The sequence below is a fragment of the Pseudotenacibaculum haliotis genome (genome assembly GCF_042684245.1).
Classification (GTDB): Bacteria; Bacteroidota; Bacteroidia; order Flavobacteriales; family Flavobacteriaceae; genus Polaribacter; species Polaribacter haliotis_A.
This window is the reverse complement of sequence record NZ_JBHULH010000008.1, coordinates 1-115,343: the sequence shown is the minus strand read 5'-3', so window position 1 is coordinate 115,343 and position 115,343 is coordinate 1. Positions and strand designations below refer to the sequence as shown.

Sequence of the window (115,343 nt, the reverse complement as noted above, 5' to 3'; positions counted from 1 at the left end):
CTTTGGAGCAAAATCCTGATTTAAAAATCCAAATAGTTCCGGTTGGAATCACCTACCAAAACTCATCGGTTTACCCATCAAAAGTTACCTTAAACTACGGAACTCCTGTCTTGGCTAACTCGTATTTTTCTCCTGAGGATCAGGTAACGAAAACTCGACAATTAAAAGAACTAATTACCCAACAACTTCAACAATTATCTGTGCATATTCCTGATGATGAAAACTATAGCGGCATACTACAATCTATGAATAAGGCTAATGTAGATTTTACTGATGTAACAGCTGCTAATGAGATGATTAAAACAGGAAAAATTACCGGTAGAAAGCGCAGTATAAACGTGTTGGCTTTCTTAAAACCTTTGATTGTTTTAAATACTTTGATCCCTTGGTTGTTGTGGAGGTATGTTGATAAAAAGAATGATGAAATAGAGTTTGTAGATACTTTTCGCTTTGGGTTTAACACCTTAACTTTCGGATTATCATACTTGCTACAATCCTACATTGCTTTTTGGTTTTTTGGGTGGAAAATAGCTTTGATCTACTTTGCCTGTTCTCTGTTGGCAATCTTACTGTTTAGCAAGCTTCATCCTACTCCGGCAGAATTGCCTCTTGAATAAGTCTTTGTACTTCTGTTCTGATGTCTTCTTTTACCAAACCTCTGTTTTCCATAGTAGGATACACACGATTGGATAAGAACACATAAACAATCCCGCTTTGTGGGTCTGCCCATGTATATGTTCCTGTAAACCCACTATGTCCAAAACTCTCGTCGGATACACATCCACAAGTAGCTTTGATATCCGGGTTTAATTGAGGTTTATCAAAACCTAAACCTCTTCTCACTTCTTCGGAAGCGTAATAACGTTTGTTAAACTTTTCAAATGTAGAGGCTTTGAAATATCTTTTTCCTCCGTAATATCCTTTTTGCAAATACATTTGCATCAACTTAGCAATATCATTTGCATTGGAAAACAGTCCTGCATGACCGCCTACTCCACCTTGCATAGCAGCTCCCATATCATGTACATAACCATGCAACAATTGATTTCTAAAATAGGTGTCTTTTTCTGTTGGAACGATTTCCTTCTTTTCAAATTTTTGCAAAGGAAGATAGGTCATTCTATCAGCTCCTAAAGATTGATAAAACTCTCTCTGTACCAGTTCATCCAAACTCTTTCTGTATTTTCTTTCCAGCGCTTCTTTGAACAAATAATAGCCTAGATCGCTATACTTGTAGCCTACTCTTTCTCTTTGATCTGCTTCTTTGATGTATTTATAAATCGAATCTTTATACGACTTATTCAAATACAGATTTTCAGCAACCTGAATACTGTACTTTTTGGTTTTCTTTTTACTGTAGAACTTGTTCAGGTTCTTCTTTGTAATGCTATCTTGTGTATGCGTATAAAACGGTATCCAAGCTTGTAATCTCCCGTAATGAGAAAGAATTTCTTGTACTGTTACAGTGTCTTTATTCGATTTTTTAAACTTGGGTAAGATATCTCGTAAACTGGCGTTTAAAGGTATCTTCTTATCTTCTTCTGCTTTCATTAGCATTGGTAAAGAAGCTAATATTTTTGTTAGTGAAGCCACATCATACAAATCTGAATTCCTAACAGTATCTTTTTTCTTATTGGTATGAAATCCAAAGCTCTTTTCATAGATCACCTTACCTTTTCTTGCTACCAAAACTTGTAATCCGGGAGCCATTTTTTCTTTCAGCACAACTTCTGCTACAGAATCGATCTTAGAAAGTTTTTCACTAGACATTCCTACTTCCTCAGGAATAGTGTATTGTAGTCTTTGTAAGTTCTTGGTGGTAAATCCTGTTCCTACCGGAAATTCTTTTTTTATAGATACCGGTAACTTTCCATTGGCTGCAATTGCTCCAAAAATAGTTTGTGCTGCTATTTCTTGTGCCTTCTTACTATTTTGATATGCCACCAGAATCCCTTCTAAGTTGTTATAAGATTTTACATCCAACAAACTGTAAGGGCTTGCAAAAACAGACAAGATCGTCTTATTTTTTCTTGCAATTTCATGCAACCAAACCAATTCTTGATTGCTAAACTTATACGATTTCCACGGATGCTTGTTTGACTTGTGGTATCCTATAATAACTAGATCAAAATCTTCTAGTTCACTGACAATCTTATCTAACTTCTCTCCTGAAACTTTAGTAATCTTTGTATACTTTCTCAGAATGTTCAAGAAATCGTCTCCAGAATCGTCTCCAAGAGCTACATAGGCTATCTTTTTGTTCTTTTCTAAATCTTCTACAGGTAAGATCTTCTTTTTGTTCTTGATTACCGTCATAGAGGCTTTTACAAGATCTCTGTGCAAGATCTCATCTTGAACGGTACTTAGTTCTTCAACTAAATTTAGCGTATCTATAGGTTGGTATTGATGCAATCCTACTTTGTACTTTGCCAATAAGATTTTTCGTACCGATTCATTAATTCTATCTTCAGATAATGTTCCGTTACTCAAAGATGTTTTCATTAATTCTACAGTTGCAGGTACATCTTGCGGAATCAACAGAATATCATTCCCGGCTTGTATTGCTGCTAGGTCAATCTCAGCAGACGTAGAATAGTTAGCCGCACCTTTCATATTCAATCCATCTGTAAAAATTAACCCTAAAAACCCTAGTTTTTCTTTGAGCAGATCTGTAACTACTTTTTTAGACAAAGAGGTAGGTAACTTTGGATTGGATTCTAAAACCGGAATACTTAAATGAGCCGTCATTACTCCTCCTACACCACCGTCAAAGATTCTTTTATATGGATAAAGCTCTATCGCTTCCAATCGATCCATATCAAAATTCAACACAGGCAGACCTATATGTGAATCTGTTGCTGTATCTCCGTGCCCCGGAAAATGTTTTGCAGTTCCTAACACTCCAACACTTTGCATACCTTGGCTAAAAGCAATTGCTTTTTGAGTAACATTTACTTTGTCTTCACCAAAAGAACGATTTCCTATAATTGGGTTCTCCGGATTGGTATTGATATCTACAACAGGAGCAAAATTTACGTGGATTCCCAATCGTTTACAATGCTTTCCTAAATGTTTTCCAAATTCATAGATCAGTTTATCTTCCTGAATGCTTCCCAAAGTCATATTCCATGGGAATCTATATGTGTTTTTCAATCGCATATCCAATCCCCATTCACCATCAAATCCTATGAGCATTGGAATCTTAGATATAGCTTGATAATCGTTTGTTAATTCTGCCTGTTTATCCGGTGTACCTTGCATAAAGATCAAGTTCCCTACATGGTATTCATTGATCATTTTTTTGATAAAATTTTCATGCACAGTGTCTTTATTGGAATATGCTTGCACCATAAACAACTGCCCTATTTTTTCCTCAATGGTCATAGAACTCATAATACTATCTACCCATTTCTGTTGTGCATAGTAATCATTGGTCCTTAAAGGGTCTAGGTTTTGAGAAAAGGATTGTACAGAAAGTAATAAAACAAGGATTGGGAGTAGTTTTTTCATCATACTGTTAATTCTTCAAAAATTACACCAAAAAACGTTTATGCCAGCTTTGGTTTGCAGAAACTTCCCATTGATTTTCAAATTCTTCTTTGGTATTAACCATATTGTTAAACACAACGGTGTCTTGCGTTATTTTATGCTCTTTGGCATATTTTTTAAAATCATTCATTCTTACAACATTGATATGATCTCCGTCTTTAAAAGAAATATTCATTTTATCCATCATATCTACGCGCAATGCTTTTTCTAATTCTTGCACAAAACGTACAGATGCATCGATGGAACACCCGGAAACATCGTTGAATCCTTCATCTACTGCCAATACTAAAAACTGATTGTATTTGATCAGAAAAGATCCTTTTAGATCTGATCCGTGCTTGGTCCACTGCTCTATAAACTGTTGAGCATTTTCTGATATAAATGATATTTCTTCTTGTGTAAACTCTCTATCGGATTGATATACCCAAACTCTAGAATTTTCGGGTAAGTTATTGTATTCTACAAACATAATCTTACGCTAATTTTAATTTGATAAAGTTACGGAAATTGCAGAAACAAAAGTACTTACTCTTGAAATCCATTTCCCTATGTAACACTTTTTGTTACTTCGAAAGAATTGTCAATTAAAAGTACTTAAACAGTTATCTCAAATTGAACTTTTGCTGTAGAGCTTTCAGCTTTTCTTCATCCGTCATGGTATTCTTAGGTGCTGATATTCGCTCTTTGATCTCTCTTAATACTTTCTTGGTGTACAATGGGAAATCTGCATTCTGAATCCAGGCATTGTACCCCGGATTTTCTTTCAATACTTCTTCAACAGTTCTTCCTTTGTATTTCCCAAAAGAGAAAATTTCCTGATCTTGATCATTAAACAAAATGAATCCGGCAAAATCTGCTCTCTTCGTATGAGAGGAGTACTCACTTAAGGCATCTACTGAGTTCTCTATATCATCATATTTATCTAACTGAGCTTTTAATATCTCATAAGTCGCATTTGTATCCGCTTCAGCTGAGTGTGCATCCTCTAGATCTTTACCACAATAAAATTTGTACCCGGCACTTAATGTTCTTTGCTCTTTTTTATGGAATATTACTTGAACATCAATTGCTTTTCTGGTATTCATATCAAAGTCAATTCCCGCTCTTAACAATTCCTCAGCCAATAAAGGAATATCAAAACGATTGGAATTGAATCCGGCCAAATCTGAATCTGCAATCATAGTATTCACTGTATGTGCTAATTCTTTAAAGGTAGGCTCTGTAACTACTTTTTCATTGGTAATTCCGTGAACTGCTGTAGCTTCTGCCGGTATTTCAATCTCAGGGTTTACCAACCAGGTCTTACTCTCTTGAGTTCCGTTTGGAAAAATCTTTAAAATTGATATCTCTACAATCCTGTCTGTTCCTATGTTTACACCTGTGGTTTCTAAATCAAAAAAGACTAGGGGTTTTGTTAATTTCAATTCCATAAATTCGTTTCTTAAGTAACAATAAAAGTAAGAAAAATGAAGTCAAGATTGGGCATATTTCAAGGATAATTATAGTTACCTTATTTTCTATGGTTTGGCACTTCTTTTGATATGATCTAGCCATCAATCCTAACAAAAAATTCTTGAAAAAAATTACTCTTTTGGTTATCGCCTTATCTTTTATATGGGCTTGCCAACCTTTGAATCCTCATTTGATCAAAAACGATTTTAAATGGAAACGTAAAAAGTTTAAAACTCCTACTCCACTATATCTGAAGTACGATCCTGTATATATTAAACAAATAGATACGCTTCCACATTTCTTAGGCGATTATGCTAAAAACGATCGAAAATTAAATGCTTTACACGATGTACTTGTTAAAAAATTAAAGGCCCGTAATTTTGTGATTGACACAAATAGCAATCTAACACTTAGTATTGACACAATTTTTCTAAGTGAGAAAAGCTCTTTTGATGCTTTTTATGACGCTAACAATGAATATTTGGGAGATGAAGAGACTACGGAAGTAGATCTCAAAATTGTAGGTACTTTACAAAACTCTTCTTCCAAACATACTGTTTTTAACATCTATCACTTCATATCTGAGCCCAAGCAAAGTTTTTTGTTTCCTAGTTTCATTACCCAATCAAACTCTTGGACAGACATGAAAATTGTTTGGGGAAACCTTATGAACAAGTTCAGTTATCACGTCTACAGAACTAAGAAAAAAAAGATGGAATAGCACTATACTTCCTATCAATATTTTCTTCTAAGTTATCGAATTTTCCAATTGCAATGAGTAGCTTCTTATGTATTGATTGCTGACTTTTACTGAATGAATAATAAAGTTATCATCAAAGGAAGCTCCAACAGAAACGGAAATACACAAAAAGTAATAGAATACCTTAATAAGAACAATGATTTTGACGTGATCGATCTATTGGACAAAAAGATCGGTCAGTTTGATTATGATTTCAAAAATCATGCTGATGATTTTCTTCCAATGATGGAAAAAGTAACAGCACAATACGACATTATCATCTTTGCAACTCCTGTTTATTGGTATAGTATGAGTGGAATTATGAAAGCTTTCTTTGATAGACTTTCTGACTTACTCCATTACAGAAAAGAATTAGGAAGAACATTACGTGGTAAAAGCATGGCAATGATCAGCAATTCAGGAATGAACGATCGTAAAGAAGGATATGATATGCCATTTAGAGAAAGTGCAAATTATTTAGGTATGGCCTATTTAGGAGATGTTCATGCTTGGTTTGATGGATCGGAAATTGACGCTGATGCTAAGAAAATAATTGATACTTTTAGGAATCAAATCGATACACATTGACAGCACAAGAAATCATTGAAAAATTAGAACTTCAAGAACATCCTGAAGGTGGTTATTTTAAAGAAACGTACAGAAGCACAGGAGAAATTCCTACTACTGTATTAGGAGAAAAATATCAAGGCAATAGAAATTATTCGACTTGCATTTATTTTTTGTTGACTTCAGAAAAATTTTCTGCTTTTCATAAGATCAACCAAGATGAGATATGGCATTTCTACAAAGGTACTCCACTTAAACTGCACATCATCTCTAAAGAAGGTGAATATTCTTACCATATGATTGGAAATGATCTTCAAAACGGAGAAGTGCCTCAGTATGTTGTGAATGGCGGTGATTGGTTTGCTGCTGAAGTTATAGATGCCAATGCTTACTCATTGGTAGGGTGTACGGTAGCTCCCGGATTTGATTTTGCCGATTTTGTATTGCCTGAAAGAAAAGAGTTAACCGAGTTATTTCCTCAGTATAAAAAGATCATTTCTAAACTAACTCACCATTAAAAAAATATATGATTCAATTCGAAGAATTATTTTTAGAATTCATCATTCTCTTAGCACCTACATTTTTAGCCTTTGTAGGAGCTTATAATTATATGAGAGTGAAAAAGAATGGAATCAGTAAACTGATAACTTTTGGAGCGCTCCTCATTTTACTTACATGGTTAGAATTATTTGTCTTTGAACCTCTTTTTGTAAGAGTTCATTTTCCCTACGAAAGTACTTTCTTTCAATATATGACCATGACTATAGGAGCTGTAGGTTATATTTCCTTTTTTGTAGGGATTTTCCTTATGACACGAAAATTGACTAAAAAAGAAAAGGAAAGAACAACACAAGAGAATATTAATACTATAGATGATATTGGTAAATAAAAAAAACCGAGCATAACCTCGGTTTTCCGTCTGTCTAACTAAATGAGTGTTCTTCATCACTCTTGACTAGACACGAACATCATACCTTATCTTGTGAAAGTCATTCACATAGTTTAAAACTTTCGTCTGAACTGAGATTTATTTCTTCTCATATAGCTCTGTAATTTGCCCCCCAAACAGTGACTATGAAACTTCTAAAATCTTAAGCTAGTTTATAAGGTTAGTGTTCTCTGTATCCAAAAGTAATTTTCATCGTTTTTTTTGAAAAGCGCATAAATATGGTTTTCTAAAAACAGGCAAAAATACGTAAACACAACAATGTCAGTATTTTGAATTAAAATTAATATAGAGTAAATTTATATTTAAATAAAAAATATAGATAAAAATTATTCAGATATTGTTGTAAATTTGAAGGAAGTAATTAAAAAAATTATCAAAAATGCAAGATCACACAAACCCACATGCTTCTCATCATTCGAATGGTGAAGGCAAATGTCCATTTATGAGTGGAGAACTTAGCAAAGGTGCCGGAGGCGGAACTTCCAATCGTGACTGGTGGCCTAATGAATTGAAATTAAATATTTTGCGTCAGAATGCTCCAAAATCAAATCCTATGGGTGATGATTTTGATTATGCCAAAGCATTTAACAGTATAAATTATGATGAGTTAAAACAAGATGTCATTGATCTAATGACAGATTCTCAAGATTGGTGGCCTGCAGATTATGGACACTACGGTCCTTTTATGATACGCATGGCCTGGCATAGTGCCGGTACATATAGAGTTGGCGACGGACGTGGTGGTGCCGGTACAGGTACACACCGTTTTGCTCCATTAAATAGTTGGCCCGACAATGGAAATTTAGACAAAGCTCGTTTGCTTTTGTGGCCGGTAAAGAAAAAATATGGAAACAAAATTTCTTGGGCCGATCTAATGATCTTGGCAGGGAACTGTGCATTGGAATCTATGGGTTTCAAAACATTTGGCTTTGCCGGTGGACGCGAAGATGTTTGGGAACCTGAGCAAGATATTGATTGGGGATCAGAAACCAATTGGTTAGATAACGAAGATCGTTATGATACGAGCGATAAAAACTTAGCCGGACATTTAGGGGCTGTACATATGGGATTAATCTATGTAAATCCTGAAGGGCCAAACGGAAACCCGGATCCTTTAAAATCTGCACACGACATTCGGTTGACTTTTGGTAGAATGGCAATGGATGATGAAGAAACTGTAGCCTTGGTTGCCGGAGGGCATACATTTGGTAAGGCTCATGGTGCTGCAGATCCTGATAAATATGTTGGTGTTGAACCTCACGGTGCTCCTATAGAACAAATGAGTATGGGATGGAAAAACACCTATCAATCAGGAGTGTTAGATGATGCTATTACCAGTGGATTAGAAGGTGCATGGACTCCCAACCCTACTCGATGGGATGACGAGTATTTTGATGTGCTATTAAATTATGACTGGGAATTGACAAAAAGTCCTGCAGGCGCACACCAATGGACTCCTACAGAAGCATCAAAAGCAAGAAGAGCTCCAAAAGCAGGAAACTCTAATGAAACACAAGCGTTGATGATGTCTACAGCTGACATGGCTTTGAAGATAGATCCAAAATACTTAGAAATTTCAAAACGTTTTCATGAAGATCATGATGCTTTTGCTGATGCTTTTGCCAGAGCTTGGTTTAAGTTAACGCACAGAGATATGGGACCTATTCATCGTTATTTAGGACCTGAGGCTCCTCAAGAAGAGATGATTTGGCAAGATCCTATTCCGGCAGTAAATTATACCCTAAGTGATTCTGATATTGATACATTAAAGAAAAGCATCGCTGCTTCAGGATTATCTGTTTCACAGTTAGTTTCTACTGCATGGGCATCTGCTTCTACATTTAGAGGTTCAGATATGAGAGGTGGTGCTAATGGAGCACGAATTCGCTTAGAGCCTCAAAGAAGCTGGGATGTAAACAACCCTACCGAATTGAATAAGGTATTAGCTGTATATGAAGGCATTCAAAATGATTTTAACGGAGAGATTTCTATTGCTGATTTGATTGTTTTAGGAGGAAATGTTGGAGTTGAGCAAGCTGCTAAAAATGCAGGTCATAATGTAAATGTTCCTTTTACACAAGGACGTGGTGATGCTTCTCAAGAAAAGACAGATATAGAATCTTTTAGCTATTTAACACCATTGGCTGATGGATTCAGAAATTATATCAATCCAAAAGTAAAAGTTGCTGCAGAAGATTTATTAGTAGACAGAGCTAACTTATTGACGCTTTCTATTCCGGAAATGACGGCATTAGTTGGAGGTTTAAGAGTTCTTGGAACCAACTACGACGGATCAAATCATGGAGTGTTTACAGACAATGTAGGAAGTTTGAGCAATGATTTCTTTGTGAATGTTCTTGATCTTGGAACTACATGGAGTGCAACCTCTTCTGATCAAAGTCTTTTTGAAGGACGTGATCGTAAAACAGGAGTGGTAAAATATACCGGAACACGTGCCGATCTTATTTTTGGATCTAATACAGAATTAAGAGCGGTTTGCGAAGTATATGGAGCCAACGATGGAGAAGAAAGATTTGTCAATGACTTTGTTGCTGCATGGGCAAAAGTTATGAATCTTGACCGTTTTGATCTTGCATAATTTTATATACTATCAAACAAAAAGACCGAGCAATGCTCGGTCTTTTTTTATAGCGATAAGCCAACTCTTAGTGAGCAGCTAAGTATTCTGCAGTTTCTTTTGCGTTTGGTGCCATTGCAGCTTCACCTTCTCTCCAGTTTGCAGGGCAAACCTCTCCGTGAGATTGAACGTGAGAATATGCATCGATCAAACGTAAATACTCTTCAATATTTCTTCCTACAGGCATGTGGTTGATTCCTTCGTGGAAAACAGTTCCTTCCTCATCAATTAAGTAAGTAGCTCTGTAAGTAACGTTGTCTCCTTCTACTTGAACAGTATCAGTATCTTCGTCATATCTTTCTCCAGTGATATCTAAAATACCTAAAATACTTGATAAGTTTCTGTTACTATCTGCAATGATTGGGTATGTAACACCTTCGATTCCACCATTGTTCTTAGAAGTACTTAACCAAGCAAAATGAACTTCAGGAGTATCACAAGAAGCACCGATAACAATCGTATTTCTTTTTTCGAACTCAGCTAAAGCTGCTTGAAAAGCGTGCAATTCAGTTGGACATACGAAAGTAAAATCTTTCGGGTACCAGAATAACAATACTTTTTTTCCATTTTTTGCTGCCTCTTCCAATACGTTGATCTTAAGAGTACTTCCCATTTTATCCATTGCATCAACAGTGATGTTTGGGAATTTTTTACCTACTACTGTAGCCATTTTTTATTACTTTTTTTTTTAAAGAATTAATAATTCGTTTTAATTTTTCAAGAGGCAAAAGTATCTATTTTAAAAATGATTTAAAAAAGAAAAGTTGATGCATTTATTTATGTGTGCATCAACTTTATCTATATTGTTATTTTTTCTGTAAAAAAGAGCTACTTGCTTGCAAATAATTTTACATCATCTTCTGAAACTTCTTGCTCTCCCAAAATGATCAATCTCTCTACTACATTGCGTAATTCTCTGATATTTCCTGTCCAATCATACGATTGCAACAACTTAACCGCTCCTTTTGAGAATCCTTTTTGAATGGTTCCTTGCTCAGCAGCTATTTTATTGGTAAAGAAATCTATAAGTAATGGAATATCTTCTCTTCGATCATTCAATGCAGGAACTTTGATCAAGATTACTGCTAATCTGTGGTATAAATCTTCTCTAAACCTTCCTTCAGCAATCTCTTTCTTTAAATCTTTGTTTGTTGCAGCTACAACACGAACATTTACTTTAATGTCTTTGTCGCTTCCTACACGTTGAATTCTGTTCTCTTGCAAGGCTCTTAATACTTTTGCCTGAGCAGACAAACTCATATCTCCGATCTCATCTAAGAAAATTGTTCCTCCATTGGCAGCTTCAAACTTTCCTGCACGATCTTTATTAGCTCCTGTAAAACTTCCTTTTACATGCCCAAACAATTCGCTTTCGATCAACTCAGAAGGAATGGCTGCACAGTTTACTTCGATCATCGGTAGTTTTGAACGCTCTGATTTTTCATGCAACCAGTGAGCCACTAATTCTTTTCCTGTTCCATTAGGTCCTGTGATCAAAACTCGTGCGTCTGTTCCGGCAACTTTTTCGATCATATCTTTGATGTGAGTAATGGCTTTACTCTCACCTACCATTTCGTAATTCTTGCTTACTTTTTTCTTTAATCGCTTATTTTCTACCACTAATACTTTTCTATCCAAAGCATTTCGTACAGTATTTAACAGGCGATTTAAATCCGGTGGTTTTGAGATATAATCAAAAGCTCCTAAGCGCATCGTATTTACAGCAGTATCTAGGTCTCCGTGTCCTGAGATCATCACAAAAGGAATCTCCGGCTTGATCTTTTTGGCTTTTTCTAAAACCTCAACACCATCCATCTTTGGCATTTTAATATCACACAATACCAAATCGTAGTCCTTGTCTTTGATCATTTCTATTCCAGACAAACCGTCTTCGGCTTCTTCAACCTGATAGCTATCGCTTTCTTCAGAAATAATTTTCTTTAACACTCTGCGGATTGCAGCTTCGTCTTCTATAATTAATATTTTACTCATTTCTTTTAGACCTTTAGACATCTAGAAAAAAGATAAAAGATACTATAATGATTTCATAAAACCAGATATCATTTTTTGTAATTCTTCTGTCTGTTTTTCTATACTTTCTAATTTTTCTTCATTTAAATATCCTTTATAATTTGACAACATAATTTGAGTCTGTAATTCAAATAATGATCCCATGGATATCTCTAAATATCTTTTAAATTCTTTTTCTGAACTTCTACTTGATCCTTCTGCTATATTAGAAGGAACTGATACAGCAGAACGATTCATTTGTGATGTTAAAGAATACAACTCTGACTTTGGAAACTTATCAGTAATTCTAAATATTCCCTTGCAAAGTTCCATTGCTTTATGCCATATCTTTAACTTTTTAAAGTTGTGTTTAATCATTTCTTACCTAGCAATTATTTTGTAGAAAGATAAAACACTTTTTTAAATATTGATTTTTTCTATCTTCAAGTCTTTCTTCTAAAAGTCTTGCATCAAAAAAATTACCCTTTATATTTTAACCACTTATAGAGGTCTTTGTAGGTTGGCTTTTTACCATACATCAAAATTCCTACTCGGTAAATCTTGGCTGCAAACCATACCATGAACACAAAGGTAATCAATAACAATGCCATAGAAATAGCGATCTCATACCATGGTACTCCAAAAGGAACCCTCATAAGCATAACAATAGGAGATGTTAACGGAATGATTGAGAAAATCGTAGAAATAGGTCCATGAGGATCATTAATTACTGTTGCAAAACCTACATACACACCCAAGATCAACGGTAACATAATTGGCAACATAAATTGCTGTGTATCTGTTTCGTTGTCTACCGCTGCTCCTACAGCAGCAAATACAGAACTGTATAAGAAATAGCCTCCTAAGAAATAGAAAATGAACAGCACAAACATCAAAAAGATTGGCAGCTTTTGCAACTCTCTAAATAATTGCTCTTCTCCACTCACCGATTGTTTTATCGCTTCTAATTGTTCTGCATTTATTTGAGAAGAATTTGCCTCTACCAAATCTACTCCAAATACTGAAGATGCTACAGTTCCTAAAACCAAAATAATAATTCCCCAGATCAAAAACTGCAACAAACCTGCTGAAGCATTTCCTATGATCTTTCCTAACATCAACTGGAAAGGTTTTACCGAAGAAACAATCACCTCGATGATTCTACTTGTCTTTTCTTCAATAACACTTCTCATTACTGATGTTCCGTAAATAATTACAAACATCATTAATAGATACCCTGAAATGGCACCCGTTCCAATTTTGATCCAACTACTCATTTTAGAGGATTTTTCTCCTGAATAATTGTTCAGTTTTATATTGGTCTTGAATTCTGATGATTTTAAATCATTCAGATCAATTCCTAGTTTGTTCAATTTATTCTTTCGAAGCCTACTTTCTATCTTTCTCTCCAATGACTCAATAGTAGTCATACTAGGCGAAGAACCTGAGTAGAACTCAATAGACGAAGCCAAAAGTTCTAAACTATCTTGTTTAGGTATATAGAGCATTCCATAGAACTTCCCTTCTTCTACTTTCTTTTTAGCTTCTTCAAAAGACATACTGGAATAATCCTCGTACTTCACTGTCTTTCGATCTTTAAAATCGTCTTTAGAAAATACTCCTGAATGATCTACGTAGACAATATTCTTTACCTTCTCATCATTCTTCTTACTTAAAAAGAAAACCAAGAAACCAATTCCCACCATCAATAGTGGACTCAAAAACGTCATTACGATGAACGATTTATTACGAACCTTCGCGACAAATTCTCTCTGTATGATAATTCCTAATTTGCTCATCTCTTAACTGTTTTTGTTTACGGCTTGAATAAATATGTCGTTCGCATCCGGTACCAATTCTACGAAATGCTGTACTTCTCCCTGACTTGTTAAGTAAGAAAGTAGATCGTTGGCAGAACTTCCGTTTTGAAGTTTTACATTCAACCTCAATCCTTCGTTCAACAATTTAAAGTCTGCTTCAGAAACTTTAAAATTCTCTCTTAATTTAGCTTCAACCTCACTTGGATGATCAGTCTCTAACCCAACTTGGAAGGTATTGGTACGAAATTGTCTTTTAATGTCGTCCAGTTTTCCTTGAAGAATTAAATTGGATTTATCGATCAATCCGATATAGTCACATAACTCCTCTACAGATTCCATTCTGTGTGTTGAAAAAATGATCGTGGCTCCTTCATCTCTTAGTTGTAAGATTTCGCGAGCGATCAATTGAGCGTTGATAGGGTCGAAACCTGAAAAAGGCTCATCAAAGATCAACAACTTTGGGCGGTGCATTACTGTAACAATAAACTGTACTTTTTGCGCCATTCCTTTAGACAATTCTTGAATCTTCTTGTTCCACCAAGTATACACATCAAATTTCTCGAACCAGTACTTTAAGCGTTCTTTGGCTTCTTTTTTATTCAACCCTTTTAATTGAGCTAAATACATTGCCTGTTCTCCTACCTTCATGCTCTTGTAGAGTCCACGCTCTTCAGGTAAGTAACCAATATGCTCTACATGTTTTGGTTGTAATTCTTCTCCGTCTAAGAAAACCGAACCACTATCCGGCATCGTAATTTGGTTGATGATTCGTATCAAAGAGGTCTTTCCTGCTCCATTCGGTCCTAATAAACCAAAGACACTTCCTTTGGGAACTTGTATAGATACATCATTCAATGCAGTATAGTCCCCATAGGTTTTCACCACATTGTTAATTTCTAATAAATTCGACATAATATGTTTGAATGATTATTGTTGATCGAGTGCCACAAACTTACTCATTTTACTATCATTAGTAACTTGATTTTCTCTTTTGTTACAAGAATTTTTACTATGCATGCATAATTTTTTACTATTTACTATGCATGCATAACAAATTTTTATATCTTTGAGGCAATGGATAAAAATAAATCGATAGATCATCAATTAAGAGCAACTTGGCAAGCCGTTGCAAAACTCTATAATGAGCAAGCTGCTAAGCACGATAGTACAATGGCTACCGCCTTTGTTTTGCTTAACATTGATTACGACAAAGGAACGCCTTCTACTGCTCTAGGACCTTCTATGGGAATGGAGCCTACCAGTCTTTCCAGAATTTTAAAGACAATGGAAGAAAAAGGAGCCATCGTTCGTGAGAAGAATCCCAATGACGGAAGAAGTGTAATCATCAAACTGACTGATTACGGTAAAGAGATGAGAGAGATCTCAAAAGGTCATGTTATTGGCTTTAACAATAAGATTAGAGAACATGTTACAGAACAAGAACTCGATGCTTTCTTCAAAGTAACATCAACCATAAATAAACTCATAGCTGATAAAGTGATCTATCAAGAAGAAAAAAAGATCAACAAAAAAGCTGTTTAAATTAATACAAACAAATGACTAGAAGAATTAAAAAAGTTGCCATTATCGGTTCCGGAATCATGGGGAGCGGTATTGCTTGTCACTTTGCTAATATTGGCGTTGAAGTTCTTTTGTTGGACATTGTCCCTAGAGAATTGAATGATAAAGAAAAAGCAAAAGGGTTGACTTTAGAAGACAAAGTAGTTCGTAACAGACTTGTAAACGATGCTTTGACTGCTTCATTAAAATCAAAGCCCTCTCCTATTTACAACCAGAAGTTTGCTGATAGGATTACCACAGGAAATATAGAAGATGATCTTCACAAGATCAAAGATGTAGATTGGGTAATGGAAGTTGTGGTAGAGAGATTGGATATCAAACAACAAGTTTTCGAACAAGTTGAAAAGTATAGAACTCCGGGAACTATTATTTCTTCAAATACTTCCGGAATTCCTATCAAATTTATGAATGAAGGAAGAAGTGAAGATTTCCAAAAACACTTTGCAGTTACTCACTTCTTTAACCCGCCAAGATATTTACGATTATTTGAAGTAGTTCCGGGACCTCAGTGTAAGCAAGAGGTTACAGATTTCTTAATGATGTATGGAGAGAAATTTTTAGGAAAAACATCAGTTTTAGCCAAAGACACTCCTGCATTTATCGGGAACAGAATTGGAATCTTCGGAATTCAGAGCTTATTCCACCAAGTAAAGGAATTGGGCTTAACTATTGAAGAAGTAGATAAGCTTACAGGACCTGTGATTGGTAGACCAAAATCTGCAACCTTCAGAACTGTGGATGTTGTTGGTTTAGATACTTTGGTGCATGTTGCCAACGGATTGTATGAAAACTGTCCGAATGACGAAGCTCACGAATTGTTCAAATTACCGGACTTCATTGAAACCATGATGAAAAACAAGTGGTTAGGAAGCAAAACCGGACAAGGTTTCTATAAAAAGACTGTAAACGCAGAAGGAAAGAAAGAAATCCTTTCGTTAGACCTCAATACGATGGAGTATCGCTCTAAGCAAAGAGCAAAATTTGCAACATTAGAGTTAACTAAGACCATCGATAAACCTATCGATCGTTTCAAAGTGTTGGTAGGAGGAAAAGATAAAGCCGGAGAATTCTACAGAAAGAATTTTGCAGCCATGTTTGCCTATGTTCAAAATCGTATTCCTGAAATTTCTGATGAATTGTATAGAATTGATGATGCAATGAAAGCTGGATTTGGTTGGGAAAATGGTCCTTTTGAAATTTGGGATGCTATCGGTGTTGAAAAGGGAATCGAATTGATGAGAGCAGAAGGAAAAGAACCTGCTGCTTGGGTAACTGAAATGGTAAGCAACGGAGAAACTTCATTCTACACTGTAAAAGATGGAGCGACCTATTATTACGATGTTCCGGCGAAAAAACAAACGAAAAAACCAGGGCAAGATGCCTTTATCATATTAGACAATATCAGAGAATCTAAACAAGTATTTAAAAATTCTGGTGTTGTTGTAGAAGACTTAGGAGATGGAATTTTAAATGTAGAATTCCAATCCAAAATGAACACAATAGGGGGAGATGTGTTAGCCGGATTAAATAAGGCTATAGACATGGCAGAAAAAGATTACCAAGGACTTGTCGTTGGTAATCAAGCTGCCAATTTCTCTGTTGGAGCCAATATTGGAATGATCTTTATGATGGCTGTAGAGCAAGAGTATGATGAGTTAAACATGGCTATCAAATATTTCCAAGATACCATGATGCGTATGCGCTACTCTTCTATTCCAACCATTTCTGCACCACATGGAATGACTTTAGGTGGAGGATGCGAATTATCTATGCATGCCGATAAAGTTGTTGCAGCCGCAGAAACTTACATCGGATTGGTAGAGTTTGGTGTTGGAGTAATCCCAGGTGGTGGTGGGTCTAAAGAATTTGCTCTAAGAGCTGCAGATTCTTTTAAGAAAGGTGATGTTGAGTTAAACGTACTGCAAGAGTATTTCTTAACTATTGGAATGGCCAAAGTAGCAACTTCTGCTTACGAGGCTTTTGATCTGGGTATTTTACAAAAAGGTAAAGATGTTGTGGTAGTTAACAAAGATCGTCAGATCGCTGAAGCTAAAAAACATGCTTTAATGCTTGCTGAAGCTGGTTATACACAACCACCAAGAAGAAAAGATATCAAAGTATTAGGAAAACAAGCTTTAGGAATGTTCTTAGTAGGAACAGATTCTATGGAAGCTGCTCATTACATTTCTGAACACGATAAGAAAATTGCAAATAAGTTGGCCTATGTAATGGCAGGAGGAGATTTATCAGAGCCTACCAGAGTTACAGAACAGTATCTACTGGATATAGAACGTGAAGCATTCTTGAGTTTATGTACAGAACGTAAAACTCTAGAACGTATTCAGCACATGTTAAAAACTGGTAAACCATTAAGAAACTAAGAAAATGAAAACAGCATATATAGTAAAAGGATACAGAACAGCCGTTGGAAAAGCTCCAAGAGGTTTGTTCCGATTCAAAAGAACAGATGAGCTAGCAGCAGAAACGATTCAATACATGATGAAAGAGCTACCTCAACTAGATACATCTCGTATAGATGATGTAATTGTGGGAAATGCAATGCCAGAAGGATCACAAGGTCTTAATATGGCTCGATTGATCTCTTTAATGGGATTAGACACTGTAGATGTACCGGGTGTAACCGTAAACAGATTTTGTTCTTCTGGATTAGAAACCATCGCCATGGCTGCTGCAAAAATTCAAGCCGGAATGGCAGATTGTATCATTGCCGGAGGTGCAGAAAGTATGAGTGCAGTACCTATGACAGGTTATAAGACTGAATTAAACTACGATTTGGTAAACTCAGGGCATGAAGATTATTATTGGGGAATGGGAAATACAGCCGAAGCTGTTGCCAATCAATTTAAAGTATCTAGAGAAGATCAAGATGAATTTGCTTTCAACTCACATATGAAAGCTTTAAAAGCACAGGCAGAAAATCGGTTTAAAAATCAGATTGCTCCTATTACCGTAAACCAAACCTATTTAGATGAGAACGGTAAAAAGGCTACCAAGAGTTATACAGTAACAGTAGATGAAGGTCCAAGAAAAGGAACTAATAAAGAGGCATTAGCTAAGTTGCGTCCAGTATTTGCTGCCGGAGGAAGTGTTACTGCCGGAAACTCATCTCAAATGAGTGATGGTGCAGCATTTGTTATGGTGATGAGTGAAGAAATGGTGAAAGAGTTAAATCTTGAACCTATTGCTCGAATGGTAAGTTATGCTGCAGCCGGTGTAGAACCAAGAATTATGGGTATTGGGCCTGTTGCTGCTATTCCAAAGGCATTGAAACAAGCAGGACTACAACAAAACGCTGTTGAATTGATCGAGTTAAACGAAGCCTTTGCTTCTCAGTCATTAGCTGTGATAAGAGAGTTAGGGTTAAACCCAGACATTATCAATGTTAATGGTGGAGCCATTGCACTTGGTCATCCACTTGGATGTACCGGAGCAAAATTATCAGTACAGCTTTTTGATGAAATGCGCCAGCGTTCTATGCAAAATAAATATGGTATGGTAACCATGTGTGTAGGAACGGGTCAAGGTGCAGCGGGTATTTTCGAATTCCTTAATTAAGAAGACTATTTAGAAAAAAGAAATAAGATTAAAAATATGGAGACTATAAATAAAGACATTTTGCGTGGGGGGCAATTTTTAGTAAAAGAAACCAGTTGTGAGGATATCTTCACTCCTGAAGATTTTACTGAGGAGCAACAAATGATGAAGGAAGCGGTAAAAGAATTTAACGATCGTGAGATCATTCCGCATAAAGAGAGATTTGAGAAAAAAGATTATGCTCTTACAGAAGAAGTGATGAAAAAAGCCGGAGAACTTGGTTTCTTAGGTGTTGCTGTTCCTGAAGAATATGGAGGATTAGGAATGGGGTTTGTTTCTACCATGTTGGTTTGCGAATATATTTCTAGTGGAACAGGTTCTTTTAGTACTGCTTTTGGAGCTCATACCGGAATTGGAACTATGCCTATTACTCTGTATGGAAATGAAGAGCAAAAGAAGAAATATGTGCCTAAACTAGCTACCGGCGAGTGGATGGGAGCTTATTGTTTGACAGAGCCAACTGCCGGTTCTGATGCAAACTCAGGAAAAACTACTGCTGAGCTAACAGAAGACGGGAAAGCTTACAAGATCAACGGACAAAAAATGTGGATCTCTAATGCCGGTTTTTGTGATGTAATGATTGTTTTTGCTCGTATTGAAGATGATAAAAATATTACAGGGTTTATTGTTGAAAACGATCCTAGTAACGGAATAACCATGGGAGAAGAAGAGCATAAATTAGGAATTCGTGCTTCTTCTACACGCCAGGTTTTCTTTAACGATACAGTAGTGCCTGTAGAAAACATGTTATCTGTAAGAGGTGGTGGTTTTAAGATTGCAATGAACGCTTTAAATGTAGGGCGTATCAAACTAGCCGCTGCTTGTATAGATTCTCAAAGACGTGTTTTAGATCATTCCGTTCAATATGCTAATGAGCGTAAGCAGTTTAAAACTCCATTATCTGATTTTGGTGCTATCAAGTCTAAGTTGGCAGAAATGGCAACCAATGCTTATGCCGGAGAATCGGCTAGCTATAGAGCAGCAAAAAATATTGAAGACCGAATTGCCATTCGAATTGCCGATGGTAATACACATCAAGAAGCAGAGTTAAAAGGTGTTGAAGAATATGCCATTGAGTGTTCTATTTTAAAAGTAGCGGTTTCTGAAGATGTACAGAATTGTACAGACGAAGGAATCCAAGTATTTGGAGGAATGGGATTCTCTGAAGAAACGCCTATGGAAGCTGCATGGAGAGATGCTCGTATTGCAAGAATATACGAAGGAACCAATGAGATCAACAGAATGTTGTCTGTTGGAATGTTGGTTAAGAAAGCAATGAAAGGACATGTAGATTTACTAAATCCTGCTATGGCTGTTGCTGATGAATTGATGGGAATTCCTTCTTTTGATGTTCCTGATTATTCTGAGTTATTCTCTGAAGAGAAAGAAATGATCAAGAAATTGAAAAAAGTATTCTTAATGGTAGCCGGATCTGCTGTACAAAAATTTGGTCCTGATTTAGAACAACATCAGCAATTATTAATGGCTGCTGCAGATATTCTGATCGAGATCTATATGGCTGAATCTACCATCTTAAGAACAGAGAAAAATGCCAAGCGTTTTGGTGAAGAAGCGCAAGAAGGTCAGATCGCAATGGCAAAATTATACCTATATAATGCCGTAGAGATCATCACTAGAAAAGGAAGAGAGGGAATTATTTCTTTTGCTGAAGGTGATGAACAACGCATGATGTTAATGGGATTAAAACGTTTTACAAAATATGCAAACTACCCGAATGTAGTAGCTTTAAGAAACACGATCGCTGAGAAAGTGAAAGCTGAAAACGGGTATTGTTTCTAAAAATTTTCTTCAACTTAATAGGTTTTAGAATTTAGTTGTTTGTTTAAAACCGTTCCGAAAAGGAACGGTTTTTTTTATGAAAACTTTTTTGAGTTTGTATTAAGATAATATGTAATTTTAATGCAACGTTATGAAGACCAAACTGTTCAAAACATCATTTGCCTTTTTCTTCCTGCTACTTTTTGCAGGTAGCAAAGCTTATGGTTATCACGCATTCTTTCACGATCATGATACTATGATTATAGAATGTGAAGTGTGTGACAAAGCTTTACTTGATCAGTTTTCTCCTCTAGATTTCTCAGATCATCATGTTGATATTACAGAAATTCAAAAAGATTTTCGAGATTCTATCATTAATGGTTACGTATCTGAGTTCTATCCAAAGCAACAATTTTCTGTGCTTTTTGGGCGTCCGCCACCTATCAATAACTAGTGGCTTTACCCATTCCATTTTATCAATAGCTGTATATACAATTCAATGATTAATCAATGAACTACCGGGTTCTATGAATCAATGTATGGTATTCATTATAGCAGCATGCACACTATAGCAACCTTTAATAAGAAAGGTGATAAATGGAGTTTAATTGCAATCACACCTTATACAGACATTTTTACCGCATAAAAACCAAAAGACGGCTTGTATTTAAACTACTTTTTTCAAGCTTTCTAGGTTTTTATTATTTGAATAGTTGATTTGGACCGCTCCGTAAGGGGCGGTTTTTTTATTAGATATAGAACTGTATCTTTGAGTTCAAAATATCTATAATGAAAACACGAATTCTTTTAGCATCTGCCCTACTTTCTTTTTGTTTCTATTCATGCTCTCAAACTGAGAAAGTAAGTTTTAATGAAACTCAATTATTAAATGACCTAAAAGAATTGTCTAGTGACGCTTATGAAGGTAGAGGGTTTTCCAAGCCTGGAAACTACAAAGCGCAGGAATTTATTGCAAAACGATTTAAAGAACTAGGATTAGAACCTTATGAAGGTTCCGGATACATTCAAAAGTTTGAGCATACATTTTCTGGAAGATGGAGACAGCGTATGTTCCCTGTAAAAAATGCCGAAAAGGATTTATCTAATGTTCCAGACACAACCGTTGTTGGTGGTAATGTTGTTGGAATGATCAAAGGAAAAACAGACAAATCTATTGTTATTACTGGGCATTTAGATCATTTAGGAATTCGCAATGGAAAGATTTACAACGGTGCCGATGACGACGCCTCTGGAACAGCTGCACTTTTTGCTATTGCTGAATATTTTAAGAACAATGCGCCTAAGCACAATTTGATCTTAGTGGCTGTAGATGCAGAAGAGATTGGTTCTCATGGTGCAGAATATTTTGCAGCAAACTATAAAAACGCCAAAGAGAACATTGTTTTGAATGTTAATATGGATATGATTGCTCATAATGATTCTCTTCGATTATACGCTTCTGGTTTATACCATTATCCACAATTGAAAACACAACTTGTAGATATTAAGTCGCCAATTACACTTCTTTTTGGTCATGATGATCCTAATAATAAAGAATTGGATGATTGGACCTATGCTTCTGATCACAGAATCTTTCACAAACGTAAAATTCCGTTCATCTACTTTGGTGTAGAAGATCACAAAGATTATCACAAAGACACTGATACTTTTGAAAACATCAATCAAGAGTTTTATGTGGATGCTGTAAAACTGATCATTCAGGCTATAGAGAATTATGATCAATCACTGTAACAACTTTTTTGTTCGTTAGTCATTTAGGAAACAATTTATCGCGATGAAATTAAATCCCTCTATCAAGTACCACTCGATTATTGGAATATCTTTAGGTGCTTGGAGTTTTCTTTTTTCTATTCTAACAAGACCATTTGAACATGGAGAAATGGATTTTTCAAGATGGATGGAAGTGAGTGTTGGTTTTAGCTTGATCGCATTCTTATCTTATGTAATTGTTAGCTGGTTTCAAAAAATCGTTTTTCAAAAGTTAACAAAGTGGAGTATCCTTTTTGAAATAGGTGTTTACCTCTTTTTCTATACTATTTATACACTAGCTACCTATTATTACTACAGAAGCCCAATTATTACTGGGTTTTATGATTTTCAAGAGTTCTTTACAAAGATCATTTTGAATATCGTTGTTATATTCACACCCTTAATTGTTATTGCCAGATACTATACTTTAAAGCTAATTCCTAAAGAAGTTGAAGAAATTACGATCAAAGGAGAAAACAAACTGGACATTTTAAAAATTAAAAAAGACGAGTTGATCTGTATTTCCAATTCACAGAATTATGTAGAGATCTTCTTTCTGGAAAATGATGTATTGAGAACCAAATTAATTCGCAGTTCCTTGAAGAAAATTCAACACGAATTTGACTTCTTAATTCAAGTTCACCGATCTCATTTGATTAACCCTTCGCATTTTAAATCTTGGAAAGATTCAACAACAATTTTGTTAACCCAAGTAGAGCTTCCTGTTTCAAAAAATTACAAAAACCGACTTTTAGCTCTTTAATTTTCATACCTAAAAAGGCATATTTTATACCTAACCATTTTAAATTCACCTAAAAAGCGTTTGCTTATACCTAACTGGTCAAATCTTTTTCTCAGTGATTTTTCGGCTTCTATTTTGGCCCTGTCTAATCAAAACAAATCACATGAAAAAAGTTGTAAAAATTATCCTTTGGATCTTATTCGGAAGCCTTAGTATCTTCTTTAGTTTCCATCCAGTTAAATATTTTTTAGCTGATAAGCCTATCCTATTACTCTTATCAAAACCGGTTACATTGTTATCAAGCAATTTCTATATGATCTGCTTTTATCTGCATATTGTTTTTGGTGGAATTGCCTTGCTAATCGGTTGGATACAATTCAGTGAAAAGTTCAGAAGAAAGTACATGAATATCCATCGACTTATTGGTAAAATTTATATCACATCAGTTTTAATTAGTGGAATTCCCGGTTTTTATATTGCACTTCATGCTACGGGAGGTTTATCACCAAAACTAGGATTTGGTATTGGTGCCATTTTATGGGTAGTTCTTGCTGTTCTTGGGTATACTACGATTAGGAAAGGAAATGTTGCTGCTCATAAAAAATACATGATGTACAACTATGCAGGAACCTTTGGTGCTGTTACATTACGTCTTTGGTTACCTCTTCTTATCATGGTTTTTGGAGGGTTTATTGCTGCTTACCAAATTGTTGCTTGGTTGAGCTGGGTTCCTAATATGATTGTTGTTTATTTTATACTCAAAACAAAAGAAGAACGTAAAACTATTTACAAGAAATTCTATATGAAGCAAATAGCTACGGGGCTTGGCACATTGTTTTTGATTGGGTTCTTGGTTTCTTATTCAAGTCCACAGACCTGGTTTTATAAAAGTCCTTCTTTTGAAGGAACACCTTTAGCTAAGATAAGTCCTGCCTCTTCAAGCAGTTTTACACAAGAAAAGCTTCATGAAATTGAAAAGTACCTGAAAGAAGAGTCGGAAACAACCAGCATGATGGTCTTAGAAAACGGTAAAATTGTTTTTGAATATGGAGATGTTTCAGAAATCAGCTATACTGCTTCTGTAAGGAAAAGTATTTTGAGCATGCTCTACGGAAAGTATGTAGACAATGGTACTATTGATTTACAGGAAACTATTGGAAGTTTGGGTATGGATGAAGATGACGGATTGTTACCTATTGAAAAACAAGCTACTGTTGAACACCTAATTACAGCAAGATCCGGAGTTTTTCATCAGCCTGCCAATGGAGGTTATGATACTAACAATCTAAAAGAAAGAGGGAGTGTACAACCGGGGGAGTATTTTCTTTATAACAATTGGGATTTTAATGCTGCCGGTTATGTGTTGGAAAAAAAATCCGGAAATAGTGTTTATGAAGAACTGGAGCAACAATTAGCGATTCCTCTTGGGTTTGAGGATTGGCATATCGAGAATCAATCTAGAACTGTTAATAAAGATAAGTCAAGATATTCAGCTTATCATATGCATCTTTCAACAAGAGATATGGCTAAGATTGGGCAGTTAATGTTACAAAAAGGTCAGTGGAACGGAAAACAATTGATTTCAAAAGAGTGGATACAAAAAACAATTTCAACAGTAACTCCAAAAGATACAATGAATGCAAGATATGGACGAGATCCATCGAGTCCTCTTCAGCAATCCTACGGGTATATGTGGTGGCTTTTTGAACGATTTTATGACAACCCTGATTTCGATGGAGCCTATACAGCTGATGGTGCTTTTGGTCATTTTATTACAGTAATTCCCAAACGAAATGTAGTAGTCATTCATAAAACTACACGAGACCTTCTCACCTTATCTGGATTTTCTAATCGTACTAGTACACCTAAATGGCGCTACTGGTGGATTTTAAGAAAATTGATGTTGAATAGAAAAGATATTGCAGAGTTAGCCTCAGAAAAATCAACTGATGAAATCATTGAATTTTTGAAAGAAGAATACAAGAATAAAGATTCAAAGTATGCGATCTCTGAACGTCTGATCAACGAATATGGATTACAATTGGCAGATGAGTCAAAGCATGAAGATGCAATTAAGTTTTATATGTTAAATCTGAAGTTATACCCAAACTATGGTTATTTCACGCATCGCATTTACCACTACTATGGTAATAGCTTATTATCCTTAGGTAAAAAGATTGAAGCTTTAAAAGCTTATAAAAAAGCTTTAGAATACGATCCTGAAAACAGAGAACTTATGATGAAGGTCTCAAAACTAGAAGAAAGCTAAAAGAACGTACCATTCAATCCAAATATCCAAGACTATGAGAAGAGCAGTTCTTTTTTTGCTAGTTCTTATCATTCAATTAAGTTCTGCTTTCTGTTCTCGTTCGCATCTTTCCTATTATGAAAAGTCATCTTTTAAGGTAAAAGCTGATAAGAAGAGTACATATCAAAAGACTGTGGACACCTCTGTACAAAAGAGGAATACTCAAAATTGATTGAAAACTAAAAAAGGCTGCATAATGCAGCCTTTTTTATATAAAGAACTCTGTTAATTATCTTGAGCGTATGATTACATCTCCATTGAAGTTCTTAAATAAGATCTCTGCTCCTCCTCCATTAATAGCTCCTGTGATCCATTTTTCTACTTTTACCTGATAGGTGTTTCCTTTTTTGGATTCTCCAGTAGTGATCTTGGCTTTGGAAGGTTTCGCATTGATATCAAAATCTGTATACACTTCACCTCTATCAGACTTTATCTTGATATCTGCTTTGATCGTTTTTGGAAAAGTAATATCTATATCTCCATTCAAACTGCTAAATGCCATAGGTGTATTTGGAGTTACCTTTACAAAGGTTACTTTGATATCTTTATTTAAAGCATCTGCACTTACAGAACCACTTACGTCTGTTAATGTAATACTTCCATTGGTATTGCTAACATCAATAGCACCGTTTACATTTTCTACAAGAATCTTTCCTTTGTTTATGGTTGAGATCTTTAATGAAAAATTGGTAGGAACCTGAATCTCAAAATCTGTTGTTCCGTGCACTTTACTTCTTACACGTACTGTGTTATCGTACTCTTCTGCACTAAATTCTAATGAACTTACAGAAATTCTCTTCAATCCTTGTTTATCTCCGCCTCCATCTTTACGCCAAGATTTTCCTCCTTCTCTACGAGTTGCTTTTACAATCACTTCTTTTCCTGAATATCCTTTTACTGTGATCGATCCGCTGATGATCCCTATTTTTAAATGTCCGGGCTTAGATGGGTTAGACAAAGGTACTTTTACTGTTTCTTGTGCTGTTAGATTTACTGCTACCAATAACAACACACTTACGATCATTGATTTTATATATTGCATCTTCATGTCTTATTTTTTTACAATTGCGTCTCCGTTTAATTGATCGAAATGTAGGTGTACATTTCCATTTCCTATTTTAAAATGTCTGTTTGAGTTAACTTTATACTTAGTTCCTTTTCTTCTTTTTTCTTGCGTTTTTTTGAGTGTAGGCGTTGTTCTTTCTACATCAAAATTGGTATAGAAACCTCCGTTCATTGTCTTATAACTGATGGTAGCATCCAAACCTTCTTTGAATTTGATATTGATATCTCCATTCAAGGATTTATACCAGCTCTCTTTTGTAGGGTTCTTAGCATAGGTGATATTGATATCTTTATTCAAAGCATTAACATCTGTCTGTCCTGATACATTCTTCATGTCAATCGCTCCGTTAATATTGCGAACGATTAATAACTTTCCATGAACATCTTCAACAGTTATATTTCCCTTATTTACAGCTTTTACGTCGATACTAGCTCCTTTAGGCACCATAATTTCAAAGTCTAACTTGTACTTGTACATACGCTTTTTTCGATGCTTATAATTTCTACGGTAATTATGGCTGTACTCTCGATAATCAAACTCTCCAGTCTCAGGATTAAAATGTGAGTAAGGTGAATCTAAGTATACATATACGGCATCATCTTTTTTTGCTGATTTGATTCCTATTTCTTCTTTTCCTTTTTGCAGATCTTTCTGTGTATCGGCATAAATGGTTTTGGTTACTTTTACCTTAATAGTACTTCCATTATATCCTTTCACATCAATAGATCCATATATATTATCTACAACTAGAATGTTGTCTGATGAAGCTCTGGTGAATGTTAATTCTTTCCTTAGGGTTTCTTCGTTTTTAAATTTTTTATCGTAATACTGAGCTGATACTGCAGTTATGCTTGTCAACAAGAATACGATACATAATTTTAGTGATTTCATGGTTTTTAATTTTGATGTTTGCCTGCTTCTTGCAGGAATGACTTTGTTTCTTTCTGTAAAAAGCGACCTAGGATTTGCCATTTACATCAAACTTTTATTTACTAATAGATACTCTCTATGCTTTCTTCCATTTTTTGTTTTGCACTGGTGTTTACTCCTTCTTCCTTAATTAATTTCTCAAACGATTTTACCGCTTTCTTTTCTTGTAATAACACCATTAAGTCTGCTAACTCTACTTGAACCATCGGTGATTTTTGATGCATGATAGAAGCTACCAACCCTTCTCGTACAATAGCCATATCAGTATAGTTTTTAAGTGCTTCAATAGCAGACAATCGAACATTTACATTCTCATCGTTATTTAGTGTAGAGAACAAGGCTTTGATAATGGTTTCTGTTACATTATCTAACTTATTCACTTCATTTACCGCTTGCAATCTTTGCGTTGCTGATGGTTGATCTAATAATGTTAATACCAACTGCGAACGCACATTTTCTGTTTCCTTCTTAGCCAACTCTACTTTACTTTCTGTTTTCTCTTTGATAAAGTTGTTTCCAGCAAAGAATCCTAATACTAGAATTACCACAGTGTAAGCTAACTGCTTTGGCAGATTTCCAAACAAAAGAGTTTCTAGCTTTTTTAGAAATGATTCTTTCTCATTAGAATTTCCCTGTGCATTTAACATTGTATAGAACTTTACATCCATAGATGTTGATGGCTCCGGAATTTCCTCTTCTGCACCTTTCCAAATCAGTTGAGTTGCTTCAAACTCTTCATGATATTCAGGGTGAGCTGCTAAAAACTGCTCAAATTCCTGTTGACTATCTTCTGTAAGATTTCCTGACAAATAGTCGATCATCATTTCTTTAAACTCCTTGTTATTCATACTTATCTCTTTTCTAGTGTTAGAAAAATATCTTTCAATTGATTTAATGCTCGATGTACTTTTATTCTAGCATTTCCTTCTGTACACCCTACAATCTCTCCTAATTCTTTATACTTTAATTCTTTGAACTTACTTAACACGATCAATTCCTTTTGCTCTGGTGATAACATTTCTATCGCTCTTTTAAGAGTGATCATGTTTTCTCTTTTAGCAATACTTCCATGTATGTCATCATTTGCATTGATCAGGTGTCCAACATCATCAATGTCTTTATACATTGAGGCTTTATTCTTCTTGAAACTATCGTAACTCGTATTTCTAGCTATTTGAAATACCCACACTACAAAATTGCTCTCTTCTGTATAGGTATGCTTGTATTTTAAGATCTTCATGAACACGTTTTGTACTAGGTCTTCACTTAGATCTGCATTTCTGTTCATTTGATAGAAGAATCCGAAGAGTCTCTTCTTATAACGTTCGTATAAGAGTCCTAGCTTCTGAACATCTCCTTCTTTCACTCTGAGCATTAATGAATTGTCCGATAGTGTATTCAATTTGTATAACTGGTTAGTTGTATTTCGAATAGATATACAGTTGATTTTTAAAAACGTTACAAATTAGTTCATTTTTATTTTCCATAACCTTTAAAAAAGCAAAAGAGCCACGCAAATGCGTGGCTCTTTATTGTATATCTTTAAACTAAGTACTAGTTCAAACTTGCTAAGTAACGTTCTGCATCTAATGCAGCCATACATCCTGTACCTGCAGCTGTAACTGCTTGTCTGTATTCTTTATCTTGTACATCTCCGGCAGCAAAAACACCCGGTACATTTGTTTTTGTACTTTTTCCTTCAGTAATAATATATCCTGTATCATCCATATCAATTACTCCTTTGAATAAGTCTGTATTTGGTTTATGTCCGATAGCTATAAACACTCCTGTTACAGGAATTTCGTGTTTCTCACCAGTTGAGTTGTTTACCACTCTTACTCCATCTACCACGTTATCTCCTAATACATCATCAAGTTCTGAGTTAAACAATACTTCTAAATTTTCAGTATTCATCACTCTGTGTTGCATTGCTTTAGAAGCTCTCATCTCATCTCTACGAACCAACATAGTTACTTTTCTACATAATTTAGCTAAGTATGTTGCCTCTTCTGCAGCAGTATCTCCTCCTCCAACTACAATAACATCTTGTCCTTTATAGAAAAATCCGTCACAAGTAGCACAAGCAGAAACACCTCCACCAATCAGACGTTGCTCATTCTCTAATCCAAGGTATTTAGCAGATGCACCTGTAGAAATAATAACAGATTCAGCTTCGATCTCTTTAGAACCGTCTACAGTTACTTTGTGAACTCCTCCAACCTTGTCAGACAATTCAACTTTTGTAACCATTCCAAAACGTACTTCAGTTCCAAAACGCTCAGCTTGTTTCTTTAAATCTTCCATCATCATGGTACCATCTGTACCGTTAGGATATCCCGGGAAATTATCAACTTCTGTAGTAGTTGTTAACTGACCTCCCATTTGCAAACCTGTATACATAACCGGTTTTAAATCAGCTCTAGAGGCATAGATTGCCGCTGTATATCCTGCAGGTCCTGAACCAATAATCAGGCATTCTATCTTTTCTATATTTTCAGACATTTTATTCTTCTATTTTTTGATGCTTACAAATGTAATTTTTTTTGATTTTATACGATTGAAATCATATATATTTTTGCAATTAGAAGATAAATAAATTCGATCCTTACACTGTAAGCTATTTCAGAAAGCTGAAATTATTTTTTTGGAAGCAACTTAACAATTCCCAAATTCTCTATTCCAACATAGATATATCCGTCTCTTCCTTGTTCAATAGAACGTACTCTTCCTAAACCTTCTACAATCTTTTCTTCCTTAACTACTTTGTTATTTTTAAGTGTACAAACAGATACATATTGAAATTTTAGTGATCCTACCAACAAACTACCTTTTAAAGTTCCATATCGATTGCTGGAAACAAAAGCCATTCCGCTTGGAGCTATAGAAGGGGTCCATTGATGTAAAGGATCTACCATTCCCGGAAGGGATGTGTGATCTGTAAAAGACGAACCACTGTAATTGATTCCGAAACTAGCTTTAGGCCATCCATAATTATTTCCAGGTTTTATAATATTTATTTCATCTCCTCCTCTAGGACCGTGTTCATGAGTCCAGATTTCTCCAGTAAACGGGTTGGTTTCCATTCCTTGTGGATTTCTGTGCCCATAACTATAAATAGCTGTTTTAGCATTTGCCTTCCCTACAAAAGGGTTGTCTTTTGGGATACGACCATCATCGTGCAACCTGTATACCTTTCCTCCATCTTTGGTAATATCTTGCGGGTTTACATCTCTGTTTCCTCTATCTCCAACACTAAAATAGAGATAGCCATCTCTGTCAAATGCTATTCTCGAGCCAAAATGCTGACCTCTTCTACTGTTTGGAGACGCTTTGTATAATATTTTCGTATCACTTAATCTTCCATCTTTAAAAACAGCTCTTACCAAAGCTGTATTTGCTCCTTTTCCTCTTCCGTGAGTAGCAGCATAGGTAAAATATATAAAGTTGTTTTTCTCAAAATTAGGATGTAGCTCAACATCCATCAATCCTCCTTGTCCGTACGATCCCATAGTCGGTAATCCTGACACCTCTTGCTTTTTTCCATTTTTAAAATGAATAAGCTTTCCTTCTTTTTCAGTAATTAACATTGAGTTATCCGGTAGAAAGGTAAATCCCCAAGGAATATTTAAACCCGGTACTACAACTTCAGTTTTGTAGTTAAGAGCTGTATTTGATGTATCGTGTATTGGTGATTCTTTTTTTTGTGCAAAGGTTAAAAGCCATATAAAGCAGATCGCTATTAGAAATCTTAGTTGTTTCATTGTAAGTGGTTTTAAGAGATATAAAGTTATACAGTTTTGTTCAAAATAAATAGTTAATATTCAACCCTCCGAAATAATTCACAGGGTTTCCCGGATAAAAATAACGAGGTGCATTTCCGCCAAAACTACTGGCATTGATTAAAATTTGCGAAGCATAGCTTTCGTTAAAAATATTGTTGATGCCGAAAAAAGTATGTATTGTAAATCGCTTGAAAAGCTCTTTTTTATACCCAATTTTAAGATTGGTCAACTGGTAGCTATCGCTAAACAAACTATTGCTATCTGTTATTGGTTGACTTCCTATATACTGATAGTTGATGTTTCCGTACAAGCCAAATGCTGAGTTAATATCTATTCCTGCATTCAATATTTCTGAAGGCACTCCTGTAAGTTTGTTTCCTGAAAAATCATCATCTTCATCAACAAATTCTTCAAACGTAAAATTGTTTCGCGTGTAGTTCATGAAAGTGTTCAATGCAAATGAATCATTTGCTACCCATTGATAATCTATTCCCAACTCCAAGCCATCATGCTGTGTCTTTCCTGCGTTCACTCCAATGAACTGATCCTGACTCACACGTCTTGATACCAATAGATTTCTTACAGCCAAACGATAAACAGTCAAGTTGTATCGTAGCTTTTTATTTACTAGTGTTCCTCTAGATCCTACTTCATAGTTCCAACCTGTTTCCGGTTTTAATTCAGTATTTATTTGCCCATCCGGCAGTAAGGTATTCGCCAAAGAGATTGGTGAGAAACCTTGACTTATACTACTGTAAATATTGATGTTATCAGAAAAAGAATGGCTTACTCCTATTTTAGGTGAAAAGATTCCATCGAACTTGAAACTTCCGGATTGGTCGGGGTTTTGTACTGAAACTTCAAAACGATCATCCAAATCATAAGAAGTTTGATTGTAATTGAGTCCTATTACTACTTTAGTTTGTTCTGAAAGTGCATAATTGGCTTCTAAGAATAGATTGTAATACTTTCTGTTCTCTTTAAAATTAGATAAAAGATCACCCTCAACACTACCTGTTCCAACCGGAAAATCTCTATATAGGTTTTGGAATGTTTTTGATGTATATCGATCTTTAAAATATTCACCTCCTATCGTATAAGTTAAAGACTTCTGAAATAACTTAATTTCACCTAAAAACCTACTACGCAACCCAAATGCAAGAGTATTCTCTTCTAAAATATTAAAAGGTCTTGGTTCATAGCCATTTCTAAAAGAACCAAAAACACTGGTAACTTGCTTTCCTCCTTTGGAATATTGATGATTCCAAGTAACTCCTATAATTCCTCTTTTTGAATCTTCAAATCCTTGCGCTTGTCCCCAAGTAAATGCTGCTGATGTTGGGTTATTTAAAAAAGAGTTTTCGTTCAAAGAACTAGGAATGAAAGCTTTTAAATCTACATAGCTAACTAAAGTAGAAATCTCATTATGATCATTTATAAAATGGTTTGTACTTAAGGTAAATGTATGTCTATCGTATTCATTATTATCTCTGTAGCCATCAGAATGAGTATCGCTATATACTCCTCTAAAACTATTTTTGGCTGATCCTTGATTAAAATTAACGGTGCTTTTCACCAAGCCGTAAGACCCAAAGGTTAATTGACTATTGACGGAAGTTTCATCAATATATGCGTTTTGTGGAGTTAAATGAATAGTTCCTCCCAATCCGGCACCATAAATACTGGAGGTTCCTCCTTTTAGTATTTCAATTCGTGAAATAGAAGTTAGTTCAAAGTCTTCTATAGTCGTTTCACCACTACCATTTGTTAAGGGAATATCTTTAAAGTAGGCTCTTATTTTTGAGGTCCCAAAAAGGTTTCTGGAACCAATACCTCTAATGGTAAATCGATTTGTGTTCAAAGCACCACTTTGCACAAAAACTCCGGGAACTCTGTTCAATGCTTCAGAAATGTTGATATCGTTCCCTCGTTCTATTTCTTTCTTTGTGAGTATTTCTATAGTAGCGATACTCTCTTTTAGCTTTTTAGGAATTTGATTGGCATGAACAACTACTTCATTCAACTCTGTAGAAACTATATTTAATTGAACAATTAAAAATTGATTAGAGGTAATTGTTACAACCTTTTCCTCATACCCTACTCTTTGAAAGCGATACTCTCCTTCTGAAGGAAGTGTAAATTGTCCTAATGCATCTGTTACAACTACTTCATTAGTCTTTACATTATAAACATTTGTATTTGACAAAGGGGTATTTGTCTCTTTATCTACAGTTTTTCCTTTTACTTGAGCTTGGGCAGTTACCATCAAAAACGACAAAAGGAAAAACAAAAAAACAGTTCTCATTAACAGGTATCTTCTATAAAGTATGACAGTAAAGATATTTAAAAACTGTAGGCAATTAGATTGTTTGTTAATATTCTAACGATAACGTAAATCCTCCTCTTATTTTAAACAGTATTCTACAGAAAAGTTCTTTCATGTAGTCGCAAAAAAATGATTATTAATAACTTTAGTATATAGAAATAATGTAGTAGATTTGCAGTCCATTATTCGGGGTGTAGTTTCTCGGCTTTGCTCGAAATAAACTACGCAACGAATTTCAAATTTTCGGGGTGTAGCGTAGCCCGGTCATCGCGCCTGCTTTGGGAGCAGGAGGTCGCAGGTTCGAATCCTGCCACCCCGACCATTAAAAGTCAAAAATCTAAAAGGTTTTTGGCTTTTTTTGTTTGAAAAAGATTAAAGCTTGCTTCTAAATCGAAATGAAAACAAAAAAGCAAACTCTTTAAAGTTGGCTTTTAATGAGCAACTGACCTCTCCTCAATATCATGAGTAAACGAATAATCCTCCCTCTTTATCTTTTATAAAGGGCTTTTTGATATAACATTCTCAATACTATACAAAATCATAAGTTACTTTCAATTTTTAACAAAAATTTTGTTTAACAATATTTAAAATTAATTAAACAAGCCGTATCTTTATGTTATAATTCAAAAAGTTATGGGTAAAAAAGATACTATCACAGCAAATGACATCATTTCATGCTACATGGAATATGTCTTAGAGAATGAGCAACCACCAAAATCTGTATTCAGTTTTGCAAAGCATCATGATTTTAATGAAGCTGAGTTTTATAAGTACTTCGCTTCTTTTGAAGTTTTAGAAAAATCTATTTTCAAAGCTTTCTTTGATAACACACATGCGGTATTAGAAAAAAGTGAAGAATACGAAACATTTGATTCGAGGAACAAACTCCTTACTTTCTACTATACATTCTTTGAAAATCTAACAGCAAACAGAAGCTATGTTGTATATGCTTTGGGAAGTGCTAAAGATCGTCTTAAATCGTTAAAATCACTATCAGAACTACGAAAGTCTTTTCTTGGCTATATAGAAACTTTGCAAATAGAAACAATTGACCTGAAGAACGAAAGGTTCGAGAAAATTCAAGACAAAGGCATCAAAGAAACAGCTTGGTTTCAATTAATGCTTACACTTAAGTTTTGGTTGGATGACACCTCTCCTTCTTTCGAAAAAACAGATGTTTTTATTGAGAAGTCGATCAATACCGGTTTTGATATTATTGACACAGCTCCGATCAAAAGTATTATTGATCTCGGGAAGTTTATTTATAAAGAGAAGATTCACATGAATTAGTTGTATGAAAACAATAGACAGAATACCCACTTCAAAAATTCAACGAGCTACTAAACTCGTGCAAACCGGTGCTAAAATTGGTGTGAATTACATCAAATATTATGGCGATAAACTCGTCAATTCTGAAGAGGAAGCAAAAGAGCGATTGAATCAAAATAATGCCGAAGATATTTATGACGGACTCAAGCAACTAAAAGGAAGTGCGCTAAAGGTTGCTCAAATGTTGAGCATGGAAAAGAACATACTTCCTCAAGCTTATGTTGAGAAGTTTTCTCTGGCTCAATTTTCTGTTCCGCCTCTCTCTCCAGCTCTTGTTATTAAAACCTTCAAGAAATATTTTGGAAAGCATCCCAATGACATCTATGATTCTTTCAATTCAACTTCTGTGAATGCCGCTAGCATTGGGCAAGTACACCTTGCAGAAAAAGATGGAAAGAAACTAGCTGTAAAGATTCAATATCCCGGCGTTTCCGATAGCATTGCTTCCGATTTGGCTCTGGTTAAACCCATTGCCATCAAAATGTTCAATATTAAAGGGAAAGATTCAGATAAGTATTTTAAAGAAGTTGAAAACAAGCTAATTGAAGAGACCGATTATATTCTGGAAGTAGAGCAGAGTAAAGAAATTGCAGAAGCCTGTGCTCACATTCCCAATCTTAAATTTCCGACATATTACCCGGAAATATCCTCAGAGCGGATTATTACCATGGATTGGATGAAAGGAGAACATCTCTCGGAATTTACAGCTCACAATACAGACACAGAACTCTCTCAAAAATTAGGACAAGCTTTATGGGATTTTTACATGTATCAGATCCATGTGCTGAAGAAAGTACACGCTGATCCACATCCCGGTAATTTTTTGATCTCCAAAGAAGGAGAATTGATCGCTCTTGATTTTGGTTGCATGAAGATCATCCCTGAAGATTTTTATGTTCCGTATTTCGAATTGGCTGAAAAAGAGAATCTGAAAAATCCAGAATTCTTCTCCAAAAAACTCTACGAACTAGAGATCTTAAGACCTGATGACAGTGCTGAAGAAATAGAATTCTTTACAGCTATGTTTCACGAGCTTTTAAGTGTTTTCACTCAACCCTTCAATCAAGAAACTTTCGATTTTGGTAATGGAGAATTCTTCAGCAAAATTGCTGACTTAAGTGAGAGATATTCCAAAAGCACAGAGCTAAGAAATATGAACGGAAATAGAGGGTCTAAACACTTTATTTACATCAACAGAACATTTTTTGGTCTTTATAATTTAATGTTCGACTTGAAGGCAAATAACATTAAGATTAAAAATTTCACGAATCTATAGTGCATTACACGAGAAAAGACATAGATGGCTTAAAGCATATTCAGAGAATTAACCTGATCAATTCCTGTTCCGGGTATAAATCTGCTAATCTCTTGGCTACAATTTCTCAGGATGGCATTACCAATGTCGCTGTATTCAGCTCTGTAACACATTTAGGTTCAAACCCTCCGGTTTTGGGCTTTATTCTTCGTCCAACTAGTATCCCCCGTAACACTTATAAGAATATCAAAGAAACCGGAGTCTTTACCATTAATCACATTTATAATGAGATCATAGAAGACGCTCATCACACTTCAGCAAAATATCCCGAGCATATTTCTGAGTTTGACATGACAAGCTTAGAAGTCGAATACAAGAAAAATTGTTGTGCACCCTTTGTAAAAAGAAGCCCTGTACAACTCAAGATGAAATACCTAGAAGAATACTTTATCAAAACAAACGAAGTCTTACATATCATTGCAGAAATTCAAGACATCTACGTAAATGATGATTTACTAGAAGAAGATGGTTTTATAAATCTAGCTAAAGGGAAAATAGCTGCTATCAATGGCCTTGATGCTTATGCAATTGCAAAAGAAAACACACGTTTTGAGTACCAACGTCCAAAGGTTCTAGATGAAAAAGCAAAAGCTACCTGAGAAGATATGCCCTGTTTGCAAGCGTCCTTTTTTATGGCGTAAAAAATGGAAACTAAACTGGAAAGAAGTAAAATATTGTAGTGAACGATGCAGAAGAGAAAAGAAAAAATTAATGTTGTTTGGTTAAAAAGAGACCTAAGACTTCATGACAATGAGGCCATCTCAAACGCGATCAGAGAAGGGAAACGCTTTTTATTGTTATTTCCCTTTGAAAACATCCTTCTTCATGACCCTCATTATAGCGAAAGGCATTGGAATTTCATTAAAGAATCTATAGTTGATATTAACAAAGAATTAGAAGAATTCAATTCATCAGTTCTAACTGTTCAGTCAGATATCATTAGCATCTTTAATCACATTCAAGATCACTATAAAATAGATACAGTTTTTTCACATATAGAAACCGGAATACTTACGACTTACAATCGAGATAAAGATTTCAGAAGGTATTGCAGAAACAACAATATTGAATGGGTTGAAAATATCAATAACGGTGTCAAACGAGGTTTACAAAACAGAGACAACTGGTTTGAAAACTGGAACTCATACATGAGATTACAACAAGAAGTTTTTGCTCCTCAAAAGGATCAGTTGCTTATCCTAGATGAACTAGAAAAAATACAACAAAGAAGCGTTCCGGTTTCCTTAACAACACCCTCCAAAACTTCCTTTCAAAAAGGTGGCAGATCTACCGGAATAAAGTACATCGATTCTTTCTTTTTGAATCGATACAAAAACTATATGTTTCATATTTCAAAACCTGAATTCTCCCGCAAAAGTTGTAGTCGTATCTCTCCCTATTTGGCTTGGGGTAATTTTTCTGTTCGAGAGGTCTTTCAATTAGGTCAGCAAGCCAAAACATCAAAAAATAAGAGACATATTGGAGCTTTCTTATCAAGACTAAGGTGGCAAGCTCATTTCATACAGAAATTTGAAATGGAGCATACCATGGAAGAAGCCAGTGTTAACAAAGGATACCACAAACTAAAAAAATCTATTTCAAAGCAATATCAACAAGCTTGGAAAGAAGGTAAAACAGGTTTTCCTTTAGTAGATGCATGCATGAGATGTTTGAAAGAAACCGGCTATTTAAACTTTAGAATGAGAGCTTTAACTGTTTCCTTTTTTACACATATTCTTTGGCAACCGTGGCAAGAAGCAGCCACTCATCTTTCGCAAATGTTTTTAGATTTTGAGCCAGGAATTCACTTCTCTCAACTGCAAATGCAAGCAGGTGAAACCGGAATTAATAATCTTAGAATTTACAATCCTATTAAAAATGGGATTGATCACGATGAGGAAGCGATCTTCATTAAAAAATGGGTCCCCGAACTGGCAAAACTAGAGGCTCATTTTGCTCACCAACCTTACCTTATGTCTCCTATGGAACAACAGTTTAATGATTTTCATTTAGGAAAAGACTATCCTTATCCAATAGTAGACATTAAAGAAACTAGAAAAAGAGCTTCTGATATTCTATGGAGCATGAAAAAAGATCCTACTGTTAAAAAAGAGAATGCAAGAATTTTAGCTAAGCATACTTTACGTGATAGAAAGCGAATGTTATCAAATGAGTAAATCCGTAAAGGGAACTGTTTTTAATTACATAAATTTATCTTATGTTAGTATAAAATAATAAACTTCATTTATACTAAAAATCGAGTTTTTATGATCTACATTTACTTTGCTAAGTAGCAGAGTATCAAAAAACCATGTTTCAGATACAACATTTTATAATTAAATGTTAATTTTTGTTTAATCATTTGACTAATGCATTAAACAAAGTTATCTTTGATATATATTTTTTTAAGGATATGGTATACAATACGACATATAAAAATGAAGGTGTTAAAGAATTGATAAATGATGTTCTTGGCAAACCTTTTTCATTTTTTCAAGCGTTAAAGCTTGGTGGTATTGGATCAAAAAGGATGATCATAGAAGAAACCAGTAATAATTTGAACAATTTATTGAATAAGGTTTCTGACATGAATTACGGAAATATAGAATTGAGACCCAACGGAATTTTGGTCATGATCAATAAAGGTCTTGAAAATTATACTTGGGTAATTCCTTACAGACAATTGGTCATTTATAAGACTTATGGTTTAAGCATTCATGCAGAAGGAAAGTTCATTCGTTTTAAAAACAATAAAACTTTTAAAGAAAACACGAGTTTCTTTAAAAAGCTCATTCGATTGAAAGTTAAAAATCAGGAAAGGTTTTCTATACCTGCCTATGAATAAATTAACTGATAGGGCTATCGATCGAATTATCGAAATGGCATGGGAAGACAGGACCACGTTTGGTGCCATTAAGTTTCAGTTCGGACTCAAAGAGCAACAGGTGATTGAACTTATGAGAAACGAACTTAAGCCTAAAAGTTTTCGACTCTGGCGCAAGAGAGTTCAGGGTAGAAAAACAAAACATAGTAACCTGAGAGATTTTAATCAGGGACGATTTAAATGTAATCGTCAACGACAAATCTCGAACAACTCTATATCAAAAAGGTAGAACAGTGCTTTGTTTTAAGCTTGGAGTTACTTAAAAACAGCACTAAAAAAAGACACACAAGATGAGTAACGAAACTTTAACTCAACAGAAGAAGAACGGATACAGTCTCAATGGTTTTTCTCATAACGAAATTGGAGATGACCACCTGTATACGGGTATCGAAACCCCGATGAAACCAGACGCTTTTTTACTTTCAGACGAAGAAAAAAAGGAAAAGATCGCAAACCTATTTGGAGAAATTATGGATGTAATGGGCTTAGACCTTACAGACGATTCTTTGAAAGGTACTCCTAAAAGAGTAGCAAAAATGTACATTGATGAGATCTTTTCCGGTTTACACCCAAAAAATAAGCCCAAAGTGGCATTGTTTGACAACAAGTATCATTATGATCAAATGTTGGTAGAAAAGAATATCACTTTTTATTCTAACTGCGAACATCATTTTGTTCCTATCATTGGAAAAGCACATATTGCATATATTTCTTCAGGAAAAGTAATCGGTCTTTCTAAATTAAATAGAATTGTACAGTATTATGCAAAAAGACCGCAAGTACAAGAACGATTGACCAATCAGATCGCTGAGGAATTGAAAAATATTTTACAAACAGAAGATGTAGCTGTCATAATTGACGCAAAGCACTTATGCGTATCATCAAGAGGTATTAAAGATGATACATCTGCAACGGTTACCTCATACTATGGAGGGAAATTTAACACTCCTTCTAAAATAAATGAATTGTTCAACTATATAAATAATCAGTAACTATGGATATCGTAGAAAAAGGACTCGAGTTTGAGCAAAGAAAACACAAGTTTGTGACTACTAGTGATCGCATCCTTGCTTCTAGAGAAGTAAAATCTCTGATCTTAGGGATCAACGAAATTTATAAAAAGAGTAAAGACAGAGAGTTGATGGACCTAATGAAACGACTAACTGTTATCAAACAAAAGATCGAGAAACGATTAAAAGGTCGCCCTTTAACAGCAGCTTAAAATGCAACGAGTTGCTATTATTGGTGGCAGTAAAGGAATAGGTTTTGCTATACTTCAAAAGTTGGTAGAACAGAACCAAGTTAGTAATGTAAGTAGATCCATCCCTAATCTTAAACACGTCAATTTAACACATCACAGTAGTGATGTGTTAATTGATGACTTGCCGGAAATAGAAGCGTTAAACACTCTTATTTATTGCCCGGGAAGTATTAACCTTAAGCCTATCTCTCGGTTATCTCTCGATGATTTCAAAAAAGATTTCGAGATCAATGTATTGGGTGCTGTAAAAACCATACAGCATTATTTACCTGTACTTAAAAAAGGAAACAACCCCTCAATTTTATTATTTAGCACCGTAGCTTGTAAGCTAGGCATGCCGTTTCATGCCAGTATTGCTGTAGCTAAATCCGGTATTGAAGGCTTGGTAAAATCTCTTGGAGCCGAACTAGCTCCTACAATCAGAGTGAATGCCATAGCTCCAACAATTACAGATACCGAACTGGCTGCTAAACTTCTCAGAAATGAGAAGATGATCGAAAATATGGAACAACGCCATCCTTTGAAAAAATACTTACAACCAAACGAAGTAGCTGAGATGGCTGATTTTCTTATCTCTGAAAAAGCTGCCTCCATATCCGGACAGATCTTTGAATTGGACTGTGGGATTGTAAGTTTTAAAATTTAAAAAAGAACATGACATCAACTAACTCTATTTACACCATTAACATAAATTCGCTACAAGGATCTCCTTTGGATCTTTCAAACTACAAGGGAAAGAAAATACTCTTTGTTAATGTAGCTTCTAAGTGCGGATTTACACCTCAATACAAAGAACTTCAAAAATTATATGATGAATATCAAGACAAATTGGTTGTCATAGGTGTTCCTTGCAATCAATTTGGAAAGCAAGAACCCGGTTCTTCTGAAGACATTCAACAATTTTGCGAACTAAACTATGGGGTATCGTTTCCTATTACAGAAAAGATCGATGTAAAGGGACCTAATCAGCACCCTTTATATCTCTGGCTAACAAAAAAAGCAGAAAACGGAAAAAAGAGTTCGTCAGTAAAATGGAACTTCCAAAAGTATTTGGTTGATGAGAATGGTGAGTTCATAGATTATTATTTCTCTATCACCAAACCAATGAGTAAGAAGATCCTTAAACATTTAAACTAAGTAGAGTTATGAAAAAAGCAGCTCTTTTCTCATTGTTCTTTGCCATTAATTTTGGTGGATTAGCTTTGGGAATGTGGTTGATGAACAATGGCCCTCAATCTAATTGGTATTATGATTTAAATAAAGCGCCTTGGACTCCGCCTAGTTGGGTTTTCGGAACAGCTTGGTCTACAATCATGATCTGTTTCTCTATTTACTTAGTTCCTTTCTTCACTAAAAACTACAGCATTAAGAAGCTACGTTTATATATCATTCAGGTTGTTTTGAATGTAAGCTGGAACTATGTCTTTTTCAATCAACATTGGGTTGCAGGCGGTTTGATTGTTCTGATCTTATTAACCTCTCTGATCTTTTATTTCTTTTTCATTTTTTATAAAGAACAAAAGCAAACCAGTTACTTCTTATTACCTTATATGATCTGGCTGTGTGTGGCAACCTCACTAAATCTATACATACTAATATATAATTAGCATGAAGATATACAGACTACATCAAAAACAAAATCTCCCCATCTCTGTTGATGAAGCTTGGGAATTTTTATCTAGTCCGGCCAACTTAAAAACTATCACACCTGATTATATGAGTTTTGATATTCTATCAGGTGCAGACCGTCCTATGTATCCCGGTCAAATCATTCAGTATATCGTAACTCCTATTGCAGGTATTAAAACAAAATGGGTTACAGAGATTACTCATGTTGTAGATCGTAAATATTTTGTTGACGAGCAACGCTTTGGACCTTATCCTTTATGGCATCATAAGCATTTCATTAAAGAAATTAAAGGTGGAGTAGAAATGGAAGACATCATCGATTACAAAGTTCCTTTTGGATTCTTAGGAAGGTGGATGCACCCATTTCTGGTAAAGCCTAAGTTAGACGAAATCTTCGCATACCGTCAAAAAAAATTAATTGAACTTTTTGGAGAGTATAACCCATCATGAATAAGACAACCATTTTTTGGTTCCGTAGAGACCTAAGGCTTCGAGACAACACAGGGCTCTATCACGCTTTACAACAAAGTAGTAATGTACTTCCCATTTTTATCTTTGATACTGATATCTTAGAAGAATTACCCAAAAATGATGCTCGTGTTACGCTTATTTATGACCAGTTGGCATCAATACATCAACAGTTAAGATCTGTAAGTTCAGGTATTCATGTATACCATGGGAAACCAAAAGAGGTTTTTGAAAAACTTATTTCTGAATTTAAAGTCGAAGCTGTTTTCACTAATCATGATTACGAACCTTACGCAATCAAACGTGATCAAGAGATTGAAGAACTTTTGAACTCAAGGAACATCGACTTCAGAACCTACAAAGATCAGGTCATCTTTGAAAGAAATGATATTGTAAAAGCAGATGGGTCTCCTTATGTTGTTTACACTCCGTATTCAAAAAAGTGGTTAGAAACTTACCATGCTCAAGCCTTTGAATATTTTCCTTCAGAGAGTTTGTTAGAGAATTGTAAATCGACACCTTACCCTTTTCCTGAGCTGACTGATATTGGTTTTGTAAGAAGCCAAACTCCGGTTCCTGAATATATCGTTACCTCCAACCTCATCCAGACTTATGAAGCTACCCGAAATTTTCCGAGTTTGGATAAAACCTCAAAATTAGGACCTCACCTAAGGTTTGGTACAGTTAGTATTCGTGAGATGGTTTTAAAGGCTAAAAACGAAGAGAATCCTACTTTTTTAAAAGAATTGATCTGGAGGGAGTTTTTTATGCAGATACTATGGCATTTTCCTCATACGGTTGATAAGGCCTTCAAACCTCAATATGATAGAATACCTTGGAGAAATAATACCAAAGAATTTGAAAAGTGGTGTAACGGAGAAACCGGTTTCCCATTGGTTGATGCAGGAATGCGTCAATTAAATCAAACAGGGTTTATGCATAACAGAGTACGAATGTTGGTTGGGAGTTTTCTTTGCAAACATCTTCTGATCGATTGGCGTTGGGGAGAGGCTTATTTTGCAAAAAAATTAATCGATTACGAGATGGCAAGTAATGTAGGAAATTGGCAATGGGTAGCGGGAAGTGGTGTAGATGCCGCTCCTTATTTTCGAATTTTCAACCCTATCACACAAATTCAAAAGTTTGATAAAGATCTTCAATACATCAAGAAATGGGTTCCCGATTTTCAGGAGCTCACCTACCCTACACCTATGATAAATCACAAACTTGCCAGAGAACGGTGCTTAGCAACCTACAAACAAGCTTTAAAGTAAAAAGTTGCTTCTTTATTATGTGAGTTCTATATTTGCTGTCCTTAAATTTTCGGGATGTAGCTTAGTCCGGTTAAAGTGCTGGTCTGGGGGACCAGAGATCGGAGGTTCGAATCCTCTCATCCCGACTAATAAAAGCTTTAAGACTTTATAGAAAATTTATTTTCTTAAGAAGTTGAGAAGCTTTTTTTAATTAAAGCTTCAATGGAGGATCATGAGCAAAGTGAATAATCCTCTCATCTCGATAAATAAAAACTATTTAATAATAACTTTTTGAACAACACTTATTCCTTGCTCATCTGTTATTCTAGCAAGATATATTCCCGTTACTAAATTTTCATTACGTACCTCTACTCCATTTATAGTAAAGACAGACAATGTAGTTTCTTCATTTGTCAATACTGTAATTTTGGAGTCCTCACTTACTACCTTATACTTCATAATTGTAGTAAATTCTTCAACAGATAAAATAGATGTATTATCATATACCCTTACATGACCGGCATCAACTCCATTGCCATCATTATTAGGAGCTCCTATGGCTACAATAGTTCCGTTTGCAGATAAGGCTACAGATTGCCCGGAAAAATCGGAAGCTGCTTCTCCATCTATATCCTGACCTATTTGCGTCCAAACTCCAGACTGATTTTGATATACTCTAACATGACCAGAGTCAATTCCATTACCATCGTTAGAATCTGCACCAATAGCAACAATACTACCATCAGAAGACAGGCTAATAAAAAATCCCGATTGATCCCCAGCAGCTTCACCATCTATATCTTGCCCAATTTGCATCCATGTACCAGATTGATTCTCAAATATCCTTACATGCCCTGAATCTGTTCCATTACCATCATTACCTATTCCTCCTATTGCAACAATATTTCCGTTAGCAGATAAACTAACAGACAATCCAAAAAAATCTTCACTAGCTTCTCCATCTATATCCTGACCTATTTGTGTCCAAATACCTGATTGATCTTGATATACTCTTACGTGTCCGGCATCAACTCCATTCCCGTCGTTAGAATCAGCACCAATAGCAACAATACCACCATCAGAAGACAGACTAACAAAAAATCCAGATTGATCTCCAACAGCTTCACCATTTATTTTTTGTCCAACTTGTGTCCAAGTGCCTGATTGGTTTTCGTATACTTTTGTATATCCGGCTCCATTAACTGGTGCACCTATGGCAATTTTATTTCCATCGGAAGATAAGCTTATTGAATATCCAAAATAGTCTGCTGAAACTTCTCCATCTATATCTTGACCTATTTGAACCCAACTACTCGATTGGTATTCATAAATTCTAACCCTACCAACATTGGGTGTGGCAATGTGTGGAGAGTATGCAGAAGCTCCAACTGCTAAAACAGTACCGTCTGCAGATAGACTAATGGCAAATCCGAATTCATCAAAATTTGCAATTCCTTCAATCTTTTGACCAATTTGCACCCAATTTCCTGATTGATTTTGATACACTCTAACATAACCTGAATTTGTAAATCCAATACCACTATTAGAGTCGTCTGCTCCAACAGCCATTACAGAACCGTCTGCAGAAAGAGCGACAGAAACACCTGAACTATCTCCTGGGAATTCTCCATTAATGTCTTGTCCAATTTGTATTTGAGAGAACATAATAGAAGGGGCTAACATGAAAAAAAGTAAAAAGTATTTCAAGATATAATGTGTTTTTGGTTTTACGCAACAATGTTAGTCTTGATATGGGTAAACTCAAAAAAGAAAGGGGTTACAAATAAGGTTACATTTTGTAACCCCCTCTATTTTACAGATTTTAACTGTAGCTTGATTTACTGAAAAGCTTCTTATTTCAAAATTTCTGAAAGGAACTAAACTTTTTATTGTAGTTCATTTAGATCTCTCATCTCTACAGCTCCTTCTCTTGTCAATTCCCCACATTATCATGCATTAATTTTATTTTAAATACAATGCAACTCAATTGCATTAATGAATTATATATTTATATTTGCAACTAAGTTGCATTAAAACAATCCAAATATTTAAATAAAATGATTACAAAAGAACAAGTATTAGACGCGCAAAAAGAATGGGGTGATGGAGTTGTAAAAATTGGTTCACTTAAAGATAACAGAAGTGCATGTGAAGACTTTGCGAGTGATTTCCTTGACAAATTATATGCTTTTGAAGTTGGTCTTGTTTCATTCAAACCTACTAAGTGCTCTATAGAGCAATTTAGACCAACCAAGCCGGAAGCTCTATCCTACTTCATCGCAGGAGAAGATCGCGCATGTCAAGAAGATAAAGGTTTTGCTATTCAGCCTTGGACAAAAGTTAGATTTGAGAATTCAAACCTTATTTTAGAAGAAAACCGTGCCATTGCTATGGGTAATTACTTTTTTACAGACCTAGATGGTAACGAAGCTAAAGTAGAGTATACATTTGGTTATAAGCTTATGGATGGTACTTTAAAAATTGATCTACACCACTCATCATTCCCTTATAATCCAAACGCTTAATTCTAATGAGTAACTCTCTTTTTCTTTTATGTCCTACAGATTGTTTGGAATCTAACATCAATAGAACATTCAATCATCAAAATTATTTTTGTACTTCTCTTGGCAATTCTTTTGCCTTTGAAACTGAAATAATAGGGCATATAAGAGGGTTGGTAAAAAAACATCACATACGGGAAATCTATTTTGTCCTTTCAGAAGACAATCCTATATTTTTAGATGCATTGGGAGGGCAATTTTTTTCCGACATTAGGGGGTTGGAGGAGTTTTATGGCGAGATAATGAGACAAAAAGAGCACTCAGAAATAGTGTGGCAAAAGGGATTTCATCAGTTTTCAGTTCTCTCCTACTATTTAAACAAAAAGATCAAAGAACTTGACAGCTTATTAAATAATACAGTTAATATACATGGTAAGATCTATAATAAGTACCAAGATACTTTCTACGATATATATTCTGATCTAATCTGTATAGAAAAGCATTGTCTGAATTAAAAACAATCATGGGATATAGTCGAAGAAAATTTGTCTCTTTCCTTGGGAAAGCTAGTCTTGGAACCATAATAACTCCTCCTTTTTTAGTTGGTTGCGGTAATACAACTACCCCAATTGCTACTGAAAACGATTCGAAAGAAAACCTAAACAAACTTAAAGAGCTAAGATTAGAAGCTTTAGCAGCATCTGATAAAGATGATCTTTTACTTACAAAAGGCTTAGATTACCATACGATAGTAAAATGGGGCGATAAGATAAGTGATCAAGATACATTTGGTTTTAACAATGATTTTACTTGTTTTATCCCACTAAACAAAAACAACCCTAAAGACGGGTTGTTATGGGTTAACCACGAATATGTTAACCCTCTTTTTGCTTCCGGATTTAACTACAGAGAATATAAAAACCCGCTACAACATAGAACTTTAGAACAGGTAAACAAAGAAATGTATGAAGTAGGTGGAAGTATTATAAGAGTGAAAGAGGAGAATGGAAAATGGAAAGTTGTTGAAAATGATCCTTTGAACAGAAGAATTACGGCACAAACACCTATCCAATTAAATTGGGATACTCCAATTAAAGGGAAATCTACTGTTATTGGAACTCTTAGCAATTGCTCTGGGGGGATTACTCCTTGGAACACTTTTCTTACTTGCGAAGAAAACTACGATGGCTTTTTTGGTGAAACTATATATGATGAAAATAATATTGCTACCAAAGAACCTAGCTCCTACGGTTGGGAAAACTTTTACGACTATCCACCTGAGCATTATGGCTGGGTAGTAGAAATAAACCCTAAAGATGGAAAAGCTCAAAAGCATGTGGCTCTTGGGAGATTTGCTCATGAATGCTGTACCCTCTATGAATTAGAAGACAAACGAGTAGTTGCATATACCGGAGATGACAAGGTAAATGAGCACTTGTACAAGTTTATTTCTTCCAAACCAGGTTCTTTAAAAGAAGGAACGCTTTATGTAGCGGATACCAAAAATGGGAAATGGCTCCCTTTAGATTGGGAAAGTCAACCCATCTTAAAAGCTAAATTCAAGGATCAAACCGAAGTGCTTATTAGAGCTCGAGAAGCTTCTAAATTATTAGGCGCAACTGAGTTAAACCGACCTGAAGATATTGAGATCGATCCTATTACAGGAAACATATTTGTTACATTAACCAACAACAAACGTAAAAAAGATTATCACGGTTCTATTTTAAAGATCGAAGAAACCAACGGAAAGTTTGATGCTTTAAGCTTCAAAGCTACTACTTACAAAGCCGGTGGTGAAGAAAATGGATTCTCTTGTCCGGATAATCTCGCATTTGACCTATCAGGAAACCTTTGGATGACTTCCGACATGTCTGGAAGTGCAATGAATAAAAAAAATGGCCCGTATTTACCTTTCAAAAATAACAGTTTGTTTGTGATACCAAGATTTGGAAAAAAAGCTGGAGAGGTAATTCGTGTTGCTTCTGCACCAAGAGATGCAGAACTAACAGGGCCATGGTTTTCTCCCGACGGAAAAACGTTATTCTTAAGTGTACAACACCCGGGAGAACAAACCAAAGATCTAAACAGCCCTACCAGTAAATGGCCTTTTGATGAAGATAATATTCCAAAGTCTGCTGTGGTTGCCATTACAGGTGATTTGATTGAAAAAATGAACAAATTGAATCAAATTGAAGATATCAACTAAGAATCAATACACTAAAAAAGAGTGGTGTAAAAGGGTATGAAAAAAAATGTTTTTTTCGTTTGATTTTTTCATGAAAAAAATATCTTTGCACCCGCAAAAGCCGATATAGCTCAGCTGGCTAGAGCAGCTGATTTGTAATCAGCAGGTCGTGGGTTCGAGTCCCTCTATCGGCTCCAAAGAGTTCTTTCATTGAAAGGACTCTTTTTTATTTCCTTTCCATTATTATTTTGTTAATTTTGTATCCAATTATTTGTCAAATCAACAATTCTACGAATGCTCATAATTGGAATCGCCGGAGGTACTGGAAGCGGAAAAACAACAGTTGTTAATCAGATCATTAATGAACTTCCTGCAGATGAAGTCTGTGTCATCTCACAAGACTCGTATTACAAAGCCACCGATAACCTTACGTACGAAGAAAGAACCAAGATCAATTTTGACCATCCAAGAGCTATTGATTTCGATTTGCTTATTGAGCATATTGCCAATTTAAAAGCAAATAAGGTTATAGAACAACCTATTTATTCGTTTGTTACTCATAACCGAATTAAAGACACTGTAAAAACACACCCTAGAAAAGTAGTGATTGTTGAAGGAATTTTGATCTTCAACAGCGAAGAATTACGCAACCTTTTTGATATCAAGATCTTTGTTCATGCAGATGCAGACGAAAGATTGATAAGAAGGGTGAGAAGAGATATATCTGAAAGAGGCAGAGATATAGATGAAGTTTTAAACCGTTATCAAGACACCTTAAAACCAATGCATCAGCAATTTATAGAGCCTACTAAGAATTATGCAGATATTATTATACCAAACGATCGTTATAACACTGTAGCTATTGATATTGTACGAACTGTCATTAGCGAACGTTTATAATTATATATGGGGGTAAAAAAATTAAAAGAGAATCGTTTTTTCAAGCTTTTGACAAATAGTTACATTGTCATACTAACCTTGTTTCTTGTTTGGATGTTCTTTTTTGATGAAAACACCCATCTCAACAGAGAGTTTGACAAAGAGATCAAAGAATTAAAAAATACGATCACTTTTTATAAAAAAGAGATTGAAAAAGATAAAGAGACGATCAAGCAATTGCAAGATTCATTGCAGCTCGAACGTTTTGCACGAGAAAAATACTTAATGAAGAAGGATAATGAAGATGTGTATATTATAGAATTTGACACCCTAAAGAAATAATGAGTACTTTCTTATTTGACGGTTTTGAAACACTTTCACCTTCTGCTTGGAAACAAAAAATCCAAGTAGATCTTAAAGGTGCTGATTATAATGAAACATTGCTTTGGAAAAGTAATGAAGGGATTGTTGTAAAACCTTTTTATTCGCTAGAAGACAGAAATAATGCTGCTATTGATTTGCCCGAAAGAGGTTTTCGTATCTGTCAATCTATTTTTGTTGATGATATTGGTATTTCCAATAAACTGGCAATAGATGCTTTAAAAAGAGGTGCCAATGCAATTCAATTTACTGCTACATCTTCCTTTGATCATCAAAACCTTTTAAAAGGCATTGATCTTTCTGAAACAACACTTTATTTTCATTTACAATTTTTAGACCCGGCTTTTGTTAAGCTATTAGATCAATACTGTAAAAATGCTGATGTTTATTATCAAATAGATCCTATTGGGCATTTGGCCAGAACAGGAAATTGGTATACAAATCTTACCGCAGATATTAATCATACGAAAGAAATTGTTGAGCATATCGATTGTTCCTTGCATGTAAATACATCTATTTATCAAAATGCCGGTGCCAATACTGTTCAAGAGCTGGCTTATGCTTTGGCGCATACCAACGAATACATCGAAATCTTTGGAAAATCTATCATAGAGAAGATGCATTATTCTTTCTCTGTAGGAAGTAATTACTTTTTTTCGATTGCCAAATTGCGAGCTTTTCGTATCTTACACAGGTCTTTAGCGGAAAGACATGGTGTAAAAAGCGCAAAAGCTCATATATTTACACAGCCTAGTTTGCGTAATAAAACAATTTACGATTACAATGTAAATATGTTACGAACTACTAGCGAATGTATGAGTGCTATCCTAGGAGGATCTGATACAATCTCCAATGTTTCTTATGATTCTTTGTATCATAAGTCAAACGAATTTGGTGAGCGTATTTCAAGAAATCAGCTTCTTATTTTACAAAAAGAAGCCTATTTACAAGAAGCACAAAATATAGCTAACGGCACTTATTACATAGAGAACATAACAAAGCAATTTGCTGAAAAGGCCTTAGAGGTTTTTAAGCAAATAGAGAAAGGAGGCGGTTTTTTAAAACAATTAAAAAATGGCTCTATACAGAAGAAAGTACAAGAAAGCGCAAAGAGAGAACAAGAACAATTTAATAAACAAGAAATAGCACTCTTAGGTACTAATAAATTACCTAACAAGGAGGATAGAATGAAAGACAATCTTGAAATTTATCCCTTCTTGAAACAGAATAACTCAAAGACATTAATTCCCCCAATTCCCCCAATTAGGCTCTCTGAGCAGTACGAAAAACATCGATTGGAAACGGAATATTATGACAGGGAACAGTGAAAGAATTAAGAAATTAAAGCACGAGCAAGCAAGAAAAAGAGAGAAGATTAAGGTCTATAAGGAGAAAATGAAAAAACACGTTTTCTACCTAGCAATTACTTTGGCTTTTATATCCATTCTATTTTTAGAGAGTGCATATAAAGTTTTTGGTAGTGCAGCAACATTCTTGATCACAACTCTTTCGACTTTTGTAATTTCTACAGCAGTCTATTATGTTATCATTATAGTTTTAACAAAACAAAGGCAAAGAGAAATTAAGATTATCAGAAGTAAGCTCTATCGATTAATGAGATTGGAACAATGAGTAGAAAAAACATACAAGATCTTACCTTAAACTTTTCAAAATCACAAAACAATAAAACCTTCAGTCATGAAGGTTTTATTGCTGGTATAGCACCCAACTTACGAGGTCCCTACTCTACTATGTACGTAAGAAGACCTTGGACTATTAGGCAATATGCCGGTTTCTCTACTGCTGAAGAAAGTAATGCTTTTTACAGAAGGAATTTAGAAGCCGGACAAAAAGGACTTTCTGTAGCTTTTGACCTAGCAACACACAGAGGCTACGATTCTGATCATGAAAGAGTTCAAGGTGATGTTGGAAAAGCAGGAGTTGCCATTGATTCTGTTGAAGATATGAAAGTACTCTTTGACGGTATTCCTTTAGATAAAATGTCTGTTTCTATGACAATGAACGGTGCCGTATTACCGGTACTTGCTTTTTATATCATTGCTGCCGAAGAACAAGGAGTAAAACCGGAACAACTTTCAGGAACCATTCAGAATGATATTCTAAAGGAATTCATGGTGAGAAATACATATATCTATCCTCCAACTCCTTCAATGAAGATCATTGCAGACATCTTTAAATATACAAGTCAGAACATGCCAAAGTTCAACTCGATCTCTATTTCTGGATATCATATGCAAGAAGCCGGAGCAACTTCTGAAATTGAATTGGCTTACACCTTAGCTGACGGGCTTGAATATATTAGGAAAGGACTAGAATCCGGAATGGATATAGATGCCTTTGCTCCAAGATTGTCATTCTTTTGGGCTATTGGAATGGATCATTTTACAGAGATTGCCAAAATGAGAGCAGCCAGAATGCTTTGGGCAAAGATTGTAAAACAGTTCAACCCTAAGAACCCAAAATCTTTAGCTTTAAGAACACATTGCCAAACAAGCGGATGGAGTTTAACAGAGCAAGACCCTTTTAATAATGTAGCCAGAACAACAATAGAAGCTATGGCTGCCGCATTTGGCGGAACCCAAAGTTTACATACAAATGCCTTGGATGAGGCGATAGCCTTACCTACAGATTTTTCTGCAAGAATTGCTAGAAATACACAGATCTTTTTACAGGAAGAAACTCAAATTACACGAACGGTAGACCCTTGGGCCGGAAGTTATTATGTAGAAGAACTTACAGAGAGCATTGCCAACAAAGCATGGAAACTTATTCAAGAAGTAGAAGAACTTGGCGGAATGACCAAAGCGATTGAAAAGGGAATCCCTAAAATGCGCATTGAGGAAGCCGCTGCAAAAAAGCAGGCCAGAATTGATAGTAGTGAAGATGTTATTGTAGGTGTAAACAAATATCAGTTAGAAGAAGAAGATCCACTGCATATTTTAGAAGTAGACAATGAAGCTGTTAGAAAATCACAAATAGATAGACTGAACCAACTGAAAGCTGAAAGAAACGATCAAAAGGTAAAAGAAACCTTAGCAGATTTGACTAAAGCTGCAGAATCAGGTTCAGGAAATTTATTAGATTTGGCTGTAAAAGCTGCAAGAGCTAGAGCTACATTGGGTGAAATCTCTGATGCTTTAGAAACTATTTTTGGAAGACACAAAGCAGTTCATAAAACCATATCCGGAGTGTATAGTAAAGAAATTAAAAACGATCAACTTTTTAAACAAGCTTCTGAATTAGCAGACAAGTTTGCTGAATTGGAAGGTAGAAGACCTCGTATCATGATTGCCAAGTTAGGACAAGATGGTCACGATAGAGGAGCAAAAGTTGTTGCTACAGGATATGCCGATCTAGGTTTTGATGTAGATATTGGTCCACTTTTCCAAACTCCGGAAGAAGCTACCAAGCAAGCCATTGAAAACGATGTACATATCTTAGGAATTTCTTCATTAGCTGCCGGTCATAAAACGCTGGTACCAAAAGTTATAGAAGAACTTAAAAAATACGGTAGAGAAGATATTATGGTAATTGTAGGAGGTGTAATTCCTGCTCAAGATTATCAGTTCTTATTTGATGCCGGAGCTGTAGGAGTATTTGGTCCGGGAACAAAAATAGCGCAAGCAGCCATAGATATGTTAAACATTTTGATTGAATCTGTAGAGGAATAAAAAAAGTCGAAGTACTTACTACTTCGACCTTTCTTCAAATAAACCAAAACAAATATTCACTAGCTTTCTAGGAAAAGGGTTAAGAATTATTAATTCTCTCCTCCTTCTCCGCCTTCGCTGCCGTGTCTTTCTTTTCCTTCTCTTTTTCCGTGACCTTCGCCGCCTTCGCCACCTTCTTTTCCACCGTGTTCAGAACCACCTACCTCAACGTGAGTTGTCCAACCGTTAAAGCTCTTCTTCGTAGCCTTTAACACAACGTTTTTAGTTGCATATGGCTTTAAAGTAACTGGCTTTGTTGGCCCTAATTCTGTATTGTTAGATAAATGGATCTCTACTCTAGCTTTTTTAATGCTTTTGTTGGTAGTATTCTTCATATACCCTTTAAAAGAGTTAGAGCGCTTATCATATTTTAAAACAAGCTTCACTCCACGCTTCGTCACATTGTAAGTATCGTTAATACTCAACTCAGTTCCATCTTCTTCTCCAGGACCTCCTTTTCTATCTCTAGTATGAGCACCACGAGTTTCATTGTCATCTTTATCATGACCTCTTACCTCTTTTCCATGGTTTCTACCATCCTTATCGTGCCCACTTCCTTCATTATGTGTTTGTGCATTTGAAGTACATGAGAATACAAATAGTGCGGCTGTTAATACAGGTAATGCAAATAGTTTCTTTAAAAATCCTCCTTTGTTAAAATTTGTTGTCATTTTATTTCTTTTTTAAAATTTGTTCTACAAAATTAGAACAAATAATTAGTTCTACAAAATTAGAACAGTATGTTAACAGCTTTTTAACTAAGAGTGTTTAGGTATTCTTCTCTTTAAGAAGAATGAAATTTAGTGGTGTTCTGCTTCAGTATAAGGAGAAAAAGAATGTTCATCTGAATGCTCACCCCCTAAAGTAATCTGTGCGAAGAAGAAAATTAAAACGGCCAATAAAGGTACTACTGCCAACATTACAGCTCTCTTCTTAAAAGTAGAGTTTTGGCTATACATCATATAAAACCTTTTTTTGGTTGCAGAATAGTTAGCATTACTGGTTAATACATTTCTATTCTTCCAAGTAGCAATATTTAATAAGATTTCTTGATAAGAAATGGCATCTTTATGTGTATTGATCACTTCATCATCTGCAATGTACTCATGGTTTAAACGAATAGCTTTCTTGATTGGAATCATAAATGGATTGAACCAGAAAAAGATGTGAAGTATTTCCATGAAAAGAATATCAACAGTATGCTTTTCTCTTACATGCGTAAACTCGTGGGTAAACAGTTCTTGCTCTATTAGATTATTATTATAATCATTCTCATTCACAAAAACATAGTGTAAAAAAGTATGAGGTAAAACTTCATTCTGTACCAAAACGATCACAGCATGTTCTTGATGTATCTTTTTACTGTTTTTAATTTTTCTGATGATGGTATAAAGAGTTAGCCCAAACTTCAACATTAAAATTGCAGCGACTCCTAAATAGATCAACAAAGCAATGGTTGCATAGTTTTCCGGAATATGATAAGATATACTGGCTACATAAGAGTTTATATTAGTGATCTCATTCTCCAAACCAATCTTCAAGCTCGGAACTGTTATTGAAAAGATCAAAGCCCCTAACAGATAGAATCGGTTGAACTGATGCATTTTCTTCTTTTCCAAAAACAACATGTAAAACCCTAGCAACAGGACCATACATAAGATTGAGTTGATAATATATACTTGCATTAGCTTTTCTTTTTTATCTGTTCATCTATAATAGACCTTAGCTTTTCCAGTTCGTCTTTACTTAAGTCATTTTCTCTGGTGCAAAACGAAGCTAGTTGTGCAGCAGAGTTGTCAAAAAAGTTTTGGATCAATCTATTTACTCTTTTCGAAGAATAATCTTTCTTTTTGATCAAAGGATAATAAACTCTTTTAACTCCTATTTGCTCGTATGAGATAAATCCTTTCTCAGTCATTCTCTTTAGCATCGTAGCAACTGTTGTCTTTACAGGTTTTGGCTCAGGAAAATCGTTTAAAATATCTTTCATAAGAGCTTTTTCTCGCTTCCATATGAAATGCATAATTATTTCTTCGGATGGTGTTAAATTCATAATCTTCGTTTCGTTCTACGAATATAGAACGTTTTATGCAATTTCAACCTTCCTATCAAAGATTTAACAGAGATTTACGAATTAAACTCCTCTTTCTCAGAATTTCTTACTTTTAAGAAAACATTTCCAACCATGAAAAAAACTACACTTTTAGCTCTAACTTTCTTGTTGAGTTTTGGCCTCACCTTTGGTCAAAAGAAAAAACTTTCAAAAAATAAAAAAGCTTTAATCGCTTCGGTAGAAAAACACAAAAAAGAACTCATTAGAATTAGTGATGAGATTTGGCGTTTGGCAGAAACTGCATTTGAAGAAACCAATTCTGCTGAAATTTTGGCCAGTTACGCCGAAAAACAAGGATTTAAAGTCGAACGCGGTGTAGCCGAAATGCCTACAGCATTTGTTGCTACCTATGGTTCAGGCTCTCCAGTTATCAGTGTATTGGGTGAATTTGACGCCTTACCCGGAATCTCACAAAAAGCACAACCTACAAAATCTCCATTGGTAGATGGCGGAGCCGGTCATGGTTGCGGTCATAATCTATTTGGTGCAGGAAGCCTTGGAGCAGCCATTGCTATAAAAGAATTAATTGAAGCGGGAAAAATTAAAGGAACTGTAAAATTCTTTGGAACTCCTTCTGAAGAGAAGTTCTTTGGAAAAATATGGATGGTAAATGCCGGTTTATGGGATGATGTAGATGTAAATATCAGCTGGCATCCTTCAGCAAAAACAGAATCAGATGTACAAAGCTCTTTGGCATTGGTAGATTTTAAAGTAGAATTTTTTGGACAAGCTGCTCATGCTGCCGGAGATCCTTGGAACGGACGCAGTGCTTCCGATGCTTTAGAACTCTATGCTTCCGGAATCAATTATTACAGAGAACATGTTAGACCTAGTGTTCGTATGCATTATCATATTCAAGATGGTGGTCAGGTAGTAAATGTAGTTCCGGATTATTCAAGAATATGGGTTCGTGTACGAGACAGCAAGCGTTCCGGAATGCTTCCGGTATATGAGCGTGTGAAGGAAATGGCGAAAGGAGCTGCTATTCTTGCAAATGTGGATTACAAGGTATCGTTGATATCGGGAATCTATGAAGTTTTGGTAAATCGTGAAGGCGGAAAGATCATGCAAGAGAATCTAGAACTCCTAGGACCTATTACTTATACTGATGAAGAAGTAGCTTTTGGAAAAAAGATACAGGAAGTAACAAAAAAGCCACAAGTAGGAATGGATGCCGATATCAACCCACTGGAAGAAACAAAAGAAAATCCGGGAGGCGGATCTACAGATGTAGGTGATGTTAGTTGGAATGTAGCTAATATTAATTTACGAGTAACAACTGCGCCTAAAGATACTCCTTGGCACTCCTGGGCTGTGGTGGCTTGTGGAGGAATGAGTATTGGGCATAAAGGAATGGTATATGCATCCAAAGCAATGTCTATGACCATGTTAGACTTATTTGAAAACCCAAAACTTGTAGAGAAAGTAAAGGCAGAATACAAAGAACGCAAGGGAAAAGAAGTGTACAAGGCCATTATTCCTGAAGGTCCACCACCAATACCTAATAAGAAGAAATAAGCTCAATTCCCTGCATTGTAAAATTTGTAGGGAATTTTTACATCTAAAAGGGAGATTTTGCGTCTAAAAAGATAGAAAAGCGTCTTTATTTTGGCGTTTAATGCGTAAATTTGCATAATCTTTTTTTAAAGCCTCTTTGGGATGAAAAAACTCTTCAATATTCTTTACTCTACACGTTTAATGGCTATCCTTTTTATTGTTTTTGCAACAGCTATGGGAATAGCCACTTTTATTGAAAATGACTACGGTACTCAAACAGCCAAAGCACTGGTTTATAACACTCGGTGGTTTGAAGCCATTATGGTTTTCTTTGTCATCAATTTCTTTGGAAACATTTTCAGGTATCGATTGACCAAGAAAGAGAAATGGCCGGTTTTAATGTTTCACTTGGCTTTTCTATTTATAATTATTGGAGCAGGAATTACTCGTTATATAGGATATGAAGGTTTGATGTTGATTGATGAAGGAGAAACAACCAATAAGTTCTTGTCTGAAACAACCTATGTAAATTTAGTTGTAGATAACGATAAAGAGCAAAAGATCATTCACAGAAAAACACTATTCTCTGCTAAAGGAAAGAATAGTTGGAGTATTGAAGATGATTTTAGAGGTAAAGAGTTTTCCATTGATTTAGTAGATTATATCCCTTGGGCAGAAAAAAAACTTGTTGAAGATGAAAATGGTTCTGAATTCTTATTTGTTGTAGAATCTAGTAGTGGTTCTCGTCATGAACACTATATCAAAAAAGGAACTTTACAAAATATTCATGGAATCTTGGTTGGTTTTGAAGCTCCGGGAGAAAATGCTTCTGTAAATATTTTCAGACAAAATGGAAACCTAAAGATCAAATCAAAAACAGATGGTACTTGGATGCGCATGGCAGATCAAAGACAAGGAGCTGTTGCTAAAGATAGTGTACAACAGTTTCAGTTAAGATCTCTATACAATGTTGCTGGATTACCTTTTGTTGTTCCTGAGCCTGTAAAAAAGGGAGAAATAAGAACTGTACGAGGTAAGAAGAGAGATGATAAGAAATTAGATGTACTTGTACTGGATGTTAATGTTGATGGGCAAACACAACAGATAGAATTGGCCGGAGGACAATACAACTCTCAAAACTCAAAGCAATTGAGTGTAAATGGTTTGAATTTTAGATTGCTATACGGTTCTAAGATCTTAGAAACTCCTTTTAGTATCAAGTTAAACGATTTCCAATTAGAAAAATATCCGGGTTCTGAAAGTGCCGCTGCGTATGCCAGTGAAATTACAGTAACCGATCAAAAAGAAGTTTTTGATTATAGAATTTACATGAACCATATCTTGGATCACAAAGGATATAAATTCTTCCAAGCAAGTTATGATCTTTCCGGTCCTGTAGAACAAACCCACCTTTCAGTAAATCATGATTTTTGGGGAACTCTAATTACCTATATCGGTTATTCACTACTATACTTTGGTATGATCTCATTATTGTTTGCTCCAAAAACTCGTTTTGATCAATTGAAAAAGATGCTGAAAAAGATCGAAAAGAAAAAGGCTGCTCTTGTTCTGTTCTTCGGAATCTTTGTTGGAGCTTCTTCTTTTGCTCAAGATCATAATACACACGCTCCTGCAAGAGCTACCGATCAACAGATCGATTCTATTTTGGAAGCCAACATGATTGATCTAAAGCACGCTGAGACTTTCAACAAAATTGTTATTCAGGATGCGGGAGGTAGAATGAAGCCTGCCCATACGTTTGCATCTGAGCTAATCAGAAAAGTAAGCTATCAAGAAGATTTTAAAGGAATGGAACCTAGTCAGGTACTACTTTCTATTATTGAAAATCCAAGGCTTTGGTTTGATGTTCCATTTATCTATTTGGAAGATGGGAACACCAAAATACGAGAAGATCTAGGTCTGGATAAAGATGTAGAGTATGCAAGATTATCTGATTTTATTACTGCCAGAGGAGAATATAAAATTCGTGATGCTGTTGCTGAAGCGCAAAAGAAGAATGTTAAAAATAAGTTTGAAAAAGACCTGATTAAAATAGACCGCAGAGTTGGTTTATTGTACAGTGCTATTGGAGGTGGAATTTTTAGAATTTTCCCAATTCCTAATGATGAAAACAATACATGGGTTTCTATGCCTGAAACTTCAAGAGCACCGTTCAAGGGAGTTGATTCTGTTTTTGTGAGACAAGCTATTCCTGTTTATTTACAGCTCTTGCAAGTAGCCAAGAAAAATGGCGATTATACTGAAGCAGATAAAATGCTTGTTGGGTTAAAAAACTTTCAAAAGAAATACGGATCTGAAGTATATCCTGATGAAGGAAAAATTGATATGGAGATTCGCTACAACAAACTTTCTATTTTTAATAAGCTTTCCAAGTATTACGGAATGATCAGTGTTGTCATGCTCTTCTTTGTGATCTTTCAGATCTTGTACAACGAAGAGAAATCGAAAAACATTAAATACATTTTAGGAGGTCTCGCTGTAGTGTTTGCCGGGTTGTATCTCTCAAGTGTCATAGGAAAATGGGGACTTATCATGACAATCATACTTGCTATACTGCTTGTCTTACAGATTGTATTCCCTAAAAACTGGCTTAGCATTATTGTAAAGTTCTTGATTGGAACCATCATCTTGCTATTCGTTGCTCATATTGCCGGGCTTGGAGCCAGATGGTATATTAGTGGAAATGCTCCTTGGAGTAATGCTTATGAATCTATCATTTACGTGGCCTTTGCGGTTATGTTATTTGGGTTTATCATTGGAAGAAAATCTTCTCTAACGATTGCCGCAGCAGCGTTTTTAACCTCTATGTTCTTGTTCTTTGCACATCAGAACTGGTTAGATCCTGAAATTGCCAACTTACAACCGGTATTAAACTCTTGGTGGTTATTAGTTCACGTTTCTATTATTGTTGCTAGTTACGGTCCTTTTGCCTTAGGTATGATCTTAGGTGTTGTAGCTTTATTGCTAACCATCTTTACCAATAAAGACAATAAAGCACGTGTTGAGTTAAATATCAAAGAGATTACTGCTATTAATGAAATGGCTTTAACGGTTGGATTGGTTATGCTAACCATTGGTAACTTCCTTGGTGGAATGTGGGCCAATGAAAGTTGGGGTCGCTATTGGGGATGGGATCCAAAAGAAACTTGGGCCTTAATCTCTATTATGATCTATGCTTTTGTATTGCACATGAGGTTGATTCCGGGGCTAAGAAGCAGGTATACTTTTAACCTTTGGTCTATTATTGCTTTTGGTTCTATTATGATGACTTACTTTGGAGTAAACTTTTACTTATCCGGTTTACACTCTTATGCGAGTGGTGATCAAGTGATTACTCCAAGCTCAGTGTATTACTCAGTAGCTTTTGTTGCAGTTTTAGGATTTGTAGCATGGTTACGACACAGAAAGTTTTATAAAAGTTAAGAAAAGTGTACTTTTGTACTCCTTAAAAAAAGAATATGTTTCATAAGAATATAAAGTTAGTATTAGCAGCATTAACCTTTGCTTGGTCTGTTTATGAGTTCTCGCAAGGAAACATTGGAAATGGTATTGCCATTTTACTTCTTACAGGAATGTTTGTACTGTTATACTTTAAAAATGAGTTTATTTTATTAGCCTTTTTACAATTGAGAAGACAAAACTTTCCTGGTGCTCAAAAATGGCTTTCATATATTAAAAATCCAAGTGCGGCTTTGACCAAAAAGCAAGAAGGTTACTACAATTACTTGCACGGAATTATGATGTCGCAAACCAACATCACTCAAGCTGAAAAGTATTTGCGTAAAGCAATTCGTTTAGGTTTATCTATGAACCACGATTTAGCAATGGCTAAATTGCAATTGGCAGGAATTGCCATGACCAAAAGACGTAAACGTGAAGCTACTACTTTACTAGCAGAAGCAAAGAAGCTCGATAAACACGGAATGTTAAAAGAGCAAATGCAGATGATGAAGCAACAAATGAAAAGAATTTAATTTTTGTTATTGCGAGTTTATAAACGAAGCAATCTCATAAATAAAATAGATTAGTTCATTCCATTCGTAATGACAGTCAATCATAAAAAAACTCCTGAGTAAATCAGGAGTTTTTTTTATGTTACATCTCTTAGTACAGAAATTATTCCAATAAGAAAGGTAATAATAATACCTGCGTAAAGTTTCAATCTTCCAAAAGACTCACTTTCTACAGCTGTATCTTCTAAGTCAGTTTTATAAATTAGATAAAAGGCTATGATAGAAATTATAATGAATACAATTCCAAGAATCATATTACTTCAATCTTGTTAATGTTAAATCAGGGTTGTATTGAATGATAAAGATTCCTTCGTTAGAAGACGTACTAAACAGCATTCTAGAATATTCAAACTTGCTTTCTACTCTATAAGAAGTTCCTTTTTTAAAGGTGTCTTTTAAGTTGTCTCCTGAAGCCAATCGCATAGCCGTATCATAAACAATATCAAAACCTTTGGTTGCGTAATAAGACGGTAAAGCGTTATTCTTTTCCAAATACTGCCTGTTAAACATTTGAACTCCCGGTGAGTTCTCATCTACAAGAATATCGCTTGTATATGTAAATCCTAATTTAGCCAGTTTGTTATTGTCTACACGATTGAACTTATTGGCTTTATCCCAAGCAAATATTCTAATGACTGTATCTTCTGGAAGGATTTGCATTTCCGGCTCATCATCCTTCTTTTTCTTCTTTTTATCGTCTTCCTCTTCTTCTTCCTCTTCAGTTGGCAAACTAATCAAACTATTGATCGCATCAGATGCAATCACACTCTGATCTGTTGCTAAGATCACCCAATTTCCAACTTCTGCTTTCAGAGAATTGATGATGAAATGTTTGGCGATATAGCCTGTATTTGGATGAAGAATCTTTGCTTCCTGAATAGAGTCATGCTGCAACAAAGTTGCTTTGATAGCATCGCTATTTCGTATAGAAGCTGCTGTGCTATCTCCAATGATCAAAATATTCTCATTCGTATACTTTTCCAGTATATAATCAATCAATGCTTTTTGATGCACTTCCTTATCAGCATAGGTCTTGATTACTCGCGACGATCTGAATCTATCTTGGTTTCTAGAAAAAACAGGAAACACAACCGGAATACGTGTACGGTTTGCTACTTTAGGCACCTCATCAGAATATAAAGGCCCAATAATAGCATTGTATTCATCAAAATCTGTAACTCTTAGAATAGAATCAATCTTGGTGTTTTTTCTTCCTGTATCAAACAGTGAAATATCAACATCAATACCTTGTCCTCTTAAAGAATCTACAGCTATAGAAGCCCCTAAATACAAATCGGTAGTAATATTAGCCAATGTATTGGTTTTAAAGATGTCTTTCTCTTCAATGGTATCATACTCTATGGCTCTAAAAGGCAAAAGCATCGCCAATCGAACTGAAGCATTTTCCTGAATGGTATCTTGGTAGATCAAGATCTCATCTTCATCTGTAATAGGCTTGATCTTAATGTACATTTCTAATTTCAAACCTTCAGAAAGCTCAGGGTTCAACTCTTTTAACTCTTCTTCAGAAACATTGTAAAAGCGAGTCAAATTATAGAAAGTATCTCCTTTTTTTACCTGATGGACTACAAAATTCTTCTTTAGTTCATCAATATCAACTTCTTTTTTCACTACTTCAGTACTATCAATCTCTTCTGTAGTGGTTATCGTTGTATCGTTGGTAGTTGTATCTTCTTCTTTGAAATTCTTATTCGGAATAATAATGACGGTATCAGGGCTCGGCCTTCTACCTACATCGGGATTTAAACGAAGCAAATCTCTGGTTTTCATATCCAATCGTTTGGCGATCGTCTTCATTGTTTCGCCTTTCTTAACAGTATAGGACACGTATTTTCTCTGCTGCGCACAGGATGTGGCAACAACCATTAAACATAGAATTACTAATAATTTAAATCCTCTCATATATTATTCCCATTCAATTGTAGCAGGTGGCTTAGAACTAATATCGTATACCACTCTGTTTACTCCTTTTACTTTATTAATGATCTGGTTTGACGTTTTTTGCAAGAACTCATACGGCAAATTTACCCAATCGGCAGTCATACCATCAGTACTTTCTACAGCTCTTAAGGCAACTACTTTTTCGTAAGTTCTTTCGTCTCCCATCACTCCTACCGAATTTACCGGTAATAGCATGGCTCCTGCTTGCCAAACTTTATTGTACAATCCATTTTCTTTCAATCCATCGATGAAAATGGCATCCACTTCTTGCAAAATACGAACTTTTTCTGAGGTGATATCTCCCAAAATTCGAATTGCTAATCCAGGTCCCGGGAATGGGTGACGTCCTAACAACTCAGGGTCAATCCCCATAGAAGCTCCTACTCTTCTCACTTCGTCTTTAAACAACATTCTTAGAGGCTCTACTACTTTCAGCTTCATAAAATCCGGTAATCCTCCTACGTTGTGATGACTCTTGATGGTAGCTGAAGGTCCTTTTACAGAAACCGATTCGATCACATCCGGATAAATAGTTCCTTGAGCCAGCCACTTTGCATTTTCTATTTTATTTGCTTCATCATCAAACACCTCAATAAAGACTCTTCCGATCGTCTTTCTCTTTTGCTCTGGATCACTAATTCCTGCTAAAGCATCCAAAAAACGTGCCGATGCATCTACACCTTTAACGTTTAATCCCATTCCTTCGTATTGCTTGAGTACACTTTCGAACTCATTTTTTCGTAACAATCCGTTGTTTACGAAAATACAATGAAGGTTTTTTCCAATGGCTTTATGTAATAATACTCCGGCAACAGTAGAATCTACTCCTCCTGATAATCCAAGTACTACTTTATCATCTCCTAATTTTTCTTTTAGTTCTTGTACTGTAGAATCTACAAATGAGTCTGATGTCCAATCTTGAGCAATTCCGGCGATGTTTACCAAGAAATTCTCTAGTAATTGTTTTCCATCAGTTGAGTGATATACTTCCGGATGGAATTGAATTGCATAGGTGTCTTCTCCTTCAATTCTGTACGCCGCATTTTCTACATCGGAAGTACTTGCTAAATGTACTGCTCCTTCCGGTAATTGCTTGATGGTATCTGAATGACTCATCCAAACTTGGCTTCCTTCAGAAATATTAGCAAAGAAATCTTCTCCCTCTTTGATAAACGATAAGTTAGCCCTTCCGTACTCTCTTGTATTGGATGGTGCTACTTCTCCTCCTGAAAAATGAGCTAAATATTGAGCTCCGTAACAAACAGCTAATAAAGGACGCTTTCCTCTAATCTCTGAAAGATCTGGATGTGGTGCATCTTCTGCTCTTACAGAAAAAGGGCTTCCTGATAAAATAACTGCTTTAAAATCGTTGATATTCTCTGGAGGATTGTTGTAAGGATGGATCTCACAATAGATATTCAATTCTCTCACTCGTCTCGCAATTAACTGCGTGTATTGCGATCCGAAATCTAGTATAAGTACGTTGTGTTGTTGCATGTGCAAAAATAGTACTTCAATTTAGATTAGAAAGCTTTGAAAAGAGAAAATTTTACACCTTTAATATCGGTATACAACTGCGTTGATATTCATCCCTGCTCCTACCGAGGCAAGAATGATAATATCTCCTTTTTTTACCTCCTGATCTTTGATATTTCCCTTTAAGACCAAATCCAATAAAGTTGGCACTGTAGCTACGGAACTATTCCCTAATTTGTGAATACTCATTGGCATAATTCCCTCAGGGATTGGCTTCTTATACAACCTAAAGAAACGCTTGATAATGGCCTCGTCCATCTTCTCATTAGCTTGATGGATAAATACTTTTTTTACTTCGTCAATATCAATTCCACTTCTTTCCAATGCTGTTTTCATCGCATTAGGAACATTATTTAATGCAAACTCATAGATTTTTCTACCGTGCATTTTGATATAACGGACATCAGGATGTTCATTTTTATCGTAAGAATTTCCGAAGAATAAATAATAAGCTTCGTCTTTGGTAAAGGTTTGTGTGGCGTGGCTTAAAATTCCTGAATCTTCTGAGTCTCCATTTGCTTTTTCTACAATACAGGCTCCTGCACCATCACTATAGATCATTGAGTCTCTATCGTGTTTGTCTAAAACTCTGGATAAAGTTTCTGCGCCAATAACCAAGACTTTCTCTGCAATTCCTGATTTGATAAACGCTTGAGCTTGAATGACACCTTCTACCCATCCCGGGCAACCAAATAAAATATCATAAGCAACACAGTTAGGGTTTTCTATACCTAATCTATACTTAACACGCGTTGCTAAACTTGGTAAAATGTCGCTTTGAATTGCTGCTGATTTTACATCTCCGAAGTTGTGCGCCAAAATGATATAGTCCAATTCTTCCGGATCAATCCCTGCATCTTCTATAGCTTTTTGAGCTGCTAAATATCCAATATCTGAAGCATTCAATTTGGTATCTGCGTATCTTCTCTCCTCAATTCCTGTTATCGACTTGAACTTATCAATAATTATATCATTGGGATTTTGGATTTCGGTTCCATCTGCATTTAAAAATCGATGCGTTAAGAATTTATCATTCTCTTTTTTAATTGACGGAATGTAAGATCCTGTTCCGGTAATAACTGATTTTACCATGATTCCCTGCGTTTTTTTTAGTTAGCTTAGTTCATATCAAATGAACGTTTTTTTGTATGCTTTACCTATAATTGAGAGGGATATTTTTCAACTTTTATCATATTCTCAATAGCTATCATAAAAATTAGAGATATTTAAATTTTTAACTAAAAAATTACGAATATGATAATTACTGATTTATAAGTAGGAACTATCAAATGAAAATGGCAATAAAGAGGTAATAGACTCTGTCTTTACCACCTTACCAATTTCTCCCATAAACAGGACTTCTATAGGCTCTTCTTGGTTTACTTCATATTCCAGTAATGTTTGCCTACAAGCTCCACAAGGTCCTACGGGTTTATCTACTGTTTTATTATTAGAAATAGCAGAAATTGCTATTTTTTTTACTTTTTTATTTGGGAAACTTGATCCTGCTTTCCAGATAGCTACACGTTCTGCACACATACCTGAAGGGTATGCTGCATTTTCCTGATTGTTTCCGGTAATTACAGTATCATCTTCCATCAAGAGCGCTGCTCCAACATTAAAGTTTGAATAGGGAGCATAAGAGCTTTTGGTTGCTTCTATAGCGGCTTGCATCAGTTTTTTATCGGAGTCGGAAAGTTCGTCCATGCTATCATAGAGATAGCCAGATGCAGCAATATTAATTTTTTTCATCAAGAGTAAGTTCTTTTGAAAAAACTAAGGTACTAATAATCGTTGTAAATTTCACCTAAATCAAAGGATAGTGAAAATCTAAGAGAATTCTCTAAAGGATTGTTCACATCTGAAGAGTTGATCAAGTACGATAAATCTACATTTAACGCATTGGTTTTGAACCCTGCTCCAATGGTAAAGAACTGTCTATTTCCTTTGTCTGGGCTTTCGTGAAAATATCCTGCTCTTAAAGCAAAAGCATTGTTATATAAGTATTCTGCTCCTAAAGCGTAGGTTACTTCTTTTAACTCCTCGCTAAATCCTCCCGGTGCATCACCAAAAGAACCAAAGATTCCGGAAATAAATCCATCATCTTGCTCAGATCCGTCAGCTTGTGGAGTAGGAACTAAAAGCTTTGTAAATTCAGTATTTACACTTACTACATTATAATCATCCAAGATAAAATCGAAACCTCCACCAAACTTTAAGTTGGTAGGAATGAAATCTTCTTCTCCAGGAACATAAGATACTTTAGGTCCAATATTGGCAATATTGAATCCAATTCTATAGCGTCCGTTAAATGTTCCGTAGTTTTCCTCAGGAGATTGATAATATCCTGAAACATCTACAGCAAATGAATTGATTGGTTGTAATGTTGAGTTGGTTCCTGTAAAAGCTAAGTTAGATCTAAAGTAACGACCACTAACTCCCATAGAGAATGTTTCACTTAGTTTTAAGGCGTATGTTCCGGAAATTGCAAATTCATTAGGGTTAATGGTTCCGTTTGGATTTCCAAGATTATCTGTCAAATCTACTTGTCCTAAAGAGAAATAACGAAATTCAACTCCATAAGCTGCATTTTCGCTAAATCTTTTGATATAGGATGCACTCCCGATAAAAATATCATCCGTTAAATTTCTTAACCAAGGAGAGTAGTTCAGTCCAATAAGTACTTCTCTACCACTAAATGCAATTTTAGACGGATTGTGAAACAACGAGCTTGCATCTGCAGATGTAGATACTCCAACATCTCCCATTGCTCCTGCTCTTGCATCGGGCACGATCAATAAAAATGGTGTAGCTGTTGTAATCCCTCCTGTTTGTGATGTATTGGTTTGAGCTACTGCTCCACCGATACTTAACAAGCTAACGACAAATAATAATCCTAATTTTTTCATATGATTGGTTTCCTTCTTAAACGCAAATATCGTCATTTATTATAGTATGACTAATTTTTCATACTTCTCTGCTGAGATATTGCTTACGGTTGATTTTACTTTTAGTTTGTATACATATACTCCTTTTCCTATTCTATTTCCAAAATCATCCAAACCGTTCCAAGCGATACTTCTTGATAAATTACCTGTTGTTAGCACTTGTTGATTGATTGTTTTGATTAATTTTCCTGAAATAGTGAAAATTTGTACCTGAACTTCGAGGGACTCGTTCGGCTTATTATGGTTGAACCAAAATTCGGTGTAATTTACAAATGGATTTGGATAATTCAAAACATTATCCAAAGTTAGCGTTGCATCACTTACAACTACAAAGTTAATTGTTGCTTCTGATGAATTATTGTAAGTGTCCCAAGCCTTTAGTTTAATTGTATGCGGACCAACACTTAGGTCTCGCAAACGATACACAACTTTCCCATTGGTAAAATCATCCAATTCTGTTTGATAAAAGTCATTTAAAATGATTGGGTTGGACTCATCTCCGTCTAAAATAGCCACAATATCATGATCTACAGCTGTAACTGAGGTGTTGATTCCACTGATGTCTGACAGTTTTGCAATGAGGTTTGGCGAAACATTTGTATTTCCTCCATCAATAAAAGATTCGTCATTCATAAACAATTGAATCTCCGGCCCGGTGGTATCCTCCGGCGCGCTCTCATTGATTCCTCCTACTATGACATCATTATTAAACCCTCCTCTGTCCGAGACTTGATTTTCTGCATAAAAACTCAACTTCCCTTTTCCGAAAGCTATTCTAATATCTCTTGGCACTATAAATTCAAAACTGAAAGCTCCATTTTCTACGGTTGCCTGACCTCTAAATAGTTTACTTTCTTGAGAATCAAAGATCATTACATTGTTAAATCCATCATTATCTAATGTAGATTTATCAATAGGCTTATCAAAAACTGTGGTAGATAATGTTCCGTTGAAATCTGATAGTGTATTGTTTGCATTGTCTGTAACCACTCCTTCAAAACTTACTTTTGACAAAGCTTTTAATGTGTCTAAAGATTGAGTTACATCTACGCCATTCATTCTGGTAATTCTCACATTGGGTTCCGGAATTGCCAATTCTTTAGCAGGATCTCCAAAGTAATAGATAAAGAATTTTTGAAAGTTTGAGAATCCATTTTTCGTTTCTGTTAAAGCTTCTGCAATTGAAAAATTGTTGGGAGTAAACTCTAAGAGTATACTGATTAAATCTTCATTAAAATTTTGCCCTACACTTACAAAAACCTCTCTGGTTGTAGTAATCATACTTGCAGCGCCTCCATTAGTATTCCAAAAAGTAAGCTCTCCTGCTGTAATTCTGCTAGGGTTATCAAAACGTGAAAATTCACAGGTTACCGTAATAAAAAGAGGTAATGTGTTAGAGTTCTGAAAAGCCTGCACTTGAGGCACATCTAAAAATCGTTCTGAGGCAAATCCGTCTTCCCCTCCATGTCCAAAATAATCAAACACCAAAGTTCCTCTTTCTATAGCTGTGGTAATGGCTTCTTTTACATCAGGGTATCGTTCTCCTCCAGATGAATTCTCTTGTACAAAAGCATCTGCATAGATCTTATTTACATTAAAGACAGGTTTGTTGTTTTTGATATCATCTGCAATTCTTTCTACACCAATCTGAATACTATTGTCTGTTGGCTCATCTGTATCATCAGCTACCAACGTAACTACATTTCTCCAATCTCCCAACCCATCTGTCTCGTAATAATTCAATATCTTGTCAACTACCTGTGTTGCTTGTGACAATGTGCTTACCGGAATTCTTCCGGTGGCAACATCTAAAGTATGGGTTGGAGACATAGAACCTTCATTATCATCCAACATAACAAAAAAATCATCTGTTACATATGAGAAAGCCAAACTGTAGCTTTGCTCTGATTCGTATACAGGAACTATATTGTTGTTTTCTGTAATACGATCTTTATAATCGTAAGATCCATCACCAAAGAAACATACGTATCTTAATTTTTTGTCGGCTGTTGTATTATTATCATATATATGTTTGATAAAATCTCTGATTCCTGTAATGTCCGGAGCTCCGGAAGAAAACTCATTGTATATATCATCTACGATAACAACTTGGGTTGTCAGCCCTGAATTTTGCTGGTGATAATCTGCTATTCGTTGTGCTTGTGAAGACAGTTCTTCATTGGTGATTAATAAATAATTAATGTCTTGTAAAGCATGAAGGTTTTGGTTTTCGACTCTTGAACCTGCTACCGTTTCCGGTGTGTAAAAGTCTCCTGAGTTAAGAACTACATATTCTCTAAGTTCTCCTGCATTGGCTTTGAAGGTGAAATTCCCTGTAGATTCATTTTCTATGGATGCTACATTGATAGGGTCTGTTACATCCCATAATTGAAGAATGTTTTGTGCATTCTGAATTTGATATTCTACAATTCCTGTAGCATTAGCCGCGTCAAAACTTCTGAATGAAAATTGAAAATTATCTGCCACCAAATTCTTTTTCCCTACCACTTCGATATAATCTAAATAGGCTCTTGCGGCTGGGTTTCCTCCGTTATTATAATCTATTGTAATATTGAAAGTTGATGATGAATTCATCAATGTACCTGTTCGTATCTGATCAGATGCTAGAATGAGGCTATTAGGGTTGATTGCCAAAAAACTAAGTGTATACAAATCCTGAGAATTCACTGATACTCGCATATTACTAGTAGGCAATGCTGAAACTCCTACAGCTCTAACGGTTATAGATACATCTTGATTGGCAACTGCATTGGGAAAAGGAATTTCAAAAGTCTGCTGATTCTCTATACTAAATTCTTCTCCTAACCATTTTCTTCCGGCAGCAAAAAGGTTGACTGTTTCTTGCTCGTAGAAAACAAAATCATCGAATGTGGTTGCTTGTATGTCCGGAGTTCCTGTAACAGGTGTTGAGGGTTGAACTCTCTTCCCGTTTGTTCCGTCTACAGTAATAAAATAATAGGCTTTATCTGAATAAATGTTTTGTCGATGACTTGCCGTTCCTGATGCAGGATTTGTAACCCAATGATGAGGACCTTGGGCATAGAATAAAATAAAGTCGTTTGCATCAAAAGAGCCATCGGCTTCTCCTTCTATATAAATGGCATTCTCTTGTAGATCTTCGTGTCGGAAATCGGAGTTCAATTCCGAAAGTCGATTCCCTCCATTTCCGTATATATGAATCTTTCTGGGATCTAAGCCTGTAGTAGAGACCCCTATCTGTTGAAGCAACGATCTATCTATTCTAAAAACACCTGTTGTATCTACAGAAAATTTATACCAATTTCCGTTAGCAAGTACTGAGTTGGTTACTTGTGCGTACAGCGTGCTAGTAAGAAGAAAAAATATAGCGACTACAGTAGTTTTCCTCATCATAATCATACCTCAAATAACGGAAATTAAACTCATATATTTTACAGGAAAAGAGGATATGTAATAATAAACCAAAAACATCTACGTTTAAGGTAATAGTTGAAAATGAATAGGAGGCTAAAAATTTACGATTCATCTTGCGTGAATACAATTTTGTTGTAAATTGCAAAGCTGAAACAAAACCCTTAATGTTTGAAATAAGATATGAAAAACTTATTTAGAATAAACTTGCTTTTATTAAGCTCATTACTACTATACAATTGTAATTCAGCCAATAAAAGTAAATCTTCTTTAACCGGATGGAATTTTAATGACCCAAAATATGGTAATTATATCAAAGGGACATCATTCCAAGGACAGAAGATACCTGATGGAATGGTAGCTATTGAAGGTGGTACTTTTACTATGGGACAAGTACAAGATGATGTAATGTTTGATTGGAATACTACTCCTAGACAGATGCATGTTCGTTCTTTTTATTTGGATGAAGCAGAAGTTACCAACTCAGAATATCTTTTATACTTACAAGTAACAAAAGATATTTTCCCACCTGAAGAAGAAAAATACAAAAACATCTATAACGCTGCTTTACCGGATACTTTGGTTTGGAGAAGTAGTTTAGGTAATACAGAACTTTTATCTGAAAACTATTTAAGACATCCTGCTTATGCAGATTATCCTGTTGTAGGGGTAAGCTGGTTACAAGCTGTTCAATACTGTAAGTGGAGAACAAGTGCTGTAAACATGAAGAGATTAATTGATAGAGGAATTTTAAACAACGTTTTAGAAAACGACTCTATAAGAAACTTCTTTGATACTGACCTTTATTTAGAAGATCCTAACAGATTATTTGAAGGTGACTCTACTGTTTACAAGAGGGGACTTCCTGATAACAGAGCAAGAAAAAGAGGACAACCAAGACCTCCAAGAGGTTCTTTTACCGGGCGTCAGGTAACAGCTCAAGATGGTATCTTAGCTCAAAAGTTTAGACTTCCTACTGAAGTAGAATGGGAATATGCTGCAAAAGCTGTTGTTGAAAACAGAGAGTACAACAACGTAAGAGGTAGAAAGAAATATGCGTGGAATGGTAAGTATACTAGAGATCGTTCTACAAGATATAAAGGAGATCAGCTGGCAAACTTCAAACAAAGACAAGGTAACTATAGTGGATTACCAGGATGGAGTGATGACGGATCTGATATTCCAATCAAAGTGAAGTCTTATCCACCAAATGCTTTTGGATTGTATGACATGTCCGGAAACGTTGCTGAATGGGTAGCTGATGTATATAGACCTATTATTGATACTGAAGCAAACGACTTTAATTACTTTAGAGGAAACATCTTTACTAAGAAGTTGATTGACTCTACAGGACAAGTAGTTGTAGTTGGAGAGAGCGCTAATGCTACAATCAAGTACGACACATTGCCAAATGGTAAGATCGTTCCATTAGAATTACCTGGAGAGATCAAATATGTTCCTATCAGTAAAGACGATGCATTCATGAGAAGAAATTACAGAATTGCTTCTAACTTGAACAAAAATGATGGAGATAAGAACTCAAGTAGACACTACGATCTAGAAGATGATCAGTTTAACAAAGAACCTAGAATGTACAACTCTCCTATCAATCAAAAAGATTCTATCACAGGAAAGTTAAATCAGTATGACACTAAAAAACGTCGTACGTTGATTAGTGATAAGACTAGAGTTCATAAAGGTGGATCATGGCAAGATAGAGAGTACTGGTTAGATCCGGCTCAAAGAAGATACCTTCCTGAGTATATGTCTACCAACTATATTGGTTTCAGATGTGCTTCGGACATTGTAGGTGCATTAAGTTACAAGAAAAGAACTGCAAGAAACCCATCAAGAAATTAATTTTAATTTTTGAAAATATTAAGCCTCATTGAATTTTTCTCAATGAGGTTTTTTTTATCTTTAAATAATGGAAATCCAAGATCTTTATCAACTTTATCAAAAGACCTACCTTGTAGATACAGATACAAGGAAAATCAGAAAAGGTTCTATTTTCTTTGCTTTAAAAGGAGAAAATTTCAATGGAAACAAGTTTGCTTCACAAGCCTTAGAAAAAGGAGCAAGCTATTGTGTTATTGATGAAAAAGATTTTGAGATAGCTGGAAAGACCATTTTGGTTGAGGATAGTTTAAAGGCTCTACAAGAATTGGCTAACTACCACCGTAAAGAGCTAGGCATTCCTATTGTTGGTCTAACAGGAAGTAATGGAAAAACCACTACGAAAGAGTTAATCCATTCTGTTTTAAAAACTCAGTTCAATACCGGAGCAACCTTAGGAAATTTGAACAATCATATTGGTGTTCCTCTGACTTTGCTATCATTTACCAAAGAAACAGAAATTGGTATTGTTGAAATGGGAGCCAATCATCAAAAAGAGATTGAATTTCTATGTGATATCGCTGAACCTGATTACGGTTATATTACAAATTTTGGAAAAGCACATTTAGAAGGTTTTGGAGGTGTTGAAGGAGTTATTAAAGGAAAATCTGAGCTGTATCGTTACTTGTTAAAGGACAACAAAACAGCATTTGTAAACCCTAAAGACGACAAGCAAGTTGAATTGACTGAAGGGCAGCAAAGAATATTTTTAAGCTCGGATCACTTAAGTGTAGTATCAACCCACCCATATCTTAAAATTTCTTACAAGAACACTCCAATACAAACTCATTTGGTTGGAGAATACAACCTCCCAAACATACTAGCTGCAATTTCTATTGGAGAGCATTTTGGTATTTCTGAAGAAAATATACAAAAGGCATTGGAACGTTATATTTCTAATAACAATCGCTCTCAAATTGTGGAGAAAAACAGCAATAAGATATTGTTAGACGCCTACAATGCAAACCCTTCGAGTACTTTGTTGGCTTTGGAGAACTTTAGTAAAGTTGACGCGAGTTCAAAAGTTGCTATTCTTGGAGACATGTTCGAGTTGGGAGTAGATGCTGATAGTGAACATCAGAGTATTGTTGATCAAGGAACAAAATTGAACATCGATCGTTTTATCTTTGTTGGAGCTCACTATTTTGAAACCAATGCTTCAGAAAAATATCAATCTTTTGAAGATTTAAAATCTCATTTGATCGATCATCCGATTCATGACAGTTTTATCTTGATCAAAGGTTCCAGAGGAATGGCCTTAGAACGTCTGCTTGATCTGATCAATTAATATGAGCCTTGTGGTACTCTATTAAGTTGTCTATAGGCCTTTGAATAACACCGGTAATTTCCAACTCGTATTTCTTAGCGATCTTTTCTAAAATGTCTCTAAAATAGTAGGCTATTGATCCAATAAAAAAGATAGGCGTATCATGCTTAGCTTCCAATGGAAGTATTCTGTATTTAAAGAACTCTCTAAAACCTTTTCTAATCGTCTTCTTTATGTATTTATCTTCTTTAAATTCAAACATGAATTTTGCAAAGCTTGCTAAATACATATTAGGATTCGGTTGCCTGTATAAGTTGAATTTGATCGTGTCTGCTTCGAGATCGAATTGCTTTTCAAACTCCTCAGCAATCCTCTTAGGCATTTTCTCGTAATAGTAATCCCTTATCAATTGCTTTCCAAAGTAGTTCCCGCTAGCTTCATCCATAAGTGAGTACCCTAAAGAAGCTACTTTCATATGCATAACCTCTCCATCAAAATAGCAACTATTAGAGCCTGTACCTAAAATACAAACTATGGCTGGCTTTTTCCCTGAAGCTGCATAAACAGCAGCCAGCATGTCTTCTGCGATATGAATTTTGGCATTTGTAAAGATGTCTTGCATCACACCTCTTAAAATCTCTACAGGTTTGGGTGTACCACAACCGGCTCCATAAAAATGAATCTCTTCTACTCTATCCTTACTATTGATGAGCTGAAACATGTTTATAATTCTGTTAGATAGTTCTTCTTGTGGAACAACCGCAGGGTTTAATCCTAAAGTTCTTACTCTAAAAAGTTCTTTCTTATTATTATCTAACGCAATCCAATCAGCTTTTGTAGAGCCACCATCTGCAATTAAAATCATACTATTTCTCTTTGTGGAACCAAATATATTATAACAAAACTTCTCGTACAACAATCCCAACAAACTCAAACGTTTTCGCTCATAAAATAATTTTAAAAACCTTATTTTTGTCAAAAGTTCCCATATGTTTTTTGTCAAAAAGAAAAAGATACAGGTCACAGAGTTTTTTACTGATAGTTTTGTCGACATACATTCACACCTTCTTCCTGGGATAGATGATGGTGCTAAAGATCTATCTCATAGCATTCAGTTGATCAAAACTATGTACTCTTACGGTATCAAAAACTTTATTACTACGCCTCATGTTTTGGGCGACGTATACCCTAATTCTTCAAAGGTTATCTTACAGAAAGTTGAAGAAGTAAGAGAGGAACTTAAAAAAGAGGGTCTAGAAGATATTAATTTTTCTGCAGCAGCGGAATACATGATGGACGAGCAGTTTATTGAACTCCTTAATGCAGGTGACCTTTTAACTTTAAAGGATGATTTCCTCTTAGTAGAGATGTCTTACTTTAGCGCTCCAATGAATTTATACGATGTATTATTCGATATCCAGTTAAAAGGCTATAAACCCGTTTTAGCTCACCCTGAACGTTATAATTTCTACCATAATAACTTTGACAGTTATTACAAATTGAAAAAGGCAGGTTGTTTATTTCAACTTAACTTTTTATCCCTTACCGATCAATACGGACCTCATGTTAAGAAGATTAGTCAAAAATTATTGGATTTAAACATGTATGATTTTGTGGGTACAGATACACATCATTCAAACCATTTGAATCTCTTAAAGACTTTAGCTACAGAGAAGAACAAAAAAAACTTAGAATCGTTAATGAAAAACAATTCTAAGTTCTTATAAAAATTCATTTATCTTTTTTAAGAATTTCTACTGAAAATCTTTTTATACCAAGGTTTTTCTACTACTACATAACCGTATCCATAACCTCCATATCCGTAACCATAACTACGTTTTGGATCTGTATCGTTAAGAACAATCGCCATATTAGGCAACTTCTTCTCGTTATATAATTCTTGTGGAACAGCTAATAGTCTCTTGTCTAAATAATTTGCTCTTACTACATACATAAACATATCGGCATATTTCCCTATCAATAATGTATCTGTTACTAGATTTACTGGAGCAGTATCTACAATAACGATATCGTATTCTTGCTTCACTATAGTAAAAAGATTTTCAATTCTCTTAGTCATTAATAATTCAGCCGGGTTTGGAGGTATTACACCTGAAGCTATAATATCTAATCCTTTTACTTCTGGAATAGAGAATATTAATTCTTCTAAAGTTATTTCTTCATTTGTAATATAATTGGTAACACCTTTTCTATCTGGTATTCCTAAATACTCAGTTACTTTTGGAGCTCTAAGATCCATACCCATTAATAGAACTTTCTTTCCTGATAATGCTAAAGTAGCTGCAATATTGATAGAGATAAAAGATTTCCCTTCTCCACTAGTAGTTGACGTTACAAAAATAGACTTGCTTTGTTTTCTATTGCTAGCTAGCATAAAATCAAGGTTTGTACGAATCAACCTAAAAGCTTCAGCAGTACTAGATCTAACATCGTTTCCAATAACAACCTTTTCTTTGCTTTCTGACTTAGGTACATCACCCAAGAACGGTACAGATAGTTGCGATTCAATATCATTCTTATTATGCACCTTTGTATCTAAGACATCAAAAATATAAATTATTACAAAAGGGATAATTAACCCTAAAAATAAAGCTACTAGATATACGATTTTATTTTTAGGTGAAACAGGAATGTTTAAACCATAAGCAACATCTATAATTTTTGCGTTGGAAACAGTAACAGCTAAGGAAATATCTGCTTCTTCTTTCTTTCTAAGTAAATATTGAAATAATCCACTTATAATTTCTTGTTGTCTTGCAATATCAATATAACCTCTCTCATTTTCAGGTATAGATTTTACTTTTGTAAGAATTTTTCTTTCTTCTTTTTGCAACTCATTAAGCTTCAATTCTAATGACTTAGAAATATTGGATAAACTCCTAAGTAAGGATGATCTTGCATTATTTATCTGCCCTTCTATTTGCAATAAAATTGGGTTTTTACTTCCTGCGCTTTCTTTGGTTAAATTTCTTTGCGAAATCAATTGATTAAAACTTTCTATTGCGTCAGATATAGCCTTGTTTTCAAAGCCATTTCCTGTAGGCAAGACATCAAATTTTGTTACTTCATCTCCTAACTTTTCTTCGATCCACTTTGCTAAGCTAAGCTGAGTGCGAGTTTTAATTACATCTTGATTTGTTTCTTTTAAAGTTTCTAATGCTAATTCAACTTCAACAGGAAGTCCTGTAAAATCTTTTGAAACCTTAAACTCTTTAACGCTATCCTGTATGATCGATAATTGCCTACCTATTGCATTTAATCTTGCATTAATAAATTCAATGGTTTTTTGAGATACTTGATTTTTATCATTTATGGCATCTATATTATATTGTTTAACCAACTCATTTAACACATCTTCTGCTTTCCTAAGAACTGGGTCTTTCAGTTTAAGTATTAAAACACTGGAATTTTTATTTACTGGAGATATATTAATTCGATTTCGATAACTATCTATAACTCTTGATTTTGGCACGACACGAACTACAATTTCACTTTCATCTATATTCGTCCTTTTCACTTTAAAGACACCTAGATCACTATTTATGATATCATTAAAATTATGAGATGATATTTTCTCTCCATCAGTGTTAGCTAAATCAAATTTAGTTTCGTCAATTATTTTTATATTAAAGATAGTATCCTTGACTTTTAGAATCTCAGCTTTGGAAATAAAATCGATTTGTATTGGTGAAGAAGATTTATAAACTTCTCTTTGTCTTACTCGACCTGATATGTAATGATATACATCTAATTTCAAAGAATCAACAACATTACCTATTATCTTTCTTGATTTTAATATCTCAATTTCATTATCAGTATTATTTAATGAGTTTCCTCCAACAATACCTAAATCCTTAAAGGCCTCTAATTCTGCCGAAAGTCCAGACTTCTTATTATCTTTAATTAAAATTGAAGCATTTGCACTATAAGTAGGTGTGGTATAACGTAAATACATAAATGCTAAACTGATAGAAACAATAATTCCTAAAGCGAACCATTTCCAATATCTAAGGTATTTTTCAATCTCAGCACGAATATTTATATCATTTTTTCCATTATTGAAATGACTCGGTAAATAATTTTGGCTATGTTGCATAGTAAATAGTAAATTATCTAGTTAAAACAGCTATTAAGGAAATAATAATTGACCCTATGGAAACAAATAGCCCTGTATTTTGATTTGTGGCAGCTGATTGTGCTTTAGCATTATTGGGCTCTACATATATCAAATCATTTTGCTCCAAATAATACACAGGAGAAGTAAAAGTTTTATTAGATAATAAATCTACAGTATATACCTTTTTTTGGTTCCCTTCTTCCCTTATTACTTTAACATTATATCTTTGACCGGATATATTCAAATCACCTGCTAAACCAATAGCCTCAGCAATAGTAATTCTCTCATTTGGAATAGTATACGTCCCTGGCAATCTAACATCTCCAGAAACTGTTATCTTAAAATTCGCAATTCTAATATTAATTGTAGGGTTTTTAACATACTCTGGATCTAGTTTCTTTTTAAATAATTCTATAACTTGTTCTCTAGTTAATCCTCCTATTTTGAGCTTTCCTAAGATCGGAAAATCAATTTCTCCTTTTGAATCAATCAAATACATTTGTTGCTGCGGAATACCTGTTGCTCTTGCTGTTGTTACATCAAAAGTTACTACAGGTAAATTAAAAGGTCTTACAGTTTCTAACTCTTGTGCAGAAATAACTATTTGTAATAAATCATCAGGTTTAAAAATTGTTTTATAGTTATTGGAGACAAGTGATTGGTCTATTTCATCATTTTGAAAATAAGTAATCTTCTTCTTTGAAACACAGGAACTTAAAATAAATGAAGATATAATTGATAATATGAATATCTTTTTCAACATAAATAGATTCTTAATTTTTAGCGAAAGTAGTATATTTTATTGATTTAGCTATCTTAGAGAGATAATCTTTTTGTGTTAGGTAATCTTTACTTTCTATAGATGTAAAACAATTAAAAATTTCTAAGTAGGGCTGATCTTTAATATCACTCATATCAATTACTTCATAGCAGTTATAACCATCAACCAAGTTTTTAGATTCATAATTTTCTATCAAAGACTCATTTATTTTCTCCCCTTTTAATAAATTTTCTTCTACAAATTGATTCTTTTTACCCTCTTCTGAGATAATTGCTTTTACTATATCTTTTATAAAAATGGGATCTCCCATTTTTATAAGGTACGTTGTGTTTTTGCTATTTAAAGTTAAAGTATTTAATAACGTTTTAGCTACCGTTTCAGGATAAATAAAAAACCTTTGTGTGTTTTTGTCTCTTACTGTTATCGTCTTATCATGTTTTATTAGCTTTTTTACCAGGGGGATTATTGAACCTAGAGATCCTATAACATTTCCAAATCTTATAATTTTAAATTGTATTGAATCATTCTTAGAGTACCTCAAATAAATTTCAGCCATTTTTTTTGTTAATCCCATTATACTTAAAGGTTCAACAGCTTTATCTGTAGAAACGAAGATGAATTCTTTTATATTGTTTTTTAGAGCCTCTAAAAAAACATTTTTTGTCCCTAAAAAATTATTTTTATAGGCTTCTATAGCATTTTCTTCCATTAAATCTAAATGCTTATAGGCTGCCGTATGTATGATTACATCAGGACTATATTCAATTAATAATTCTCGTATTCTATTCGAATCTTTTATATCTCCTATTTTATAAATAATTTCTGGGATCAATTCATCTTGATTCAGTTCATTCTTCAACTTAAAAATAGAGAATTCAGAAAAATCAAACACAATAACTCTTTTGACTTGACTTAAACTTAAGCTTTTTACAATTTCGGCACCAATAGTTCCCGCTCCACCAGTTATAAGGATAGTCTTATCAAGATATTTTTTATTGAACACATCCCATTTAACGTGAGTGCTTTCCTTTTGCTTTTGTTGATATTTGAAAAGATTATCCAGCATTAAAAAGATTTAAAGTTTTAGCTATTCTTGACTTGTCTTTTTCAGATAGATTTGTGCTAGAAGGCAAAGCTAATCCATTTTCATATATCTGATTGCAAATTCCACTACCATAAAAAAGGCAATTTTTGTATATAGATTGTAAATGTAATGGATACCATAACTCTCTATACTCTATTCTCTCCTTTTTAAATTCATTCTTAAGTTTTTCTAAAGATGAAATTGAATTAGACCTAATACAATTTAGCCAATAATTAGAATATACATCTTGTGATTCTTGTTTTAAAGTAAATGGAGTTGCTTCTTTAAGCAAGGAAAAGTAAAATTGATTAAGTTGTCTCTTCTGTTTAACTCTCTCTTCTAAGGACTCAATCTGAGCTATACCTATCCCTGCTAAAACATTACTCATTCTATAGTTATATCCTAACATGTCATGTTTATATCCTTCATTGCTTTCTTTGGCCTGAGTTGCATAGTGCAATGCTTCATCCTTTTGTTTTTTAGAATTCAACAACATTGCTCCTCCTGCTGAAGTTGTGACTATTTTATTTCCATTAAAAGAATATATAGCAATATCTCCAAATCCTCCACAGTTTGTTCCATAATATAAAGAACCTAGAGCTTCAGCGGCATCTTCTATAATGGGTACATCATATTTTTCTGCAATAGAGCTTATCTCTTTCCATCGAGCCGGCATACCATAACTGTCGGTTACGATAATAGCTTTGGGCTTTTTTTTCTTATTAATACATTCTTTAATTGCTTTCTCAAGGTAATATGGATTCATATTCCATGTTTGCTCTTCACTATCAACAAAAACTGGTATTGCTCCCAAATACTTAACAGGGTTAACAGAAGCACAAAATGAGAAGGATTGACAAATTACTATGTCTTCTTTTTTAACCCCTAACAATATCAATGAAAGATGAATGGCAGAAGTTCCCGAATTAACACATAAAACTTCTTTTTTTTTACAAAAAGCCGCAATTTTTTTTTCAAACCTATCTACATTCCCTCCCCCTGTAGTAATCCAATTATCGGCGAATGCATCTTCTATATAACACAATTCGCGATTAGAAATATGTGGCTTAAGTAAATCTATTTTAGTCTTCAAAAAAAATAGTTTTTAACAAATATCTTAAATCATTTCTAAAACTATAGTTTAAAACATAATTTTTATTAATCTTTACCTTATCTGGAAAAATAACTTCTTTGATATATTTTTGGGGCTCAACTACATTTTTTAAAAGCTCTTCTTCATTCCTATATTTTAATGATGCTGGTCCAGTAATTCCAGGTTTTACGCTTAAAATAATTTTATCTTCTTCATTAAGTTGATCTGCAAAACCCTCAACATCTGGACGAGGTCCAACAAGACTCATTTCTCCTATTAAAACATTGAACAGTTGCGGGTATTCATCAAACTTGTATGTTCTTAACTTGCTCCCAAAAGCACTAGCCTCTCCTTTTTTATTTAAGGTTCTAATTTTATATATCACAAAAGGAATTCCTTTATAGCCTATTCTCTTCTGAGAAAAAAGCCCAAAGAGCTTTGTATCTATTGTTGATATTATAATTAAAATTAGTATCGGGAAAAAGAGAGCAATGAGTAGAAGAAAAGAAATAATAAAATCAAATACTCTCTTAACTATTTTATCTTTTAATTTCAATAGGGTTTAATTGCTTCTTGCTCCTCTAAAAAGAACATTTTTAAACGCGAGGAAAAAATACTTCAAATCAGTTTTAAAAGGTGCTTTTTTATATGCATCCAAATACTTTTTCTCAGAATCCATTATTTCATCCATAGTTTTGGGTAGATCTACATAGAAAGGAGGTATGAATCCAGGTTTATTTTGTATTCTTTTCTCTTGTAGTTCTTTATCATACAAACTATAAAAATGTGGACTTAAAGGTCTTACACCTACAATTTTCATATCGCCTTTTAAAATATTTACCAACATTGGTAGTTCATCTATCCAAAATTTCCTTAAAACTCTACCTTCAGGCGATATTCTAAAATCGTCTTTAATTTTCCCTCCTTCTTGAAGATTATTCTTTTTGTAAACATACTCTTGGAGGTATTCAGAAAAAGGGTGCATTGTTCTTAACTTATATACATTAAATTTCTCTCCATTTTTACCCACCCTTTTTAATTTAATAATAGGTCCATATGTAGGGTCTGTATCAAAAGAAGGTTCTTTAACTTTTTTTGCAACAAAATATAAATAGTTGTTAATAGACTTTTCATCTACTATCTCAAAACCACATGAATACAAACGACCATAAGTTTCTGCTCTAGATACAACTCTTCCCTTTCCTTTTGTTAAATAGAAGTATATTTTTTTTGTGATAAAAAGTTTGGGGAAAATTCTAGTAAATATCATATCCGTAATATACACAACCCGATTAATAATTGGTGGGTATTTATTTAAAATTGCTTTTCTCCTATTGGGATATGTTTCTACTTTACCAAAGTAAAGTCCAGAATTTGGCAATCTAGAATTGATAGTTTCAAAAAATTTATTGATATATCTAGCATCATTAACTTTTTTTAAATTAATGATAGAAGAATATTTATTATCATTTAATTTTTCAATGTTAAATTGAGTAGAAGTTGATGTGAAATAATTTGTCTCAAGGCAAAAATCAAAATACTTCTTTATAAAGTTTAAAACTTCATAGTTATTATCAACTTCTTTTAAAATCAGTTGACTGATTTCGTCTTGCGTTTTCTCACAATCTTTCAGTGCAGTTATAAAATCAAACTCGTTTATCATAGAATTCGATTTATTTTTCTTCTTTATAGCCAACACCCCCATTGTTTTAAAATATTTGGTTAGTTACTTTAGGAGGACACATGACAAATATATAAAATTAAAACAAATTCAAAACAAGGGGTTTTCCCCTAAATTAACAAAAAGGTTAAAATTAGTATATAAGACACACTATATCAAGTTCTCTAAAAATTAGAATTTATAAAGAATCCCTAATGATGTATTAGGTAAAATATCTTGATCTCCTTGATAGATATCCCAACCTATGATTGTTGAAATATCAAATACTAGTTTTATTCTTTTTGACATTGTAAAAACATTAGAGATTCCCATATTACCGTGAACATTTATCCTATCATAAACCTTATGATAAAAAAGTCCTGGCCCTGCATGAAGTAGTATCATATAAATTCTATCTCGCTTCTCTTTTGAGAAAAAATTTCTAATATCTAAAACTCCTTCAATAGAATAAAAGTCATAAGTATATCTAATTTCATCTGCTATGGTACGAAAGTACCTTCCTTGATACCCAACTCTTAAAGCAACATCTTTTGTGATCCATTTCCCAAAAGACAATTTATAAACTGGTGAATAATTAGATGATACAAAATCTTCACTCTTAATTCCAGACATTTGTACTCCGTAGCTAAAACTTGCAAACCACTTGTTACCCTCTGAACGATCAAGCTTTATATCTGAATTAGATTGAGCGCAAAGACTTGTACAATTGGAAACTATAAAAAAGATTAAGGCTATAGAAGTTAGAAAAGTTTTCATAACAGAAATATAACATTAATAGAGTTTCTTCATTTTGTTAATAGTCTCAATAGTTCCTTTAAAATCTAGACCAATAATTTCTAAATACCATTTTAAAGAATTATATCTTGGCTGATTCTCTTCATATATCTTTGACAATGCTTCTTCTCTAGTAATCATACCTTCACGTATTTGATTACTTCTAAAAGTATCATTCTCACTAAACCCAGCCACAAGCGTGTAGACATAATTATAAAAACTTGCTGTTCCGTCTCCTATCCTCCAAGTAGAATCTGTATCGATAGATGTTTCCCATTGATATTTGTTTATAATCGTATCTTCTACGGTTTTCTCATCCCAAAGCATGTAATCAAACAAGTGATAATAATCTGTCTTCTTAGCTAAATATCTAGAGGCAAAAGACCCTAGTGAATCTAACATAGATTGATTGATATATCCTGGACTTTGAATTATATTTTTCCCTACAAAGGAGAATAGTTTCAATTGATTTTTAACCGAAAGTGAGTAAATTTTATCTTTATCAAACTCTGGAGCTAAACCTCCAAAACCTGTTTTAAAGTCGGTATTCTCAAGGTGATTTATCCCCCAAATATTAAGCTTGATATTTGTCTGCTTTTTAACTTTATCTGCGTAGTAAAAGAAAAATTTATCTCCAGCCATAAATAATGGAATCATTCCTAAGGCTGGTTTTTTCAACCAAGCTTTAATATTCTTTCTAATGTTTGCTCTTTTCCAATGTATATCTGCTGCAACAATAATATTCTCAACACCTAATTCTCCACAAATTCTTGCAATATTTCTTCTTGCAAGATCTGTTACCATCCCCCAATCGTATGTGAATGCAATTGGATTTAGTCCTAATTCTTCTTTTATAATATGTAAAACATACATACTATCTCTCCCTCCACTAAATGGCACTAAACAATCAGGTGTTCCATCTTTACTTCTATAAGGTTCAACCAAAGCTTTTAGTTCGTCTAAAGATTTTGTTTTACTTTTCTTTTTATAATTTTTACAGTAATTACACTCACCATCATTAGGATCAAAAACTATAAAAGGAAAAGTCTCTGGCAATATACATGTTGTACATCTTTTTAGCTCTCTGATCTTATCCTCTGGGTAAATTAAAAGACTCTTTTCCCTTTCTGCATTAGAATTTAGATGAATCTTATTGAGATCTAAAACTGTAGAAATTTGTTTTTCGTGTGATGGCTCACTATACAAATTAATGTCTCTTTTAGTTTCCATAAACACTTCAGGTGTCTTGGTATCTATAAGCTTATCAAAAGATGCTTTACTAAAAGTAAATTCTTCCAAATCTAGAGACAACATTTCATTTGCTTTAAGTTGAAAGAATTCGAAAGTACCAATCTTACTTTCTAATGACATTTTATTTATCAATCCATTTAACATAGCCCTCTCAGAAGCAAAGTATATAATATCTTTATTGTTATGGAGTACATATAAAGACCCATTGTTTGTAGCCAAAACAAACTTATTAAGATCGTCAAAAGCTACAGCAATAGAAGCGGTACCAAAAACTTTATCTATCGTATTTTTAATAGACAATTCAAGGCTATTCTTCTTATTAAGCTCATCTCTAATTAAAGAAGGTAAAACTTCAGTATCAATTTCATAATCTCTTTTTAACTGAGGATTCTTTTCCCATAACTCATCAACATTTACTACAATACCATTATGAATACATATAATACCGTCTTTTACAACTGGTTGATTATTCTCATCCTCTAACTGGGTTCCGTTGGTCACTAATCTAGCATGCCCAAATGCAAATTTGAGATTATTATCATTTACCTTTGAAAAAACACCATCAATATTCTTTTTAACCTTACCTCTTGCTAATAACTTATTTGCAGGTATTGGTCCTTTTACAATATCAAAACTATTCGTTGTATGATTTAGTGTACATAAACCAGATGAATCTTTCCCTCTAGTTTCTGAAAGCTTAGCAATTGTATTTAAGGATTTCTTTAAAAACTGATTGTTATACTTAGCTTCTTTTTTTGCTATGACTCCAAATATTCCACACATACTTATATAAACTTATTTTGATAATCTGGGGATTCCTTTAATATCTCTTTTGATTTTGGATAGCTTTCTATTAACCAGATTAAAAATGAATTAGGTTCTATCTTTCCTTCTAGGAATTTATCTCTTTGACTTTTATAATAGTTTGGTACTTCCTTTTGTTTTTTAAGAATAGATACCATTCTTTCTTTTATTTCTTCATATGATGAAAGGTGGTGTAACAGATCATGATCGTTAGCATCTTTAAGATATCCCATCAAAGGAAGGCTATTTACATAAATAGAGGGGGTTCCTAACATTGCACATTCAGATGCCATAGTTCCTCCTTCTCCAACATACAAACTAGTATAAGCTAAGACATGGTGAATATCGTTTGCCTTGATCTTTAATTGATATTTCTTTAGCTCTTCCGGAAGTTCTCCTTCAGAAGATATATATACATTTGCATACTTTTCTGCTTCACTTATTAAACTTATTTTATCTTCTATTGATAATCCTTTTTGACCTATATCATGGAATGCTCCCCAAGATACGTAGCGAAATAAAACAAATGGCTTAGATATATCAATCCCTAAAGATTTCATTAAATCTGGATTAGGAATAAATCTTTTCTTATGAAGATAAAATAGCTCCATAAAACCTTTGAACTTAAAATGATTCTTCCCCATGTCTTTATAAAAAGACAACGGTGTTAAGATCATATTTGTAAATGGTTTATAGAGCAACATATTAGCAGTAGCATGCTCTGTATCTTCAAAAGTGATATGAGGTTTTCTAAATAAGAAACAATTATGTGCTGCATAACTTGACGAAAAGCTTACAACAATATCTGGTTTAAACTTGATAAATTGCTTAAACATTAAAAAGTCGGCATAAATTACATATAAAATCTTTCCTATAATACCTTTGCCCAAGTTACCTTTACCCATATTATAATATGGCAATCCTAATTCTTCCAATAATAGAAATGACACATCTTTATCCCTTGCTGTAATATGAACTTCATGGCCTTTATTTTTCATTTCAAAAATGAAGTTCTTAAAGTAATGAACATTTGCTGGGTGGGCTACATCAACTAAAATCTTCATAAGTCAATTTTTTTAATTCTTCTTTTGTTGGGTAATTAATTAAAACAGCATTTCTTGGACCATGGTATACAAACAAAGAGCCCGCACTAGCCGCAGATGCATATCCTACTTCAATAACTTTTTCTATATCTTGTAAACTCCCAGCTCCTCCTAATGCAACAACAGGTATTGATAAAGAATTGGACACTTTTTTTACTAAATCAATATCATAACCCGACATCATTCCATCATTATCGATAGAATTTAATATGATTTCTCCAGCCCCTAAATCTTCAATCTTTTTTGCATATTCTACTGGGTCTTCACCAATAGATTTTGTTCCTCCGTATATGTATACTTGTTGCCCTTTTAAGAATTTTTTCTTTACATCAATAGACACTACTATCGTTGAGCTTCCAAATTCGTTGACAGCGTCTTTTACAAAAGAAGGATTAAGATAGGCATGGGTATTCAAAACTACTTTTTCAGCCCCAGCATTGATAATTTCTTTAATATCTGATACAGATTTTATTCCTCCTCCAACACTAAAGGGCATATTAGCTTCAGCTCCAACATTTTTCACAAAATCTAATGACACTTTTCTCGATTCACTACTTGCAGTTATATCTAAAAAAACCAACTCATCTGCTCTTAGATCATTAAAGATTTTAACAGCATTGATTGGGTCTCCTATGTATCTAGACTTTTTAAACTTTACTGTTTTAACAAGTCCTTTGTTTTTTAATAAAAGTGCAGGTATTACACGTGGTCTATACATCTACTAAATTTTTTCAACAAAATTTTTAATTAGTCTTAGTCCTTTGTCGTGACTCTTTTCTGGATGAAATTGTGTCCCGAAAATATTCTCTTTTTGCACCATCGAAGTAAAATCGATAGAATATTTTGTTCTTCCTAAAATATCATCGGATTCAAAGCATTTCATATAATAACTGTGAACAAAATAAAACAATTCTGATTGAGTTATCCCATCTAAAAACGGGCTGTTATCTTTGGATATACTTATAGAATTCCATCCCATATGAGGTACTTTCCATCTAGATTTTTTTTTCATTTCAAATTTAACAACCTCTGCATCTATCCAGTTAAGGCCTTCTACATTTCCTTCATAAGAGAATCTAGAGAAAAGCTGCATTCCCAAACAAATACCTAAAACAGGGGTCTTATTATCAATCACTTTATGATTTAGTATACCAAGGTAATCATAGTCTCTAAGCTTATTCATTCCATTACTAAAATGACCAACGCCAGGAAGCACTAATTTATCTGCCAGCTCTATATCTTTTTTGGATTCACTTATTTTAACTTTAGATGTTACCCTTTTAAAGGATTTATACACCGAACCCAAATTCCCCATTCCATAGTCAACTATTACTATCATTTAACTCTATTTCTATTAAACTCTGTCCAATAACTCTTTATTTTCTTACTATGATCTACACCATATTTCAGGTAGAATATATGAGGAAATATATTTAAATAACAAGCAATTTTAATAGGGTTTCTTAATAATTGAATTAAAGGATAATACGTTTTATAATCTAAAAACGATTTATTTGGGGCTTTCATAATTGCATCAAAATCTTCATCACTCAATTCCAATTTATTTTTTGTGTAATCTACAATTCCATCTTCAACTGGATAAGGATGACTAACTTCTTCTAATGCTTCCTCTCTTGTCATATTACCAGATCTTATTTTAGCAGAACATTCTCTTTTTCTTTTATCTATATGAAACTTCTCATTTAAATAATACGATTGGAAAAATTTTGTAAAAATAGATTCGTGGTGGTGTCCTCCTGGGTCTTCCCACCCTAATTCTTCTTTATTTAGCTTTCTAGCCATTTCTTTGCTATAATCTATATATTCAAGTGGCCTTACAAGTTTCACCCTTCTAACAAAGAAATAGTAAATTAAATGGAACAATGATAAAATAGGAAAACTCTTAGATTTTTTCTTCCCATATTTTTTCTGAACATTTCTTAGATATCTCCCATCATGATAAGTCCATCCTAATGGAGTTGTACCCTCTGCTCTTGAAGCTTGCCCTTCAATAATATATTTTATGTTCTCTTTTGCAGCGACTTTAAGTAAAACAGAAATAATAGCATAATCTGTTGGAACTTCTGCATCTGGTGTTGAAGATTTTAAAAAAGCTACTTGTAAATCTTTAAACTCTTCCCAATCTGCCACTAAAGTATACAAATCAATCCCTAGCTTGTTTGTAGCATTCTTAATATTCTTAACTGCAATTTCAGAATTCCAACCATTGTCAAAATGCACAGCTAAAGGTCTTAATCCTAATTGTTTTACAAAATGTAAGGTATAAGTACTATCTGTTCCTCCACTAACACCTACTATACAATCGTACTTTTTTCCCTTTCCTTTTCTTTTTATCTTTTTAACTATATCATCTAAGAGCTTTTTCCCTTCTTCCTTTGCAGGGTATTGCTTCATGATTTCATCATTAATTTTACAATAGTTACATACCCCTTGCTCATCAAAAAATATTTCAGGTACGGTTGTATCTAATATACATTTGGAACAAACTTGTGTTTTCATCCTTTATTTCGTTTAATTCTTCTTATAATTTATGATTAGACTCAAATATTAAATACTTAGATCAGATTTCTATGTACTAAATATCAGTCTCTTTTTTTATTTACGATACTTTAATCAATAAACTTTCTAAACCAGACTTCAATATTAATCCATTTCCAAATTTCAGGGGAAATATCAACTTCACCATTTAAGTGCTTTATATATTGAGCATTGGCTATTTTACTATCAAAAATACCTCGATTTTTAAATTCTTCAGAATTTATTAATTCTAATATGTACTTTTTAAACATCTCAGTCCTGAACCACTTTTCACGTGGATTTGAAAATCCTTTTTTGTCTTTTCTATTGGCAATTTTTTGAGGAAGTACATCTAATAACGCTTCTCTTAATATATGCTTAGTTTCTCCATTTCTAATTTTATAACTTGAAGGTAAGGATAAAGTAGCTTCAACTAATCTGTAATCTAAAAAAGGGACTCTTGACTCAATAGAGAAATGCATAGAATTGAGATCTTCCCACCTTAACAGGTGTTCAAGCTTATATTCAAAATGTTGTACTAAAGACTCATTTAAATCTTTTGGTTTATATAACATTTTATTTACACTTAGATCGGCCTTAAATTCGTCAAAAAGAGATTTATTTATAGAAGGATAAATATTTTTACTTATCTTGGTTTGAGCCTTAGGTGGTAAGGCATAGTATATCAAATATTTCAGAACATCTAATGAACCATGCTTCTTGAAATAGCTTACGTTTTCTTTTAATAACTTCAAAAGCTTCATTTTTTTTATAAGCTCCAAGTAATATACACTAAAAAAATTATGGTATCCTGCTAATTGCTCGTCTGCACCTTGCCCATCCAATGTCACTTTTACTCTTTCGGATGCTAATTCCATAACTTTAAATTGAACATAAGGTCCTAAGTCTGGACAAGGCTCATTATGTGCGTCAATAAAAGACTCAAAATCTTCAAAAAAAGTTTCAGCATTTGGAGAAGTATAGTACATATTCTTCACAGATGATTTATACTCATTAATATACCCGCTTTCATCTGTCGGTTCATCAGCTCCATAAACTGCTGAAAAAGTATTTAGCTCTTTAAGGTCAAAATCTTCAACGAGAACTGAAGTAATTGATGATGAGTCTATTCCCCCACTTAAAGAAACTCCAACGGGGACATCTGCCCTCAACCTTAGTTTAATTGAATCGTTAAATAATTTTCGATATTCTTCAGAAGTTAAACTTTTATCACTATTTATTCTTTCTTCTAAATTATACCACCTACTAAAAGTAACTTCTTTTCCATTTAGCTTCAAGAATGATCCATGCTGCATTTTTTTAACATTCTTGAAAAAAGTCTCGGTACGATGATCTGTTCTATTGAACATCAAATAATCGTATATTATTTTTAAGTTTGCTTCTCTAGGAATGAAGGGTAGGATAGACTTAATTTCTGAGGCAAAAATAAACTGGTCGTCATCCATATAATAATAGAAAGGCTTAATTCCATATCTATCTCTTGCCGCAAAAACTTGCTGTTTTTCTTTGTCATATATCGCAAAAGCAAACATTCCATTGAATTTATCTAAACAAGCTTCACCCCATTTTTGATAAGCAGCCAATACTACTTCAGTATCAGTTCCTGTCTTAAAGTGAAATTCCTCCTTTAATTCGTCTCTTATTTCTATATAATTATATACTTCTCCATTAAATACTATCACAAAACGATTATCGTGACTATGCATAGGTTGGTGTCCAGCACTGGTTAAATCTAAAATACTTAACCTTACAAAACCAAATCCTATATTATTATCAATAAAGACTCCTTCATCATCAGGGCCACGATGCTTCATTTTATGCATCATTAACCTTAAGTCTTTTTCTTCAACCTTATTGTTATTAAAGTTGATAATTCCCGAAATTCCACACATATACTTTTAGCTTAAATAACTTTTGATGCCTTCTATTAATAATTTTTGTTGCTTATTCCTAAAATATTTAGTTACCTCTCTTGGAAACGGTCTTTCTCTCTTTATAAATCTTGTTTTTATATAACCGTAAGTTAATATCAATGTTGAGATAACATAGGGTTTATCTGTGATCCTGTAAATTAACTTTAACAAAAAATACCAAGAATGATAAGGGATTTTACCACAATATCTCCCAACGTTATAATATTTTTTGACAAAACCTTGAGATGCCCCTTCTTCTTCTAAGTGGTCAAACCAAACATCTAAAACTTTAGTTTTCCAACCTTTATTTTGAGCAATGATATTGTCTATTGTATCCCAACCTGTAGTCAACTGAAGTCCTCCTATATCCAAATAACATTCTCTACGATAAAATTTAGTAGCTCCTCTAGTTAGGTCTTCATAAATATTTTTCTCCTTTTTTCCTTCATATATTAAAGACCCTGATGCTATACCTAACTTTGGATCTAATTTAAAATGACTTATAACTTTTTCAAAAAAATCCTCAGGCAATAATAGATCACCATCAAGTTTTGAAAAAAAATCATATTCTTTGAATTCTATTGATTGAAGGTATGTATTTATAATTGACGCTATCCTAGCTCCTTTTTCTTCAGTAGTGATTTTTGTATTCTTACAATATTTTATCCACTCATATTGTTTAGAATATTTCTTTACTATTTCTAGTGTACTATCTACAGAATTATCATCAACAATTAGCCACTCTTTAGGTAAAGTTGTTTGTTGAACTACAGACTCTATTGTTTTCTCAATAACATCCTCTTCATCCTTAACAGATGTAATTATGACGTAATTATAATTTTTCATAGTTTTTAATTTAAAACAATCTCGAGTTCCAATAAATAATCATTAAAGCCGACATTATAAAATAGAGTGAAATAATTTTTCTTTCAAAAATTTTAATTTTATCTCTTTCTCTTTTCTTATATAACCAATAAAATGAAATAATATAAATTAATATTAAATGGGGGGAACTGAATCTTAATTCGAATGATTGCAATATAGCAGACAATGAAATAGTCTCAAAAAGCACAAATGTACAAATACTAATTAAAGTAATGTTTTTATTTTTAAACACCATATAAAGCCCTAACCAGAAAAATATTGATATAAACACTTTCAACCCCAATCCGAATGAATAAAAATATTGCTGTAATCTTCCTTTCAGTGGTGAGTAAGTTGGCAATGGTCCTATAGTCCCTGATAAAAAAGCTGCTACATAAGAAAATGCATCCGTTGTCACACCAGCTCCACTAACTCTTTCTGCAATAGCATCTTCATTTGTATAATACCTATCTGTTAGTGCTTGAAAATCTTTTAACAAAAAGCTAATAGAAAAGAAAACAATAGCACCAGATACTAAAATGTTAAGCACATTTTTTCTATAAGAAAATAGTATTGCCAATAACACAGAAGCTATGAGCATAAACATAACTGCAGGTCTGAAAAAATATACTACAGATAAATATAAAAGGCATAAAAATAAATTTATAACCTTTTTAGTATTTAAAAACTTATTTAACTTTTCAAAGAACAGAACTACAAACATTGCAAAAAATGTTTCTTTCATCCCTGTTGAATACAAGTAAATAACAAAAGAAGATAATCCATATACAGTAGAAGCCATAAATGCATATTCTTTTGACATAAAATTCTTAGATAGTTTATATGCATAAATCACTGTAATCATTCCTGCCAAAACATTGAAAATATTAAATGTTATAGGTGAAGGGTAAATAATGTATGCTAAACTTGTAAACAGTACAGCACCAAAATCTTCAACATCTTCATTCTTTAAATAATTAAAAATTCCATCCCAAAATCCTCCCTCAGTTATATCTAATGCAAACTCATGATACTGCATACTATCGATAGCACTAAACTCAAAAAAAGAATTTGACTCATTAAAGTATAACATTTTGAACAATAGCAGAAAGAGAATTGAAAACACAAAACAACTGATAACTAGATTTAGTTTATTATAGTTTTTACTGTTGACTTGTTTTGTAATAAAAATGTAAAAAAGGATTAAGTATAGGATATTTATAAAAAATGCTGAATATGATATTTTTGATTCAAATTTATAAGACATAATCAATGAAAAAATTGAAAATATCAAGGTGAGAAAAAACCAACTATTTATAATCTTTTTTATATTCATTTTCAATGATTTTGTACTATTAACTTAATCTCTCTAATATTATTAGCTAAGGCTTCTTCATGCCATACTTTATTTTTAGTATATGTGCTACTAATCTTAGATTCTAATTCATTGACTATATCATCAAATGAAGTCAATTTAATCATGATTCGCTCATTGATAAATTCTGCAAATACATTATGTCCATTTATGGGTACAATAAAAGTAGGCAAATTAAAAGCAAGACCTTCAATTAGAGCAGTTGAATAAACTCCTATCTGTGCAATTGATTTATTGAACAAATCGTACAAACCTATTTCATTTCCTACAATACTAATATTTTCTGCTTTAATGGAACTTTTGTATCTACCAAACTCATCAATTTCATTTGGGTGAAGTTTAAAAAGAAAATTATATTCAGGTAATTGTTCCGCCAATTCATTCACTTTTTTTATTAATTCAAAACCAATTGTCCATTGTGAAATTACCAATATATTTTTTTCTGTACTCTTTTTAGCCAAAACCCTTTTCTCTAAATACGGGAAACCTACAACTTTAGAAAATTTACCTTCGGGTAGAAGAAGGTACTTATCCCAATGCTCTCCCCAAATAAAAAAACATTTTGGAAAAGAGTATAATGGATTCTCTAACTTATGATATCGGTACGCTATATGAAAGTATCCAACCGCTCCATGTTGAAGTTCTATCGTAGGAATTGAATGTTTGTTAGCCTTTTCAATAAATAACTTTTTAATAAAGTCATAACCATCAACGCAAATCAAACATTTAGGTGTATTCTTTACAAAAAGCTTATCAATTCTCTTTTGCAGTATTTTATATTGCTTTAATCCCTTTTTAACATGAGATGATACATTTATATCTACTAAAAACTCTTTTTCTATTTCAGACTTTATCTTCTCCATAAAGTTTTCTTCTTCTTCAGTAAGTCTTGTCCGCACAAGATAGGGCGCAAAAATCATTAGGTATTCATAAACATCTAAATACTTTGAGTCTATAACTCCTTCATTTTTATAGTGCTTTAACCTAAAAGGTAAATCAAGAGTTTTAACAGAAAATTCTTTATGTAACTCTTCAATGATTTCGTTACAATATTTATCTATATAATGACTATCCTCAAAAACCTTCCTAGGATGACCTAGAAAAATAATATCCTTGTCTAGACTTACTTTATAACAAGAAAAGTTGATTAAGAAATCAAAAAAGCTTTTTAATAATAAAAAAATTGATTTAAAAAGTGAGGATTTGAGAGAAGTCTTTGCAACAGTATCCTTACTTGTTTTCTTTTTGATCTCTAAATATATCCCATATCTAATATAATCCCAAATGAGAATATTTGAAAATCTGTATTCAAAAAGGTTTAGCTTTTTTTCAAGATTCAAAAAACCTTCTGATATGTCATCAACTTTCTTCATCAAAATGCTCTTTTTTTCATAAAAAAAACAACAACTAAACCTATCAATAACAATTTAGTGAACAAGATTAAAAGGTAATTGGTTAAAAAGGATTTAATCCCAACAAATAGTAAAAAAACGAAAATTATTAGTACTAGATTTGGCAACAACCTTTTTAATCTGATAATATTTTCTTCCTTAATAATTAACTTAACGTTGATATAGTGTAATCCAAATAAAATTATAAATGACACCAAGGTAGTATATGCAGCTGCTTGAAAGCCATAAATAGGAATGAAAACATAATTAAGAGCAATATTAGCAACACCTGTTATTAGCGAAAAAACAGCTATTAAATATGTCTTTTTATGATAAAAAGAATACCCTACATAAAGTGTATATAAAAAGAAAAAAACATAAGACAAAACAATAATTGGCACCAAAGTTTGAGAAGAATGAAACTTTTCATCTGCCATAATATATATAATTTCATATGAAAACAACATTAAACATAGCGCTAGTATGTAAATTAATACTGAATATTTCTTAGCTAAATTCTCAATATCTTTATGTTCTTTATTTTTCTTTTTCTCATAAAAAATAGGAGTCCAAGCCTTTAATATTCCCATAGATATTATACTTTGAATTAACCCTATCTGATAAGCAAAGGAGTAAATACCTGTTTCTTTTTCTCCAACTAGTTGGTTTATAATAATTTGATCAAATGATGATAATACGGTTTGTGAAATCAAATGAAAAACCACAGGTATTCCAAAAACTAAGGAATAAGTAATGTATTTCTTTTCAAAATTAATCTTAGAAATCTTAATTACTCTAAAAAGTGAATAAAATGAGATTAGAAAAATAACTATGAGTTCAGCAAAAACTTGTCCTAAATATTTTTCTTTTTCTAGCAACAATATTATTGTGATAGTCAATGATATTGTACAAAAAGATTTAATCATACTTAATATAGAGTATTCTTTACTTCTTTTTGAAGCTTGGAGATAAGCTTGATAAATCTCAAACATCACCGAGAAAAAAGCCACTAGGCAGGCATATGTAAAGAGGTTTGGTGAAGTTTCGAAGAAAGACGAAAAAATGTCTTTAAAAAAATAAAGTCCTGATAACGATATAAGCCCAAACCCCAATAACAAGGATATGTTTGTTCCCAAAAATTTATCAAAATCATTTTTGTCTTCATAATAGTATCTTGTTACTGATCCTCTGATACCTAAACCGAAAATTATAATCAACATAGATGTTATAGAGGTAAACACCCCCAATACACCATAGTCTTCAGTAGTTAATAATCTAGTAAGTATTGGGATACTTAAGAAAACCAACCCTTTTGCTAAAACATCTGCTGAAACATAGTTTTTTGCATGACTTAGTAACTCGCTAAAATCAGTATCTAACCTATTTATTACTTTTTTTAAGAAAAACATGTATCCTCAATAAGTTATCAATTTGGTTTATTTTTCTTTGGATAATTTTTCATGAAGGAACTCAGATAATTTGAAGTCAATTTCATCGTCTACATCTATAGAATGTTTTTTATCCATTATGTAGGGCTTGACATTTTTAAAATCTGAAATTTCAGATGATTTTATTGAGTCAACGCTAATTACATAAATTGCTCCATTTAATTCATAGACCTTTGGGCAGTCTTGCCTTCTGGTAAAACTATTTTTAAACAAGGGGATTAATCTATTGTCTTCTGATATTAATCTATGTAAATAATAAGGGTTTGAATCTGTTTCATATACTGAAATCAGCATATCCAAATCATCTTCTACCAAAGTTAAAGCTTCTTCTAAGTGTTTTTCATTCCTTAGCGGAGAAGTACATTGCAACATAACTATCCACTTATACGAATATCCTTTAGATTCATAATATTCAATAGCATGAAGCATAAATTCTCTTGAAGAAGCATGATCACCTGATAAGTTATCTGGTCTTAAAAAAGGTGCCTTGATTCCGGTTTCATCATATACAATCTGGGCAATATTTTCTGAATCAGTTGAAATGCATATATCACTTTTGTCAAACACTTTTTTTGCAGCTTCAACTGTCCAAGTTATAAGAGGCTTACCATTAAATGGTTTTATATTCTTATTTTTTAACCCTTTAGAACCAGATCTAGCTGGTATTACAACTAGATAGTCTTTCATTGCATTGATTTCAGCTCATCACTGACCATAATTTTGACTAAATCTTTAAATCTAGTTTTGGCTTCCCATCCTAAAACTTCTTTTGCTTTAGTTGCGTCACCTATTAACAAATTAACTTCTGTTGGTCTGAAATAATGTGGATCAATCTCTACTACAACTTGACCATTGGAATTTAAAATACCTTTCTCTTCCAATCCTTCACCTTCCCATCTAACAGAGTCTCCTAAATTTACAAAGACTTCTTCTACCAATTCTTTTATTGTATGGGTTTCTCCTGTTGCTATTACAAAATCTTCTGGCTGGTCATGCTGTAAAATTTCCCACATTGCTTCGGTATATTCTGGAGCATATCCCCAATCTCTTTTTGAGTATAGATTACCTAAGAACATTTTATCCATTTTACCTTTCTTGATCTTCACTGCAAGATTTACAACTTTCTTAGTAATAAAACTTAATCCTCTCCTAAAACTTTCATGATTGAATAAAATACCATTACAAGCAAAAACTCCGTACGCTTCTCGGTAATTAACTACTATCCAATAGGAATACATCTTAGCAACAGCATAAGGGCTTCTTGGATAAAATGGTGTTTTTTCTGTTTGAGGAATTTCTTGAACTTCTCCATATAGTTCACTAGTAGAAGCTTGATAGAATTTGGTCTTTTTAACAAGATCATTCTTTACTATAGACTCTAGAAATCGTAATGTTCCTAATGCGTCAACATTGGCTGTATACTCTGGGATATCAAAAGATATTCTAACGTGACTTTGCGCAGCAAGGTTATAAACTTCATCCGGTTGAATTTTTCGCATCAATTTATCCACATTATTAGAATCAGTAACATCACCATAATGTAGATTTACTTTTTTTAATGGATTGTGATACCCTGTTTCTAGAATTGCAAGATTTCCTGTGGAATCAGAACTATTTCTTCTAATTATTCCATGTACTTCATATCCTTTTTCTAAAAGCTGTTCAGCAAGATAGCTTCCATCTTGACCTGTAATCCCACTAATTAAAGCTACTTTTTTACCCATAAATACATTTTTTAATAATTTGTATAATCTTATCTAACTCATCCATTTTCAGCCCAGGAAAACTCGGAAGGCAAATTCCTCTATTATATATATCCTTAGAAATGAACTCTCCTTCTGCTTTTTCATAAAAAGGCAATTCATCTATCGGGAAAAACAATGGTCTAGTTTCGATATTATTTTTTTCTAATTCTTTAATTAATTTTTCTTTTATTTCTACACTTTCAAAAAGAGCAGTAACAATCCAAAAAGAACTGGTACTGTTCTTTAGGGTTTTCTGATAAATAATATCAGAGCCCAAGTTTTTTAAATAATAGTTATAAATATTTGCTTTTATTTCTAGTATTTTATCTATCTGTTCCATTTGAGCCAATCCGATAGCTGCTTGAATATTTGTCATTCTGTAGTTAAACCCTAACATATCATGATAATATTTTTGAGTTCTCGAATTCCCTTGATTTTTTAACACTTCAATCTTATCGTAAAGCGACTCATCATTAGTCAAAACCATCCCTCCTTCTCCAGTAGTTATAGTTTTATTTCCAAAAAACGAAAATGTAGAAATAGTTCCTATATTTCCTGATTTAACACCATCATATTCTGCTCCAAGTGATTCGGCAGCATCTTCAATTAAATATAGATTATACTTAGAACAAATTTCATTTATCTTTTTAAGATTTGGTAATACTCCGTATATATTGGCTATTATTATAGCTTTCGTATTAGGAGTAATTTTACTTTCAATTAAATCAGGATTTATATTCCAGGTTTCTGTTTCAATATCAACAAAAATAGGCTTTGCTCCATTTGCTAGAATTACATTTGTTGAGGCTACATAAGTAAAATTTGTAGTAATAACTTCATCTCCTTCCCCTATTTCTAAAGCCTTAAAGGCCAAATCTAGCGCTGTAGTACCATTACTACATGAGCTTGTATACTTACAACCCACAAAATCTCTTACTGCTTTTTCAAACTTTTCAATATAGCTTCCTCTTGAAGAAATCCAAGTGGATTCTAAGCAGTCATTGACGTATTTTGTTTCATTTCCTTCTAAATAAGGTTTATAAATAGGTATCATAAATTATTAATTAATTCGTATGTATTTTTAATACTATCTATGTTATCGTAAACTTCTAGTGTAACAGTTTTATCTTTAAAAGAATGTTTTGATAATAGCTCATACAAGTGACTATCCTTATGTACAGCCTTATTTGTATCTGCAAAGGAGTCATTATCACTAATATGAATGTAATTAGATTTACTCATTAGAAAATCTAATTCTTCTTCAAAATCTAAGTTTAAACTGTTACAACTTACTTTTAAATGAGCTACATCTAGCAATAACTCAAAATCAATCTTTTCACTTAATTCTAAATACTCCTCTTTGTTTGTAAGCATAAAGAAGTTCTCTTTAAAGTTTGTATAATTTTGATAAGAAATTACATTGTTTTCTATGTACAATTTAACATTAGAAACTGATTGTAATTCTTTATATGATTTGCAAAATCTTTCAAATGATAATTTTTTATCAAAAAGAACATTTTTATTTATTTCTTTTCCTATTTCCCTGATTGGTATATTCAAGTAAAACCCAGCATGAAATCCAAAAATATCGCAGTTTAACTTTTCGGTTAGCTTTAAGGAACCAGTTAAATGATCAAATGTTTTTTGGTGAACTTCATCGTCTAGAGAAGCTAGGTTTACTACAAAAGGATCTTTAGGAGGAGGAAAATAATTATGACAAATATAATTTAAGTTAAACCTCTCTTTTAAATCTATTAAATCCTCTTCAAAACCTTCATAATAATCTGTTCCTCCAGATAGTTCAATATTCTTGAACCCATTTTGAGCCAATTCTAATACCGATTCTCTAATTTTAGAGTTCTTAACACAAGATGTTGAAACAAAAATCATAGATATAATTTAAATTTTTCTTTGTATTGTGCTAACTCTTCTAGACTTAACACTTCAACCTTATCTTCATTAGAATCAATAAAAAACGCTCCCTTAAAAGGAGGATAATACATGGCTCTAACAAATCGTTTAGCGTAATCAAATGTCGTTTCTTCAAACTTTAGCATTCCTCCATGAGGAAGCTCCCTTTTGTAATATGTTGCTTCACCTACCTGCTCAAAACCTTCATATCCTGATTTTAAAAGATCGAAAGCTTCTGTAAAATTTTTAGAGAATAATGATATTAATTTATGATAAAGAGAAAATGCTGTATCATCTTGACTTATAGATATTTTTTTCTGTAAAATTAATTTTCCATCATCGATATCATCGTTCATAAAATGATATGAAACCCCCGTATATTTTTCTCCATTCAATATAGCCCACACTGACGATTTTACTCCTCTGTATGCAGGCAATAGTGATGGATGAGAATTCATTGCCTTATAATTTACAAGTTCAAGAATTTCTTTTTTCACTACAAATCTATAGTAAACAGACAATAAATAATCAGGCTTGAATAGACTTAGCTTTTCGTGATTTTTATTAATTGATTCAAATGAAAACTTAATATTATTAACTTCTAAATGTCTTATAAATTCTTCGTTGCCCTTAGATGAATGGGTAAATACAATAATATTTGACCTATCTACTTTATAATTAGATAATAATTGATAAAAGCACTCTAGGGCAGCCCTCCCGTATCCGCAGAATACAATCTTCATATCGAAATTATTTCATCTTTCCTAAAGTCTTTCTTAGCCTCTTTCCCTATGACATCATTTATATAAATTGGGGAAATTCCCTGGCCTCCAGTTCTTTTAGCTATAAGGTTTGATTTATTTAAAATATCTCCTTTCTTTATTTCTGTATTAGCAACTAAACATTTTTGCAAAGATGCTCTTGTACGAGTTTCAGAAAGGTTTGGATATTTTATGCTAGTTCCCATAAAAGCATCAACTTTTTTTACTGTTTCAACAAAGTCATGTAACTCTTCAGGAGACAAAGAAGCTAAATGGTCTGGCCCCTCATTACTTTTATCTAATGTAAAATGTTTCTCAACAACTTTAGCTCCCATTGGAATTGAGTATGAAGCTGCTCCAACACCTACAGTATGATCAGAGTATCCTAGAATAACATCAAACTTTTCTTTGAATGTATTAATCACTGCTAGATTAGCTTCAAAATCTTGTATTGGATAGTTAGCTGTGCATTGTAAGAGAATCACATCTTTATTAATTGGGTAAATTGTTTTCAGAGCTAACTCTACCTCCGATAAATAACTCATCCCTGTTGATAAGATAATTGGTTTACTTTTTTTAGCTATTCTTTCTAAAAAAGGTAAATTAGTTAAGTCTGTTGAGGCTACTTTATATGCAGGTAAATCCAATTCATCTAATTCGTCCAAGCTCACCTCGTCAAACGGAGTTGTCAAAAATATTATGTTCTTTTTTCTACAATACTCTAAAAGCTCTAAATTTTGATCTTTAGAAACTTCCAACCTCCTTAACATCTCCATTTGAGATTCAGATGAATCTGTCGTCCCTTTTTGATAAGGAGCTTTTTCTACATCACTCAAAATCAAGTGTTCTGCTTTAAATGTTTGAAATTTTACCGCTTGTGCACCAGCACTTACTGCTAAATCAATTAAATCCTTTGCCATCTTCATGTCCCCTCCATGGTTGACCCCTGCTTCTGCTATGATAAATGTCGGAGAATTGCTTTCAATTTTGAAATCTCCTATTTGTATTGTATTATTAAAATTCATTTTGATTTATGTTTAAACTCACGAAAAAGGATGCTTTACTGTTTTAGTAGATGCCAGAGGATGGTATACTCCCTTTAACCCTACTGGCTTAGTATTTCTTATAGTATGCACTATCTCAATTGCTTGTTTTGCATCTTCCAAACCATATCCATTTCCGTTTAAAATCCCCTCATAAACTCTCGTATGCAAATCAGTAAATCCACCGCTAAACTCTAACTCTTCACCTTCTATTGTAATTGACCTATAGGTTCTTTGTCCTTTAGCCTTAATCTCTTCAGGTAACACATCATAGTTAATTGATAAGAACCAACGAACTCTTGCTCTCTCAAATTCTAAATAACCGGCAGCCCTATCATGTGTATGTATGTGTACTATATTCTCTTTAACATCCCCAAAAATATATGACAACATATCATAAAAATGAACTCCGATGTTGGTAGCTATTCCTCCTGATTTACTGATATCTCCTTTCCATGAAGTATAATACCAATTCCCTCTAGAGGTAAGATATGTTAGGTCTACATCAAAAATCTTATCTTTTGGAGCATTGTCAATCTTTTTCTTTAATTCAATGATACTTTTATGCACTCTTAGCTGAAGAATATTCCAAACCCTTTTACCAGACTCATTTTCCATTTTTTGAAGAGCATCTAAATTCCATGGGTTCAGTACTAACGGTTTTTCACAAATAGCATCTGCCCCTCTTCTTAATGCCATTCTAATGTGTGCATCATGTAAATAATTAGGCGTACAGATACTCATATAATCTAACTGAATTCCTTTATCATATTTCAGTTTCTCTACATGCCTATCAAACCTTTCTGTCTCAACAAAAAAATCTGCATTAGGGAAATAGCTATCCATAATACCAACACTGTCAAATTTGTCTAATGCTGCAAGTAATTGATTATTGGTATCTTTAATTGCTTTCAGATGTCTCGGAGCTATATAGCCTGATGCTCCAATTAATGCAAAATTTTTCATTTTCTGTTTTTTCTAAATATAGAATCTTCTAAAAATCAAGAAGAATACTATAATAATTTGTTCCCCTTTCTTATTACTCTTATGTAAAGTATCTCTTAATTATTTTCCAATCTGATAATATTCAAACCCTTTTTTATCTAACTTAAAAGCATTATACTGATTTCTCCCATCAAAAATAACTGGAAATTTTAATTGTAATTTTATTTCATCAAAATCAGGCGATCTAAACTCCTTCCATTCAGTCAATAAGATTAGTGCATCTGCTTCTTTTAACACTTCATATTTTGATTCAAAATATGCTACTTCTTTTACCTCTTTTAAGTAAAAATCTTTAGCTTCTCGCATGGCTTTAGGGTCATAAGCTTGTATCTTAGCTCCTCTTTTAACTAGCTCATTGACAACATAAATTGATGGTGCTTCACGCATATCATCTGTCTCAGGTTTAAAAGACAAACCCCATAAAGCAAAAACTTGTCCAGACAAATCTTCTCCAAAGCGCTTAACAATTTTTTCTGCTATCCTATATCGTTGTCTATTATTTACCTCTTCTACAGCATTGATTAATTGTGCTCGATACCCATATTGCTCAGCAATCTTTTTCAACGCCTTAATATCTTTAGGAAAGCAAGAACCTCCATAACCTACTCCTGGATAAATAAAACTATATCCAATCCTTTTATCTGACCCTATTCCTAATCTAACATCATTTACATCTGCCCCAACTTTTTCGCAAATATTAGCAATCTCATTCATGAATGATATTTTGGTTGCTAACATTCCATTCGCAGCATACTTAGTCATTTCTGCAGAACGAATATCCATCTTAATAAAACGATCATGAGTCCTAAAAAATGGTGAGTATAGTTCTTTCATCACTGAAAAAGCATATTCATTATCTGCTCCAATAACAACCCTATCTGGTCTCATAAAATCGTTAACGGCTGCGCCTTCTTTTAAAAACTCCGGGTTAGAGATAACATCAAAATTTATTTTAACTTTCCTATTGTCTAATTCTTTCTGAATTGTTTCTCTTACCATATCTGCTGTCCCAACAGGAACGGTTGACTTATTAACTACAATCAATTGATCATTCATTGTTTTACCAATTTCGCTAGCAACTGAAAGCACATATTGTAAATCTGCAGCCCCGTCTTCCCCCATTGGGGTTCCAACAGCAATAATAACAATAGATACATCGTGTATTACTTCTCTGAGAGTTGTAGAAAATTTAAGACTATTCTTTTCTATGTTCTTTCGAACCATATGCTCTAATCCAGATTCATAGATGGATACGTTCCCTTTCTGCAGAGCTTTAATCTTTCTTTCATCTACATCAACACATGTAACCGTATTTCCCATTTCAGCAAAACATGTTCCTGAAACTAATCCTATGTACCCCGTTCCTATAACTGCTATTTTCATTCAGAGTGAATTAAAGCCCTCCGTCTTTTAATGAATTATCCAAAGAGTTTTTTACATCATACACTATAGATTCTTCCTTAAGCAAAGATCTAAAATCTAAATCTTTGTATTCGTTATGCGCAACCGTTAATACGATTCCGTCGTATTTTGTATCAGGTAGCTCTTTACTTGATTTGACACCATACTCATGCATCACCTCTTCTTCATCTGCCCACGGATCATACAAAGTAATATCTACCCCATAGTCTTCTAGCGCTGTAATTACATCTACAGCTTTCGTATTTCTTACATCAGGGCAGTTTTCTTTGAAAGTAATTCCTAAGACTAAAACATTTGCTCCTTTTATTTTGATATCTTTCTTGATCATCAATTTAACAACCTGAGAAGCTACGTAATCTCCCATACTATCATTTAACCTTCTTCCTGCTAGAATTATTTCTGGATTATACCCATATTCTTGTGCTTTTTGTGCTAAGTAATAAGGATCAACTCCAATACAGTGACCTCCAACCAAACCTGGTTTGAAAGGCAAAAAGTTCCATTTTGTTCCGGCTGCCTCTAAAACATCATGTGTATTAATATCCATCAAGTTGAATATCTTGGCTAACTCATTTACAAAAGCAATATTGATATCTCTTTGAGAGTTTTCAATTACTTTGGCAGCTTCTGCTACTTTCATTGTAGGTGCTAAGTGAGTTCCTGCTGAGATAACCGACTTATATAAATCGTCTACGACCTTACCTACTTCAGGAGTAGAGCCTGAAGTCACTTTTAAAATTTTCTCAACTGTATGAAGTTTGTCTCCCGGATTGATTCTTTCCGGAGAGTATCCCGCATAAAAGTCTTCATTGAATTTTAACCCAGATACTTTTTCCAGAACAGGAATACAATCATCCTCTGTTGCTCCGGGGTAAACGGTAGATTCATAAACAACAATATCACCTTTTTTTAACACTTTACCTACTGTCTCACTTGCTTTTACTAAAGGCGTTAAAATAGGTCTGTTGTTTTTATCTACGGGAGTAGGAACAGTTATAATATAAAAGTTACAATCTTTTATATTGTTCATATCATAAGAACAATACAGTCCTTTTTCATCTGAAACTCCTTCTACAAGGACAGATTGTAATAATTCATCTTCTACTTCAAGCGTACTATCCTTACCAGACATCAGCTCATCAACTCTTTCTTGATTGATATCAAATCCAATTACAGGATACTTAGTTGCAAACAGTCTTGCTAGCGGTAACCCTACATAGCCAAGTCCAATAATTCCAATTCTAACTTTCATAAGTTTATAAATTTTTCCAATACCATTTTACAGCCTTTTTCAATCCTTCTTTTAAAGAAAACTCAGGCTGATAGTTTAATAATTTTCTAGCCTTCTCTACAGAGGCTAATGAATGAGGGATATCTCCCAATCTATTTGGTCCGTATGTTACTTTTATATTTTTGATCTTTGAGTCGAACTCAGATAAATGCTCTTTCAAATATCTAACTAATTCATTTAATGTATTTCTTTCTCCATAAGCAACATTATAAACTGTATTTACAGCCTTATCTTTATCGACAATCAATGCCAACAAATTCGCTTGAATTACGTTATCTACATAAGTAAAATCTCTTGAGAATTCACCATCTCCGTTAATAACAGGAGATTCTCCCTTCATAAACAAGCTCACAAATTTTGGTATGACTGCAGCATAAGCACCATTAGGGTCTTGCTTTCTTCCAAAAACATTAAAATAGCGCAAACCTATTGTTTCTATACCATATGTTTTAGAGAATACGTCTGCATACAACTCGTTTACATATTTTGTAATTGCATAAGGAGATAACGGTTTTCCTATTTCATCTTCTATTTTAGGTAACGTTACAGAGTCACCATAGGTCGATGAACTAGCTGCATACACAAACCTTTTTACCTTTTCGTCTCTAGAAGCAATTAACATATTTAAAAAACCACTAATATTCACATCATTGGATGTTACAGGATCCTTGATAGATCTTGGAACAGATCCTAAAGCTGCTTGATGCAACACATAGTCCATTCCCTTAACGGCTTTTTTACAGTCGTTAAGATTTCTAATATCACCTTGAATAAATTGAAAGTCCGGATTCTTTAAGAGTGGAGTTATGTTCTCTTTCTTCCCTGTTGCGAAATTATCTAAACATACAACTTTATTCTTTTTCTCCAGCAATGCCTCACAAAGATTAGACCCAATAAAACCAGCTCCTCCTGTGACTAATATTTTTTTATTAGATAAACAAATATCCATCAAACGTTGATTAGTTAGATAAAACGTGTCGCAAATTACAAAAAAGGGTTGGCTTGTACTAATTTTGACCTTTCTCTTTTCCATAAAAAAACCCCCACTTTACGTGAGGGTTTTTCCTGTGGGCGCGAAGGGATTCGAACCCCTGACCCCTTGGGTGTAAACCAAGTGCTCTGAACCAACTGAGCTACGCGCCCCTGCGTGATTGCGGATGCAAATATATAACGGTTTTTAATTCTACCAAAGAAAAATGAAATTTATTTTTAAATAACTTCTGCTACAACAAAGGTGCTCCCACCTACAAAAACCAAGTCACTATTACTTGATCTCGACAGCGCTTCACCATAAGCTTCTGAAACTGAATTAAAAACCTCCCCCATCAAATCATACTCTTTTGAATTTCTCTCTAATTCTTGCGCATCTAGACCACGAGGAATATTTGGTCGGCAAAAATAATATTTTGCGTTTTTTGGGAATAAATTTAATACCTGATCTAGTTTTTTATCATTTACAACCCCTAAAACCACATGCAATTGATCGTATTTTTCGTTGTTGAGTTGGCTCATCACATAAGATAGTCCTTCTTTATTATGGGCCGTATCGCATACCACTTTAGGAGAAGTGTTTAAAACTTGCCACCTCCCTTTTAAGCTTGTGTTCTTTACAACGTTCTTTAGTCCTTTGGATATTGATTCTTCGTCTACTTGAAAATCATTTAGGCATGAAACAGCTTTTACCGCTGTGTTTGCATTCTTTTTCTGGTAAGATCCTAAAAGGTCTGTTTTGTAATCTTCATATGAATCGGAAGCAAAAAGAATCTCTGAATTTGTTTGTGAAGATTTCTCAGTAAATACTTTTTCAACCTCTTTTTGCCTTTCGCCAATAACTACAGGAATACTTGGTTTTATAATCCCTGCTTTTTCATAAGCTATTTCCGGTAGTGTTTCTCCTAAAAACTGTGTATGATCCAATCCAATATTTGTGATCACAGAAATTTCTGGAGTAATAATATTTGTTGAATCCAATCTACCTCCTAATCCTACTTCTATAACAGCAATATCTACTTGCTCTTCTGCAAAGTAATGAAAAGCCATCCCAACAGTCATTTCAAAAAAAGATAGCTTTTGTTGCTCTAAAAAGCTCTTTTGCTCGGCAATGAAATCTACTACATACTGTTTCGACATCTCTTCTCCATTAATCCTAATTCTCTCTGTGTAGTTCTTTAAATGCGGAGATGTATACAACCCCACCTTATACCCTGCTTCTTGCAAAATACTAGCGATCATATGTGAGGTTGAACCTTTTCCGTTGGTTCCTCCCACATGAATTGATTTGAATTTGAAATGAGGATTGTGTAGCTTTTCAGAAAAAGCTATGCTGTTTGTTAAGTCTTTTTTAAATGCTGTCTTTCCTTGACGTTGGTACATCGGCAATTGAGAGAACATCCAATTTACCGTTTCTAGATAGGTCATTACTTGGTGAGTGTAAACTTATATATGATTGTCCCTTTTTGAATTGGCGGAGCATCTGCCGCAGCATTCCATGTAGTTCTTAAAGCAGCTCTTTTTGCTGGCTCCATTAAGCATTTCGCTGTATTATCTGTTCCTTTTGCTCCCGGGATTGCCTTGATTACACGACCGTTTTTATCCACTTCAATAGTCACAACAACAGTTCCCTCTTCTTGACATTCCGGTTTTTCTATGGGTTTTGTCAAGGCTTTTCTACCTGCCAAATTATAGTTACTATCACCATCTGTACTACCAGTGTTCCCATAATATTTCGAAGATTTCGGATCACCTTTCTCACTTCCTTTTAATCCATCAGTTTTATCATCTCCTTCACCTTTTGTCTTTCCGTCAGATTTATCTCCATTTAATAGATTATCAAATGCCTTCATTGTGTTTTCTGAAGGCTTCTTCGGCTTAGGCTTGGGTTTTGGTTCTTCCTTTTTGGGTTCTTCTTTAGGTTCCTTCTTTTTTTCTTCTTTCTTTGGCTTTTCTATAACAGGAACTTCTTCTTTAGTCTCTTTCGTTATTACTTCTTCTTGAACAGTTTCTTTAGGCACTTCCTCTACTTCTTCTTCAATTTTCTCTTCTTGTAGCGGTGGTTTAGGAGATGTTTTTATTTTCTCTACAACTTTAGGCTCTCCTCTACCTACATCAGAAACTCCATAGTTAATAGCAACTCCGTATTCTTCAGGTGGATCGAGATATCTCATTCCAAAATTAAAAATGAGATACAACAAGGCAACCAGTATTACTGAAGTAATAACTGCTGATTTTCTTTTATGTTTGGTATCAAAAATTGACATTATCCTCCTCCTTTAACTGCTAGGATCATTTTTAATTTATTCTTATTCGCTATGTCTATCACCTTCATCACATTTTTATAAGGAACATTTTGATCTCCTCTTATGACTACGGTTTTCTTTTTATCAGGACCTACTTTACTTAAGATCTCCAATTCAAGGTTCTTTTCGCTTACCTGAGTTTTATCTATATAAAACTTAGACTTGCTAGTAATAGTTACAGCAACTGATGTTTTATTCTCAGTTTTCCCTCCTGCTTTAGGCAGTAACACATCAATAGCACTTACAGTAACCAAGGTTGATGTAAGCATAAAAAAGATCAACAACAGAAAAACAATATCCGTCATAGACGACATATTGAAATTTGGGTTGACTTTATTTCTACCTCTTAGATTCATTATACAGGTTCGTTTAATAAATCTAAAAACTCAACAGACTTAGCTTCCATCTGATACATTACCTTATCTGTTCTAACAACAATGTGGTTGTATGAAATATAAGCTATAATTCCTACAATTAACCCTGCTACTGTTGTTGTCATAGCTGTATATAATCCGTCTGAAAGCATTTTGATATCTATTTGCCCTCCTGAGTTTGCTATTTCATGAATTGCAACAATCATTCCAATTACAGTTCCTAGGAAACCAATCATAGGAGCTGCACCAGCAATGGTTGCAATAACACTTACATTCTTTTCTAATTGATATACCTCTAATTTTCCGGCGTTCTCAATAGCTGTATTAATGTCTTCTAAAGGTTTTCCAATTCTCGAAATTCCCTTTTCTATAAGTCTTGCTGTAGGTGAATTAGTACTCTTACAAAGTGCATCTGCAGATTCTATTTTCCCACTGGAAACATAATCTTTGATCTGGTTCATAAAGTTCTTATCTACTTTAGCAGCTGCTTTAATAGCAAAGAATCTTTCAAAATAGATATATAATGAAACTGCTAATAAAACGAATAAAATTGCAATGATAATTTGACCTCCCAGACCTCCGTCTACAATCAATTTATATATAGAAAGTGTTTTTTCTTCCGATGCAGGATCTAAAACTTCGGGGGTTTCTTGTATAAATGATAACATTAATAAGCTTTTAAAGTTCTTCTATATAACGACCTTTTTTCTAAGAAATTGTTTCAAAAAAAACCGAGAATTTCTCGGTTTTATATTTTATATGAACATCCTCAGTAGCATAAACGAGAAGGAACCGACTAGAAACCCTATTAATGCTAACCAAGAAATCTTTTTCAAATACCAAAAGAAATCTATTTTTTCCATTCCCATTGCCACAACTCCAGCTGCAGAACCAATAATCAACATACTTCCTCCTGTTCCAGCTGAGAATGCGATGAAATGCCATAATGGATTGTCCATAGGCTCAGAGAACATTCCTAAACTTGCTGCTACTAAAGGCACGTTGTCTATCACAGCAGACCCAACTCCTAATAACATTACTACCAAGTCAGAAACTTGCGTTCCTTCTAATTCTGTTCCCATTAATGGCACTCCTTGTTTCAAGCTATCGGCAAAACCAAATAGAATACCTAAAGACTCTAATGCTGCTACTGCCATTAAAATACCTAAGAAGAATAAAATACTTGGCATCTCAATTTTAGATAATGAGTGGTGTACCGGGCTATGATGAGCAAATTCTGCTGATTCTTCCTGAGTTTTAAAGTCTGTCAAAGAGATTTTAGTTCTACTAAATACTTCAGCAAAGGTTGCTACGATAGCTAGAGACAACATCATTCCTACATAAGGAGGTAAATGTGTTAATGTTTTAAAGATTGGCACAAAAACAATAGCTCCTAATCCTAAATACAACATAGTAGCACTATGCTTACTCTTAGGCTTATCGCTCTCTTCTTCAGATCCAGTATCAATTGTTCCTTTGAAAGCCGGTAAGAAAGTAGCAATAAATGAAGGGACAACCATACATAATAGCGATGGAATAAATAAGTAGATAAATAATTTTACTGTACTTACTTTACCTCCAATCCATAACATAGTTGTAGTTACATCTCCAATTGGAGAGAAAGCTCCTCCTGCGTTTGCAGCAATAATAATTAATCCGGCAAACCAAATTCGATCTTCTCTTTTCTTAACGATCTTCTGTAATATTGAGATCAATACAATTGTAGCTGTTAAATTATCAATAATAGCAGAAAGAATAAAGGCCAATACTGAGAAAATCCATAAAATCCTCTTCTTACTGTTTGTCTTTACATATCCTTTTATTGTTGAGAAACCGTCAAAGTAATCGATGATCTCTACAATGGTCATCGCCCCTAATAAAAAGACTAAAATTTCTGCTGTTTTTCCTAAGTGATGTAATAATGTTTCTTCTGCCAAATGCATTTTCGCTTCATGAGCTAGAGAAGAAAAACCTTCTACTAATCCATGTTTAGAAGAATCAAACCAACTAGAAAAAGAATCTACCCCTAAAGCAACTACAGCCCAACAGATAGCCATCATGGCCAACGCTGGAATTAGTTTGTCTAGCTTTAAGTTGTGTTCAAGAGTAATCGCCAAATACCCCAAAACAAATACTACAATGATTACTGACTCCATAATTTTGTTATTGTTTTTAAATTAGTTGTTTCAATGCTATTTCAAATGCTGTCTCACTAATATTGGTTTTAGAAGTGTTTCTAGCATGTGTATTTTCAAGCGCTTTTTTGATAATATCAGAGGTATCCGAAAAAATAGCCTCATCTGTCATTTCCACTCTTCTTTCCATAAAATAAGCAAATACCCTAGCCATTCCACAGTTAGAAATAAAATCAGGAATAAGACTTACTTTCTTATCTGTATCTTCCATGATGGGTCCGAAGAAAATTTCTTGATCTGCGAAAGGCACATTGGCACCACAGGAAATAACTTCCAATCCTGAATCGATCATTTTGTTAATTTGATCTTGTTTGATCAATCTTGATGCAGCACAAGGAGCAAAAATTTCAGTAGGCATACTCCATATTCTCTCATTCATTTCTTCAAAAGAGATCATTTGATCAGCCACCAATGTATTTCCATCTTTGTTTAGGAAAAGAGATTTAATTTCTTCAAATGAAAATCCATCCTCATTGATAACCCCTCCTACTCGATCTATAATTCCTACAACCTTAGCTCCCATTTGGGCTAAATAGTAAGCAGCTGCAGAACCTACATTACCAAAACCTTGAACTACTGCTCTTTTTCCAACAACAGTTCCTCCATAAATATCGTAGTAATGTTTAACGGCCTCAGCAACACCAAACCCTGTGATCATATCGGCAACAGTGTATTTTTTAAACACATCCGGAGAGTATTCTTCGCTCTCTATCACCTTAATAACACCATGTCTTAACTGACCAATTCTATTGATCTTATCTGATTCTGTAGGTTTGAAGTGCCCGTTAAAAACTCCTTCTTGCGGGTGCCAAACACCACTATCTTCTGTAATAGGAATTACTTCGTGAATTTCATCTACATTTAAATCTCCTCCTGTTCCGTAGTAACTTTTCAACAAAGGAGCAACAGCTTTATACCATCTTTCTAAAACTCCTTTTTTTCTTGGATCGTGAGGGTCAAAATTAATCCCCGATTTGGCTCCTCCAATAGCTGGTCCAGAAACAGTAAATTTTACCTCCATTGTCTTAGCCAAGGAAGTAACTTCGTACTTATCCAGCCCTTTTCTCATTCTTGTTCCACCTCCCGCAGCTCCTCCGCGAAGTGAGTTTATCACCGTCCAACCTTCTGCTTCTGTTTCCGAATCCTTCCAATTGAAAACTATTTCAGGTTGTTTTTCTTCATACTTTTTAAGTAATTCCTTCATTAAGAGTTCTTTAATTTTATTTTCCTGAAGTGCTATAATAATTGTACCAAAATAAAAAAAATAAATCGCTATTCAGAATTAATTTGGACGAAATATTTGCCCCGAAGAATGATCCCTTTTTGCGCCCGTAACACTTGACAAACAGTTACTTTTCTCTTCCAATCTTAACTTCCCTAATAAGGCAAAAATTAAAGCTTCTTTATAATCTACAATCGTTTTACTAGGAATAGCGATTTCAGCATTTACTTTACGCTTCAAATTTTCGATCAAAAACTCATTAAATACTCCTCCACCTGTAAATAAGACCTTTTGAAATTGACCTATTGAGTTCGCTATTTGAACAGTTACATGTTCTACAAAAGTTCTTAATACATCACGATGATCTTTGAGAGTTTCAACAACAGGAAAAATCTTATCATTTACCCATTCAATTCCTAAAGATTTTGGCGGAGACTTTTCATAATAAGCCATAGAGTTTAATTCGCTTAAAATCTTGGTATTTACTTTTCCTTGCGAGGCCAATATACCACCATTATCGTATTCATATCCTAATTTCTGACTGTAATGATTTAACACCACATTCACAGGACAAATATCAAAAGCTATTCTATTGCTACCTTGTTCGTAAGATATGTTTGCAAATCCACCTAAATTAACACAGGCATCATAATTAGAAAACAAAATTCGATCTCCTATCGGAACCAAAGGAGCTCCTTGGCCTCCTAACTGCACATCTTGAGTTCTGAAATCGCAGACAACCAAAAAATTAGTGGCGTCCGCTATATACTGTCCGTTTCCTATTTGCTTGGTGATTCCTTTTTCTGGTTGATGAAAAATTGTGTGCCCATGAGAGGCTATAAAATCTATGGTTTGAATTTCATGCTGATGTATAAACTTGTTGATCTGCTCTCCTAAAAAACGACCATATGCAGCGTCTAGCTCAATCAGAGCTTTTTCGTTCAAATCTATCGCAGTTTTCAATTTTAGCTTCCATTCCGGTGAATAATCTATTGTTTGCGATGCAATGATTTCAAATTCATCCTCTCGTTGAGAAGGAAAATACACATAAACCAAATCGATTCCATCTAGAGAAGTCCCAGACATTAAACCTATAGCATGAGTTCCATTTCTATTCATATCCATAAAAATATGAAATGTCTGTTGAAAATCTGCTATTAAAAAAGTATCTTTGATAACTTTTTTTACGAATTTAATAATACAACTTAAGAATGGATTTTAATCTTACTGAAGAGCACTTGATGATTAGAGATGCTGCTCGTGATTTTGCACAAACAGAATTATTACCAGGAGTTATTGAAAGAGATGAGAAGCAAGTTTTTCCTGATGAACTTGTAAAGAAAATGGGAGAACTAGGCTTTTTAGGAATCATGGTAGATCCTAAATATGGAGGAAGTGGAATGGATACCATTTCATATGTATTGATAATGGAAGAATTGTCTAAAATTGACGCTTCTGCTTCAGTAATTGTTTCTGTAAACAATTCTTTGGTTTGTTATGGGATTGAGAAATATGGAAACGAAGAGCAAAAGCAAAAGTATTTGACCAAATTAGCAACAGGAGAGTATTTAGGAGCTTTTTGTTTAAGTGAACCTGAGGCTGGTAGTGATGCTACTTCTCAAAGAACCACTGCTATAGATATGGGTGACCATTACTTATTGAACGGAACAAAGAACTGGATTACCAATGGTGGACGATCTGACGTTTATTTAGTAATTGCTCAAACTGATCGTGAAAAAGGTCACAGAGGAATCAATGCATTTATTGTAGAAAAAGGAATGCCTGGTTTTGATATTGGACCTAAAGAAGATAAATTAGGTATCCGTGGTAGTGATACTCATACATTACAGTTTAATGATGTAAAAGTTCCAAAAGAAAACAGAATTGGTGAAGATGGATTTGGTTTCAAGTTTGCAATGAAGACATTATCTGGAGGAAGAATTGGAATTGCTTCTCAAGCGTTAGGAATAGCTTCAGGAGCTTATGAATTGGCTTTAAAATATTCAAAAGAAAGAAAAGCTTTCGGTACTGAGATTTGCAACCACCAAGCTATTGCTTTCAAGTTAGCTGACATGGCAACTGAGATCGAAGCTGCTAGATTATTAGTAATGAGATCTGCTTATGATAAGGATCAAGGTAATAACTATGATATGTCTAGTGCAATGGCGAAGTTATATGCTTCTAAAGTTGCAATGGAACAAACAGTAGAAGCTGTACAGATTCATGGAGGAAATGGATTTGTAAAAGAATATCATGTAGAGCGATTGATGCGTGATGCTAAGATCACTCAGATCTATGAAGGTACTTCTGAAATTCAAAAGATTGTTATTTCCAGAGGAGTTTTAAGAGACTAAATAACTTCTTAACCATTATAAAACAAGGCCATCTATTAGATGGCTTTTTTTTTGTACCCTATTCTTTCTTATTTCTCTTAATAGAATACCAAAGCGATTAAGTAAAAGTCTATTCCTGTAATAATTGAAGTCAATATCACTTTCATCTGCCAATGTAAATCATTGCACCCCTAAAAGTGTTAGAAGGATGGCTAGTGTCCTTTTAATAGAATTCATAACCTATTTTGTATTAAATGAATTTAAATGTAATAAATCTAAGGAGCCAACTTTGAAAAGGTGTTGAGTTTAGGGCATAAAAAAACCTCAGTTATTGCTAACTGAGGTTTTTTAAAAAGAAAGGCAGCGACCTACTCTCCCACAAA

The 115,343-nt window shown here is 34.0% G+C and carries 103 protein-coding genes and 4 tRNA genes (1 of these 107 running past the window's edge); 46 read left to right on the top strand and 61 right to left on the bottom strand.

All coding sequences use genetic code 11. The annotated features are described in order from the left end of the window. Positions 1-617: the 3' portion of a lysophospholipid acyltransferase family protein gene (locus ACFSRZ_RS12380; RefSeq protein WP_379666881.1), read on the top strand. It extends 436 nt beyond the left edge of the window; the window shows 617 of its 1,053 coding nt (coding positions 437-1,053); the start codon falls outside the window, past its left edge; it ends in the stop codon at positions 615-617. Here the strand turns inward: ACFSRZ_RS12380 and ACFSRZ_RS12375 are convergent. The 3 genes from ACFSRZ_RS12375 to ACFSRZ_RS12365 form a co-directional block, all read right to left on the bottom strand. Continuing rightward, complete coding sequence (locus ACFSRZ_RS12375; RefSeq protein ID WP_379666880.1) at positions 589-3,513, bottom strand: glycoside hydrolase family 3 N-terminal domain-containing protein; 2,925 nt, start codon at positions 3,511-3,513, stop codon at positions 589-591. The two genes, ACFSRZ_RS12380 and ACFSRZ_RS12375, sit on opposite strands and share 29 nt — an antisense overlap. A gap of 19 nt (positions 3,514-3,532) precedes the next feature. After that, a complete protein-coding gene (locus ACFSRZ_RS12370) occupies positions 3,533-4,018 on the bottom strand; it encodes an ABC transporter ATPase (protein WP_379666879.1) in 486 nt (161 codons plus the stop codon). A 133-nt stretch (positions 4,019-4,151) separates the two neighbouring features. Continuing rightward, entirely contained in the window at positions 4,152-4,979 is an 828-nt protein-coding gene (locus ACFSRZ_RS12365; protein WP_379666878.1) for an exonuclease domain-containing protein, read from the bottom strand. A gap of 143 nt (positions 4,980-5,122) precedes the next feature. Here ACFSRZ_RS12365 and ACFSRZ_RS12360 point away from each other — a divergent pair, with 143 nt between their 5' ends. The 5 genes from ACFSRZ_RS12360 to katG all read left to right on the top strand — a co-directional run bounded on the left by ACFSRZ_RS12360 (position 5,123) and on the right by katG (position 9,855). Next, positions 5,123-5,722, top strand: coding sequence for a hypothetical protein (locus tag ACFSRZ_RS12360; RefSeq protein ID WP_379666877.1), 600 nt, complete (start codon positions 5,123-5,125; stop codon positions 5,720-5,722). A 93-nt stretch (positions 5,723-5,815) separates the two neighbouring features. Beyond that, complete coding sequence (locus ACFSRZ_RS12355) at positions 5,816-6,328, top strand: flavodoxin family protein (RefSeq protein WP_379666876.1); 513 nt, start codon at positions 5,816-5,818, stop codon at positions 6,326-6,328. Further along, complete coding sequence (locus ACFSRZ_RS12350) at positions 6,325-6,825, top strand: cupin domain-containing protein (RefSeq protein WP_379666875.1); 501 nt, start codon at positions 6,325-6,327, stop codon at positions 6,823-6,825. Before ACFSRZ_RS12355 ends, ACFSRZ_RS12350 begins: the two co-directional genes overlap by 4 nt. Before the next feature lie 8 nt (positions 6,826-6,833). Beyond that, positions 6,834-7,196: a hypothetical protein gene (locus ACFSRZ_RS12345; protein ID WP_379666874.1), complete on the top strand. Its 363-nt coding sequence runs from the start codon at positions 6,834-6,836 to the stop codon at positions 7,194-7,196. Between the two features lie 439 nt (positions 7,197-7,635). Then, complete coding sequence (gene katG, locus ACFSRZ_RS12340) at positions 7,636-9,855, top strand: catalase/peroxidase HPI (protein WP_379666873.1); 2,220 nt, start codon at positions 7,636-7,638, stop codon at positions 9,853-9,855. Between the two features lie 67 nt (positions 9,856-9,922). On the opposite strand, the gene ACFSRZ_RS12335 is transcribed toward katG, so the two are convergent. From ACFSRZ_RS12335 to ACFSRZ_RS12315, 5 genes are all read right to left on the bottom strand, one after another. After that, positions 9,923-10,564, bottom strand: a complete 642-nt coding sequence (locus tag ACFSRZ_RS12335) for a peroxiredoxin (RefSeq protein WP_379666872.1) — start codon at positions 10,562-10,564, stop codon at positions 9,923-9,925. Positions 10,565-10,722: 158 nt separating this feature from the next. Then, positions 10,723-11,886, bottom strand: coding sequence for a sigma-54-dependent transcriptional regulator (locus tag ACFSRZ_RS12330; RefSeq protein WP_379666871.1), 1,164 nt, complete (start codon positions 11,884-11,886; stop codon positions 10,723-10,725). A 42-nt stretch (positions 11,887-11,928) separates the two neighbouring features. Further along, positions 11,929-12,282 carry a four helix bundle protein gene (locus tag ACFSRZ_RS12325; RefSeq protein ID WP_379666870.1) on the bottom strand — a complete coding sequence of 118 codons (354 nt, stop codon included), beginning with the start codon at positions 12,280-12,282 and terminating at the stop codon, positions 11,929-11,931. A gap of 101 nt (positions 12,283-12,383) precedes the next feature. Then, positions 12,384-13,703, bottom strand: coding sequence for an ABC transporter permease (locus tag ACFSRZ_RS12320; RefSeq protein ID WP_379666869.1), 1,320 nt, complete (start codon positions 13,701-13,703; stop codon positions 12,384-12,386). Positions 13,704-13,706: 3 nt separating this feature from the next. After that, complete coding sequence (locus ACFSRZ_RS12315; RefSeq protein WP_379666868.1) at positions 13,707-14,636, bottom strand: ABC transporter ATP-binding protein; 930 nt, start codon at positions 14,634-14,636, stop codon at positions 13,707-13,709. A gap of 162 nt (positions 14,637-14,798) precedes the next feature. On the opposite strand from ACFSRZ_RS12315, the gene ACFSRZ_RS12310 reads away from it, so the two are divergent. From ACFSRZ_RS12310 to ACFSRZ_RS12275, 8 genes are all read left to right on the top strand, one after another. Further along, positions 14,799-15,266, top strand: coding sequence for a MarR family winged helix-turn-helix transcriptional regulator (locus ACFSRZ_RS12310; protein ID WP_379666867.1), 468 nt, complete (start codon positions 14,799-14,801; stop codon positions 15,264-15,266). 14 nt (positions 15,267-15,280) lie between these two features. Continuing rightward, positions 15,281-17,686: a 3-hydroxyacyl-CoA dehydrogenase/enoyl-CoA hydratase family protein gene (locus ACFSRZ_RS12305; RefSeq protein ID WP_379666866.1), complete on the top strand. Its 2,406-nt coding sequence runs from the start codon at positions 15,281-15,283 to the stop codon at positions 17,684-17,686. A gap of 4 nt (positions 17,687-17,690) precedes the next feature. Beyond that, positions 17,691-18,881: an acetyl-CoA C-acyltransferase gene (locus ACFSRZ_RS12300; protein ID WP_379666865.1), complete on the top strand. Its 1,191-nt coding sequence runs from the start codon at positions 17,691-17,693 to the stop codon at positions 18,879-18,881. A 36-nt stretch (positions 18,882-18,917) separates the two neighbouring features. Then, on the top strand, positions 18,918-20,720 hold the full coding sequence (locus ACFSRZ_RS12295; protein WP_379666864.1) for an acyl-CoA dehydrogenase family protein: 1,803 nt from the start codon (positions 18,918-18,920) through the stop codon (positions 20,718-20,720). Between the two features lie 130 nt (positions 20,721-20,850). Beyond that, positions 20,851-21,153 (top strand): hypothetical protein, encoded by a 303-nt coding sequence (locus tag ACFSRZ_RS12290; protein WP_379666863.1) that lies wholly within the window; start codon positions 20,851-20,853, stop codon positions 21,151-21,153. A gap of 335 nt (positions 21,154-21,488) precedes the next feature. After that, entirely contained in the window at positions 21,489-22,451 is a 963-nt protein-coding gene (locus ACFSRZ_RS12285) for a M20/M25/M40 family metallo-hydrolase (RefSeq protein ID WP_379666862.1), read from the top strand. Between the two features lie 43 nt (positions 22,452-22,494). Further along, the gene (locus tag ACFSRZ_RS12280; protein ID WP_379666861.1) at positions 22,495-23,232 is read left to right on the top strand and encodes a LytTR family transcriptional regulator DNA-binding domain-containing protein; all 738 of its coding nucleotides are present in this window, start codon (positions 22,495-22,497) and stop codon (positions 23,230-23,232) included. Positions 23,233-23,374: 142 nt separating this feature from the next. Next, positions 23,375-25,480, top strand: a complete 2,106-nt coding sequence (locus ACFSRZ_RS12275; protein ID WP_379666860.1) for a DUF2306 domain-containing protein — start codon at positions 23,375-23,377, stop codon at positions 25,478-25,480. 268 nt (positions 25,481-25,748) lie between these two features. Here ACFSRZ_RS12275 and ACFSRZ_RS12270 read toward each other — a convergent pair whose 3' ends face one another. From ACFSRZ_RS12270 to ACFSRZ_RS12240, 7 genes are all read right to left on the bottom strand, one after another. Beyond that, positions 25,749-26,567: a DUF4097 family beta strand repeat-containing protein gene (locus ACFSRZ_RS12270; protein WP_379666859.1), complete on the bottom strand. Its 819-nt coding sequence runs from the start codon at positions 26,565-26,567 to the stop codon at positions 25,749-25,751. Positions 26,568-26,570: 3 nt separating this feature from the next. Further along, entirely contained in the window at positions 26,571-27,476 is a 906-nt protein-coding gene (locus tag ACFSRZ_RS12265) for a DUF4097 family beta strand repeat-containing protein (protein ID WP_379666858.1), read from the bottom strand. A 101-nt stretch (positions 27,477-27,577) separates the two neighbouring features. After that, positions 27,578-28,363: a hypothetical protein gene (locus ACFSRZ_RS12260; RefSeq protein WP_379666857.1), complete on the bottom strand. Its 786-nt coding sequence runs from the start codon at positions 28,361-28,363 to the stop codon at positions 27,578-27,580. A gap of 2 nt (positions 28,364-28,365) precedes the next feature. Beyond that, the gene (locus tag ACFSRZ_RS12255) at positions 28,366-28,917 is read right to left on the bottom strand and encodes an RNA polymerase sigma factor (protein ID WP_379666856.1); all 552 of its coding nucleotides are present in this window, start codon (positions 28,915-28,917) and stop codon (positions 28,366-28,368) included. 152 nt (positions 28,918-29,069) lie between these two features. Further along, positions 29,070-30,017 carry a thioredoxin-disulfide reductase gene (trxB, locus tag ACFSRZ_RS12250; RefSeq protein WP_379666855.1) on the bottom strand — a complete coding sequence of 316 codons (948 nt, stop codon included), beginning with the start codon at positions 30,015-30,017 and terminating at the stop codon, positions 29,070-29,072. A 134-nt stretch (positions 30,018-30,151) separates the two neighbouring features. Next, entirely contained in the window at positions 30,152-31,276 is a 1,125-nt protein-coding gene (locus ACFSRZ_RS12245; RefSeq protein WP_379666854.1) for a PQQ-dependent sugar dehydrogenase, read from the bottom strand. 40 nt (positions 31,277-31,316) lie between these two features. After that, positions 31,317-33,602: a TonB-dependent receptor domain-containing protein gene (locus ACFSRZ_RS12240; RefSeq protein WP_379666853.1), complete on the bottom strand. Its 2,286-nt coding sequence runs from the start codon at positions 33,600-33,602 to the stop codon at positions 31,317-31,319. 265 nt (positions 33,603-33,867) lie between these two features. On the opposite strand from ACFSRZ_RS12240, the gene ACFSRZ_RS12235 reads away from it, so the two are divergent. From ACFSRZ_RS12235 to ACFSRZ_RS12160, 16 genes are all read left to right on the top strand, one after another. Further along, positions 33,868-33,945, top strand: a tRNA-Pro gene (locus ACFSRZ_RS12235). A 311-nt stretch (positions 33,946-34,256) separates the two neighbouring features. Beyond that, positions 34,257-34,913, top strand: coding sequence for a TetR family transcriptional regulator C-terminal domain-containing protein (locus tag ACFSRZ_RS12230; protein ID WP_379666852.1), 657 nt, complete (start codon positions 34,257-34,259; stop codon positions 34,911-34,913). A 4-nt stretch (positions 34,914-34,917) separates the two neighbouring features. After that, entirely contained in the window at positions 34,918-36,228 is a 1,311-nt protein-coding gene (locus ACFSRZ_RS12225) for an ABC1 kinase family protein (protein WP_379666851.1), read from the top strand. Further along, positions 36,225-36,866, top strand: a complete 642-nt coding sequence (locus ACFSRZ_RS12220) for a flavin reductase family protein (RefSeq protein WP_379667045.1) — start codon at positions 36,225-36,227, stop codon at positions 36,864-36,866. The genes ACFSRZ_RS12225 and ACFSRZ_RS12220 overlap by 4 nt, the downstream gene beginning before the upstream one ends. Then, the gene (locus ACFSRZ_RS12215; protein WP_379666850.1) at positions 36,844-36,993 is read left to right on the top strand and encodes a DUF2256 domain-containing protein; all 150 of its coding nucleotides are present in this window, start codon (positions 36,844-36,846) and stop codon (positions 36,991-36,993) included. Before ACFSRZ_RS12220 ends, ACFSRZ_RS12215 begins: the two co-directional genes overlap by 23 nt. Beyond that, complete coding sequence (locus ACFSRZ_RS12210) at positions 36,954-38,444, top strand: cryptochrome/deoxyribodipyrimidine photo-lyase family protein (RefSeq protein ID WP_379666849.1); 1,491 nt, start codon at positions 36,954-36,956, stop codon at positions 38,442-38,444. Before ACFSRZ_RS12215 ends, ACFSRZ_RS12210 begins: the two co-directional genes overlap by 40 nt. Positions 38,445-38,680: 236 nt before the next feature. After that, positions 38,681-39,112, top strand: a complete 432-nt coding sequence (locus ACFSRZ_RS12205; protein ID WP_379666848.1) for a hypothetical protein — start codon at positions 38,681-38,683, stop codon at positions 39,110-39,112. Continuing rightward, complete coding sequence (locus ACFSRZ_RS12200; protein ID WP_379666847.1) at positions 39,105-39,380, top strand: TIGR03643 family protein; 276 nt, start codon at positions 39,105-39,107, stop codon at positions 39,378-39,380. The genes ACFSRZ_RS12205 and ACFSRZ_RS12200 overlap by 8 nt, the downstream gene beginning before the upstream one ends. Positions 39,381-39,441: 61 nt before the next feature. Beyond that, positions 39,442-40,143, top strand: a complete 702-nt coding sequence (gene folE / locus ACFSRZ_RS12195) for a GTP cyclohydrolase I FolE (RefSeq protein WP_379666846.1) — start codon at positions 39,442-39,444, stop codon at positions 40,141-40,143. 2 nt (positions 40,144-40,145) lie between these two features. Further along, positions 40,146-40,373, top strand: a complete 228-nt coding sequence (locus ACFSRZ_RS12190) for a hypothetical protein (protein ID WP_379666845.1) — start codon at positions 40,146-40,148, stop codon at positions 40,371-40,373. A 1-nt stretch (position 40,374) separates the two neighbouring features. Further along, the gene (locus tag ACFSRZ_RS12185) at positions 40,375-41,058 is read left to right on the top strand and encodes an SDR family NAD(P)-dependent oxidoreductase (protein WP_379666844.1); all 684 of its coding nucleotides are present in this window, start codon (positions 40,375-40,377) and stop codon (positions 41,056-41,058) included. Between the two features lie 8 nt (positions 41,059-41,066). Then, positions 41,067-41,549 carry a glutathione peroxidase gene (locus ACFSRZ_RS12180; protein WP_379666843.1) on the top strand — a complete coding sequence of 161 codons (483 nt, stop codon included), beginning with the start codon at positions 41,067-41,069 and terminating at the stop codon, positions 41,547-41,549. A gap of 8 nt (positions 41,550-41,557) precedes the next feature. Next, entirely contained in the window at positions 41,558-42,019 is a 462-nt protein-coding gene (locus ACFSRZ_RS12175; RefSeq protein ID WP_379666842.1) for a TspO/MBR family protein, read from the top strand. 1 nt (position 42,020) lies between these two features. After that, positions 42,021-42,491, top strand: a complete 471-nt coding sequence (locus ACFSRZ_RS12170; protein WP_379666841.1) for an SRPBCC family protein — start codon at positions 42,021-42,023, stop codon at positions 42,489-42,491. After that, positions 42,488-43,783 carry a cryptochrome/photolyase family protein gene (locus ACFSRZ_RS12165; RefSeq protein WP_379666840.1) on the top strand — a complete coding sequence of 432 codons (1,296 nt, stop codon included), beginning with the start codon at positions 42,488-42,490 and terminating at the stop codon, positions 43,781-43,783. The genes ACFSRZ_RS12170 and ACFSRZ_RS12165 overlap by 4 nt, the downstream gene beginning before the upstream one ends. 50 nt (positions 43,784-43,833) lie before the next feature. Further along, positions 43,834-43,908: transfer RNA gene (locus ACFSRZ_RS12160), tRNA-Pro, on the top strand. Between the two features lie 127 nt (positions 43,909-44,035). Here ACFSRZ_RS12160 and ACFSRZ_RS12155 read toward each other — a convergent pair. Next, a complete protein-coding gene (locus ACFSRZ_RS12155) occupies positions 44,036-45,469 on the bottom strand; it encodes a hypothetical protein (RefSeq protein WP_379666839.1) in 1,434 nt (477 codons plus the stop codon). 350 nt (positions 45,470-45,819) lie between these two features. Between ACFSRZ_RS12155 and ACFSRZ_RS12150 the strand changes: the two genes are divergently transcribed. The 9 genes from ACFSRZ_RS12150 to scpA all read left to right on the top strand — a co-directional run bounded on the left by ACFSRZ_RS12150 (position 45,820) and on the right by scpA (position 53,400). Beyond that, the gene (locus ACFSRZ_RS12150) at positions 45,820-46,287 is read left to right on the top strand and encodes a hypothetical protein (RefSeq protein ID WP_379666838.1); all 468 of its coding nucleotides are present in this window, start codon (positions 45,820-45,822) and stop codon (positions 46,285-46,287) included. A gap of 5 nt (positions 46,288-46,292) precedes the next feature. Then, positions 46,293-46,778, top strand: a complete 486-nt coding sequence (locus ACFSRZ_RS12145) for a hypothetical protein (RefSeq protein ID WP_379666837.1) — start codon at positions 46,293-46,295, stop codon at positions 46,776-46,778. 8 nt (positions 46,779-46,786) lie between these two features. Next, positions 46,787-48,469: a PhoX family protein gene (locus tag ACFSRZ_RS12140; RefSeq protein WP_379666836.1), complete on the top strand. Its 1,683-nt coding sequence runs from the start codon at positions 46,787-46,789 to the stop codon at positions 48,467-48,469. A 99-nt stretch (positions 48,470-48,568) separates the two neighbouring features. Beyond that, positions 48,569-48,645 (top strand) — tRNA-Thr (locus tag ACFSRZ_RS12135). Between the two features lie 97 nt (positions 48,646-48,742). Then, positions 48,743-49,348, top strand: a complete 606-nt coding sequence (udk, locus tag ACFSRZ_RS12130) for a uridine kinase (protein ID WP_379666835.1) — start codon at positions 48,743-48,745, stop codon at positions 49,346-49,348. A gap of 6 nt (positions 49,349-49,354) precedes the next feature. Continuing rightward, entirely contained in the window at positions 49,355-49,669 is a 315-nt protein-coding gene (locus tag ACFSRZ_RS12125; protein WP_379666834.1) for an FtsB family cell division protein, read from the top strand. Then, the gene (locus tag ACFSRZ_RS12120; protein ID WP_379666833.1) at positions 49,669-51,036 is read left to right on the top strand and encodes a methylmalonyl-CoA mutase subunit beta; all 1,368 of its coding nucleotides are present in this window, start codon (positions 49,669-49,671) and stop codon (positions 51,034-51,036) included. The genes ACFSRZ_RS12125 and ACFSRZ_RS12120 overlap by 1 nt, the downstream gene beginning before the upstream one ends. Continuing rightward, positions 51,020-51,340, top strand: coding sequence for a hypothetical protein (locus ACFSRZ_RS12115; RefSeq protein WP_379666832.1), 321 nt, complete (start codon positions 51,020-51,022; stop codon positions 51,338-51,340). Before ACFSRZ_RS12120 ends, ACFSRZ_RS12115 begins: the two co-directional genes overlap by 17 nt. Then, a complete protein-coding gene (scpA, locus tag ACFSRZ_RS12110) occupies positions 51,337-53,400 on the top strand; it encodes a methylmalonyl-CoA mutase (RefSeq protein WP_379666831.1) in 2,064 nt (687 codons plus the stop codon). The genes ACFSRZ_RS12115 and scpA overlap by 4 nt, the downstream gene beginning before the upstream one ends. An 89-nt stretch (positions 53,401-53,489) precedes the next feature. Here the strand turns inward: scpA and ACFSRZ_RS12105 are convergent, their stop codons facing one another. The 3 genes from ACFSRZ_RS12105 to ACFSRZ_RS12095 all read right to left on the bottom strand — a co-directional run bounded on the left by ACFSRZ_RS12105 (position 53,490) and on the right by ACFSRZ_RS12095 (position 55,492). Continuing rightward, positions 53,490-54,110, bottom strand: a complete 621-nt coding sequence (locus ACFSRZ_RS12105) for a hypothetical protein (protein WP_379666830.1) — start codon at positions 54,108-54,110, stop codon at positions 53,490-53,492. A gap of 129 nt (positions 54,111-54,239) precedes the next feature. Continuing rightward, positions 54,240-55,124, bottom strand: coding sequence for a M56 family metallopeptidase (locus ACFSRZ_RS12100; protein WP_379666829.1), 885 nt, complete (start codon positions 55,122-55,124; stop codon positions 54,240-54,242). Next, on the bottom strand, positions 55,124-55,492 hold the full coding sequence (locus ACFSRZ_RS12095; protein WP_379666828.1) for a BlaI/MecI/CopY family transcriptional regulator: 369 nt from the start codon (positions 55,490-55,492) through the stop codon (positions 55,124-55,126). Before ACFSRZ_RS12095 ends, ACFSRZ_RS12100 begins: the two co-directional genes overlap by 1 nt. Positions 55,493-55,624: 132 nt before the next feature. Here ACFSRZ_RS12095 and ACFSRZ_RS12090 point away from each other — a divergent pair, with 132 nt between their 5' ends. The 3 genes from ACFSRZ_RS12090 (at position 55,625) to ACFSRZ_RS12080 (ending at position 61,044) form a co-directional block, all read left to right on the top strand. Beyond that, on the top strand, positions 55,625-57,070 hold the full coding sequence (locus ACFSRZ_RS12090) for an amidohydrolase (protein WP_379666827.1): 1,446 nt from the start codon (positions 55,625-55,627) through the stop codon (positions 57,068-57,070). A 141-nt stretch (positions 57,071-57,211) separates the two neighbouring features. Beyond that, complete coding sequence (gene ccsA / locus ACFSRZ_RS12085) at positions 57,212-60,493, top strand: cytochrome c biogenesis protein CcsA (RefSeq protein ID WP_379666826.1); 3,282 nt, start codon at positions 57,212-57,214, stop codon at positions 60,491-60,493. Positions 60,494-60,528: 35 nt separating this feature from the next. After that, a complete protein-coding gene (locus tag ACFSRZ_RS12080; RefSeq protein WP_379666825.1) occupies positions 60,529-61,044 on the top strand; it encodes a DUF2892 domain-containing protein in 516 nt (171 codons plus the stop codon). Between the two features lie 294 nt (positions 61,045-61,338). Here the strand turns inward: ACFSRZ_RS12080 and ACFSRZ_RS12075 are convergent, their stop codons facing one another. From ACFSRZ_RS12075 to porU, 6 genes are all read right to left on the bottom strand, one after another. Beyond that, on the bottom strand, positions 61,339-62,901 hold the full coding sequence (locus ACFSRZ_RS12075; protein ID WP_449301480.1) for a LysM peptidoglycan-binding domain-containing protein: 1,563 nt from the start codon (positions 62,899-62,901) through the stop codon (positions 61,339-61,341). Between the two features lie 108 nt (positions 62,902-63,009). Further along, the gene (guaA, locus tag ACFSRZ_RS12070) at positions 63,010-64,542 is read right to left on the bottom strand and encodes a glutamine-hydrolyzing GMP synthase (protein WP_379666824.1); all 1,533 of its coding nucleotides are present in this window, start codon (positions 64,540-64,542) and stop codon (positions 63,010-63,012) included. A 60-nt stretch (positions 64,543-64,602) separates the two neighbouring features. Further along, a complete protein-coding gene (locus tag ACFSRZ_RS12065; RefSeq protein WP_379666823.1) occupies positions 64,603-65,673 on the bottom strand; it encodes a 3-oxoacyl-ACP synthase III family protein in 1,071 nt (356 codons plus the stop codon). A 177-nt stretch (positions 65,674-65,850) separates the two neighbouring features. Then, the gene (cdd, locus tag ACFSRZ_RS12060) at positions 65,851-66,333 is read right to left on the bottom strand and encodes a cytidine deaminase (RefSeq protein ID WP_379666822.1); all 483 of its coding nucleotides are present in this window, start codon (positions 66,331-66,333) and stop codon (positions 65,851-65,853) included. Between the two features lie 32 nt (positions 66,334-66,365). Beyond that, the gene (gene porV / locus ACFSRZ_RS12055; protein WP_379666821.1) at positions 66,366-67,490 is read right to left on the bottom strand and encodes a type IX secretion system outer membrane channel protein PorV; all 1,125 of its coding nucleotides are present in this window, start codon (positions 67,488-67,490) and stop codon (positions 66,366-66,368) included. A 39-nt stretch (positions 67,491-67,529) separates the two neighbouring features. Continuing rightward, on the bottom strand, positions 67,530-70,922 hold the full coding sequence (porU, locus tag ACFSRZ_RS12050; RefSeq protein WP_379666820.1) for a type IX secretion system sortase PorU: 3,393 nt from the start codon (positions 70,920-70,922) through the stop codon (positions 67,530-67,532). 201 nt (positions 70,923-71,123) lie between these two features. On the opposite strand from porU, the gene gldJ reads away from it, so the two are divergent. Together gldJ and ACFSRZ_RS12040 are read left to right on the top strand one after the other, a co-directional pair. Further along, on the top strand, positions 71,124-72,800 hold the full coding sequence (gldJ, locus tag ACFSRZ_RS12045; protein ID WP_379666819.1) for a gliding motility lipoprotein GldJ: 1,677 nt from the start codon (positions 71,124-71,126) through the stop codon (positions 72,798-72,800). A gap of 67 nt (positions 72,801-72,867) precedes the next feature. Next, positions 72,868-74,124: a UDP-N-acetylmuramoyl-tripeptide--D-alanyl-D-alanine ligase gene (locus tag ACFSRZ_RS12040; protein WP_379666818.1), complete on the top strand. Its 1,257-nt coding sequence runs from the start codon at positions 72,868-72,870 to the stop codon at positions 74,122-74,124. Here ACFSRZ_RS12040 and ACFSRZ_RS12035 read toward each other — a convergent pair. Beyond that, complete coding sequence (locus ACFSRZ_RS12035; protein WP_379666817.1) at positions 74,117-74,968, bottom strand: N-acetylglucosamine kinase; 852 nt, start codon at positions 74,966-74,968, stop codon at positions 74,117-74,119. The genes ACFSRZ_RS12040 and ACFSRZ_RS12035 overlap by 8 nt on opposite strands. Positions 74,969-75,092: 124 nt before the next feature. On the opposite strand from ACFSRZ_RS12035, the gene ACFSRZ_RS12030 reads away from it, so the two are divergent. Next, positions 75,093-75,830, top strand: coding sequence for a tyrosine-protein phosphatase (locus tag ACFSRZ_RS12030; RefSeq protein ID WP_379666816.1), 738 nt, complete (start codon positions 75,093-75,095; stop codon positions 75,828-75,830). A gap of 17 nt (positions 75,831-75,847) precedes the next feature. Here the strand turns inward: ACFSRZ_RS12030 and ACFSRZ_RS12025 are convergent, their stop codons facing one another. From ACFSRZ_RS12025 to ACFSRZ_RS11855, 35 genes are all read right to left on the bottom strand, one after another. Then, entirely contained in the window at positions 75,848-78,220 is a 2,373-nt protein-coding gene (locus ACFSRZ_RS12025; protein WP_379666815.1) for a GumC family protein, read from the bottom strand. Positions 78,221-78,233: 13 nt separating this feature from the next. Next, positions 78,234-79,004, bottom strand: a complete 771-nt coding sequence (locus tag ACFSRZ_RS12020) for a polysaccharide biosynthesis/export family protein (RefSeq protein ID WP_379666814.1) — start codon at positions 79,002-79,004, stop codon at positions 78,234-78,236. 10 nt (positions 79,005-79,014) lie between these two features. Further along, positions 79,015-80,088 carry a polysaccharide biosynthesis protein gene (locus ACFSRZ_RS12015; RefSeq protein ID WP_379666813.1) on the bottom strand — a complete coding sequence of 358 codons (1,074 nt, stop codon included), beginning with the start codon at positions 80,086-80,088 and terminating at the stop codon, positions 79,015-79,017. Beyond that, entirely contained in the window at positions 80,078-81,199 is a 1,122-nt protein-coding gene (locus ACFSRZ_RS12010; protein WP_379666812.1) for an aminotransferase class I/II-fold pyridoxal phosphate-dependent enzyme, read from the bottom strand. The genes ACFSRZ_RS12015 and ACFSRZ_RS12010 overlap by 11 nt, the downstream gene beginning before the upstream one ends. Continuing rightward, a complete protein-coding gene (locus ACFSRZ_RS12005) occupies positions 81,189-81,755 on the bottom strand; it encodes a sugar transferase (protein WP_379666811.1) in 567 nt (188 codons plus the stop codon). Before ACFSRZ_RS12005 ends, ACFSRZ_RS12010 begins: the two co-directional genes overlap by 11 nt. 6 nt (positions 81,756-81,761) lie before the next feature. After that, a complete protein-coding gene (locus ACFSRZ_RS12000; RefSeq protein WP_379666810.1) occupies positions 81,762-82,904 on the bottom strand; it encodes a sugar transferase in 1,143 nt (380 codons plus the stop codon). Between the two features lie 147 nt (positions 82,905-83,051). Beyond that, the gene (locus tag ACFSRZ_RS11995; protein ID WP_379666809.1) at positions 83,052-83,636 is read right to left on the bottom strand and encodes a hypothetical protein; all 585 of its coding nucleotides are present in this window, start codon (positions 83,634-83,636) and stop codon (positions 83,052-83,054) included. A 15-nt stretch (positions 83,637-83,651) separates the two neighbouring features. Continuing rightward, the gene (locus ACFSRZ_RS11990) at positions 83,652-85,688 is read right to left on the bottom strand and encodes a hypothetical protein (protein WP_379666808.1); all 2,037 of its coding nucleotides are present in this window, start codon (positions 85,686-85,688) and stop codon (positions 83,652-83,654) included. A 2-nt stretch (positions 85,689-85,690) separates the two neighbouring features. After that, positions 85,691-86,773, bottom strand: coding sequence for a DUF354 domain-containing protein (locus tag ACFSRZ_RS11985; protein ID WP_379666807.1), 1,083 nt, complete (start codon positions 86,771-86,773; stop codon positions 85,691-85,693). After that, entirely contained in the window at positions 86,757-87,530 is a 774-nt protein-coding gene (locus ACFSRZ_RS11980; protein ID WP_379666806.1) for an AglZ/HisF2 family acetamidino modification protein, read from the bottom strand. Before ACFSRZ_RS11980 ends, ACFSRZ_RS11985 begins: the two co-directional genes overlap by 17 nt. A 3-nt stretch (positions 87,531-87,533) precedes the next feature. After that, positions 87,534-88,151 (bottom strand): imidazole glycerol phosphate synthase subunit HisH, encoded by a 618-nt coding sequence (gene hisH / locus ACFSRZ_RS11975; protein WP_379666805.1) that lies wholly within the window; start codon positions 88,149-88,151, stop codon positions 87,534-87,536. Further along, positions 88,148-89,332: an N-acetyl sugar amidotransferase gene (locus ACFSRZ_RS11970; RefSeq protein ID WP_379666804.1), complete on the bottom strand. Its 1,185-nt coding sequence runs from the start codon at positions 89,330-89,332 to the stop codon at positions 88,148-88,150. The genes hisH and ACFSRZ_RS11970 overlap by 4 nt, the downstream gene beginning before the upstream one ends. A gap of 110 nt (positions 89,333-89,442) precedes the next feature. Further along, a complete protein-coding gene (gene asnB, locus ACFSRZ_RS11965) occupies positions 89,443-91,263 on the bottom strand; it encodes an asparagine synthase (glutamine-hydrolyzing) (protein ID WP_379666803.1) in 1,821 nt (606 codons plus the stop codon). A gap of 6 nt (positions 91,264-91,269) precedes the next feature. After that, positions 91,270-92,130 (bottom strand): glycosyltransferase, encoded by an 861-nt coding sequence (locus tag ACFSRZ_RS11960; RefSeq protein WP_379666802.1) that lies wholly within the window; start codon positions 92,128-92,130, stop codon positions 91,270-91,272. Between the two features lie 10 nt (positions 92,131-92,140). After that, positions 92,141-93,241, bottom strand: coding sequence for a hypothetical protein (locus tag ACFSRZ_RS11955; RefSeq protein WP_379666801.1), 1,101 nt, complete (start codon positions 93,239-93,241; stop codon positions 92,141-92,143). Positions 93,242-93,486: 245 nt separating this feature from the next. Continuing rightward, complete coding sequence (locus ACFSRZ_RS11950; protein WP_379666800.1) at positions 93,487-94,896, bottom strand: hypothetical protein; 1,410 nt, start codon at positions 94,894-94,896, stop codon at positions 93,487-93,489. Next, complete coding sequence (locus ACFSRZ_RS11945; RefSeq protein ID WP_379666799.1) at positions 94,896-96,323, bottom strand: lipopolysaccharide biosynthesis protein; 1,428 nt, start codon at positions 96,321-96,323, stop codon at positions 94,896-94,898. Before ACFSRZ_RS11945 ends, ACFSRZ_RS11950 begins: the two co-directional genes overlap by 1 nt. Before the next feature lie 27 nt (positions 96,324-96,350). After that, complete coding sequence (locus ACFSRZ_RS11940; RefSeq protein ID WP_379666798.1) at positions 96,351-97,049, bottom strand: acylneuraminate cytidylyltransferase family protein; 699 nt, start codon at positions 97,047-97,049, stop codon at positions 96,351-96,353. After that, positions 97,046-98,086, bottom strand: coding sequence for a GDP-mannose 4,6-dehydratase (gmd, locus tag ACFSRZ_RS11935; protein WP_379666797.1), 1,041 nt, complete (start codon positions 98,084-98,086; stop codon positions 97,046-97,048). The genes ACFSRZ_RS11940 and gmd overlap by 4 nt, the downstream gene beginning before the upstream one ends. Next, entirely contained in the window at positions 98,079-99,161 is a 1,083-nt protein-coding gene (locus ACFSRZ_RS11930; protein WP_379666796.1) for a DegT/DnrJ/EryC1/StrS family aminotransferase, read from the bottom strand. Before ACFSRZ_RS11930 ends, gmd begins: the two co-directional genes overlap by 8 nt. Then, positions 99,158-99,997 carry a TIM barrel protein gene (locus tag ACFSRZ_RS11925; protein WP_379666795.1) on the bottom strand — a complete coding sequence of 280 codons (840 nt, stop codon included), beginning with the start codon at positions 99,995-99,997 and terminating at the stop codon, positions 99,158-99,160. The genes ACFSRZ_RS11930 and ACFSRZ_RS11925 overlap by 4 nt, the downstream gene beginning before the upstream one ends. Next, positions 99,994-100,761 carry a formyltransferase family protein gene (locus tag ACFSRZ_RS11920; RefSeq protein WP_379666794.1) on the bottom strand — a complete coding sequence of 256 codons (768 nt, stop codon included), beginning with the start codon at positions 100,759-100,761 and terminating at the stop codon, positions 99,994-99,996. The genes ACFSRZ_RS11925 and ACFSRZ_RS11920 overlap by 4 nt, the downstream gene beginning before the upstream one ends. Then, positions 100,758-101,804 (bottom strand): N-acetylneuraminate synthase, encoded by a 1,047-nt coding sequence (neuB, locus tag ACFSRZ_RS11915; RefSeq protein WP_379666793.1) that lies wholly within the window; start codon positions 101,802-101,804, stop codon positions 100,758-100,760. The genes ACFSRZ_RS11920 and neuB overlap by 4 nt, the downstream gene beginning before the upstream one ends. A gap of 18 nt (positions 101,805-101,822) precedes the next feature. Then, positions 101,823-102,788 (bottom strand): Gfo/Idh/MocA family protein, encoded by a 966-nt coding sequence (locus ACFSRZ_RS11910; protein WP_379666792.1) that lies wholly within the window; start codon positions 102,786-102,788, stop codon positions 101,823-101,825. 99 nt (positions 102,789-102,887) lie between these two features. Further along, the gene (locus tag ACFSRZ_RS11905) at positions 102,888-104,210 is read right to left on the bottom strand and encodes a UDP-glucose dehydrogenase family protein (RefSeq protein WP_379666791.1); all 1,323 of its coding nucleotides are present in this window, start codon (positions 104,208-104,210) and stop codon (positions 102,888-102,890) included. 10 nt (positions 104,211-104,220) lie between these two features. Next, positions 104,221-105,501: a nucleotide sugar dehydrogenase gene (locus ACFSRZ_RS11900; RefSeq protein WP_379666790.1), complete on the bottom strand. Its 1,281-nt coding sequence runs from the start codon at positions 105,499-105,501 to the stop codon at positions 104,221-104,223. Positions 105,502-105,505: 4 nt separating this feature from the next. Beyond that, positions 105,506-106,489: an SDR family oxidoreductase gene (locus ACFSRZ_RS11895; RefSeq protein WP_379666789.1), complete on the bottom strand. Its 984-nt coding sequence runs from the start codon at positions 106,487-106,489 to the stop codon at positions 105,506-105,508. 119 nt (positions 106,490-106,608) lie between these two features. Next, positions 106,609-106,683, bottom strand: a tRNA-Val gene (locus ACFSRZ_RS11890). 66 nt (positions 106,684-106,749) lie between these two features. Then, positions 106,750-107,958 carry a bifunctional folylpolyglutamate synthase/dihydrofolate synthase gene (locus tag ACFSRZ_RS11885; RefSeq protein ID WP_379666788.1) on the bottom strand — a complete coding sequence of 403 codons (1,209 nt, stop codon included), beginning with the start codon at positions 107,956-107,958 and terminating at the stop codon, positions 106,750-106,752. After that, entirely contained in the window at positions 107,958-108,797 is an 840-nt protein-coding gene (locus ACFSRZ_RS11880) for an energy transducer TonB family protein (protein WP_379666787.1), read from the bottom strand. The genes ACFSRZ_RS11885 and ACFSRZ_RS11880 overlap by 1 nt, the downstream gene beginning before the upstream one ends. Further along, positions 108,797-109,192, bottom strand: a complete 396-nt coding sequence (locus ACFSRZ_RS11875) for an ExbD/TolR family protein (RefSeq protein WP_379666786.1) — start codon at positions 109,190-109,192, stop codon at positions 108,797-108,799. The genes ACFSRZ_RS11880 and ACFSRZ_RS11875 overlap by 1 nt, the downstream gene beginning before the upstream one ends. Beyond that, positions 109,192-109,878, bottom strand: a complete 687-nt coding sequence (locus ACFSRZ_RS11870; protein WP_379666785.1) for a MotA/TolQ/ExbB proton channel family protein — start codon at positions 109,876-109,878, stop codon at positions 109,192-109,194. The genes ACFSRZ_RS11875 and ACFSRZ_RS11870 overlap by 1 nt, the downstream gene beginning before the upstream one ends. An 87-nt stretch (positions 109,879-109,965) precedes the next feature. Next, a complete protein-coding gene (gene nhaD, locus ACFSRZ_RS11865) occupies positions 109,966-111,366 on the bottom strand; it encodes a sodium:proton antiporter NhaD (protein ID WP_379666784.1) in 1,401 nt (466 codons plus the stop codon). A 16-nt stretch (positions 111,367-111,382) separates the two neighbouring features. Then, positions 111,383-112,609, bottom strand: coding sequence for a Glu/Leu/Phe/Val dehydrogenase dimerization domain-containing protein (locus tag ACFSRZ_RS11860; RefSeq protein ID WP_379666783.1), 1,227 nt, complete (start codon positions 112,607-112,609; stop codon positions 111,383-111,385). Between the two features lie 78 nt (positions 112,610-112,687). Further along, positions 112,688-113,752 carry an anhydro-N-acetylmuramic acid kinase gene (locus ACFSRZ_RS11855; RefSeq protein WP_379666782.1) on the bottom strand — a complete coding sequence of 355 codons (1,065 nt, stop codon included), beginning with the start codon at positions 113,750-113,752 and terminating at the stop codon, positions 112,688-112,690. 86 nt (positions 113,753-113,838) lie between these two features. Between ACFSRZ_RS11855 and ACFSRZ_RS11850 the strand changes: the two genes are divergently transcribed. Then, a complete protein-coding gene (locus ACFSRZ_RS11850; RefSeq protein ID WP_379666781.1) occupies positions 113,839-114,981 on the top strand; it encodes an acyl-CoA dehydrogenase in 1,143 nt (380 codons plus the stop codon). The last annotated feature ends 362 nt before the right edge of the window (positions 114,982-115,343 follow it).

What these genes read in the sequence shown, in the direction of transcription:
- ACFSRZ_RS12270 (WP_379666859.1), bottom strand. Translation starts at nt 26,567, where the DNA reads ATGAAGATGCAATATATAAAATCAATGATCGTAAGTGTGTTGTTATTG.
- ACFSRZ_RS12080 (WP_379666825.1), top strand. Translation starts at nt 60,529, where the DNA reads ATGTTTCATAAGAATATAAAGTTAGTATTAGCAGCATTAACCTTTGCT.
- ACFSRZ_RS11950 (WP_379666800.1), bottom strand. Translation starts at nt 94,896, where the DNA reads ATGAAGAAAGTTGATGACATATCAGAAGGTTTTTTGAATCTTGAAAAA.
- ACFSRZ_RS12035 (WP_379666817.1), bottom strand. Translation starts at nt 74,968, where the DNA reads ATGATTTTAATTGCAGATGGTGGCTCTACAAAAGCTGATTGGATTGCG.
- ACFSRZ_RS11970 (WP_379666804.1), bottom strand. Translation starts at nt 89,332, where the DNA reads ATGAAAACACAAGTTTGTTCCAAATGTATATTAGATACAACCGTACCT.
- ACFSRZ_RS12115 (WP_379666832.1), top strand. Translation starts at nt 51,020, where the DNA reads ATGACAGGGAACAGTGAAAGAATTAAGAAATTAAAGCACGAGCAAGCA.
- ACFSRZ_RS11900 (WP_379666790.1), bottom strand. Translation starts at nt 105,501, where the DNA reads ATGAAAGTTAGAATTGGAATTATTGGACTTGGCTATGTAGGGTTACCG.
- ACFSRZ_RS12065 (WP_379666823.1), bottom strand. Translation starts at nt 65,673, where the DNA reads ATGGTAAAATCAGTTATTACCGGAACAGGATCTTACATTCCGTCAATT.
- ACFSRZ_RS12245 (WP_379666854.1), bottom strand. Translation starts at nt 31,276, where the DNA reads ATGAAACAACTAAGATTTCTAATAGCGATCTGCTTTATATGGCTTTTA.
- ACFSRZ_RS12100 (WP_379666829.1), bottom strand. Translation starts at nt 55,124, where the DNA reads ATGCAAGTATATATTATCAACTCAATCTTATGTATGGTCCTGTTGCTA.
- ACFSRZ_RS11930 (WP_379666796.1), bottom strand. Translation starts at nt 99,161, where the DNA reads ATGATACCTATTTATAAACCTTATTTAGAAGGAAATGAAACAAAATAC.
- ACFSRZ_RS12175 (WP_379666842.1), top strand. Translation starts at nt 41,558, where the DNA reads ATGAAAAAAGCAGCTCTTTTCTCATTGTTCTTTGCCATTAATTTTGGT.
- ACFSRZ_RS12025 (WP_379666815.1), bottom strand. Translation starts at nt 78,220, where the DNA reads ATGCAACATAGCCAAAATTATTTACCGAGTCATTTCAATAATGGAAAA.
- ACFSRZ_RS12105 (WP_379666830.1), bottom strand. Translation starts at nt 54,110, where the DNA reads ATGACAACAAATTTTAACAAAGGAGGATTTTTAAAGAAACTATTTGCA.
- porU (WP_379666820.1), bottom strand. Translation starts at nt 70,922, where the DNA reads ATGATGAGGAAAACTACTGTAGTCGCTATATTTTTTCTTCTTACTAGC.
- ACFSRZ_RS12090 (WP_379666827.1), top strand. Translation starts at nt 55,625, where the DNA reads ATGAAAAAAACTACACTTTTAGCTCTAACTTTCTTGTTGAGTTTTGGC.
- ACFSRZ_RS12365 (WP_379666878.1), bottom strand. Translation starts at nt 4,979, where the DNA reads ATGGAATTGAAATTAACAAAACCCCTAGTCTTTTTTGATTTAGAAACC.
- ACFSRZ_RS11885 (WP_379666788.1), bottom strand. Translation starts at nt 107,958, where the DNA reads ATGACCTATCTAGAAACGGTAAATTGGATGTTCTCTCAATTGCCGATG.
- katG (WP_379666873.1), top strand. Translation starts at nt 7,636, where the DNA reads ATGCAAGATCACACAAACCCACATGCTTCTCATCATTCGAATGGTGAA.
- ACFSRZ_RS12265 (WP_379666858.1), bottom strand. Translation starts at nt 27,476, where the DNA reads ATGAAATCACTAAAATTATGTATCGTATTCTTGTTGACAAGCATAACT.
- ACFSRZ_RS11910 (WP_379666792.1), bottom strand. Translation starts at nt 102,788, where the DNA reads ATGAAAAATTTTGCATTAATTGGAGCATCAGGCTATATAGCTCCGAGA.
- ACFSRZ_RS12015 (WP_379666813.1), bottom strand. Translation starts at nt 80,088, where the DNA reads ATGCTGGATAATCTTTTCAAATATCAACAAAAGCAAAAGGAAAGCACT.
- ACFSRZ_RS12020 (WP_379666814.1), bottom strand. Translation starts at nt 79,004, where the DNA reads ATGTTGAAAAAGATATTCATATTATCAATTATATCTTCATTTATTTTA.
- ACFSRZ_RS11875 (WP_379666786.1), bottom strand. Translation starts at nt 109,192, where the DNA reads ATGAATCTAAGAGGTAGAAATAAAGTCAACCCAAATTTCAATATGTCG.
- ACFSRZ_RS12200 (WP_379666847.1), top strand. Translation starts at nt 39,105, where the DNA reads ATGAATAAATTAACTGATAGGGCTATCGATCGAATTATCGAAATGGCA.
- ACFSRZ_RS12300 (WP_379666865.1), top strand. Translation starts at nt 17,691, where the DNA reads ATGAAAACAGCATATATAGTAAAAGGATACAGAACAGCCGTTGGAAAA.
- folE (WP_379666846.1), top strand. Translation starts at nt 39,442, where the DNA reads ATGAGTAACGAAACTTTAACTCAACAGAAGAAGAACGGATACAGTCTC.
- ACFSRZ_RS12325 (WP_379666870.1), bottom strand. Translation starts at nt 12,282, where the DNA reads ATGATTAAACACAACTTTAAAAAGTTAAAGATATGGCATAAAGCAATG.
- ACFSRZ_RS12170 (WP_379666841.1), top strand. Translation starts at nt 42,021, where the DNA reads ATGAAGATATACAGACTACATCAAAAACAAAATCTCCCCATCTCTGTT.
- ACFSRZ_RS11880 (WP_379666787.1), bottom strand. Translation starts at nt 108,797, where the DNA reads ATGTCAATTTTTGATACCAAACATAAAAGAAAATCAGCAGTTATTACT.
- ACFSRZ_RS12150 (WP_379666838.1), top strand. Translation starts at nt 45,820, where the DNA reads ATGATTACAAAAGAACAAGTATTAGACGCGCAAAAAGAATGGGGTGAT.
- ACFSRZ_RS11855 (WP_379666782.1), bottom strand. Translation starts at nt 113,752, where the DNA reads ATGGATATGAATAGAAATGGAACTCATGCTATAGGTTTAATGTCTGGG.
- ACFSRZ_RS12140 (WP_379666836.1), top strand. Translation starts at nt 46,787, where the DNA reads ATGGGATATAGTCGAAGAAAATTTGTCTCTTTCCTTGGGAAAGCTAGT.
- trxB (WP_379666855.1), bottom strand. Translation starts at nt 30,017, where the DNA reads ATGTCTGAAAATATAGAAAAGATAGAATGCCTGATTATTGGTTCAGGA.
- gldJ (WP_379666819.1), top strand. Translation starts at nt 71,124, where the DNA reads ATGAAAAACTTATTTAGAATAAACTTGCTTTTATTAAGCTCATTACTA.
- ACFSRZ_RS12320 (WP_379666869.1), bottom strand. Translation starts at nt 13,703, where the DNA reads ATGAGCAAATTAGGAATTATCATACAGAGAGAATTTGTCGCGAAGGTT.
- gmd (WP_379666797.1), bottom strand. Translation starts at nt 98,086, where the DNA reads ATGGGTAAAAAAGTAGCTTTAATTAGTGGGATTACAGGTCAAGATGGA.
- ACFSRZ_RS11990 (WP_379666808.1), bottom strand. Translation starts at nt 85,688, where the DNA reads ATGTGTGGAATATTTGGAGTCATAGCAAAAAAAGAAGCTAAGTATAAC.
- ACFSRZ_RS12185 (WP_379666844.1), top strand. Translation starts at nt 40,375, where the DNA reads ATGCAACGAGTTGCTATTATTGGTGGCAGTAAAGGAATAGGTTTTGCT.
- ACFSRZ_RS12310 (WP_379666867.1), top strand. Translation starts at nt 14,799, where the DNA reads ATGGATAAAAATAAATCGATAGATCATCAATTAAGAGCAACTTGGCAA.
- ACFSRZ_RS12260 (WP_379666857.1), bottom strand. Translation starts at nt 28,363, where the DNA reads ATGAATAACAAGGAGTTTAAAGAAATGATGATCGACTATTTGTCAGGA.
- ACFSRZ_RS11895 (WP_379666789.1), bottom strand. Translation starts at nt 106,489, where the DNA reads ATGGATATTTGTTTATCTAATAAAAAAATATTAGTCACAGGAGGAGCT.
- ACFSRZ_RS11860 (WP_379666783.1), bottom strand. Translation starts at nt 112,609, where the DNA reads ATGAAGGAATTACTTAAAAAGTATGAAGAAAAACAACCTGAAATAGTT.
- ACFSRZ_RS12225 (WP_379666851.1), top strand. Translation starts at nt 34,918, where the DNA reads ATGAAAACAATAGACAGAATACCCACTTCAAAAATTCAACGAGCTACT.
- ACFSRZ_RS12355 (WP_379666876.1), top strand. Translation starts at nt 5,816, where the DNA reads ATGAATAATAAAGTTATCATCAAAGGAAGCTCCAACAGAAACGGAAAT.
- ACFSRZ_RS11920 (WP_379666794.1), bottom strand. Translation starts at nt 100,761, where the DNA reads ATGAAGATTGTATTCTGCGGATACGGGAGGGCTGCCCTAGAGTGCTTT.
- cdd (WP_379666822.1), bottom strand. Translation starts at nt 66,333, where the DNA reads ATGAAAAAAATTAATATTGCTGCATCTGGCTATCTCTATGATAGCATG.
- ACFSRZ_RS12190 (WP_379666845.1), top strand. Translation starts at nt 40,146, where the DNA reads ATGGATATCGTAGAAAAAGGACTCGAGTTTGAGCAAAGAAAACACAAG.
- ACFSRZ_RS12210 (WP_379666849.1), top strand. Translation starts at nt 36,954, where the DNA reads ATGCAGAAGAGAAAAGAAAAAATTAATGTTGTTTGGTTAAAAAGAGAC.
- hisH (WP_379666805.1), bottom strand. Translation starts at nt 88,151, where the DNA reads ATGATAGTAATAGTTGACTATGGAATGGGGAATTTGGGTTCGGTGTAT.
- ACFSRZ_RS12280 (WP_379666861.1), top strand. Translation starts at nt 22,495, where the DNA reads ATGAAATTAAATCCCTCTATCAAGTACCACTCGATTATTGGAATATCT.
- neuB (WP_379666793.1), bottom strand. Translation starts at nt 101,804, where the DNA reads ATGAATTTTAATAATACAATACAAATAGGAGATTTCAAAATTGAAAGC.
- ACFSRZ_RS11980 (WP_379666806.1), bottom strand. Translation starts at nt 87,530, where the DNA reads ATGTATAGACCACGTGTAATACCTGCACTTTTATTAAAAAACAAAGGA.
- ACFSRZ_RS12375 (WP_379666880.1), bottom strand. Translation starts at nt 3,513, where the DNA reads ATGATGAAAAAACTACTCCCAATCCTTGTTTTATTACTTTCTGTACAA.
- ACFSRZ_RS12335 (WP_379666872.1), bottom strand. Translation starts at nt 10,564, where the DNA reads ATGGCTACAGTAGTAGGTAAAAAATTCCCAAACATCACTGTTGATGCA.
- ACFSRZ_RS12095 (WP_379666828.1), bottom strand. Translation starts at nt 55,492, where the DNA reads ATGAATTTAACACCATCCGAAGAAATAATTATGCATTTCATATGGAAG.
- ACFSRZ_RS11925 (WP_379666795.1), bottom strand. Translation starts at nt 99,997, where the DNA reads ATGATTTTTGTTTCAACATCTTGTGTTAAGAACTCTAAAATTAGAGAA.
- ACFSRZ_RS11995 (WP_379666809.1), bottom strand. Translation starts at nt 83,636, where the DNA reads ATGAAAACTTTTCTAACTTCTATAGCCTTAATCTTTTTTATAGTTTCC.
- ACFSRZ_RS12075 (WP_449301480.1), bottom strand. Translation starts at nt 62,901, where the DNA reads ATGAAGACGATCGCCAAACGATTGGATATGAAAACCAGAGATTTGCTT.
- ACFSRZ_RS11940 (WP_379666798.1), bottom strand. Translation starts at nt 97,049, where the DNA reads ATGAAAGACTATCTAGTTGTAATACCAGCTAGATCTGGTTCTAAAGGG.
- ACFSRZ_RS12330 (WP_379666871.1), bottom strand. Translation starts at nt 11,886, where the DNA reads ATGAGTAAAATATTAATTATAGAAGACGAAGCTGCAATCCGCAGAGTG.
- ACFSRZ_RS12295 (WP_379666864.1), top strand. Translation starts at nt 18,918, where the DNA reads ATGGAGACTATAAATAAAGACATTTTGCGTGGGGGGCAATTTTTAGTA.
- ACFSRZ_RS12230 (WP_379666852.1), top strand. Translation starts at nt 34,257, where the DNA reads ATGGGTAAAAAAGATACTATCACAGCAAATGACATCATTTCATGCTAC.
- ACFSRZ_RS12120 (WP_379666833.1), top strand. Translation starts at nt 49,669, where the DNA reads ATGAGTACTTTCTTATTTGACGGTTTTGAAACACTTTCACCTTCTGCT.
- ACFSRZ_RS11960 (WP_379666802.1), bottom strand. Translation starts at nt 92,130, where the DNA reads ATGAAAAATTATAATTACGTCATAATTACATCTGTTAAGGATGAAGAG.
- ACFSRZ_RS12290 (WP_379666863.1), top strand. Translation starts at nt 20,851, where the DNA reads ATGAAGACCAAACTGTTCAAAACATCATTTGCCTTTTTCTTCCTGCTA.
- guaA (WP_379666824.1), bottom strand. Translation starts at nt 64,542, where the DNA reads ATGCAACAACACAACGTACTTATACTAGATTTCGGATCGCAATACACG.
- ACFSRZ_RS12315 (WP_379666868.1), bottom strand. Translation starts at nt 14,636, where the DNA reads ATGTCGAATTTATTAGAAATTAACAATGTGGTGAAAACCTATGGGGAC.
- scpA (WP_379666831.1), top strand. Translation starts at nt 51,337, where the DNA reads ATGAGTAGAAAAAACATACAAGATCTTACCTTAAACTTTTCAAAATCA.
- ACFSRZ_RS12305 (WP_379666866.1), top strand. Translation starts at nt 15,281, where the DNA reads ATGACTAGAAGAATTAAAAAAGTTGCCATTATCGGTTCCGGAATCATG.
- ACFSRZ_RS12345 (WP_379666874.1), top strand. Translation starts at nt 6,834, where the DNA reads ATGATTCAATTCGAAGAATTATTTTTAGAATTCATCATTCTCTTAGCA.
- ACFSRZ_RS11945 (WP_379666799.1), bottom strand. Translation starts at nt 96,323, where the DNA reads ATGTTTTTCTTAAAAAAAGTAATAAATAGGTTAGATACTGATTTTAGC.
- ACFSRZ_RS11850 (WP_379666781.1), top strand. Translation starts at nt 113,839, where the DNA reads ATGGATTTTAATCTTACTGAAGAGCACTTGATGATTAGAGATGCTGCT.
- ACFSRZ_RS11955 (WP_379666801.1), bottom strand. Translation starts at nt 93,241, where the DNA reads ATGTTATACTTTAATGAGTCAAATTCTTTTTTTGAGTTTAGTGCTATC.
- udk (WP_379666835.1), top strand. Translation starts at nt 48,743, where the DNA reads ATGCTCATAATTGGAATCGCCGGAGGTACTGGAAGCGGAAAAACAACA.
- ACFSRZ_RS11870 (WP_379666785.1), bottom strand. Translation starts at nt 109,878, where the DNA reads ATGTTATCATTTATACAAGAAACCCCCGAAGTTTTAGATCCTGCATCG.
- ACFSRZ_RS12370 (WP_379666879.1), bottom strand. Translation starts at nt 4,018, where the DNA reads ATGTTTGTAGAATACAATAACTTACCCGAAAATTCTAGAGTTTGGGTA.
- ACFSRZ_RS12285 (WP_379666862.1), top strand. Translation starts at nt 21,489, where the DNA reads ATGAAAACACGAATTCTTTTAGCATCTGCCCTACTTTCTTTTTGTTTC.
- nhaD (WP_379666784.1), bottom strand. Translation starts at nt 111,366, where the DNA reads ATGGAGTCAGTAATCATTGTAGTATTTGTTTTGGGGTATTTGGCGATT.
- ACFSRZ_RS12205 (WP_379666848.1), top strand. Translation starts at nt 38,681, where the DNA reads ATGGTATACAATACGACATATAAAAATGAAGGTGTTAAAGAATTGATA.
- asnB (WP_379666803.1), bottom strand. Translation starts at nt 91,263, where the DNA reads ATGTGTGGAATTTCGGGAATTATCAACTTTAATAACAATAAGGTTGAA.
- ACFSRZ_RS12180 (WP_379666843.1), top strand. Translation starts at nt 41,067, where the DNA reads ATGACATCAACTAACTCTATTTACACCATTAACATAAATTCGCTACAA.
- porV (WP_379666821.1), bottom strand. Translation starts at nt 67,490, where the DNA reads ATGAAAAAATTAGGATTATTATTTGTCGTTAGCTTGTTAAGTATCGGT.
- ACFSRZ_RS12145 (WP_379666837.1), top strand. Translation starts at nt 46,293, where the DNA reads ATGAGTAACTCTCTTTTTCTTTTATGTCCTACAGATTGTTTGGAATCT.
- ACFSRZ_RS12000 (WP_379666810.1), bottom strand. Translation starts at nt 82,904, where the DNA reads ATGGGGGTGTTGGCTATAAAGAAGAAAAATAAATCGAATTCTATGATA.
- ccsA (WP_379666826.1), top strand. Translation starts at nt 57,212, where the DNA reads ATGAAAAAACTCTTCAATATTCTTTACTCTACACGTTTAATGGCTATC.
- ACFSRZ_RS12240 (WP_379666853.1), bottom strand. Translation starts at nt 33,602, where the DNA reads ATGAGAACTGTTTTTTTGTTTTTCCTTTTGTCGTTTTTGATGGTAACT.
- ACFSRZ_RS12215 (WP_379666850.1), top strand. Translation starts at nt 36,844, where the DNA reads ATGAAAAAGCAAAAGCTACCTGAGAAGATATGCCCTGTTTGCAAGCGT.
- ACFSRZ_RS12040 (WP_379666818.1), top strand. Translation starts at nt 72,868, where the DNA reads ATGGAAATCCAAGATCTTTATCAACTTTATCAAAAGACCTACCTTGTA.
- ACFSRZ_RS11905 (WP_379666791.1), bottom strand. Translation starts at nt 104,210, where the DNA reads ATGAAAATAGCAGTTATAGGAACGGGGTACATAGGATTAGTTTCAGGA.
- ACFSRZ_RS12275 (WP_379666860.1), top strand. Translation starts at nt 23,375, where the DNA reads ATGAAAAAAGTTGTAAAAATTATCCTTTGGATCTTATTCGGAAGCCTT.
- ACFSRZ_RS11985 (WP_379666807.1), bottom strand. Translation starts at nt 86,773, where the DNA reads ATGAAGATTTTAGTTGATGTAGCCCACCCAGCAAATGTTCATTACTTT.
- ACFSRZ_RS12165 (WP_379666840.1), top strand. Translation starts at nt 42,488, where the DNA reads ATGAATAAGACAACCATTTTTTGGTTCCGTAGAGACCTAAGGCTTCGA.
- ACFSRZ_RS12125 (WP_379666834.1), top strand. Translation starts at nt 49,355, where the DNA reads ATGGGGGTAAAAAAATTAAAAGAGAATCGTTTTTTCAAGCTTTTGACA.
- ACFSRZ_RS12030 (WP_379666816.1), top strand. Translation starts at nt 75,093, where the DNA reads ATGTTTTTTGTCAAAAAGAAAAAGATACAGGTCACAGAGTTTTTTACT.